This window comes from Variovorax sp. 10L426, assembly GCF_056395305.1.
In genome coordinates this window covers 169,541-281,003 of sequence record NZ_JBFTJF010000006.1, presented here as the reverse complement: position 1 = coordinate 281,003, position 111,463 = coordinate 169,541, and the positions used below count along the sequence as shown (strand labels likewise).

Annotated in this window: 113 protein-coding genes and 1 tRNA gene (2 of these 114 cut by a window edge); 80 read left to right on the top strand and 34 right to left on the bottom strand. The window is 63.6% G+C overall.

Annotated elements, in window-relative coordinates:
* The 4 genes in view from AC1DHL_RS11660 to gspG are tightly spaced (each overlapping or abutting the next) and all read right to left on the bottom strand, a layout consistent with a single transcriptional unit that may run on beyond the window.
* Positions 1-199 carry the 5' end (the start) of a PulJ/GspJ family protein gene (locus AC1DHL_RS11660; RefSeq protein ID WP_478098644.1) on the bottom strand. 449 nt of this gene lie to the left of the window's left edge, so 199 of the gene's 648 nt are visible here — the first part of the coding sequence; the start codon lies at positions 197-199; the stop codon falls past the left edge of the window.
* Complete coding sequence (gspI, locus tag AC1DHL_RS11655) at positions 199-585, bottom strand: type II secretion system minor pseudopilin GspI (protein ID WP_478098642.1); 387 nt, start codon at positions 583-585, stop codon at positions 199-201. Before gspI ends, AC1DHL_RS11660 begins: the two co-directional genes overlap by 1 nt.
* The gene (locus AC1DHL_RS11650; RefSeq protein WP_478162073.1) at positions 582-1,082 is read right to left on the bottom strand and encodes a prepilin-type N-terminal cleavage/methylation domain-containing protein; all 501 of its coding nucleotides are present in this window, start codon (positions 1,080-1,082) and stop codon (positions 582-584) included. Before AC1DHL_RS11650 ends, gspI begins: the two co-directional genes overlap by 4 nt.
* Positions 1,057-1,497, bottom strand: coding sequence for a type II secretion system major pseudopilin GspG (gspG, locus tag AC1DHL_RS11645; protein ID WP_478162072.1), 441 nt, complete (start codon positions 1,495-1,497; stop codon positions 1,057-1,059). The genes AC1DHL_RS11650 and gspG overlap by 26 nt, the downstream gene beginning before the upstream one ends.
* Positions 1,498-1,560: 63 nt before the next feature.
* Between gspG and AC1DHL_RS11640 the strand changes: the two genes are divergently transcribed.
* Positions 1,561-2,109 carry a type II secretion system protein N gene (locus AC1DHL_RS11640; RefSeq protein WP_478098636.1) on the top strand — a complete coding sequence of 183 codons (549 nt, stop codon included), beginning with the start codon at positions 1,561-1,563 and terminating at the stop codon, positions 2,107-2,109.
* Between the two features lie 12 nt (positions 2,110-2,121).
* On the opposite strand, the gene ilvA is transcribed toward AC1DHL_RS11640, so the two are convergent.
* Complete coding sequence (gene ilvA, locus AC1DHL_RS11635) at positions 2,122-3,684, bottom strand: threonine ammonia-lyase, biosynthetic (protein WP_478162071.1); 1,563 nt, start codon at positions 3,682-3,684, stop codon at positions 2,122-2,124.
* A 286-nt stretch (positions 3,685-3,970) separates the two neighbouring features.
* Between ilvA and AC1DHL_RS11630 the strand changes: the two genes are divergently transcribed.
* Positions 3,971-4,420, top strand: coding sequence for an OsmC family protein (locus AC1DHL_RS11630; RefSeq protein ID WP_478098632.1), 450 nt, complete (start codon positions 3,971-3,973; stop codon positions 4,418-4,420).
* 19 nt (positions 4,421-4,439) lie between these two features.
* On the opposite strand, the gene coq7 is transcribed toward AC1DHL_RS11630, so the two are convergent.
* Positions 4,440-5,069 carry a 2-polyprenyl-3-methyl-6-methoxy-1,4-benzoquinone monooxygenase gene (gene coq7 / locus AC1DHL_RS11625; RefSeq protein WP_478162070.1) on the bottom strand — a complete coding sequence of 210 codons (630 nt, stop codon included), beginning with the start codon at positions 5,067-5,069 and terminating at the stop codon, positions 4,440-4,442.
* A 282-nt stretch (positions 5,070-5,351) separates the two neighbouring features.
* Between coq7 and AC1DHL_RS11620 the strand changes: the two genes are divergently transcribed.
* The 7 genes from AC1DHL_RS11620 (at position 5,352) to AC1DHL_RS11590 (ending at position 13,625) form a co-directional block, all read left to right on the top strand.
* Complete coding sequence (locus tag AC1DHL_RS11620; protein ID WP_478162069.1) at positions 5,352-6,644, top strand: porin; 1,293 nt, start codon at positions 5,352-5,354, stop codon at positions 6,642-6,644.
* A gap of 173 nt (positions 6,645-6,817) precedes the next feature.
* Complete coding sequence (locus AC1DHL_RS11615; protein ID WP_478162068.1) at positions 6,818-7,798, top strand: ABC transporter permease; 981 nt, start codon at positions 6,818-6,820, stop codon at positions 7,796-7,798.
* Positions 7,799-9,052, top strand: coding sequence for a M20 aminoacylase family protein (locus tag AC1DHL_RS11610; protein ID WP_478162067.1), 1,254 nt, complete (start codon positions 7,799-7,801; stop codon positions 9,050-9,052). It begins immediately after the preceding gene.
* Between the two features lie 28 nt (positions 9,053-9,080).
* Positions 9,081-10,676, top strand: a complete 1,596-nt coding sequence (locus tag AC1DHL_RS11605) for an ABC transporter substrate-binding protein (protein ID WP_478162066.1) — start codon at positions 9,081-9,083, stop codon at positions 10,674-10,676.
* Positions 10,677-10,735: 59 nt separating this feature from the next.
* Positions 10,736-11,647 (top strand): ABC transporter permease, encoded by a 912-nt coding sequence (locus tag AC1DHL_RS11600; protein WP_478098620.1) that lies wholly within the window; start codon positions 10,736-10,738, stop codon positions 11,645-11,647.
* Positions 11,644-12,636, top strand: a complete 993-nt coding sequence (locus tag AC1DHL_RS11595; RefSeq protein WP_478162065.1) for an ABC transporter ATP-binding protein — start codon at positions 11,644-11,646, stop codon at positions 12,634-12,636. Before AC1DHL_RS11600 ends, AC1DHL_RS11595 begins: the two co-directional genes overlap by 4 nt.
* A complete protein-coding gene (locus tag AC1DHL_RS11590) occupies positions 12,633-13,625 on the top strand; it encodes an ABC transporter ATP-binding protein (protein ID WP_478098616.1) in 993 nt (330 codons plus the stop codon). Before AC1DHL_RS11595 ends, AC1DHL_RS11590 begins: the two co-directional genes overlap by 4 nt.
* Before the next feature lie 4 nt (positions 13,626-13,629).
* Here the strand turns inward: AC1DHL_RS11590 and zwf are convergent, their stop codons facing one another.
* Positions 13,630-15,099, bottom strand: coding sequence for a glucose-6-phosphate dehydrogenase (zwf, locus tag AC1DHL_RS11585; protein WP_478162064.1), 1,470 nt, complete (start codon positions 15,097-15,099; stop codon positions 13,630-13,632).
* 140 nt (positions 15,100-15,239) lie between these two features.
* Between zwf and AC1DHL_RS11580 the strand changes: the two genes are divergently transcribed.
* From AC1DHL_RS11580 to AC1DHL_RS11565, 4 genes are read left to right on the top strand one after another with little or no spacing between them, the layout of a single operon-like run.
* The gene (locus AC1DHL_RS11580; RefSeq protein ID WP_478162063.1) at positions 15,240-16,262 is read left to right on the top strand and encodes an ABC transporter substrate-binding protein; all 1,023 of its coding nucleotides are present in this window, start codon (positions 15,240-15,242) and stop codon (positions 16,260-16,262) included.
* A 43-nt stretch (positions 16,263-16,305) separates the two neighbouring features.
* On the top strand, positions 16,306-18,489 hold the full coding sequence (locus AC1DHL_RS11575) for an ABC transporter permease (protein WP_478162097.1): 2,184 nt from the start codon (positions 16,306-16,308) through the stop codon (positions 18,487-18,489).
* A 24-nt stretch (positions 18,490-18,513) separates the two neighbouring features.
* The gene (locus AC1DHL_RS11570) at positions 18,514-19,560 is read left to right on the top strand and encodes an ABC transporter ATP-binding protein (RefSeq protein WP_478162062.1); all 1,047 of its coding nucleotides are present in this window, start codon (positions 18,514-18,516) and stop codon (positions 19,558-19,560) included.
* Complete coding sequence (locus AC1DHL_RS11565; protein WP_478162061.1) at positions 19,557-20,228, top strand: HAD family hydrolase; 672 nt, start codon at positions 19,557-19,559, stop codon at positions 20,226-20,228. The genes AC1DHL_RS11570 and AC1DHL_RS11565 overlap by 4 nt, the downstream gene beginning before the upstream one ends.
* On the opposite strand, the gene AC1DHL_RS11560 is transcribed toward AC1DHL_RS11565, so the two are convergent.
* On the bottom strand, positions 20,174-20,842 hold the full coding sequence (locus AC1DHL_RS11560) for a lipocalin family protein (protein WP_478162060.1): 669 nt from the start codon (positions 20,840-20,842) through the stop codon (positions 20,174-20,176). The genes AC1DHL_RS11565 and AC1DHL_RS11560 overlap by 55 nt on opposite strands.
* Before the next feature lie 150 nt (positions 20,843-20,992).
* Between AC1DHL_RS11560 and tal the strand changes: the two genes are divergently transcribed.
* The 3 genes from tal (at position 20,993) to AC1DHL_RS11545 (ending at position 23,934) form a co-directional block, all read left to right on the top strand.
* Positions 20,993-21,943 carry a transaldolase gene (gene tal / locus AC1DHL_RS11555; protein ID WP_478098604.1) on the top strand — a complete coding sequence of 317 codons (951 nt, stop codon included), beginning with the start codon at positions 20,993-20,995 and terminating at the stop codon, positions 21,941-21,943.
* Complete coding sequence (gene pgi, locus AC1DHL_RS11550) at positions 21,940-23,496, top strand: glucose-6-phosphate isomerase (RefSeq protein ID WP_478162059.1); 1,557 nt, start codon at positions 21,940-21,942, stop codon at positions 23,494-23,496. The genes tal and pgi overlap by 4 nt, the downstream gene beginning before the upstream one ends.
* 87 nt (positions 23,497-23,583) lie before the next feature.
* Complete coding sequence (locus AC1DHL_RS11545) at positions 23,584-23,934, top strand: DUF805 domain-containing protein (protein WP_478162058.1); 351 nt, start codon at positions 23,584-23,586, stop codon at positions 23,932-23,934.
* A gap of 10 nt (positions 23,935-23,944) precedes the next feature.
* On the opposite strand, the gene msrA is transcribed toward AC1DHL_RS11545, so the two are convergent.
* The 4 genes from msrA to AC1DHL_RS11525 form a co-directional block, all read right to left on the bottom strand.
* Positions 23,945-24,673 (bottom strand): peptide-methionine (S)-S-oxide reductase MsrA, encoded by a 729-nt coding sequence (gene msrA, locus AC1DHL_RS11540; RefSeq protein WP_478098598.1) that lies wholly within the window; start codon positions 24,671-24,673, stop codon positions 23,945-23,947.
* Between the two features lie 39 nt (positions 24,674-24,712).
* Positions 24,713-24,964, bottom strand: a complete 252-nt coding sequence (locus tag AC1DHL_RS11535; protein ID WP_478162057.1) for a pentapeptide MXKDX repeat protein — start codon at positions 24,962-24,964, stop codon at positions 24,713-24,715.
* An 88-nt stretch (positions 24,965-25,052) separates the two neighbouring features.
* A complete protein-coding gene (locus AC1DHL_RS11530; protein ID WP_478162056.1) occupies positions 25,053-25,853 on the bottom strand; it encodes a molybdopterin-binding protein in 801 nt (266 codons plus the stop codon).
* Positions 25,850-26,476 carry a cytochrome b/b6 domain-containing protein gene (locus AC1DHL_RS11525; RefSeq protein WP_478162055.1) on the bottom strand — a complete coding sequence of 209 codons (627 nt, stop codon included), beginning with the start codon at positions 26,474-26,476 and terminating at the stop codon, positions 25,850-25,852. Before AC1DHL_RS11525 ends, AC1DHL_RS11530 begins: the two co-directional genes overlap by 4 nt.
* 98 nt (positions 26,477-26,574) lie before the next feature.
* On the opposite strand from AC1DHL_RS11525, the gene AC1DHL_RS11520 reads away from it, so the two are divergent.
* Positions 26,575-27,291, top strand: coding sequence for a response regulator transcription factor (locus AC1DHL_RS11520; protein ID WP_478098590.1), 717 nt, complete (start codon positions 26,575-26,577; stop codon positions 27,289-27,291).
* Positions 27,288-28,754 (top strand): sensor histidine kinase, encoded by a 1,467-nt coding sequence (locus AC1DHL_RS11515; RefSeq protein WP_478162054.1) that lies wholly within the window; start codon positions 27,288-27,290, stop codon positions 28,752-28,754. Before AC1DHL_RS11520 ends, AC1DHL_RS11515 begins: the two co-directional genes overlap by 4 nt.
* A 99-nt stretch (positions 28,755-28,853) precedes the next feature.
* Here the strand turns inward: AC1DHL_RS11515 and groL are convergent, their stop codons facing one another.
* The 11 genes from groL to AC1DHL_RS11460 all read right to left on the bottom strand — a co-directional run bounded on the left by groL (position 28,854) and on the right by AC1DHL_RS11460 (position 39,972).
* Positions 28,854-30,503 (bottom strand): chaperonin GroEL, encoded by a 1,650-nt coding sequence (groL, locus tag AC1DHL_RS11510; protein ID WP_478098585.1) that lies wholly within the window; start codon positions 30,501-30,503, stop codon positions 28,854-28,856.
* 48 nt (positions 30,504-30,551) lie between these two features.
* Complete coding sequence (gene groES / locus AC1DHL_RS11505) at positions 30,552-30,842, bottom strand: co-chaperone GroES (protein ID WP_093109638.1); 291 nt, start codon at positions 30,840-30,842, stop codon at positions 30,552-30,554.
* Positions 30,843-31,030: 188 nt separating this feature from the next.
* Positions 31,031-31,426, bottom strand: a complete 396-nt coding sequence (locus AC1DHL_RS11500) for an FHA domain-containing protein (RefSeq protein WP_478162053.1) — start codon at positions 31,424-31,426, stop codon at positions 31,031-31,033.
* A 42-nt stretch (positions 31,427-31,468) separates the two neighbouring features.
* Positions 31,469-31,864: a hypothetical protein gene (locus AC1DHL_RS11495; protein ID WP_478098581.1), complete on the bottom strand. Its 396-nt coding sequence runs from the start codon at positions 31,862-31,864 to the stop codon at positions 31,469-31,471.
* A 17-nt stretch (positions 31,865-31,881) separates the two neighbouring features.
* Positions 31,882-32,043, bottom strand: coding sequence for a hypothetical protein (locus AC1DHL_RS11490; protein ID WP_478098579.1), 162 nt, complete (start codon positions 32,041-32,043; stop codon positions 31,882-31,884).
* Positions 32,044-32,176: 133 nt separating this feature from the next.
* Entirely contained in the window at positions 32,177-32,569 is a 393-nt protein-coding gene (locus AC1DHL_RS11485) for a hypothetical protein (RefSeq protein WP_478098577.1), read from the bottom strand.
* Between the two features lie 70 nt (positions 32,570-32,639).
* Entirely contained in the window at positions 32,640-33,272 is a 633-nt protein-coding gene (locus AC1DHL_RS11480; RefSeq protein ID WP_478098575.1) for a response regulator, read from the bottom strand.
* Positions 33,273-33,379: 107 nt separating this feature from the next.
* Positions 33,380-35,035, bottom strand: coding sequence for a phosphoglucomutase (alpha-D-glucose-1,6-bisphosphate-dependent) (pgm, locus tag AC1DHL_RS11475; protein ID WP_478162052.1), 1,656 nt, complete (start codon positions 35,033-35,035; stop codon positions 33,380-33,382).
* Between the two features lie 8 nt (positions 35,036-35,043).
* Positions 35,044-37,119 (bottom strand): transketolase, encoded by a 2,076-nt coding sequence (tkt, locus tag AC1DHL_RS11470; RefSeq protein WP_478098571.1) that lies wholly within the window; start codon positions 37,117-37,119, stop codon positions 35,044-35,046.
* 20 nt (positions 37,120-37,139) lie between these two features.
* Positions 37,140-38,174 carry a phosphogluconate dehydrogenase (NAD(+)-dependent, decarboxylating) gene (gene gnd / locus AC1DHL_RS11465; RefSeq protein WP_478098569.1) on the bottom strand — a complete coding sequence of 345 codons (1,035 nt, stop codon included), beginning with the start codon at positions 38,172-38,174 and terminating at the stop codon, positions 37,140-37,142.
* A gap of 106 nt (positions 38,175-38,280) precedes the next feature.
* Positions 38,281-39,972, bottom strand: a complete 1,692-nt coding sequence (locus AC1DHL_RS11460) for a phospholipase D family protein (protein WP_478162051.1) — start codon at positions 39,970-39,972, stop codon at positions 38,281-38,283.
* Positions 39,973-40,016: 44 nt separating this feature from the next.
* On the opposite strand from AC1DHL_RS11460, the gene AC1DHL_RS11455 reads away from it, so the two are divergent.
* On the top strand, positions 40,017-40,649 hold the full coding sequence (locus AC1DHL_RS11455; RefSeq protein WP_478098564.1) for a phosphoribosyltransferase: 633 nt from the start codon (positions 40,017-40,019) through the stop codon (positions 40,647-40,649).
* A gap of 67 nt (positions 40,650-40,716) precedes the next feature.
* Here AC1DHL_RS11455 and metK read toward each other — a convergent pair whose 3' ends face one another.
* Positions 40,717-41,898, bottom strand: a complete 1,182-nt coding sequence (gene metK / locus AC1DHL_RS11450; protein ID WP_478098562.1) for a methionine adenosyltransferase — start codon at positions 41,896-41,898, stop codon at positions 40,717-40,719.
* Positions 41,899-42,081: 183 nt separating this feature from the next.
* Here metK and AC1DHL_RS11445 point away from each other — a divergent pair, with 183 nt between their 5' ends.
* On the top strand, positions 42,082-42,969 hold the full coding sequence (locus tag AC1DHL_RS11445; protein ID WP_478162050.1) for a lysophospholipid acyltransferase family protein: 888 nt from the start codon (positions 42,082-42,084) through the stop codon (positions 42,967-42,969).
* On the top strand, positions 42,966-43,850 hold the full coding sequence (locus tag AC1DHL_RS11440; RefSeq protein WP_478098557.1) for an LpxL/LpxP family acyltransferase: 885 nt from the start codon (positions 42,966-42,968) through the stop codon (positions 43,848-43,850). The genes AC1DHL_RS11445 and AC1DHL_RS11440 overlap by 4 nt, the downstream gene beginning before the upstream one ends.
* On the opposite strand, the gene AC1DHL_RS11435 is transcribed toward AC1DHL_RS11440, so the two are convergent.
* Together AC1DHL_RS11435 and yihA are read right to left on the bottom strand one after the other, a co-directional pair.
* The gene (locus tag AC1DHL_RS11435) at positions 43,844-44,767 is read right to left on the bottom strand and encodes an alpha/beta fold hydrolase (RefSeq protein ID WP_478098554.1); all 924 of its coding nucleotides are present in this window, start codon (positions 44,765-44,767) and stop codon (positions 43,844-43,846) included. The two genes, AC1DHL_RS11440 and AC1DHL_RS11435, sit on opposite strands and share 7 nt — an antisense overlap.
* A 47-nt stretch (positions 44,768-44,814) precedes the next feature.
* Complete coding sequence (yihA, locus tag AC1DHL_RS11430; RefSeq protein WP_478098552.1) at positions 44,815-45,555, bottom strand: ribosome biogenesis GTP-binding protein YihA/YsxC; 741 nt, start codon at positions 45,553-45,555, stop codon at positions 44,815-44,817.
* Positions 45,556-45,625: 70 nt separating this feature from the next.
* Between yihA and AC1DHL_RS11425 the strand changes: the two genes are divergently transcribed.
* The 5 genes from AC1DHL_RS11425 to AC1DHL_RS11405 all read left to right on the top strand — a co-directional run bounded on the left by AC1DHL_RS11425 (position 45,626) and on the right by AC1DHL_RS11405 (position 51,620).
* Positions 45,626-46,300 (top strand): c-type cytochrome, encoded by a 675-nt coding sequence (locus tag AC1DHL_RS11425; protein WP_478098550.1) that lies wholly within the window; start codon positions 45,626-45,628, stop codon positions 46,298-46,300.
* 106 nt (positions 46,301-46,406) lie between these two features.
* Positions 46,407-48,548, top strand: coding sequence for a cytochrome c biogenesis protein ResB (locus tag AC1DHL_RS11420; RefSeq protein WP_478162049.1), 2,142 nt, complete (start codon positions 46,407-46,409; stop codon positions 48,546-48,548).
* Positions 48,545-49,861: a c-type cytochrome biogenesis protein CcsB gene (gene ccsB, locus AC1DHL_RS11415; protein ID WP_478098546.1), complete on the top strand. Its 1,317-nt coding sequence runs from the start codon at positions 48,545-48,547 to the stop codon at positions 49,859-49,861. The genes AC1DHL_RS11420 and ccsB overlap by 4 nt, the downstream gene beginning before the upstream one ends.
* A 110-nt stretch (positions 49,862-49,971) precedes the next feature.
* Complete coding sequence (gene msrP / locus AC1DHL_RS11410) at positions 49,972-50,970, top strand: protein-methionine-sulfoxide reductase catalytic subunit MsrP (RefSeq protein WP_478162048.1); 999 nt, start codon at positions 49,972-49,974, stop codon at positions 50,968-50,970.
* Between the two features lie 11 nt (positions 50,971-50,981).
* On the top strand, positions 50,982-51,620 hold the full coding sequence (locus tag AC1DHL_RS11405; RefSeq protein ID WP_478162047.1) for a protein-methionine-sulfoxide reductase heme-binding subunit MsrQ: 639 nt from the start codon (positions 50,982-50,984) through the stop codon (positions 51,618-51,620).
* Here the strand turns inward: AC1DHL_RS11405 and lysA are convergent.
* Both lysA and lptM read right to left on the bottom strand, forming a co-directional pair.
* Complete coding sequence (gene lysA, locus AC1DHL_RS11400) at positions 51,610-52,890, bottom strand: diaminopimelate decarboxylase (protein WP_478098538.1); 1,281 nt, start codon at positions 52,888-52,890, stop codon at positions 51,610-51,612. The two genes, AC1DHL_RS11405 and lysA, sit on opposite strands and share 11 nt — an antisense overlap.
* A complete protein-coding gene (gene lptM / locus AC1DHL_RS11395) occupies positions 52,887-53,135 on the bottom strand; it encodes an LPS translocon maturation chaperone LptM (protein WP_478098536.1) in 249 nt (82 codons plus the stop codon). Before lptM ends, lysA begins: the two co-directional genes overlap by 4 nt.
* A 12-nt stretch (positions 53,136-53,147) precedes the next feature.
* Here lptM and cyaY point away from each other — a divergent pair, with 12 nt between their 5' ends.
* Entirely contained in the window at positions 53,148-53,480 is a 333-nt protein-coding gene (cyaY, locus tag AC1DHL_RS11390; protein ID WP_478098533.1) for an iron donor protein CyaY, read from the top strand.
* A gap of 7 nt (positions 53,481-53,487) precedes the next feature.
* Here the strand turns inward: cyaY and AC1DHL_RS11385 are convergent, their stop codons facing one another.
* Positions 53,488-55,896, bottom strand: coding sequence for a penicillin-binding protein 1A (locus AC1DHL_RS11385; RefSeq protein ID WP_478162046.1), 2,409 nt, complete (start codon positions 55,894-55,896; stop codon positions 53,488-53,490).
* A 239-nt stretch (positions 55,897-56,135) separates the two neighbouring features.
* Between AC1DHL_RS11385 and AC1DHL_RS11380 the strand changes: the two genes are divergently transcribed.
* The 32 genes from AC1DHL_RS11380 (at position 56,136) to hisA (ending at position 88,916) form a co-directional block, all read left to right on the top strand.
* Entirely contained in the window at positions 56,136-57,215 is a 1,080-nt protein-coding gene (locus AC1DHL_RS11380; RefSeq protein ID WP_478098530.1) for a pilus assembly protein PilM, read from the top strand.
* The gene (locus AC1DHL_RS11375; RefSeq protein ID WP_478098529.1) at positions 57,212-57,832 is read left to right on the top strand and encodes a PilN domain-containing protein; all 621 of its coding nucleotides are present in this window, start codon (positions 57,212-57,214) and stop codon (positions 57,830-57,832) included. The genes AC1DHL_RS11380 and AC1DHL_RS11375 overlap by 4 nt, the downstream gene beginning before the upstream one ends.
* A gap of 9 nt (positions 57,833-57,841) precedes the next feature.
* Positions 57,842-58,516, top strand: coding sequence for a type IV pilus inner membrane component PilO (locus AC1DHL_RS11370; RefSeq protein WP_478162045.1), 675 nt, complete (start codon positions 57,842-57,844; stop codon positions 58,514-58,516).
* 53 nt (positions 58,517-58,569) lie between these two features.
* Positions 58,570-59,058 (top strand): pilus assembly protein PilP, encoded by a 489-nt coding sequence (locus tag AC1DHL_RS11365; RefSeq protein WP_478162044.1) that lies wholly within the window; start codon positions 58,570-58,572, stop codon positions 59,056-59,058.
* The gene (locus AC1DHL_RS11360; RefSeq protein ID WP_478162043.1) at positions 59,055-61,187 is read left to right on the top strand and encodes a type IV pilus secretin PilQ; all 2,133 of its coding nucleotides are present in this window, start codon (positions 59,055-59,057) and stop codon (positions 61,185-61,187) included. The genes AC1DHL_RS11365 and AC1DHL_RS11360 overlap by 4 nt, the downstream gene beginning before the upstream one ends.
* Before the next feature lie 200 nt (positions 61,188-61,387).
* A complete protein-coding gene (locus AC1DHL_RS11355) occupies positions 61,388-62,899 on the top strand; it encodes a carboxypeptidase-like regulatory domain-containing protein (protein WP_478162042.1) in 1,512 nt (503 codons plus the stop codon).
* Positions 62,881-63,456 carry a shikimate kinase gene (locus AC1DHL_RS11350; protein WP_478162041.1) on the top strand — a complete coding sequence of 192 codons (576 nt, stop codon included), beginning with the start codon at positions 62,881-62,883 and terminating at the stop codon, positions 63,454-63,456. The genes AC1DHL_RS11355 and AC1DHL_RS11350 overlap by 19 nt, the downstream gene beginning before the upstream one ends.
* Before the next feature lie 42 nt (positions 63,457-63,498).
* Complete coding sequence (gene aroB / locus AC1DHL_RS11345; RefSeq protein ID WP_478162040.1) at positions 63,499-64,593, top strand: 3-dehydroquinate synthase; 1,095 nt, start codon at positions 63,499-63,501, stop codon at positions 64,591-64,593.
* A 21-nt stretch (positions 64,594-64,614) separates the two neighbouring features.
* Positions 64,615-65,745, top strand: a complete 1,131-nt coding sequence (locus AC1DHL_RS11340) for a deoxyguanosinetriphosphate triphosphohydrolase (protein WP_478162039.1) — start codon at positions 64,615-64,617, stop codon at positions 65,743-65,745.
* On the top strand, positions 65,742-67,004 hold the full coding sequence (locus AC1DHL_RS11335; RefSeq protein ID WP_478162038.1) for an MFS transporter: 1,263 nt from the start codon (positions 65,742-65,744) through the stop codon (positions 67,002-67,004). The genes AC1DHL_RS11340 and AC1DHL_RS11335 overlap by 4 nt, the downstream gene beginning before the upstream one ends.
* Entirely contained in the window at positions 67,001-67,573 is a 573-nt protein-coding gene (locus tag AC1DHL_RS11330) for a DUF1415 domain-containing protein (RefSeq protein WP_478162037.1), read from the top strand. The genes AC1DHL_RS11335 and AC1DHL_RS11330 overlap by 4 nt, the downstream gene beginning before the upstream one ends.
* Positions 67,570-68,430: a class I SAM-dependent methyltransferase gene (locus tag AC1DHL_RS11325; RefSeq protein WP_478162036.1), complete on the top strand. Its 861-nt coding sequence runs from the start codon at positions 67,570-67,572 to the stop codon at positions 68,428-68,430. Before AC1DHL_RS11330 ends, AC1DHL_RS11325 begins: the two co-directional genes overlap by 4 nt.
* Positions 68,431-68,448: 18 nt before the next feature.
* On the top strand, positions 68,449-69,144 hold the full coding sequence (locus AC1DHL_RS11320; protein WP_478162035.1) for a transposase: 696 nt from the start codon (positions 68,449-68,451) through the stop codon (positions 69,142-69,144).
* 181 nt (positions 69,145-69,325) lie between these two features.
* Complete coding sequence (locus AC1DHL_RS11315; RefSeq protein ID WP_478098508.1) at positions 69,326-74,074, top strand: glutamate synthase-related protein; 4,749 nt, start codon at positions 69,326-69,328, stop codon at positions 74,072-74,074.
* Positions 74,075-74,107: 33 nt separating this feature from the next.
* Positions 74,108-75,586, top strand: a complete 1,479-nt coding sequence (locus AC1DHL_RS11310; RefSeq protein WP_478098506.1) for a glutamate synthase subunit beta — start codon at positions 74,108-74,110, stop codon at positions 75,584-75,586.
* 112 nt (positions 75,587-75,698) lie between these two features.
* On the top strand, positions 75,699-76,523 hold the full coding sequence (locus tag AC1DHL_RS11305) for an ABC transporter ATP-binding protein (protein ID WP_478098504.1): 825 nt from the start codon (positions 75,699-75,701) through the stop codon (positions 76,521-76,523).
* Positions 76,520-77,302: a lipid asymmetry maintenance ABC transporter permease subunit MlaE gene (gene mlaE, locus AC1DHL_RS11300; protein ID WP_478098502.1), complete on the top strand. Its 783-nt coding sequence runs from the start codon at positions 76,520-76,522 to the stop codon at positions 77,300-77,302. Before AC1DHL_RS11305 ends, mlaE begins: the two co-directional genes overlap by 4 nt.
* A gap of 25 nt (positions 77,303-77,327) precedes the next feature.
* Positions 77,328-77,816, top strand: coding sequence for an outer membrane lipid asymmetry maintenance protein MlaD (gene mlaD / locus AC1DHL_RS11295; protein WP_478162096.1), 489 nt, complete (start codon positions 77,328-77,330; stop codon positions 77,814-77,816).
* Positions 77,813-78,511 carry an MlaA family lipoprotein gene (locus tag AC1DHL_RS11290; protein ID WP_478098500.1) on the top strand — a complete coding sequence of 233 codons (699 nt, stop codon included), beginning with the start codon at positions 77,813-77,815 and terminating at the stop codon, positions 78,509-78,511. The genes mlaD and AC1DHL_RS11290 overlap by 4 nt, the downstream gene beginning before the upstream one ends.
* 129 nt (positions 78,512-78,640) lie before the next feature.
* A complete protein-coding gene (locus AC1DHL_RS11285) occupies positions 78,641-79,303 on the top strand; it encodes an MlaC/ttg2D family ABC transporter substrate-binding protein (protein WP_478098498.1) in 663 nt (220 codons plus the stop codon).
* Positions 79,304-79,309: 6 nt separating this feature from the next.
* Positions 79,310-79,582 carry an STAS domain-containing protein gene (locus tag AC1DHL_RS11280; protein ID WP_478162034.1) on the top strand — a complete coding sequence of 91 codons (273 nt, stop codon included), beginning with the start codon at positions 79,310-79,312 and terminating at the stop codon, positions 79,580-79,582.
* Positions 79,583-79,859: 277 nt separating this feature from the next.
* Positions 79,860-80,807, top strand: coding sequence for an ABC transporter ATP-binding protein (locus AC1DHL_RS11275; protein ID WP_478162033.1), 948 nt, complete (start codon positions 79,860-79,862; stop codon positions 80,805-80,807).
* Positions 80,807-81,571 carry an ABC transporter permease gene (locus AC1DHL_RS11270; protein WP_478162095.1) on the top strand — a complete coding sequence of 255 codons (765 nt, stop codon included), beginning with the start codon at positions 80,807-80,809 and terminating at the stop codon, positions 81,569-81,571. The genes AC1DHL_RS11275 and AC1DHL_RS11270 overlap by 1 nt, the downstream gene beginning before the upstream one ends.
* A gap of 105 nt (positions 81,572-81,676) precedes the next feature.
* Positions 81,677-81,931, top strand: a complete 255-nt coding sequence (locus AC1DHL_RS11265; RefSeq protein WP_478098493.1) for a BolA family protein — start codon at positions 81,677-81,679, stop codon at positions 81,929-81,931.
* Between the two features lie 18 nt (positions 81,932-81,949).
* A complete protein-coding gene (murA, locus tag AC1DHL_RS11260) occupies positions 81,950-83,236 on the top strand; it encodes a UDP-N-acetylglucosamine 1-carboxyvinyltransferase (RefSeq protein ID WP_478098491.1) in 1,287 nt (428 codons plus the stop codon).
* Positions 83,233-83,874, top strand: a complete 642-nt coding sequence (gene hisG / locus AC1DHL_RS11255; protein WP_478162032.1) for an ATP phosphoribosyltransferase — start codon at positions 83,233-83,235, stop codon at positions 83,872-83,874. The genes murA and hisG overlap by 4 nt, the downstream gene beginning before the upstream one ends.
* Positions 83,875-83,887: 13 nt before the next feature.
* On the top strand, positions 83,888-85,204 hold the full coding sequence (gene hisD / locus AC1DHL_RS11250; RefSeq protein ID WP_478162031.1) for a histidinol dehydrogenase: 1,317 nt from the start codon (positions 83,888-83,890) through the stop codon (positions 85,202-85,204).
* Positions 85,205-85,228: 24 nt separating this feature from the next.
* A complete protein-coding gene (locus tag AC1DHL_RS11245) occupies positions 85,229-85,597 on the top strand; it encodes a hypothetical protein (protein ID WP_478098483.1) in 369 nt (122 codons plus the stop codon).
* Positions 85,598-85,601: 4 nt separating this feature from the next.
* Positions 85,602-86,693 carry a histidinol-phosphate transaminase gene (gene hisC, locus AC1DHL_RS11240; protein ID WP_478098481.1) on the top strand — a complete coding sequence of 364 codons (1,092 nt, stop codon included), beginning with the start codon at positions 85,602-85,604 and terminating at the stop codon, positions 86,691-86,693.
* Positions 86,690-87,319 carry an imidazoleglycerol-phosphate dehydratase HisB gene (gene hisB, locus AC1DHL_RS11235; RefSeq protein ID WP_478098479.1) on the top strand — a complete coding sequence of 210 codons (630 nt, stop codon included), beginning with the start codon at positions 86,690-86,692 and terminating at the stop codon, positions 87,317-87,319. Before hisC ends, hisB begins: the two co-directional genes overlap by 4 nt.
* 55 nt (positions 87,320-87,374) lie before the next feature.
* Positions 87,375-88,025, top strand: a complete 651-nt coding sequence (hisH, locus tag AC1DHL_RS11230) for an imidazole glycerol phosphate synthase subunit HisH (RefSeq protein ID WP_478098477.1) — start codon at positions 87,375-87,377, stop codon at positions 88,023-88,025.
* A gap of 147 nt (positions 88,026-88,172) precedes the next feature.
* On the top strand, positions 88,173-88,916 hold the full coding sequence (gene hisA, locus AC1DHL_RS11225; RefSeq protein WP_478098476.1) for a 1-(5-phosphoribosyl)-5-[(5-phosphoribosylamino)methylideneamino]imidazole-4-carboxamide isomerase: 744 nt from the start codon (positions 88,173-88,175) through the stop codon (positions 88,914-88,916).
* 119 nt (positions 88,917-89,035) lie between these two features.
* Here hisA and AC1DHL_RS11220 read toward each other — a convergent pair whose 3' ends face one another.
* On the bottom strand, positions 89,036-89,965 hold the full coding sequence (locus AC1DHL_RS11220) for an amino acid ABC transporter substrate-binding protein (protein WP_478162030.1): 930 nt from the start codon (positions 89,963-89,965) through the stop codon (positions 89,036-89,038).
* Positions 89,966-89,973: 8 nt separating this feature from the next.
* The gene (locus AC1DHL_RS11215; protein ID WP_478162029.1) at positions 89,974-91,281 is read right to left on the bottom strand and encodes a dicarboxylate/amino acid:cation symporter; all 1,308 of its coding nucleotides are present in this window, start codon (positions 91,279-91,281) and stop codon (positions 89,974-89,976) included.
* Between the two features lie 135 nt (positions 91,282-91,416).
* On the opposite strand from AC1DHL_RS11215, the gene AC1DHL_RS11210 reads away from it, so the two are divergent.
* The 9 genes from AC1DHL_RS11210 (at position 91,417) to tatC (ending at position 96,236) form a co-directional block, all read left to right on the top strand.
* Positions 91,417-92,259 (top strand): D-hexose-6-phosphate mutarotase, encoded by an 843-nt coding sequence (locus tag AC1DHL_RS11210; RefSeq protein ID WP_478162028.1) that lies wholly within the window; start codon positions 91,417-91,419, stop codon positions 92,257-92,259.
* 21 nt (positions 92,260-92,280) lie between these two features.
* Positions 92,281-93,060, top strand: coding sequence for an imidazole glycerol phosphate synthase subunit HisF (gene hisF, locus AC1DHL_RS11205; RefSeq protein WP_478162027.1), 780 nt, complete (start codon positions 92,281-92,283; stop codon positions 93,058-93,060).
* A 14-nt stretch (positions 93,061-93,074) separates the two neighbouring features.
* Positions 93,075-93,476: a phosphoribosyl-AMP cyclohydrolase gene (hisI, locus tag AC1DHL_RS11200; protein ID WP_478098466.1), complete on the top strand. Its 402-nt coding sequence runs from the start codon at positions 93,075-93,077 to the stop codon at positions 93,474-93,476.
* A complete protein-coding gene (locus AC1DHL_RS11195; RefSeq protein WP_478098464.1) occupies positions 93,473-93,856 on the top strand; it encodes a phosphoribosyl-ATP diphosphatase in 384 nt (127 codons plus the stop codon). Before hisI ends, AC1DHL_RS11195 begins: the two co-directional genes overlap by 4 nt.
* A 9-nt stretch (positions 93,857-93,865) precedes the next feature.
* Positions 93,866-94,255 (top strand): DUF4870 family protein, encoded by a 390-nt coding sequence (locus AC1DHL_RS11190; RefSeq protein ID WP_478098462.1) that lies wholly within the window; start codon positions 93,866-93,868, stop codon positions 94,253-94,255.
* Positions 94,245-94,604 (top strand): histidine triad nucleotide-binding protein, encoded by a 360-nt coding sequence (locus AC1DHL_RS11185; RefSeq protein WP_478098460.1) that lies wholly within the window; start codon positions 94,245-94,247, stop codon positions 94,602-94,604. The genes AC1DHL_RS11190 and AC1DHL_RS11185 overlap by 11 nt, the downstream gene beginning before the upstream one ends.
* 65 nt (positions 94,605-94,669) lie before the next feature.
* On the top strand, positions 94,670-94,906 hold the full coding sequence (tatA, locus tag AC1DHL_RS11180) for a Sec-independent protein translocase subunit TatA (protein WP_478098456.1): 237 nt from the start codon (positions 94,670-94,672) through the stop codon (positions 94,904-94,906).
* 13 nt (positions 94,907-94,919) lie between these two features.
* Positions 94,920-95,378 carry a Sec-independent protein translocase protein TatB gene (gene tatB, locus AC1DHL_RS11175; RefSeq protein ID WP_478098454.1) on the top strand — a complete coding sequence of 153 codons (459 nt, stop codon included), beginning with the start codon at positions 94,920-94,922 and terminating at the stop codon, positions 95,376-95,378.
* 60 nt (positions 95,379-95,438) lie between these two features.
* Complete coding sequence (gene tatC / locus AC1DHL_RS11170; protein WP_478098452.1) at positions 95,439-96,236, top strand: twin-arginine translocase subunit TatC; 798 nt, start codon at positions 95,439-95,441, stop codon at positions 96,234-96,236.
* Positions 96,237-96,255: 19 nt separating this feature from the next.
* On the opposite strand, the gene AC1DHL_RS11165 is transcribed toward tatC, so the two are convergent.
* Positions 96,256-97,416 (bottom strand): Do family serine endopeptidase, encoded by a 1,161-nt coding sequence (locus AC1DHL_RS11165; RefSeq protein ID WP_478098450.1) that lies wholly within the window; start codon positions 97,414-97,416, stop codon positions 96,256-96,258.
* A gap of 278 nt (positions 97,417-97,694) precedes the next feature.
* Between AC1DHL_RS11165 and AC1DHL_RS11160 the strand changes: the two genes are divergently transcribed.
* Together AC1DHL_RS11160 and pdxA are read left to right on the top strand one after the other, a co-directional pair.
* Positions 97,695-98,471, top strand: coding sequence for a Nif3-like dinuclear metal center hexameric protein (locus AC1DHL_RS11160; protein ID WP_478098448.1), 777 nt, complete (start codon positions 97,695-97,697; stop codon positions 98,469-98,471).
* Complete coding sequence (gene pdxA / locus AC1DHL_RS11155) at positions 98,468-99,535, top strand: 4-hydroxythreonine-4-phosphate dehydrogenase PdxA (protein WP_478098446.1); 1,068 nt, start codon at positions 98,468-98,470, stop codon at positions 99,533-99,535. Before AC1DHL_RS11160 ends, pdxA begins: the two co-directional genes overlap by 4 nt.
* Here the strand turns inward: pdxA and mscL are convergent.
* Positions 99,522-99,953 carry a large conductance mechanosensitive channel protein MscL gene (mscL, locus tag AC1DHL_RS11150; RefSeq protein WP_478098444.1) on the bottom strand — a complete coding sequence of 144 codons (432 nt, stop codon included), beginning with the start codon at positions 99,951-99,953 and terminating at the stop codon, positions 99,522-99,524. The two genes, pdxA and mscL, sit on opposite strands and share 14 nt — an antisense overlap.
* Before the next feature lie 177 nt (positions 99,954-100,130).
* On the opposite strand from mscL, the gene petA reads away from it, so the two are divergent.
* The 9 genes from petA (at position 100,131) to AC1DHL_RS11105 (ending at position 108,337) form a co-directional block, all read left to right on the top strand.
* Positions 100,131-100,745, top strand: a complete 615-nt coding sequence (gene petA / locus AC1DHL_RS11145; RefSeq protein ID WP_478098442.1) for a ubiquinol-cytochrome c reductase iron-sulfur subunit — start codon at positions 100,131-100,133, stop codon at positions 100,743-100,745.
* A 10-nt stretch (positions 100,746-100,755) separates the two neighbouring features.
* Complete coding sequence (locus AC1DHL_RS11140) at positions 100,756-102,156, top strand: cytochrome b (protein WP_478098440.1); 1,401 nt, start codon at positions 100,756-100,758, stop codon at positions 102,154-102,156.
* A 16-nt stretch (positions 102,157-102,172) separates the two neighbouring features.
* The gene (locus AC1DHL_RS11135) at positions 102,173-102,928 is read left to right on the top strand and encodes a cytochrome c1 (RefSeq protein WP_478098438.1); all 756 of its coding nucleotides are present in this window, start codon (positions 102,173-102,175) and stop codon (positions 102,926-102,928) included.
* A 97-nt stretch (positions 102,929-103,025) separates the two neighbouring features.
* On the top strand, positions 103,026-103,637 hold the full coding sequence (locus AC1DHL_RS11130; protein WP_088955903.1) for a glutathione S-transferase N-terminal domain-containing protein: 612 nt from the start codon (positions 103,026-103,028) through the stop codon (positions 103,635-103,637).
* 19 nt (positions 103,638-103,656) lie between these two features.
* A complete protein-coding gene (locus AC1DHL_RS11125) occupies positions 103,657-104,223 on the top strand; it encodes a ClpXP protease specificity-enhancing factor (protein ID WP_478098436.1) in 567 nt (188 codons plus the stop codon).
* A gap of 39 nt (positions 104,224-104,262) precedes the next feature.
* Positions 104,263-104,338 (top strand) — tRNA-Thr (locus AC1DHL_RS11120).
* A gap of 231 nt (positions 104,339-104,569) precedes the next feature.
* Positions 104,570-106,870: a TonB-dependent receptor gene (locus tag AC1DHL_RS11115; RefSeq protein WP_478162026.1), complete on the top strand. Its 2,301-nt coding sequence runs from the start codon at positions 104,570-104,572 to the stop codon at positions 106,868-106,870.
* An 18-nt stretch (positions 106,871-106,888) separates the two neighbouring features.
* Entirely contained in the window at positions 106,889-107,575 is a 687-nt protein-coding gene (locus tag AC1DHL_RS11110) for a Fe2+-dependent dioxygenase (RefSeq protein WP_478162025.1), read from the top strand.
* Positions 107,576-107,584: 9 nt separating this feature from the next.
* The gene (locus tag AC1DHL_RS11105; protein ID WP_478162024.1) at positions 107,585-108,337 is read left to right on the top strand and encodes a PepSY-associated TM helix domain-containing protein; all 753 of its coding nucleotides are present in this window, start codon (positions 107,585-107,587) and stop codon (positions 108,335-108,337) included.
* A gap of 1 nt (position 108,338) precedes the next feature.
* Here the strand turns inward: AC1DHL_RS11105 and AC1DHL_RS11100 are convergent, their stop codons facing one another.
* A complete protein-coding gene (locus AC1DHL_RS11100) occupies positions 108,339-108,644 on the bottom strand; it encodes a hypothetical protein (protein WP_478162094.1) in 306 nt (101 codons plus the stop codon).
* A 176-nt stretch (positions 108,645-108,820) separates the two neighbouring features.
* On the opposite strand from AC1DHL_RS11100, the gene secA reads away from it, so the two are divergent.
* Positions 108,821-111,463, top strand: the 5' portion of a protein-coding gene (gene secA, locus AC1DHL_RS11095; RefSeq protein ID WP_478098428.1) for a preprotein translocase subunit SecA. 135 nt of this gene lie beyond the right edge of the window; only the first 2,643 of its 2,778 coding nucleotides appear in the window; the start codon lies at positions 108,821-108,823; its stop codon lies off the right edge, out of view.

Genomic DNA, 111,463 nt, shown 5'->3' with positions numbered 1-111,463 from the left:
GGGCCACGGTGGCGTCGAGGTCGGCGCTCCATTGAGACAGCGTGGTCTGCAGCGTCAGCACGGCGTCGCCGCGTTCGCGGTTGATGGCCTGCGACCGGGCCATGCCATCCAGCCCGCGCCAGCTCATGATCGCGAGCAGCGCCATGACGGAGATCGCCACGAGGAGCTCGATGAGGGTGAAGCCGCGCGATGTCCGCATCAGTAGCGTCCCACGACGGTGGAGATCCCCAGCACGGGCGCATCGTCGGCGTCGCGCACTTGCACGTCCACGCGACGGAAGTTGGGGTTCAGCGTTGCCGTGGTCGAGACAGTCACGCCAAAGACCACATTGGCCTGCGTACAGGTCAAGCCGGCATCGCCGATGGCAGGCATCTGCTTGGCGAGGCGCGCCTTGATGAGCTCGTTCTCTGCGCAGATCTGGGCCAGCATCACGTCGGACTGGCGTTGCGCATTGCGGGTCAGCGCCATCGTCGCCTGGGTGCCGGCCATCAGCGCAATGGCGACGATGCCCAGGGCGACGAGCACCTCGATCAGCGTGAAGCCGGCCTGGCGCAGCCGGACATGGGCGGGGCGCTGGTGCTTCATGGCGAAATCACCGCGAAGGGCCGCAGGCCGTCGGTGCCGATGAGCAGGCTGCGGCTGGGCGGCCCCTCGGAGGTGATCAGCACCTGTTGCGCAGCGATGATCGGGTCCGGACCCAACTGCAGTGCCGCGACGGGCGCGCCCGCAGCCATTGGCTGCGCCGTGATGCCGTCGGAAAGCCATGCCGTGGGAAGCGATCCTGTCGGCAGGCCATCGAAGATGAAGTTGCCGGGGCCCTCCGGCATTGGGCGCCATCGCACGACGACGCCGCTTGCGCGCGATTGCGCGCGGGCGGATTCGAGCAAGGCGGCGAGCCTGACGGCTTCGCGGTCTAGCGTTGCCTGGCTGGAATCCCGTATCGCAAACCCGACGCCCGCCGTCGCCAGCGCGATGATCGAGATGACCACCAGCAGTTCGAGGAGCGTGAAGCCGCCTGTCCCGCTGCGAGTCTCGTGGGGATGACGGCAGCGGTGCCTACTGCCAGCTGCCGATGTCGGCATTCTTGCCTTCGCCGCCGGGCTGGCCGTCAGCGCCGAGCGAAAGCACATCGATTTCGCCCTTCACGCCCGGGTTCAGATACTGGTAGGGGTGCCCCCAGGGATCGTTGGGCAACTTGTCGATATACGGCTTCCAGTTGGGTGCGGCGGGACCGGCGGTCGGGCGGGCGACGAGTGCCTGCAAGCCCTGCTCGCCCGTCGGATAGCGCTGGTTGTCGAGCCGGTAGAGCTTGAGCGCCTGCATCAGGTTATTGATGTCGGTCTTGGCGGCGGTCACGCGGGCGTCGTCGGCGCGTTCGATGACGTTCGGCACGATCAACGCGGCGAGCACGCCGATGATGACCAGCACGACCATCAGTTCGATCAGCGTGAAGCCGCGCTGGATGGAGCGCGAAAGGGAGCGGTGGGAAAGGGGCATGGAGGAGTTGAACGCGTCGGAGTGGCGGCGATTGCCGCATCCGCTGAATGATAATCCGCCTCCATGTCAGTTCCTTACGCACCCGCCCGATGGCCCGTGGCCGTCACGACGACAGGTCTCTGGGCGCTCGCGGCGGCGAGCATCGTGTTCTGGGGACTGCGCCTGGCCGCGCCGGCGGACGCTATCGCCCCGCCCGCCGTGACCAAGGCACAGGCGGACCCGGATCCCGCCGCGGTGGCGCAAATGCTGGGCGCCGTTTCGGCGCAGACTGCGGCTGTCGTCACGCCTGAAGCGGCGAGCCGCTTTTCGCTGCTCGGCGTGGTGGCCGATGCCGACAAGCAGGGTGCCGCGCTCATCGCGGTTGACGGCAAGCCGCCTCGCCCCTTCAAGGTGGGGGCCACGGTTGCGGAAGGCTACGTCTTGCAGTCGGTCAGCACCCGTGCCGCGTCGCTCGGCGCCAGTGTCGACACATCGCCTGCACTGACGCTGCAACTGCCGACGCGTCCGCTGGCTGTCATGACGCCGCCAGTGATTTCTGCGCCAACAACAGCCGCTCCAACCACTGCGCCGGCTCCGCCACGCCCTCTGACGCCACTGGCGCCGCGGCGCTGAGCGCGCAGGCCGTCAGGCCTGCAAGAACAACCGATACGCGGGATTGCTGGTCTCTTCGACAAAGGGGTAGCCGAGTGCCTGCAGGAATTCGTCGAAGGCCGCGGTGTCGGCCGCAGGCACCTGAAGTCCTACCAGGATGCGACCATAGTCGGCGCCCTGGTTGCGGTAGTGAAAAAGGCTGATGTTCCAGTTCGGCCGCAACAGGCTCAGGAACTTCAGCAGCGCGCCCGGGCGTTCCGGAAACACGAAGCGCAGCAGGCGTTCTTCGTGCGCCAGCCCGGTGCGGCCGCCCACCATGTGGCGAATGTGCTCCTTGGCGAGCTCGTCGTGCGTGAGGTCGATGGCGCCGAAGCCGTGCGCCACGAAAGTGTCCGCAATGGTCTTCGATTCGCCCCGCGTCGTCGTGGTCAGGCCGACAAAGACATGGGCTTCCTTTGCATCGCTGATGCGGTAGTTGAACTCCGTCACGTTGCGCGAGGCGCCCGGCAACTGGCCGACCAGTTCGCAGAAGCGCCGGAAGCTGCCGCGCTCCTCGGGGATCGTCACCGCGAAAAGTGCCTCGCGCTCTTCACCCACCTCGGCGCGCTCGGCGACGAAGCGCAGCCGGTCGAAATTCATGTTGGCGCCGCACAGGATGGCGGCATAGGTTTCGCCGCGCGTGCCGCGCTCCTCGACGTACTGCTTGATCGCGGCCACCGCGAGCGCGCCTGCGGGCTCGACGATGCTGCGCGTGTCGATGAAGACGTCCTTGATCGCAGCACAAACAGCGTCCGTGTCGACCGCGATGAATTCATCCACCAGGCCGGACGCCAGGCGGAACGTTTCCTCGCCGACCAGCTTGACCGCGGTGCCGTCGGAGAACAGGCCCACATCGGGAAGTGCAACGCGCTCGTGGGCGGCGACCGACTGGATCATGGCGTCCGAATCGTTCATCTGCACACCGATGACCTTGATCTCGGGGCGCAATGCCTTGATGTAGCTCGCCACGCCGGCGACGAGCCCGCCACCGCCGATGGCGACGAACACCGCATGCAGCGGCCCCTGATGCTGGCGCAGGATCTCCATCGCGATGGTGCCCTGGCCGGCGATCACGTCGGGGTCGTCGAAGGGGTGCACGAAGGTCAGGCCGTGCACTTTCTGCTGCTCGAGGGCGTATACGTAGGCATCGGAATAGCTGTCGCCGTGCAAATGCACCTCGCCACCGAGGGCGCGCACTGCGTCGATCTTGAGTTGGGGCGTGGTCACCGGCATCACGACCACCGCGCGCGTGCCGAGCTTGCGGGCGCCCAAGGCCACGCCCTGCGCGTGATTGCCGGCGGAAGCGCAAATCACGCCGTTGGCGAGCTGTTCTGGGCTCAGGTGCGCCATCTTGTTGTAGGCGCCCCGCAGCTTGAAGCTGAAAACGGGCTGCTGGTCCTCACGCTTGAGCAGCACGGTATTGCCGAGCCTCGCGCTGAGCGCGCGCGCCGGTTCAAGGGCCGATTCGACTGCAACGTCGTAGACGCGCGCGGTCAGGATCCTCTTGAGGTAGTCGGCAGGGGTGAGTGTGGCGGCGGCTGGCGTGGTCGTGGACATAGGGCCGCGATCATAGGCCCGTCGCTGCAGCGGCTCCAGGGACTGGCAACACCCAAGAGCAACACCCAAGAAAAAAGCCCCGAGCCTTGCGACTCGGGGCTAAATCCACCAATTGGGAGGGTGGAGGAGACAACCGGTGCACACGGGTTCGTGTGCGATGAAATAAAGTATATCGACTGTTTGTTGCATTGCAACAAGCCCGTGGCGCTTTTCGAACATAAATTCACGCTGATGAGAGTTTTTGTCTCTCGCCGCATGGAACGAACTTGAATATGGAGTCGGCAAGATGGAATGCACAGTAAGTTGGACCGGCAATACCGGCGCCCGATCGGCGATGGGCTTCGTCGCAGAGACCGGGACCGGCCATGTCCTGATGATGGACGGCGCCCCCGACGCCGCGAAACCCGAAAACGGCGGCCAGAACCTCGCGGCTCGACCCATGGAGACCCTGCTGGCCGGTACCGGCGGTTGTACCGCCTATGACGTCGTGCTGATCCTGAAGCGCGGCCGGCACCAGGTCGAGCGCTGCAGCGTCAAGCTGACCAGCGAACGCGCCGAGAAGGATCCCAAGGTCTTCACGAAAATTCACATGCACTTCACCGTGGCGGGCAAAGGCATCCCTGCCGCCGCAGTCGAGCGGGCGATCGCACTGAGTCACGACACCTATTGTTCGGCCAGCGTCATGCTGGGGAAGACAGCCGAAATCACGACCAGTTTCGATCTGATCGATCTCTGAGTGCCAAGCCTGCGCCCGCTCAGATGCGGTGCGCGACCGTCGTCATGACACGTGCCGCAGCACGCATCAGTGCCTTGGCCGGCGGCGGCAATTCCTTGGCACCGGCGCTCCACGCTTGCGAGGCGTGGCGCGCTTCATCCAACTTCATCTGATTGATCACCGCTCTCGATGCCGTGTCGCCCGCCGGCAGTCGGTCGAGGTGGCCATCAAGATGCGCTTCGACCTGGCGCTCGGTTTCGGCCACGAAGCCGAGGCTCAGTGCGTCGCCAAGACGCCCCGCGACCAGGCCCAGGCCAAAGGCGCCGAAATACCACAGCGGATTCAACATCGAAGGGCGAGCGCCCAGGTCGTCGAGTCGCTGTTGCGTCCAGGCGAGGTGATCGGTTTCTTCGCGCGCCGCGTCGCTGAAATGCACGCGTAGTGCGGCATCACGGGTCACGGTGGCCTGCGCCGTGTAAAGCGCCTGTGCGCAAACCTCTCCCACGTGGTTGACGCGCATCAGCGCGCCCGCCTCGCGCCGTTCAGCGTCGTTCAAGGAACTCGAAGGTGTGTCGGGCGAAGGGGTGGGCCGTGTCGCGTGCGGTTTGGCAAACAGGGTACGCAGCGCCGCGTCTGCTACCCCCACAACGGCGTCGAGCGATCGGTTCATGAGGCGATTTGAACCGATCTACGGAAAGTAACAAACGCAGCGACTTAGGTTTCACATCGTGGTGACGTAGGGGTCGGCCGACCTTTGTTGCAGCAGTGCAACGAAACGCCGGACCCGGCTGGTTTTTCGGGCGAATTGTTTTGCCCTGACGGATCGGCTCTGGTGCAATAGCGACAACTTCCCAAAAGGAGGTTGGCCCGGGGTCCGGTGGGAGCACAAAAGTGCCAGTCACGGTGAGCCCTTCGCACCGGAGCCCTATGTTTAACCTTGGAGAAACTTGCAATGAAAAAATCTCTAGTTGCCCTGGCTGCTCTGGCTGTCGCCGGTGTTGCCTCGGCTCAGTCGTCCGTTACGCTGTTCGGCGTGGTTGACGCTGCTGTCAGCAGCTACTCGAATACGTCGGAACTCCCGTTGACGGGCACCAGCATCAAGACGAGCCGCACCGCCCTGACCAATTCGGGCTACAACTCCAGCCGTCTGGGTTTCCGCGGTACGGAAGATCTGGGTGGCGGTCTCGCAGCCAGCTTCTGGCTCGAAGCTGCTCTGGGCAACGACGACGGCACCGCTGGCGCCGGCACCAACAACTTCACGACCGGTAGCAACCAGTTCTTCAACCGTCGTTCGACGGTGAGCCTGTCGGGTGCTTTCGGTGAAGTCCGCCTCGGCCGTGACTACGTCCCGACCTTCTGGAACGACACCGTGTTCGATCCGTTCGGCACCAACGGCGCTGGTACCAACCTGATCTCGACGGCCAGCGGCTTCGGTCCTGGCGCACCCAGCGGCTTCACCGCCAACACCACCTACGTGCGTGCCAACAACTCGGTCGGCTACTTCCTGCCGCCGAACCTGGGTGGTTTCTACGGTCAGGTGATGTACGCCATGAACGAGAACACCAGCTACAACCCGGGTGGCCTGACCCCTCCGGGCGCAGCAGCGTTCATTGCTAACCCGACCGCTCCTGGTACCAATGGCCGCGCTGGCCGTTACATCGGTGGTCGCGTCGGCTACGCCAACGGCCCGCTGGATGTCGCTCTCGCTTACGGCCAAAGCACCGTTGCTTCGAACTACTTCGCTGGCACCACGCAAAACCTCGACATCTGGAACCTCGGCGCATCGTGGGACTTCGGTGTCGTGAAGCTGTTCGGTGAATACTCGAACAACACGCTCAAGAACGACAGCTCGTCTGGCTTCGTCAACGGCGTGACCAACCCGTTCGCATTCGGCAACCCGGGCGCCAATGGCGGCCTCATCGGTGTGACCGTGCCGGTCGGCCCTGGCCTGATCCGCGCTTCGTACTCGACGGTGAAGTACAACAACACCAGCAACCTGAACCAACTGACGGGTCTGTTCTCGGATCCGAAGGCTGACAAGTGGGCCCTGGGTTACGTGCACAACCTGTCGAAGCGTACGGCTCTGTACGCAACGGTCGGCTACGTGAACAACAAGGATGGCGCTGCTCTGATCGTCGGCGGCCCTGCCTTCTACACGACCCCGGTCACCGTCAATGGCGTGCCACTCACGCCCGTGGCGCAACACTCGATCGGTTACGACTTCGGTATCCGTCACGCTTTCTGATCTGACGCTGGCGCAAGCCAGCTTCAATGGGAAGTCTTGAAAGCCACCCGGCGAAAGTCGGGTGGCTTTTTTCATGGCGCAAACCGTGGCGAACACAGGGCACGAACCCCGGGGAACTCCCGCATGGGCATGTACTTTGCTCTGCTAGCATCGATGAACATTTCATCTGCTGAATGATCGCTTTCATACTGCGCCGGTTGATTCAGGCCGTGATCGTCATGGTCGCGGTTGCCTTCATCGCCTTCCTCCTTTTCCAGTACGTCGGCGATCCCGTCGTGTTCCTGCTCGGACAAGACGCGAAGCCCCAGCAGATCCGTGAACTGCGCGCTGCCCTGGGGCTCGACCAGCCCTTTTTCGTGCAGTTCTGGCACTTCCTCGTCAATGCGGCACAGGGCGAATTCGGGCTCAGTCTTCGTCAAGGCGCGAAGGTGTCCCGCCTGATCGCGGAGCGCTTTCCGGCAACGCTCGAACTGTCGATGGTCGCCGCCATCCTGGCACTGGCGATCGGCATCCCGATGGGTGTCTACGCGGCGCTGCGGCGCGGCTCCTTCATGAGCCAGTTGTTCATGATGATCTCGCTGCTGGGCGTCTCCCTGCCCACCTTCCTGATCGGCATCCTGCTGATCCTCGTCTTCGCGGTGTTGCTCGGCTGGCTCCCGAGTTTCGGGCGCGGCGAGACCGTGCGGCTCGGCTGGTGGAGCACCGGCCTCCTGAAGAGCGACGGCTGGGTTCACATCGTGCTGCCCGCCGCAACACTCGCCATCTTTCAACTCACGCTGATCATGCGTCTCGTGCGTGCGGAGATGCTCGAGGTGCTGCGCACCGACTACATCAAGTTCGCGCGTGCACGCGGCCTCTCGGACCGATCGATCCATTTCGGACACGCACTCAAGAACACATTGGTGCCCGTGATGACCATCACGGGGCTTCAACTGGGCGGACTCATCGCCTTCTCGATCATCACGGAGTCCGTCTTTCAATGGCCCGGTATGGGCCTGCTCTTCATCCAGGCGGTGACCTTCGCCGACATCCCGGTCATGGCGGCCTATCTCTGCCTGATCGCCCTCATCTTCGTCGTCATCAATCTCGTGGTCGATCTGCTCTACTTCGTGGTCGATCCGCGTCTGCGTGTCGGCAATGCTGGAGCACACTGAATGACTGAGCTACGTCTGCAAGCGGCCGGAAGAGCGTTCGCGCACATCGCGCGCTTCTATCCCGAAATCACCGCGTTCCGACGCGATCTGCACGCGCATCCCGAACTCGGCTTCGAGGAGGTCTACACCTCCGGCCGCGTGGCCGAAGCCCTGCGGGCCTGCGGTGTCGACGAGATACATGCCGGTATCGGCAAGACTGGTGTGGTGGGCGTCATTCGCGGCAACTCGACCACCAGCGGCCGCATGATCGGCTTGCGCGCCGACATGGATGCATTGCCGATGTGCGAAGACAACGAATTCGCATGGCGATCGTCCAAGAACGGACTGATGCACGGCTGCGGGCACGACGGCCACACCGCGATGCTCGTCGGCGCGGCGCGCTATCTTGCGGAAACGCGGAACTTCGATGGCACCGCGGTGCTGATCTTTCAGCCGGGCGAGGAAGGTTTCGCCGGCGCGCGCGTGATGATCGAGGACGGTCTCTTCGATCGCTTCCCGGTTGGATCGGTGTATGCGATGCACAACTGGCCGGGGTTGCCTGCCGGCACCGTGGGCATCAATCGCGGCGCGATGATGGCCGCGGCGGATCGCATCACGATCGAGGTCACAGGCAAGGGCGGGCATGGCGCGCATGCCTATCTGACCGTCGATCCGGTAGTGGTCTCCGCGCACATCATCACGGCGGTGCAGAGCATCGTGTCGCGCAATGTTCGACCCATCGATGCCGCCGTGATCAGCATCTGCGCGGTGAATGCAGGCGATCTCGGCGCGATGAGCGTCGTGCCCGGCAAGGCCACGCTCGTGGGCACGGTGCGGACCTTCAGCTCGCGGGTGCAGGAGCAGGTGGAGCAGCGGCTCACCGAACTGTGCAGTGCCGTCGCCGCGGGCTTCGGGGCCACAGCGCACGTCAAGTTCGAGCGCATCTATCCCGCGACCATCAACACCGCGCCGGAAGCGCAGTTCGCGGGTGACGTCGCGCAATCGCTGGTCGGCGCGCACAACGTCGAGCGCAACATGGAGCCCAGCATGGGCGCCGAGGACTTCTCCTTCATGCTGCAGAAAAAGGCAGGCGCCTATCTGCGCATCGGGCAGGACGCCAGGGGCGGCGCCTTCCTGCACAACAGCCGATACGACTTCAATGACGAGATCCTGCCGCTCGGTGCCGCTTTGCATGCGGGATTGATCGAACAGGGCATGCCGCTGGCCGCTGCGGCCGGTCAACCCAGAAGCAAGATGGCCCAGACGGCCTCTTGAACCTTTCCAACCCCGAGGAGTGCTTCTCATGAGTCTGAAGAAAAACGTTGTCGCGGCGGCGATCCTGTCCGTGCTGACAGCCACGAGTCTGGTGGCCGGTGCTCAAACCATCCGCATCGCCAACCAGGGGGATGCACTCTCCCTCGACCCGCACTCGCTCAATGAGTCGCTGCAGCTGAGCGTCACCGCCAATGCCTACGAGCCGCTCGTGGGTCGCAACAAGGACCTGAGCCTCGCGCCCTTGCTCGCCACGAGCTGGAAGCAGACCTCGCCGAACGTCTGGCGCTTCGAATTGCGCAAGGGCGTGCAGTTCCATGACGGCACGCCGTTCACTGCCGACGACGTCGTGTTCACCTTCGCGCGCGCCAAGGGCGACGGCTCCGACATGAAGGCCACGCTGAGCGACATCAAGGAGGTGCGCAAGGTCGGCGACTACGCGATCGAGATCGAGACCAACGGACCATTCCCGATCCTGCCCGACGTGATCACGCTGACCATGATCATGAGCAAGAAATGGTGCGAGGAGAACGGCGCCGCCAAGCCGGTCGACAAACGCAAGGGCATCGAGAACACCGCTTCCTTCAAGGCCAACGGCACGGGTCCCTACCGCGTGCGCGAGCGCCAGCCCGATGTGCGAACCGTGTTCGTTCGCAATCCCACCTACTGGGGCAAGATCGAGGGCAACGCGCAGGAGATCATCTTCACGCCGATCGCCAATCCGGCAACACGCGTTGCTGCGCTGATCTCCGGCGAAGTCGACGTGATGGAGCCGGTGCCGGTGCAGGACATCGCTCGCATCAACGCGAGCCCCAATGCACGCGTCATCACCGGACCTGAAATGCGCACCATCTTCCTGGGCATGGACCAGAAGCGTGACGAGTTGCTCTACTCCAGCGTCAAGGGCAAGAACCCGTTCAAGGACAAGCGCGTGCGCCAGGCCTTCTACCAGGCCATCGACATCGCGGGCATCCAGCGCACGGTGATGCGCGGCGCCTCGCGGCCGACGGCGCTCCTGGTCGGCCCCGGCGTCAACGGCTGGACGGCGGAGCAGGACAAGCGCCTGCCTTACGACGTCGACGCCGCCAAGAAGCTGCTTGCCGATGCGGGCTATCCCAACGGCTTCGAGGTGTCGATGAACTGCCCGAACGACCGCTACGTCAACGACGCGCAGATCTGCCAGAGCGTTGCCGCCGGGCTCGCTCGCATCGGCGTGAAGATCAACCTCATCGCCGAGACCAAGGGCAGCTATTTCCCGAAGGTCCTGCGCCGCGACACCAGCTTCTACATGCTGGGGTGGACGCCCACCACCTATGACGCGCACAACGCGCTCAGTTCGCTGACGGCCTGTCCGGACGACAAGGGCGCGGGCCAGTTCAACCTCGGCGCCTATTGCAATCCGAAGCTGGACGAGATCACCAAGAAGATCCAGTCCGAAACCGACAAGACCAAGCGCAACGAACTGATCAAGGAAGCCTTCAAGATCCATGCGGACGACATCGGCCACCTGCCGCTGCATCAGCAGTCGCTGGCCTGGGGCGTGAGCAAGAAGGTCGAGCTCACGCAGCTCGCCGACAACTTCATGTTCTTCAAGTGGATGAGCATCAAGGCGCAGCAGCAACCCTGAGCGCCTGACGATCCCGTGCCTGGGGCCCGCCGCGGCGGGCCCCGCTTTCACTTTCCACGATGAACAAGAGAATCGCCAGCTGGCTCGACAGCGATGTCGGCCACAGCTTTCGCAGCTCGCCTGTCGCGATGTTCGCGGCCCTGATCGCCTTCGCCTGTGTCTTCTGCGCGGTGTTCGCCAACTGGGTGTCGCCGCACGATCCGTTCAACCTCGCGGTGCTCGAACTCGGAGACGCGCGCCTGCCGCCGGCCTGGGCCGCGGAGGGCACGCGCAAGTACTTGCTCGGCACCGACGACCAGGGGCGCGACATCCTCTCGGCGGTGATGTTCGGCGCGCGCATTTCGCTCGTGGTCGGCCTGGTGTCGGTGGTGCTCTCGATGCTGGTCGGCGTGGTGCTGGGACTGCTCGCGGGTTTCTTCGGCGGCTGGCTCGATGCCTTCCTGATGCGACTTTGCGACGTGATGCTGTCGTTCCCGCCGATCCTGATCGCACTGCTGATTGCGGGCATCGGCCGCGCGCTGTTTCCCGATGCGCATGGGTCGCTCGCCTTCGGCGTGCTCATCATCTCGATATCGCTCAGTGGCTGGGTGCAGTACGCGCGCACGGTGCGGGGCTCCACGCTGGTCGAGCGCCACAAGGAATACGTGCAGGCCGCGCGCGTCACGGGCGTCGCGCCGCTGCGCATCATGATGCGGCACGTGCTGCCCAACGTGATGGGGCCGGTGATGGTGCTTGCGACGATCCATGTCGCGACCGCGATCATCACGGAGGCCACGCTGTCGTTCCTGGGCGTCGGGGTGCCGCCGACATCTCCTTCGCTGGGCACGTTGATCCGTACCGGCAACGACTTTCTGTTCTCCGGCGAATGGTGGATCACGCTCTTTCCGGGCCTCATGCTGGTGCTCATCGCGCTCAGCGTGAACCTCTTGGGTGACTGGCTCCGCGACGCGCTCAATCCCAAACTTCGATGACTCTCCTGCAAGTCAGCAATCTGGTCGTCGAGTTTCCGCATCGCCGCGGCACGTTGCGGGCCGTCGACGACATTTCCTTCGACATTGCGCCGGGCGAGATCCTCGGCGTGGTGGGCGAATCCGGCGCGGGAAAGTCGCTCACCGGCGCGGCGATCATCGGCTTGCTCGAGCCACCCGGTCGCATCGCGAGCGGCGAAATCCGTCTCGAAGGGCAACGCATCGACAACCTCGGGCACGACGCGATGCGGCACATCCGTGGCCGCAGGATCGGCGCGATCTTTCAGGACCCTTTGACGTCGCTGAATCCGCTCTACACGATCGGGCGTCAACTGACCGAAACCATCCGCACCCACCTGCCTGTGACCCAGCATGAAGCGCGTCGTCGCGCAATCGGGCTGCTGGAGGACACGGGCATTCCGGGCGCGGCGCAGCGCATCGACCACTACCCGCACCAATTCTCGGGCGGGATGCGGCAGCGGGTCGTGATCGCGTTGGCACTCGCTGCGGAGCCCAAGCTGATCGTGGCGGACGAGCCGACCACGGCATTGGATGTGTCGATCCAGGCGCAGATCATCCAGTTGCTCAAGGGCATCTGCAAGGAACGTGGCGCGGCCGTGATGCTGATCACGCACGACATGGGCGTGATCGCCGAGACCTGCGATCGCGTGGCCGTGATGTACGCCGGCCGGATTGCCGAAGTCGGTCCCGTGCAGGAAGTGATCCATCAGCCTGCCCATCCCTACACAAGCGGCCTGATGGCCTCCATTCCCGACATGACGATGGACCGCGAACGCCTCAACCAGATCGACGGCGCCATGCCGCGGCTCAACGCCATTCCTGGCGGCTGCGCCTACAACCCGCGCTGTCCGCGTGTCTTCGATCGTTGCCTCGTCGAAAGGCCGGACTTGATGAACGCGGGCGCTACGCGCGCCGCCTGCTGGCTGCACGCTGCGCACACCGCCTCGCCGGCCTACGGAGCAACCGTATGAGCGCATTGGTGCAGGCGAACGACCTTGCGAAGAGTTTCGATGTCTCGCCACCGTGGCTCAACCGCGTCCTGGAGCGCAAGCCGCGCGTGCTGTTGCGGGCCGTCGATGGTGTGAGCTTCTCGATCGAGCGCGGCAAGACGCTGGCGCTCGTCGGTGAATCCGGATGCGGCAAGAGCACGGTGGCGCGGCTGCTGGTGGGCTTGTACCAGCCGTCGCAGGGCGGCATGCGTTTCGACGGGCAGGACGTGCATGCCATCTACAAGACCCGTGGAGGCCAGGCGCTTCGCCGGCGCATCCAGATGATCTTCCAGGATCCGTACGCGAGCCTCAACCCGCGCTGGATCGTCGAGGACATCGTCGGCGAGCCCCTGCGCGAACACGGCATCCTCAAGGAAGGACCGGGACTGAAGGCGCGCGTCGGTGAACTCCTGCAATCGGTCGGCCTGAGTCCGCTGGACATGGTGAAGTATCCGCACCAGTTCTCCGGCGGGCAGCGCCAACGGATTTCGATTGCACGCGCGCTAGCGACGCAGCCTGAGTTTCTCGTCTGCGACGAGCCGACCTCAGCGCTCGACGTGAGTGTGCAGGCACAGGTGCTCAACATCATGAAGGACCTGCAGCGCGAGCGGGGACTGACCTACCTCTTCATTTCACACAACCTCGCTGTGGTGCGCCATGTGGCCGACCAGGTGGGCGTGATGTATCTGGGGCGCCTGGTCGAAGTCGCCGACAAGCACAAGCTCTTCGATTCACCGCAGCACCCTTACACGCGCATGCTGCTCGATGCGATTCCGCAGATGAAGCACGTGGGCCGATCGCGCACGCCGGTGCAGGGCGAGGTGCCGAACCCGCTCAATCCGCCCTCGGGCTGCACCTTTCATCCGCGCTGCCCGCTCGCCAATGAGCGCTGCAAGAAGGAGCGTCCGCAGTTGCAGACGCTGCGTGGCGTGAAGGTTGCCTGCCACGCGGTAGAGGAAGGAAGATCCTAGCCGCCTACTGTTCTTCGCCCCACGCGTAGCCGTCGCGGGCGATCATCGCGCTGGATGCACTTGGGCCCCAGGTGCCTGCGGCATAGGGGCGGGGCGTTCCATCGGATGACCAGCTGTCGATCAGCGGCTCGACCCAGCGCCATGCTTCTTCCTGCTCGTCGCTGCGCACGAACAGATTGAGCCGGCCGCCGATCACGTCGAGCAGCAGGCGCTCATAGGCGCCCACGCGCTCCGAGCCGAAGCGCTTGTCGAAGTCGAGATCGAGCTGTACGGGCGCGAGCTGAGGTCCGGCATGGCGACTCCCGTTGCGCTGGCGGCTGCCCTGCGCTTGCGCAAGCATGTGCAGCTCCAGGCCGTCCCTGGGCTGCAGATTGATGACAAGCTTGTTCACCGAGTTGGCCGGTGCACGGAAGATCGCATGCGGTGTCGGACGGAAGTTGACCTCGATGCGTGCGTCGCGCGATGCGAGCCGCTTGCCTGTGCGGATGTAGAGCGGCACGCCGGCCCAACGCCAGTTGGCGATCTCGGTGCGCAGCGCAACGAAGGTCTCGGTGCGGCTGTCGGGCTCGACGCCCGGCTCGTCGCGGTAGCCCTGCACGCGCTCGCCGTACGCGGTACCTGCGACGTATTGGCCACGAATCGCATGAAGGCCGATGTCCTCGGCGGTCCAGGGCTTCAGCGCGCGAAGCACCTTGAGCTTTTCGTCGCGGATCGCATCGGCATGCGCATTGATCGGCGGCTCCATGCCAATTGCGCAGACCAGTTGCAGCGCATGGTTCTGCACCATGTCGCGCAGTGCCCCTGTCTGGTCGTAGAAGGCACCTCGCTTCTCCACGCCGAGGTCTTCGGCAATCGTGATCTGGATGTTGGCGATGTACTCGCGCCGCCAGATCGGCTCGAACAGCGCATTGCCGAAACGCATCGCGAACAGGTTCTGAACCGCCGGCTTGCCGAGATAGTGGTCGATCCGAAACACCTGGTGCTCGTTCAGGACCTTGCACACGGCCTGGTTGATGGCGCGATTGGAGGCCAGGTCGTGTCCCAGCGGCTTTTCGAGCACGAGGCGCGTCTGGGGGCCGTTAAGGCCCGCCGCGGCAATCTGCTCGACAGCCTGCGTGAAAAGTGCGGGCGCGGTCGCCAGGTACATCACGACCGTGTCGGCATTTCGTGCCTTCAGAAGTTGTGCGAGCTTCTGGTAGTCCGCGGGCTTCGAAAGGTCCATGCGCAAAAAGTACAGCAGCGAGGCGAACTGCTTGAACTCCTCCGGCGTCGGTCGCTTGGCGCCTTCGACGGCCTCGAAGCGCGATTGGATCAGTTCGCGGTAGCTGTCGTCGCTCAGGTCATCGCGTGCCACGCCGATGATGCGACCGCCCTCGGGCAGGCTGCCGTGCCGGAAGGCCTGGAACAGGGCGGGCATCAGCTTTCGCCATGCGAGGTCACCGGTGCCGCCAAAAAGAACGAGATCGAAACTCATGGATACATACCTGTGCGTTGTAAAGCGCGAGCATGAAGCTTGCTGGGCGAATGGTACTTGTACCGATCCGCCCGTTGATGACTCCGCGATAAGCTGAACGCGGCCCCCCGGGGCCTTTTCTATTTTTGAACGAGGTCAAGATGAAGAAGAAACTCGTGGGCGTTGCCGCCGCGGTGGTCCTGGTGGGTGTGTCGGCCGCCGCCTCGGCGCAGACCGTCAACGTCATTTGTTCGGTCCAGGCCGAATGGTGCAACATGATTGCCACGGTGTACGCGCGCACCACGGGCGTCAAGCTCAACATGTCGCTCAAGGGCTCCGGCGAGGCGCTCGCCCAACTGATCGCCGAGAAAGACAACCCGAAGACCGATGTCTGGTTCGGCGGCACCGGCGACCCGCATCTGCAGGCAGCCGAGATGGGCCTCACGCTCGAATACAAATCTCCGACGCTGCCGCAGCTCTATCCATGGGCGCAGCAGCAGGCCCAGCAATCCGGCTATCGGACGGTCGGCATCTACTCCGGGCCGCTGGGCTTCGGCTACAACACCGAACTCATTCAGAAGAAGAGGCTGGCCGTGCCGCGCAGTTGGGCCGACCTGCTGAAGCCCGAATACAAGGGCGACATCCAGGTGGCCAATCCCGCTTCGAGCGGCACCGCCTACACGATGATCGCCACGCTCGTGCAACTGATGGGCGAAGACAAGGCCTTCGAATACCTCAAGGGCCTGCATCGCAACGTCGGCCAGTACACGCGCTCGGGCACCGGCCCGATCAAGGCGGTGGCCCGCGGCGAGACGGCGGTTTCGATCAGCTTCATCCACGACGCGCCGCAGGAAAAGATGCAGGGCTTCCCGGTCGAGACGACGACGCCCTCGGAAGGCACCGGCGCCGAGATCGGTTCGATGAGCATCGTGAAGGGCGCGCGCAACCTGGAACAGGCGAAGAAGTTCTATGAATGGGCGCTCACGCCGCAGGCGCAGACTTTCGGCGCGGCCGCCAAGCAGTATCAGTTGCCGTCGAACAAGGCGACGGCGGTGGATCCCAATGTGCCGGACTTCAAGAAGATCAAGATGATCAACTACGACTACGCGAAGTACGGCGCCAGCGCCGAGCGCCGGCGACTGATCGCGCGTTGGGAAAAGGACGTCAACTCGCTGCCGCACTAGCGTGTCTTCGATCTCCAAAGGGCGGCGCAGCCCCAACGGACCCATCTGGACATGCATCGCGGCCGGTCTCATCGGCTACGTCGCACTGCCCTGGTATGCGATCCAGGACACGGCCTGGTACGAGGTCATCCCGCAGGTGTTCGGCGAGGGCGAGGGCGCCGATGGCGTGATGCAGGCCGCCTTCCAGGGTCGTAGCTGGCTCCATATCGGGCTCATCGGCTTGGCCTTGTGCGTGTTCGGTGGCCTGCTTCGGGCCGGCCGCGCGCAGGGCCGCCTGTTGCTCGTGGGCGGCGCCGTGGGCGCCGTCGGTCTTGCGCTGAGCGGATTCCTGATCGGCGCCAAAGGCTGGACGCTCCCGATCCTCGAAGCACAGTTTGGTGAGTTGCCCGTCCACCAGTTCGGCATCGGTGCGGGCGGCTTCCTTGCGATCTCGGCGCTCATCCTGCTCGCGGCATTCGGGATTGCGCGCCTGGGCTTCTTCAAGGGCGATCTGTTCGTCTCCGGCGCGGTCATCGCATGCGGCGTGCTGATGGCCCTGTTCATCGCCTATCCGGTGAGCAAGGCGCTCGCGGGTGCCTTTCTCGACGAGGACGGCCGGTGGTCGATGGCAGCGTTCGTTGCCCGCATCGGCACCGAACGGATCTGGGGGTTCGGCTGTCTCGCGGGCGGCGTGCGCTGCGGAGTCGCCTGGAACACGCTGGCGCTGGCTCTGCTCACAGCCGCGGGCACGACCTTCCTCGGCACCTTGATGGCCCTGATGTCCGAGCGCGGCAACCGACGCTGGCAAGCGCCGCTGCGGGTGCTTGCGCTGATGCCCATCGTCACGCCGCCCTTCGTGGTCGGGCTGGGCCTGATCCTGCTGTTCGGCCGTGCCGGCGTGGTGAACCAAGTGCTCGAAAGCAGCTTCGGCATCGAGCCCACGCGGTGGTTCTACGGCATGCCGGGTGTGCTCGTCGCCCAGTTGTTCGCCTTCACGCCGATTGCGTTCATGATCATGCGGGGCGTCGTGCAAGGCGTCTCGCCGAACCTGGAAGAGGCGGCGCTGATGCTTCGGGCGGATCGCCGTCGGGCCTTCTTCACCGTCACGCTGCCCTTGCTCAAGCCGGGGCTTGCGAATGCGTTTCTCGTCGGCTTCATCGAAAGCATCGCCGACTTCGGCAATCCGATCGTGGTGGGCGGCCAGTTCTCGGTGCTATCGACGGACATCTTCTTCGCCATCGTCGGCGCGCAATACGACCAGGGCCGGGCCGCTTCGCTGGCCTGGGTGCTGACGCTTTTCGCGCTGGCGGTGTTCGCGATCCAGCGCGGCGTGCTCGGCAAGCGCAACTACACGACGGTGAGCGGCAAGGGCGACGCCGGCATTGCCATGGCGCTGCCCGACGGCGTTCGGCGCACCATCCTTTGCATCACGCTGCCGTGGATCGCTTTCACCATGGTGGTCTATCTCTTCGCATTCGCGGGCGGTTTCGTGCAGACGTGGGGCCGCGACTACACCTTCACGCTGAATCACTTCAGGACGGCCTTCGCGCTCGAATGGGGGCAGTTCGGCATTGTGTGGGCAGGCACGGCGTGGAATTCGCTGATCACCACGCTCAAGCTCGCCGGCATCTCCGCGCCGCTGACCGCGGGTTTCGGCCTGCTGATCGCATGGCTGCTGGCGCGCAACGAGTTCAAGGGGCAGGGCGTTTTCGAATTCGCGGCGCTGCTCGCCTTCGCCATTCCGGGCACCGTGCTGGGCGTGAGCTACATCCTGGCGTTCAACGTACCACCGCTCGAACTGACGGGCACCGGCCTCATCATCGTGCTGTGCTTCATGTTCCGGAACCTGCCGGTCGGCGTGCGCGCGGGGACGGCGGCCTTCAAGCAAATCGACCGCTCGCTCGACGAGGCTTCGCTGATGCTGCGCGCGTCGACCTCGCAGACGCTTTTCAAGGTCGTGCTGCCCCTGTTGAAACCGGCGCTGGTGGCCGCGCTGGTCTACAGTTTCGTGCGTGCCATGACAACGGTCAGCGCCGTGATCTTCCTGGTGACGGCCGAGAACGAGCTGGCGACGACCTACATCATTGGCCGGGTCGGCAATGGCGACTACGGTGTCGCGCTGGCGTACTGCACGGTGCTGATGATCCTGATGGCGGTTGCCATCGCGTTCGTGCAATGGGTTGTCGGCGAACGCAAGCTGGGACGCCGGCGGGCAGGCGCACCGATCATCGTCGCGGCAGTGCCCTGAGAAGACAAATCCAAGAAAGATTCCATGAGTAACGGCATCGAACTTCGCGACGTCACCAAACGCTATGGCACCGACGCGCGCGCGCCGCTTGCGGTGAAAGGCGTCAGCTTCGATGTACCCGCAGGAACGCTGACCACGATCCTCGGCCCATCCGGCTGCGGCAAGACGACCATCCTGCGCATGATCGCGGGCCTCGAGTCGCCGACTTCGGGCTCGATCTTCATGGGCAGTCGCGATGTCACGGCGCTGGGCCCGGCCGAGCGAAACGTGAGCATGATGTTCCAGAGCTACGCGTTGTTCCCTCACATGAACGTGATCGAGAACGTGAGCTACGGACTGAGGATGAGCGGCGTGCGAAAGAACGAGGCCTCGGCGCGCGCGAGAGAAATGCTCAAGGGCGTGGGGCTGGTCGGTTTCGACGACCGGTTGCCCAGCGAGCTGTCCGGCGGTCAACAGCAGCGCGTGGCGTTGGCGCGCGCGCTCGTTCTGGAGCCCGCCGTGCTGCTCTTCGACGAGCCGCTGTCCAATCTCGATGCGCGACTGCGCCGTGAGATGCGCGAGGAGATCCGCAACCTCCAGCAGCGCCTGAAGCTGACGGTAGCCTACGTCACGCATGACCAGAGCGAGGCGCTGGCCGTCAGCGATCAGATCATCGTGATGGACCACGGCGTGATCGCACAGCGCGGCACGCCCGAACAGCTCTACGGCCACCCCGAAAGCGAATTCGTTGCCGGCTTCATGGGCGAGGCGATGGTGTTTGCCGCGCTGGCGCAACCCGACGGGCGTGTGCAGATGGGCCCGCTGACACTGACCCCTCGACTTGCCGTGCCGCCGGGCATCGTCAAGGTCGCGGTCCGGCCCGAGGCCTGGTACATCGGGGCCGCCGTCGGACTGCCCGCGACGGTGCGCAAGGCCGCCTTCCTGGGCAATTTCTACGAATATGCTTTCGACACCGCGCTCGGCTCGGTGTTCGTCGTTTCCACCGACCTGGCGCACCCCCTGACTGCCGGCGCGGAGACGACGTTGTCCCTGACGAACCACGGCGTCTCCATCGTGCCCGCCACCCTATGACCACGAACGTTGTTTTCGATCTCGGCGCAGTGCTCCTGACCTGGGAGCCGGTCGCGCTGGTGCAGACGCAGCTTGCGCCGCATGCACCCACGGCGGAAGCGGCGCACGCGCTGGCGCGACAGATGTTCCATCACGAGGATTGGCTGGGATTCGATCGCGGCACGCATTCGCTCGACGATGCGATCGGCCGCATGGCGCTGCGGCTCTCGCTGCCCGCCGACCGGCTCAGCGACGTGCTCTCGCCCATGGGCGAAAGGCTGGAGCCGATCGCCGTCACGGTCAATCTTCTCGCGGGGCTGCGTGATCGTCGCGACGCCGGCGAGGACCTGCGCCTCTTCTATCTCTCGAACATGCCCGAGCCCTACGCCCGCGTGCTCGAATACCGCCACGCCTTCTTCCGGTGGTTCGACGGCGGCATTTTTTCGGGCGACGTGAAGGTCATCAAGCCTCAGCGGGAAATCTATGACCTGCTGACGGAGCGATATGGGCTCGCAGCGGCTGACACCACCATCTTCATCGACGATTCGCTTCCCAACGTCCTGGCCGCGCGCGAACTCGGCTGGAAGGCGATCCACTGCCAGCGGCCCAGCGAGCTTCCGGTGCAGTTCGCGGCCTACTTTCCGGTCAACACGACCTTGTCGACGTCGAAGCCCAGTGTGCGGGCGTAGTCGAGTTCGGCCCCAAGCGAGAGTTCGTCGAGCACGGGGGCGCGCGACAGCACCCGGAGGCACTTGCGATCGGGCGTCCCGACCAGGGCCACCTGGTAGTCGCGGTCCAGCTTCAGGATCCAGTAGTCGCCCCACACCATGGGCAGCCAGGCAAGCCAGTCGGGCGCGAAACGCACTTCCAGCCGGCCGGCGCCCGGTTGACCGGTAACGGGCGCCACACGCGCCGAACCGACGGATTCGTCGAAGCTTCCGTCGGCGAGGATGCAGCAGTTGCGTACCTCGACGCTGCCGTCGCCGCGCAAGTTGTATTCGGCGGTGACCGGCCCCGTGCATTGCTTCTCGAACCGATTCTGCAAGCGGGCCTGTTCATGCCACAGGCCTGCGTAACGCTTGAGGTCCACCGGCGCGACCACCTGGAGCGGCGCGCGCATGAGCGGTGCGCCGTCCGGTGGCCCGGCGACCGCTTCGCCGCGCATCGTGCGAGTGGTCGTGAGCGCCAGGAGGGTCAGCGCGCCGCCGACGCAGAAGGCGGTCGCCAGGATACCGATCGACGCGCTCTGAGCGCGGTCGTCGAAGGCGGCTGGCGGCGGGGCGCGACGGGTGCGAATGGCCATGGCTGATCCTTTTGTCTGCAAGGGGGGGAGGCCACACGAAGTGGGCAAGCCTGGGGGTGTGCCATTGCCTCAAGATTAGTTACCGATGGAGCCCCGCCGCGTCAGTCGGGGACCACACGGCCTGTAGTTTTGCAGCGGGATAATGGCCTGATGAACCAACTCGATGCCCTCCGTCAATGGACCACCGTAGTAGCCGATACCGGTGATTTCCGTCAACTGGCCCAGTTCAAGCCGCGCGATGCGACGACCAATCCGTCGTTGATCCTCAAGGCGGTACAGAAGCCCGAATACCGCCCGTTGCTGGACGAGGTGGTCAAGAAGCACGACGGAATGCCGATCGACGAGGTGATCGACCGGCTGCTGGTGAGATTCGGCACCGAGATCCTCTCCATCATTCCCGGGCGCGTCTCGACCGAAGTCGACGCGCGGTTGAGCTTCGATACGAAAGCCTCCATCGCCCGCGCCGAGCGCATCGTCGCGCTCTATCGTGCGGAGGGCGTCGACGTGGAGAAGCGCGTGCTCATCAAGGTCGCCTCGACCTGGGAAGGCATCGAGGCGGCGCGCCAGCTCGAGAAGAAGGGCATCCACTGCAATCTGACGCTCCTGTTCTCGTTCGCGCAGGCCGTGGCGTGCGGGGCGGCCGGGGTCCAGTTGATCTCGCCGTTCGTCGGGCGCATCTACGACTGGTACAAGAAGTCGGCGGGTGGCAAGTGGGACGAGGCGGCCAACGCGGGCGCCAACGACCCGGGCGTCAAGTCCGTGCGGCAGATCTTCGACTACTACAAGAAGCACGGGATCGCGACCGAAGTGATGGGCGCCAGCTTCCGCAACGTCGGTCAGATCGCGGCGCTGGCAGGCTGCGACCTGCTCACCATCAGCCCCGAACTGCTCGGGGAACTGGCTGGCAGCGAAGCCCCGCTCGCGCACGCGCTGGATGCGGATGCGGCAAAGCGCAGCGACATCCCGAAAGTCACCTTCGATGAGCCCGCCTTCCGCTTTGCCCTGAACGAAGACGCGATGGCCACCGAAAAGCTCGCCGAAGGCATCCGCGCCTTCGCGGCGGACGCGGTGAAGCTGGAAAAACTCATGGAGACCTCATGACGCGCATTCGTGGTGATCGAACGGCCGCCTGGGCCAAGCTCCAGGCGCATTACGACGCGAACGGGAAGGGGTTCGACCTGCGTCGCGCCTTTGCTGCCGACCCAAAGCGTTTCGAGACCCTGAGCCAGTCGGCGCCCTGCGTCTTCGCCGATCTCTCCAAGAACCTGATCGACGCGCGCACCGAAGATCTTCTTCTGGCGCTTGCGCGCGAGACGGGCCTGGAGGCGCATCGTGACGCGATGTTCGCCGGCGAGCACATCAACGCCACCGAAAACCGGGCGGTGCTTCACACCCTGCTCCGCAGGCCCGCGTCGGCGCCTCCGCCCGCCAACCTGTCCACCGCCTTCAACGATGTGCAGACCACGTTGACGGCGATGCTCGCCTACGCCGAGTCGGTCCGCGCCGACCACACGATCACCGACGTGGTCAACATCGGGATCGGCGGCTCGGACCTCGGGCCGCAGATGGCCGTGCTGGCACTCGACGCCGACGTGGCGCCGGGCAAGCGTTTTCATTTCGTCTCGAACGTTGACGGCCATGAACTTGCTGGCGTGCTGCGAGGCCTGGCGCCCGAGCACACACTGTTCCTGATCGCATCGAAGACCTTCACCACGGCCGAGACGATGGCGAACGCCCGATCGGCCAAGCGGTGGTTCGAACAGTCCGGCAGCGTCGACATCGCGCGCCATTTCGCGGCACTCACCACCAATGTCGAGGCGGCGCGCGAATTCGGGATCGAGACCACTTTCGGATTCTGGGACTGGGTCGGCGGGCGCTATTCGCTGTGGTCGGCGATCGGGCTGCCCATTGCATTGGCGATCGGCGCCGACGGATTCCGCAGCATGTTGGCCGGCGCGCACGCGATGGACGAGCACTTCCGCACGGCACCGCTGGCGCAAAACCTGCCGGTGCGGCTCGGCCTGCTCGACGTCTGGTACCGGAATTTCCATTGCTTCACCAGCCGCGGCATCGCGCCGTACCACAGCGCACTCAAGCGCCTGCCGGCCTATCTGCAGCAGCTCGAGATGGAGAGCAACGGCAAGCAGGTGGACATGGAGGGCAAGCCGGTGTCATTCGGCACGTCGCCCGTGCTCTGGGGCGAGCCGGGCACCAACGGGCAGCACGCCTATTTCCAGATGCTGCACCAGGGCACGGACGTCATTCCGCTGGAGTTCCTTGCCGTGCGCGACGCGGCGCACGACCTCGAAGGGCATCATCCCAAGCTGCTCGCTAACGCGCTCGCGCAGGCGCAGGCGCTCATGGTCGGCCAGAGCGACGCGGGCGGCCACAAGAACTTCCCCGGCAATCGGCCGAGCAGTTTCTTCGTGCTCGACACGCTGACGCCCGAGTCGCTCGGTGCCTTCCTGGCGCTCTACGAGCATCGCGTGTTCACCAGCGGGTCGGTCTGGGGCATCAACAGCTTCGACCAATGGGGCGTTGAGCTCGGCAAGGTCCTGGCGAAGGACATCGAACCGCGCCTGGCCTCCGGCAATGTCCAGGGGCTGGATGCTTCCACGGCCGGCCTCCTCGGGAGATTGCGCCAGGGCCCCTGACGTTCATGCCGTCATCGGCATTGACGGCCTGCTCGATATGATGGCTGCGGGGTTTTCCCGTGGGAATCAACAAAGAGGAGTCGTCAAATGAACTTTCAACAGGCCGTTCAGACCTGCTTTCGTAAGTACGTCGATTTTTCAGGTCGCGCATCGCGTCCCGAGTATTGGTGGTTCGTGCTGGCCTACTTCATCCTGGCCTTCGTCGCGGGCTTCATCCACGAGGTCGTCTACTACGTCGTGGTCCTTGCCTTCCTCCTGCCGCTGCTGGCCGCAGGCGCGCGCCGCCTGCATGACATCGGCAGGTCGGCGTGGTTCCTGCTGATCGGGCTGATCCCGGTGATCGGCACCTTGGTGCTGCTGTACTTCATGGTGCAGCCGAGCCAGCCTGAATCGAACCCTTACGGCCCGCCGCCCGAGCCCGTCCCTGCCGGCGCCTGAGCGCTGCTGTTCAGGCGCCCGATCCGACCAGCACTGGCTTCGCGCGATAACTGTCTGGAAACACTCGTTTCAGGTTGTCAACCTTCGGCAGATCGTTGAAGACGATGTACGGGTGGTCCGGGTTGCGCGTCATGAAGTCCTGGTGGTAGCCCTCTGCCGGATAGAAGCCCTTGAGCGTTTCCACCGTGGTGGCGATCGGCTTGCCGAAGACCTTCGCCTTGTCGAGTTGCGCGATGTAAGCCTTGGCGACGCGCGCCTGCTCGGCATTGGCCGCAAAGATCGTCGAGCGGTATTGCGTTCCGCTGTCGGGACCTTGACGGTTCAGCTCGGTCGGGTTGTGCGCCACCGAGAAATAGATCTGCAGCAGCCGTCCGTAGCTGATCTGCTGAGGGTCGTAGGTGATCTTGACCGACTCGGCGTGGCCGGTTCGGCCTGATCCGACCTCATCGTATTTGGCGGTCGAGGCCTGGCCGCCGGCGTAGCCGGAGACCGCGCTCGTGACGCCCTTGACGTGCTGGAAGACGCCCTGCACGCCCCAGAAGCAGCCGCCCGCGATCACCGCGGTTTCCGAACCGGCGCCCGGCGTTGGCGGCGCGTCTTCGGCCGGCGCCGGGATCACCACTGCCGATTCGGCAGCCAGCGAGGGTGCGACGTGCCATAGCCCGGCACCGGCGATGACCGCCAGCGCGGCCAGAACCGGGCGTCGAGACAGCCTGGGGAAGTGCGAGAGAGGGGTCATGGCGGTGCTGCTCCTTGCATGTGGCTTGGCATCGAGAGGCTACTTCTTCATTTCATCCTTGGCCATACCGTCCTTCGCCATGCCGTCCTTCGACATCGAGTCCTTCTTCATGGCGTCCTTGGACATGCCGTCCTTCGCCATGGCGTCTTTCTTCATGCCGTCCTTGGACATGCTGTCTTTTGCCATGGAGTCCTTCTTCATGCTGTCCTTGCTCATGTCGTCGGCAGCGAATGCCGAGGCAGATCCGATGGCCATGAAGGCGGCGAGGAGTGTTGCGGAGGGCTTGTTCATTCCAGTGTCCTTGTGAGTCGAAGTTTTCAATGGCACGGTTCAAGAGAACACGGCCACTCGTTTTCAACAGCGCCGAGTCGGGATCGACTCAACTGCCGCCGAACCAGTTGTAGCCCTGGTCTTCCCAATAGCCGCCAGGGTAGGTGTTGGTGACGAAAATCGCCCGGATGTGCTTCGGGTTCTTGTAGCCAAGCTTCGTGGGCATGCGCAGCTTCATCGGGAAGCCGTACTTCGGAGGCAGTGGCTGGTCGTCGTAGGTGAGCGTGAGCAGGGTCTGCGAATGCAGCGCCGTCGGCATGTCGATGCTGGTGTAGTAGTCGTCGGCGCACTTGAAGCCGACATATCTGGCGCTGGTGTCCGCGCCGATCCTGCGCAGGAAATCGGCGAAAGGAACGCCGCCCCATTTGCCGATCGCGCTCCAGCCCTCGACGCAGATGTGGCGCGTGACCTGGTCCCGCTGCGGCATCGCGCGCAGCTCTGCCAATGTCCAGCTTCGCTTGTCGGCGACCAGGCCGGTGACTTCGAGCCTGTAGCCGTCCTCCGCCACTTCGCGGACCTCGTCCTCGCCGTAGTAGGCGTTGAACGGGAACGGCCGCGTGATCATCGATTCGGGATAGGTCGGCGCCAGCCGGTTCGGATCGAACAGCCAACCCTGCGCCGCGTCGTTGAAGCGAGAGATGCGGGTGAGCGCCGCCTCGACCGTCGCGTTGTCGCTGATGCTGCAGCCGCTCAGCAGCGAAAGGCCGCCCAGCGTCAGCGAGCGCTGAAGAAAGGCACGTCGTGCGGGTTGCTCGATGCGGCGGCCGATGAGCTTGCGTGCCTCCGCCAGCACTGCGTCTCTGTCCACGTCGGCCAGCACGGCCGGGGAGGGGCGCTTGAAGATCTTCATGCTGCTTCCTTGCCGTGGCTGCTCAGCATCGTGAGCAGCGTGCGCGGGACCAGCGCCACCATCACGAGGTGGACGGCGACGAAGGCAACCAGCGCAGCCATCGCGCAGAAGTGAATACGGCGGGCGAACTCGTACCCGCCGAGCAGTTCGCGCAGGCCTGCAAACTGGACCGACTTCCAGAGCACCAGGCCCGAGAGGACGAGCACCGCGATGTCGATCATCACGAACAGGTACGCCAGGCGCTGGACGTTGTTGTAGCGCCGCGGGTCCGCGTGCGAGAGCTTGCCGCGCAACGCCGCAAGCGCGTCGTGCCAGATGCCGGCCGGCGACAGCGGGAAGAACTTGCGCCAGAGTCGCCCGCTCACCACATTGAGCGCGAGATAGGTCAGCCCGTTGATCGCCAGCAGCCACATCGCGGCGAAGTGCCATTGCAGCGCGCCGCCGAGCCAACCGCCCAGCGTGATCGAGGCCGGAAACTCGAAGTCGAAAAGCGGCGAAGCGTCGTAGATGCGCCATCCACTGGTGACCAGCACCAGCACCGCAAGGGCGTTGAGCCAATGCGTGATGCGCAGCCACAGCGGGTGGATGGGTGCGTTGCCGGTTGATGAAGACTCGCGTTGCATGGGGCAGATTCTTGGGCTGACCCGATGGCCGTTTCATCACGAAGAGTTCAATTAATCGTGATAAATGCGCCGCCGATATCGCCGCACAATCCACTTTCATGGACTCCGCCAAACGCGTTCTGATCGTCGAGGACGATGCCCACATCGCCGAGCTGATGGGCATGCACCTTCAGGATGAGGGCTACGCCATCACGCACGCAGCCGATGGCGACGCCGGCTTGCGGGAGCTCGAACGCGGCAGTTGGGACGCATTGATCCTCGACCTGATGCTGCCGGGTGTCGACGGCCTGGAAATCTGCCGCCGGGCCCGTGCGATGACGCGCTACACGCCGATCATCATCACCAGCGCCCGGTCCAGCGAGGTGCATCGCATCCTGGGGCTCGAACTTGGCGCCGACGACTACCTGGCCAAGCCCTTCTCGGTCCTGGAATTGGTGGCACGGGTCAGGGCTTTGCTGCGGCGCACTGATGCGCTGGCGCGCAATGCACGGATGGAGGCAGGGCGCCTGGACATCGGCAACATCGGCATCGATCCGGTGGCGCGCGAGGTGCAGGTCGACGGCAAGCCCGTCGAGCTCACGCCGCGGGAATTCGATCTGCTGCACTTCTTCGCGCGCCATCCGGGCAAGGTGTTCTCGCGGCTTGACCTGCTCAACCATGTGTGGGGCTACCAGCACGACGGCTACGAGCACACGGTCAACACGCACATCAATCGCCTGCGCATGAAGATCGAGGCCGATCCGTCGCAGCCGCGCTGCATCCTCACGGTCTGGGGGCGCGGCTACAAGCTGGCGGCGCAGGAGGCCGGATCATGAGCCTCGGTGCCAGCCTTTCGCGCCGCATCTCCATCGTCTTCGCCGTGCTGCTGCTGGCCTGCTGCGGTGCCTCGATCTGGCTGCAGATGCACGCCAACGTCCGCTACGAGCAGGAGGTGACGCAGCGTCTTTCGCAGGGACTTGCGGCGCACATCGCTGAGAACTCGACCTTGATGGAGCGCGACGGGCTCAATTCTGCAGCCGTGACCGACTTGTTCGACAAGCTGATGGCGGTCAATCCGAGCGTCGAGGTGTACCTGCTGGGCCTCGACGGCCGCATCAAGGGACAGGCCGCGCCGCCCGGGCACCTGAAGCGCGACCGGGTCGATCTCGCTCCGATCCGGCTGCTGCTCGATGGCGCGCCGCTACCGATCGTTGGTGACGATCCGCGTGGCAACGGCGCCCGCAAGGTCTTCAGCGCGGCGCCGCTGCGCGTCGATGGCCGGGAGGTCGGCTACGTCTATGTGGTGCTGTCGGGCGAAGAGCGCGATGCGCTGCTGGCCGATGCCGCAGCGAGCAATGTGCTGCGCACGACGCTATGGTCGGTGGCGCTGGTGGCTCTGTTGGGCTTGATCGCCGGGCTCGTGGCATTTCGCCTGATCACGCGTCCGCTGCGCGAGCTGACCGGGGCGGTGCGCAAGTTCGAGAAGGACGGCGTGGCGGCGCTCCAGGAGGTGGCGCCGGACTTCGAACGCGTCAGCCGGGGCCGCGACGAGATCGCGACGCTCGCCCAGGCCTTCGCGCAAATGACGCAGCGCATCGCCGAGCAATGGCGCGAGCTCACGCAGCAGGATCAGCAGCGGCGCGAACTGTTCGCCAACATCTCGCACGACCTGCGCACGCCGCTGACTTCGTTGCACGGCTACCTCGAGACGCTGTTGATCAAGGCCGACACGCTCGACATCGCGGAGCGGCGCCGCTATCTCGAGATCGCGCTGGCGCAGAGCCGCAAGGTGTCGCGGCTGTCGCAGGAGCTGTTCGAACTGGCGCGGCTCGAATACGGTGTCGTCAAGCTCGAGAAGGAGCAGTTCGCACTGGCCGACCTCGTGCAGGACGTGTTCCAGAAGTTCGAGTTGGCGGCCGAAGCGCGGCAACAGCGGCTGGTGGCCGACATCGCGCCGGATCTGCCTGGCGTGACCGCCGACCTCGGCTTGATCGAGCGCGTGCTGACCAACCTGCTGGACAACGCGATCCGCCACACGCCCGCGGGCGGCGAGATCATGGTGCAGTTGCGGCAGGACAAGGCCGGCGTGCAGGTCGAGATCAGCGACACCGGTCCGGGCATTCCGAGCGAGCTGCGCACAGCAATCTTCACACGGCCGATGTTTTCCTCGACGGGTGGCCGCAGTGGCGGGCTGGGGCTGGTGATCGTCAGACGCATCCTTCAATTGCACGGCAGCGACATCCGACTGATGCCGCGGCTCGACAAAGGGGCCGTGTTCTCGTTTCTGCTGAGCTCATAGCGGGCCGGCGGGCAAGCGCTCCAGACGAAAAAAGCCCCGGGGCTTGCGCCGCGGGGCTTTTGGGGCTTTTGGGACTGGCTGGAAGCCGGGCCGGGGGGATTACATCCCCATGCCGCCCATGCCACCCATGCCGCCCATGTCGGGCATGCCGCCGCCGGCCGACTCTTCCTTCGGTGCGTCGGCGACCATGGCTTCGGTCGTCAGCAGGAGGGAGGCCACCGAAGCTGCGTTCTGCAGAGCGGTCCGGGTCACCTTCGTCGGGTCCAGGATGCCCAGCTCGAGCATGTCGCCGTAGCTGTCGTTGGCAGCGTTGAAGCCGTAGTTGCCCTTGCCGGCCAGAACGGCGTTCACGACCACGCTGGCTTCGCCGCCGGCGTTGTTCACGATTTCGCGCAGAGGCGCTTCGATGGCCTTGAGCACCAGCTTGATACCGGCGTCCTGGTCAACGTTGTCGCCCTTGAGCTTGTCGCCCACGGCTTGCTTGGCGCGCAGCAGGGCCACGCCACCACCGGCAACCACGCCTTCTTCCACTGCAGCGCGGGTCGCGTGCAGGGCGTCTTCGACGCGAGCCTTCTTTTCCTTCATTTCGACTTCGGTGGCAGCGCCGACCTTGATCACTGCCACGCCGCCGGCCAGCTTGGCCACGCGCTCTTGCAGCTTTTCGCGGTCGTAGTCGCTGGTCGCTTCCTCGATCTGCACGCGGACTTGCTTCACGCGGGCTTCGATGTCGGCACCAGCGCCCGAACCGTCGATGATGATGGTGTTTTCCTTGCCCACTTCGATGCGCTTGGCTTGGCCGAGGTCGGCCAGCGTCACCTTCTCGAGGGTCAGGCCCACTTCTTCAGCGATGACCTTGCCGCCCGTCAGGATGGCGATGTCTTCGAGCATGGCCTTGCGGCGGTCGCCGAAGCCAGGTGCCTTGACGGCCACGACCTTCAGGATGCCGCGGATCGTGTTCACGACCAGGGTCGCCAGGGCTTCGCCTTCGACTTCTTCGGCAATGATCAGCAGCGGACGGCCGGCCTTGGCCACTTGCTCCAGCGTGGGCAGCAGGTCGCGGATGTTGCTGATCTTCTTGTCGAACAGCAGCACGAACGGGTTGTCCAGGATCGCGCTTTGCTTTTCGGGGTTGTTGATGAAGTAGGGCGACAGGTAGCCGCGGTCGAACTGCATGCCTTCGACGACGTCGAGTTCGCTGTCGAGCGACTTGCCGTCTTCCACGGTGATCACGCCTTCCTTGCCGACCTTGTCCATCGCGTCAGCGATGAGCTTGCCGATGGTTTCGTCGCTGTTGGCCGAGATCGAGCCGACTTGCGCGATTTCCTTCGAGGTCGTGGTGGCCTTCGAAGCCTTCTTGAGCTCTTCGACCAGGGCCGTCACGGCCTTGTCGATGCCGCGCTTCAGGTCCATCGGGTTGATGCCTGCGGCCACGTACTTGAAGCCTTCGCGAACGATGGCTTGGGCCAGCACGGTCGCGGTGGTGGTGCCGTCACCGGCGTTGTCCGAAGTCTTGGAAGCCACTTCCTTCACGAGCTGGGCGCCCATGTTCTGGAGCTTGTCCTTGAGTTCGATTTCCTTGGCGACCGACACGCCGTCCTTGGTCACGGTGGGGGCGCCGAAGGAGCGCTCGAGCACCACGTTGCGGCCCTTGGGGCCCAGGGTCACTTTGACTGCGTTGGCGAGGATGTTCACACCTTCGACCATGCGCGCGCGGGCTTCGCCGCCGAAGACTACGTCTTTTGCTGCCATGAGATTTCTCCGAGATTCAGTTGGATAAGGGGATGAAGGGGCGAGTGATTACTTCTCGACGACTGCGAACAGGTCGTCTTCCTTCATGACCAGCAGTTCGTCGCCATCGACCTTGACGGTCTGGCCGCTGTACTTGCCGAACAGGACGCGGTCGCCGACCTTGACGCTCATCGCGCCGAGTTCGCCCTTGTCGTTCTTCTTGCCAGGACCGACAGCCAGAACTTCACCCTGGTCGGGCTTTTCTGCGGCGTTGTCGGGGATCACGATGCCCGAGGCGGTCTTGGTTTCGCTTTCAATGCGCTTGACGATCACGCGATCGTGCAAAGGACGAAGTTTCATTGCATCTCCTGATAAGAAACGGGGTTTGGTCCGGGAGCCGGCGACGGGCCGGCTCCGCATCGTTTGAGAGCCGGTGTTGTTAGCACTCAACTTCAACGAGTGCTAATGATAAGGGCGTTTTGCACGGTTTCAAGGCCGGGCCGTGCTGGATCGACGGTCGGCGCACCTGCCTTGAGGCAGATCAATGATCAGGGTTTACCCCTGATTGTCGTGGTGACGCCGGGCGCGCCAGGCACATTTTCGCGGTCGAGGTCGACCAGCAGGCGCGGGATCGTGGGTACCCGTTCAGCCTCGACCTTGCTGAACTCCTGGTCGCCGGCGACGAAGCGGATTTCGTAGTCGCCAAGCCTGATCGTGTCGTCGTGGACCAGCATCTGGGTTTCGATGCGATCGCCGTTCACGAATGTGCCGTTGCGGCTGCCGAGGTCCGTGATCGTGACGAAGGCGGGTTCGACCGTGACGACGGCATGCACGCGACTCGCCTGGAGCGAGTCGACGACGATGCTGTTCTGCGGGCCCCGACCGATCGTGTTGTCATTCGGCCCAAGCGAAACCAGCCTCTTTTCGCCAGAGGCCGTCGTCATGATCAGTTGCGGCATGTCGCGGAGTATGTGTCGTTTTGGCCGTCAATGGGGACTGCGGTGTCGTGGCCGCTTGAGATAGGCGTCCCGCACGATCAGCGCCATCGTCTCGACGGGCGTGAAGACAAGCGAAGCGCCGGCGAACACGGCAAAGCAGAAGTCCCCGAGTTGAAACACCGGTGCCGGATTCGGCTGAGCCAGGAATCGGCTGAGGACGACTGCATGGATCACGAAGAGAAAGAAGTTGGTCGCGACGGCCACCATCAGCAGCCGGCTTCGGAACATCGCCGAGCAGATGAGCGCCTGCAAGGTGGCAACGGCGAGCAACGCCATGCCCATGGGATAGCCCGCCGCATACGCCTCGAGACCGAGCGCCGCGAGGATGAGCGAGGCCGCCGCGAGGAGCGACGACTTGCGCCGCACGCCCGCTATGGCGGCCATCGGCCGCGTGGACGGCATCAGCGACGCGGCGTGCCGCCGAGCGCGTCGCTGGACCGGCCGAGCTGGAGCCTGACTTCACGCGCGAGATCGGAGTTGTTCCAAGGGCCGGCATGATTCATCAGCCATCCGCACATCAACACCACTCCCAGCACGCCGAAGGTGTAGAGGTCAGTTTCCATGGTCTGCTTCCCTGACAGTTCCGATGGCCCCAGTCTGCGACCTCATGGCCGGGATGGGTATCGGCCAATCGGCAGGTGTTGCCGATCCGGGACGTACTGCTTTCGGCATCGTTGGCTGACAGCGCGTCGTGGTCTACCTTGCGACCTGCGTGCCTTTGCGGTGCGTTCCAAGCATCTTGGCGCGGTCTTTCTCGATCTGCCTGAGCCGATCCAGCTGCGCCGGGCAATCGGCCTGCGTTGCGACCAGGACAACCGGGTTCCGGCGCAAGGCGGTGACGTTCTTCTCGACTTGGACCGGATCGCGGTGCTTGACGACCAGGCCGGCGGCGACGGCGGCCTTCGACTGCTTGTAGAACCCCTTCTCGAAGAGCGGCGTTCCGCAGCGCGCGGCGACCACGCGGTCGTCAGCTTCCTGTTGCTCGATGGACAGTGGGGAAACATCGACGGCTGGCTGGGCCGCAGCCGGCCACGAAGCGCCGATGGACACCACTGAAAAGCATGCAACGAAGACGGAACGCACTCTCATGGGAACCTCGCATTCGCGCGGTACGCGAATGCAGGATAAGAGTGCGTTTCGGCTCGACAGTTGCGAGTCGTCAACTGATCAACTGATTTTTCAGCGCGTAGTAGGTCAGGTCGCTGTTGGACGAGAGATTCATCTTCTCCATCAGGCGGCTGCGATAGGTGCTCACCGTCTTGACCGACAGCGAGAGATGCTCCGCGATGCTGCCCGCCGTCTCGCCGGTGGCGAGCTTCAGGAACACCTGGAACTCCCGTTCGGACAATTGCTCGTGCGGTGCGACGTCGTTGTTTCGATCGAGCTGGCGCGCCAGCAGTTCGGCCACGCCGGGCGTGATGTAGCGGCGCCCGAGCGAGATGATGCGGATCGCCTCGACGATCTCCATCGGATCGCATTCCTTGTTCAGGTAGCCGCTGGCGCCCTGACGGATGAGGTTCATCGCGTAGTGTTCTTCGGGGTAGCCGCTCAGGATCAGGATGCCGGTGTCGGGTGCCTTGGCGCGAACCATCGCAATGGCGTCGATGCCGCTCTGGCCGGGCATGGAGAGGTCCATGACCAGCACGTCGATCTCGGTGGAGCGCACCAGGTCGATGGCTTCGCGGCCGCTGGCCGCCTCACCGACGACGCGCAGGTCCACGTGCTGCGAGAAAAAGTCGCGAAGACCCGAACGCACGATGGCATGGTCGTCCACGATTCCAATCTTGATCATCTGATGCCCCTCGGTTGATGGCATGAAGAGAATGCCCTCGAAGGCCCTTCGATCGCGTCTGCATCCGCGCCGACAGCGCGTAGGAGAGACGCGACGATTTCAGAAGGTCAGGACGCGGGCGCGATCGCTGCATCGACGATGGTCTGTGCCTCGCCGAAGATGCGTTGCAAGTGATCCGCGCCGCGGAAACTCTCGCCGTAGATCTTGTAGATGTTCTCGGTCCCCGAAGGCCGCGCGGCGAACCATCCGCCTTCCGAGATGACCTTGATGCCGCCGATCGCCGCGCCATTGCCGGGGGCGTGACTCAGCACGCTCACGATTCTGTCTCCGGCGAGCTCGGTGGCGCGCAGTTGCTGCGGCGACAGTGCGGCCAGTTGCTTCTTCTGCGGGACCGTGGCGGGCGCGTCGATCCGATCGCCGACGGGGTGATCGAATTCCTTGGCGAGATCGGCGTACAGCGCGCCAGGGTCGCGGCCCGTGCGCGCAGTGATCTCCGCCGACAAGAGCGCCGCTGTGATGCCGTCTTTATCCGTCGTCCAGACCGAGCCGTCCCGGCGCAGGAAGGTGGCGCCGGCGCTTTCCTCGCCGACGAAGCCGAGCGACCCGTCCAGCAGGCCGTCCACGAACCACTTGAATCCGACCGGCACTTCGTACAGGCGGCGGCCGAGCCTCGCGGCCAAACGATCGATGAGTTGGGTCGAAACGACCGTCTTGCCCACGGCAGCGCCGGCGGGCCACTGCGGGCGATGCTGGAACAGGTAGTCGATGGCGACCGACAGATAGTGGTTCGGCGCAAGCAGGCCCGCAGTGCGGGTCACGATGCCGTGACGATCGTGATCGGTATCGCAGGCGAACCCCACATCGAAGCGGTCCTTCATGTCGAGCAGCCGCTGCATGGCGTACGGCGACGAGGGATCCATGCGAATCTGCCCGTCCCAGTCGAGTGTCATGAAGCCGAAGCGTGGGTCGACCACCTCGCTGACGACCGTGAGATCGATCTTGTACCGGTCTGCGATGGCAGCCCAGTAGTTGACACCGGCGCCGCCGAGCGGATCGACGCCCATGCGGACCTTGGCGGCGCGGATGGCGTCCATGTCGATGACGTTGCCGAGGTCTCCCACATAGGCGTCGAGAAAATCGTGGCGGCGTGTCGTCGACGCCCGCAACGCGGCCCCGTGCGGGATCCGCTTCACGCCATCGAGCCGCCGTTCGAGATAGCGGTTGGCTGCGGCTTCCATCCACCCCGTGATGTCCTGGGCGGCCGGCCCGCCGTTGGGCGGGTTGTACTTGAAGCCGCCGTCGCGTGGCGGGTTGTGCGAGGGCGTGACGACGATGCCGTCGGCCAGGCCGTCCTGCCGGCCGCGGTTGTGGGTGAGGATCGCGTGCGATACGGCGGGCGTCGGCGTGAACTCGTCTTTCGCTGCGATCATCACGTCGACGCGGTTGGCCGCGAGTACTTCGAGCGCGCTTTCGCCGGCCGGCCGCGAGAGCGCGTGGGTGTCGATGCCGAGGAAGAGCGGCCCGTCGATACCCTGGGTCTTCCGGTAGTCGCAGATAGCCTGCGTGATCGCGAGCACATGCCATTCGTTGAACGAGTGCTCGAGCGCCGTACCGCGATGGCCCGAGGTGCCGAAGGCGACACGCTGCGCCGGGACGGACGGGTCCGGAACGTTATCGTGGTAGGCCGCAATGAGTCCGTCGACGTCGATCAGCGACGCCTCGGGCGCCGGCTTGCCGGCAAGGGGACTGATACGTGTTGCCATGAGGAACCTCACGCCTTGGGCGGCGCACGCCTTGCCAGCTGCGCCTTGGCAGCAGCGACGACATGCGCGGCGTCGAAACCGAAATGGGCCTCGGCCACCTTCCCCGGCGCCGAGAGCCCGAAGGAACGCATGCCGAGGATCGCGCCGCCGCGGCCCACGTAACGTTCCCAGCCCAACGGTGAGGCCTCTTCGACGCAGACGCGCGCCGTGACGGCGGGTGGCAGCACGCCATCGCGGTATTCATCGCTCTGCTGTTCGAAGAGATCCCACGACGGCATGCTGACGACGCGCGCTGCGATCCCCTCGGCCTTCAATTGCTCGTAGGCGTCGATGCACAGCCTGACCTCGCTGCCGGTGGCAAGCAGCAGCACCTCCGGTCGCCCGTCGGGGGCGTCGGCGAGCACGTAAGCACCCCGGGCGACGCCGCTGGCGCTGGCGTACTTGCTCCGGTCGAACGTGGGCACTGCCTGGCGCGACAGCACGAGGCTCGCGGGACGATCGACGAGGTGCATCACGATTCGCCAGGCTTCCACGACTTCGTTCGCGTCCGCCGGGCGCAGCAACACCATGTCGGGCATGGCACGGAAAGAGGCGAGCTGTTCGACCGGTTGGTGCGTCGGTCCGTCTTCGCCCATGCTGATCGAGTCGTGCGTCCAGACGTAGATGACGGGGATGCCCATCATCGCGCTGAGCCGCACGGCGCCGCGGCAATAGTCGGTGAAGATGAAAAAGGTCGATGCAAACGCGCGCAACTTCGACAGCGTCATGCCGCTCGCCGCAGCGCACATCGCGTGTTCGCGAACGCCGAAATGGAAGTTGCGGCCACGGTGGCCGGCGCTGTCGAACTCGCCCGCGCCTTCGAAGCCGAGCGAGGTCTTGGTCGAGGGTGACAGGTCGGCAGCGCCGCCGAGCAGCCACGGCAGGCGCTTCGCAATCGCGTTCAACACCTTGCCTGACGAGTCGCGCGTGGCCATGCCCTTGGCGTCAGCGGGGAAGGAAGGCAGTTCGCTGTCCCACCCGTCAGGCAATTCGTGGCGCTGCATCTGGTCGATCTGCGCCGCGAGATTGGCGTGTTCTGCGCGGTATGCGGCGAAGCGTTTGTTCCATGCCTCGTGCGCACTCGCGCCGCGCTGGCCGAACTGCGCCTCGAAGTGGACCCGCACGCCTTCGGGGACGGCGAACTGCGCGTCTGGGTCGAAGCCGTAGAACTGCTTGGCCAGCCGCACCTCGTCGGGACCGAGCGCCTCGCCGTGTGCTTCCTTGGTGTCCTGCTTGTTCGGCGAACCGTAGCCGATGTGGCTGCGGACGATGATGAGCGTCGGCCTGTCCTGCGTTGCGTTGAATGCCTGGAGGTTCTGGGTCAGTGCTTCGAGGTCGTTCGCGTCCGCAACGCGAAGAACCTTCCACCCATAGGCCTCGAAGCGGGCGCCGACGTTCTCGTCGAAGGTGATCGAGGTCGAGCCTTCGATGCTGATGTGGTTGTCGTCGTAGATCCAACAGAGATTCGCGAGCTTCAGGTGGCCCGCGAGCGATGCGGCTTCGGCGCTCACGCCTTCCATCATGTCGCCGTCGCCGCATAGCGCGTAGACCTTGTAGTCGAACAGCGTGTGGCCCGGCCGGTTGTAGGTGCCTGCCAGCCATTGCTGCGCGATCGCCATGCCCACGCTGGTGGCAACGCCTTGGCCGAGCGGCCCCGTGGTGGTCTCCACGCCTGAGGTCCAGGCGTATTCGGGATGGCCGGTGCAACGGCTGCCGGCCTGGCGAAAGGTCTGCAGGTCTTCCATCGTCACGGCGAGGCGTTCAGCGCCCTCGTAGTGCGGACCCGTGCCCTTCACGCCGCACAGATACAGCATGCTGTAGAGCAGCGCCGAAGCGTGCCCGACCGACAGCACGAAGCGGTCGCGGTTCGGCCAATCGGGGTCGTTCGGATCGAAGCGCAGGAAGCGTTGCCAAAGGCAGTAGGCGGTGGGCGCTGCGCCCATCGGGGTGCCCGGATGACCCGAGTTGGCTTTCTGCACCGCATCGATGGAAAGGGTGCGCAGTGTATTGATGCACAGCAGGTCGAGTCGTTCGGCTTCCGTCATATCGCATCGTCTCCGGAGGGTCAGCCTTGGCCCTTCGGCGGGGGCTCGGGCTTTTCCGCATGTCCGCCGAACTGGTGTCGCAATGCCGACAGGACGCGGTTCGAATAATCCGCCTCGCCGCGCGAACTGAAGCGCGCGTAGAGCGCGGCGCTCAGCACCGGCGCCGGCACGCCTTCGTCGATTGCCGCCTGGACGGTCCAGCGGCCTTCGCCGGAGTCGGAAACGCGCCCCTGGAAGGTCTCCAGCGCGGGATCGGCCACGAGCGCCGCGGCGGTCAGGTCGAGCAGCCACGAACTGATGACGCTGCCCCGGCGCCAGAGTTCGGTGATCTCCGACAGGTTCATGTCGTATTGATAAAGCTCGGGCTCGCGCAGGGGCGTGGTCTCGGCGTCGACATCGTGCGAGTGCTTGCCGATGCCGGCGCCACGCAGGATGTTCAGGCCTTCTGCATACGCCGCCATGAGTCCGTACTCGATGCCGTTGTGGACCATCTTGACGAAATGGCCCGCACCGTGCGGACCGCAATGCAGATAGCCCTGGTCGGCGGTTCCGCTGCCGGGCGCACGGCCCGGTGTCGGCTTCAAATCGCCGGCGCCGGGGGCCAGCGTCGCGAACAGAGGCGAAAGGTGCTGGACGATGTCCGCCTCGCCGCCGATCATCAGGCAGTACCCGCGATCGAATCCGGCGACGCCGCCGCTGGTGCCGACATCGACATAGTGCAGCCCTGAAGCGCGCAACGACGCTGCGCGGCGAATGTCATCACGGTAGTAGGAGTTACCGCCGTCGATGACGATGTCACCGGCATCCAGCAACGGTGTGAGGCTTGCCAGCGCCGAATCGACGACCGCAGCCGGCACCATCAGCCAGATCGCACGCGGCTTTGCGAGCTTGGCAACGAAGTCCTGGAGCGAGGCCGCGCCGATCGCCCCCTGCGCGGCGAGCCGCTCGATCGAGGCCGGTGCGTTGTCGTGCACGACACATTCATGGCCTCCGCGCATCAGGCGGCTCGTCATGTTGGCGCCCATGCGTCCGAGTCCGATCATGCCGATTTGCATCGTGTTGCTCCTGCCTGTTCGATGGGGTTGGGGTTCGCGACTGGCGATCATCTTCCCGGGCACGGCAAATGTCGAGCGCGGCCCTGTAGGCGAACTGCGCCTTCTTTCAGAGGAGATCGGTGGGCACGAACCAGGAGAACAGCAGCAGCTTCAGCTTGACCAGCGCGTTGGCGTCGGGCTCCCTGTCCAGGACGATGTTCTCGCCATCGGTCGTGACCCACTGGATCGTGTCCGTCCCTTGCTTCAGCCTGACTTCGTAGACGCTTTCGACGTTGTCGACCTGGAACGCATCGAGCAACCGGTGTGTCACTTCGTAGCTCTCCATGCGCACGCCGAGCTCGGTGTTGATGTAGGCCGAGCGCGGATCGAAGTTGAGCGAGCCGATGAGCGCCCATTCGCGGTCGATCAGCGCGAGCTTGGCGTGGAGGGCGCCACGCGACTGGCGAAAGACCTTGCGCAAGTTGAGGCTTCGCTTGATCTGTTCCGAACTCACTTCGTACAGCGTGACGCCGAGCTTGAGCATCTCGACGCGAAAGCGGTTGTAGTTGATGTTGACGAGCGGCTCGTCGGTGTCGGCCAGCGAATTGGTTGCGACGGTGATCCGGATGCCGCGTGCGCGCAGTCTTGCGATGTGGTCCATGCCCGCGTCGCCTGGCAGGAAATAGGGCGTGATGATGTTGATCTCCGACTTGGCCTCATCGAACAGGACGCGCATTCGCTCGGCAACGGTCGGTGGGCGGTTCTGGTGGAGTTCCTCGTCATCTTCCGGCAGGAGCGCCTTGTTGGGGGAATCCGCGACGGCATTGGCGCGCGTCGGAATCAGTTCCAGCGTGCCCTGCGCGAGCGCAGCGCTCACTGGTGGATCGCCGAACATGTCGGCTTCGGGGGGCGGGGAAGGCGGCGGCGCCTGCGTCGTTGAAGTCAAGTCATCGAACAGGGCGCGCGCTGCCTCCGGCGATTCGGAAGGCCGCACGATGTCGTGCAGCGAATAGACCGCCTCGCTGTTCCAGTAGTTGTCGAAGATGTTCTCGAGTTCGGTCACGACGGGCCCGGCGAGCAGCACGTCGAGATCGATGAAGTTGGCGCCGGCGCTGCGCAGGAAATATTCGTCGGCGAGGTTTCGTCCACCGGCGATCGCGATGGCGCCGTCCACGACGAAGAGCTTGTTGTGCATCCGGTGATTGAGCCGACGAAAGTCGGCCGCGAAGTTCAACCAGCGGGTCGCGCTGTGGTCCCGACCTACGACAAAGGGATTGAACAGCCTGATCTCGACATTCGGGTAGGCGGCCAGGCCCAGCAGCATCGGATCGAGCTTGGCAGTGTAGAAGTCGTCGAGCAGGAGTCGGACGCGCACGCCACGCCGGGCTGCGTCCCGTAATTCGCGAAGGATCAGCTTGCCGGTCTTGTCATTGCCGAGCAGGTAGTACTGCAGGTCGAGTGAGGTCTGGGCATGGCGGATGAGCGCAAGACGCGCATCCAGCGCAAAGGCGGCCTGCGGCATCACCCGTGCGCCGGACATGCCATCGGGGTCGGCAAAGAAGCCGGCAGTCAGCTTGCCCAGCTCCGTGGCCGGCGAGAAGCTGACGGCGGGCTCGTACGACGTCGCCGTACGTGACGGCAAGCTGGCGCATGCCGAGATCAGGCAGACGAACGCGATCGCGAAGCAACGAAGTGCAGAGGCAAGCAATACGCAAGGTTTCGACATGAGCCGCCGGATGGAACTGACGGGCGGATCGTAGCCGCGCCCTTGAATCCTGGCGGCGTAACCGGCGCCCGGGCGCAACTGGACGTTGGGCATGAGTGGGGCGTATCGTTTCTGAATTCCTGCTCCAGGGGGTGCGGATGGAATTCAAGGATCGACGCGATGCCGGCCGCGCGCTCGCCAAGGCGCTCGACGCCTGGCGCGGGCGGCCCGATGTGCGAGTTTTGGCGCTGCCGCGCGGCGGTGTGCCCGTCGCCTGGGAGGTGGCACAAGCGCTCGGCGTGCCGCTCGACGTGCTGGTCGTGCGCAAGCTCGGCTTTCCTGGCCAGGAAGAGTTGGCGATGGGTGCGATCGCCCCGGGCGGTGTCCGTGTCATGGGAGAGTTGAGTGACGCCTGGCCGGTGTCGGAGCGGGCGCTCGAGGCCGTGGTCGCACGCGAACAGGCCGAGCTGGCGCGGCGTGAGCAGCTCTATCGCAGCGGCCGCCCTCCGCTCGATCTGGCAGGGCGTGTGCTGATCCTGGTCGACGACGGCCTGGCGACGGGTGCCACCATGCGCGCGGCCGTGATGGCGGCCCGCGTGGGAAAGCCGCAGCGCATCATCGTGGCGGTACCGGTGGCGTCGTCCGAGGCCGTCCAGAGCGTGAGTGCGCTGGCCGACGAGGTGGTGTGCGTCTTCACGCCCGAGCACTTTCGTGCGGTGGGCCTCTGGTATCAGGATTTCGCGCAAACGAGCGACGAAGAAGTCGGCCGATTGCTGGCCGGCAACCCCTGAAAAATAAAAAAAGGCCTGGGGACGCTTGAAACGTCCACAGGCCTCGATCAGTGCTTCGCCGAGCGTGTCAGAGACCGGCTGCGGCGCGAAGGGCTGCGGCCTGCGAGGTGCTCTCCCACGTGAATTCGGGCTCTTCACGGCCGAAGTGGCCGTAGGCCGCGGTCTTGCCGTAGATCGGGCGCAGCAGGTCGAGCATCTGGATGATGCCCTTGGGACGCAGGTCGAAATGCTCTTGCACCAGCGCCGCGATCTTCTCGTCGGAAATCAAGCCCGTGCCTTCGGTGTAGACGGTCACGTTCATCGGCTTTGCCACGCCGATCGCATAGGCGACCTGGATCTGGCACTGGCGCGCGAGGCCGGCGGCCACGATGTTCTTGGCCACGTAGCGTGCGGCGTAGGCGGCCGAGCGGTCCACCTTGCTCGGGTCCTTGCCCGAGAACGCGCCACCGCCGTGCGGGCAAGCACCACCATACGTGTCGACGATGATCTTGCGGCCGGTCAGACCGCAATCGCCCTGCGGGCCGCCGATGACGAACCGGCCGGTCGGGTTGATCAGGTAGCGCGTTTCCTTGAGCCACTCCTTGGGCAGCACGGGCTTGATGATTTCCTCGATGACGGCCTCGACGAACGAGGGCTTCATCTTGGTTGCGGTCTCGCTCTGGTCGGGATGGTGCTGCGTGGAGAGCACGACGGTGTCGATGCTGTGCGGCTTGCCGTCGACATAACGCATCGTCACCTGGCTCTTGGCGTCGGGACGCAGGAAGGGCAGGCGACCGTCCTTGCGCAACTGGGCCTGTCGTTCGACCAGGCGGTGCGCGTAGTAGATGGGCGCGGGCATCAGCTCGGGCGTTTCGTCGCAGGCGTAGCCGAACATCAGGCCCTGGTCGCCGGCGCCGGTGTTGAGGTGGTCGTCGCTCGCGTGGTCCACGCCCTGCGCGATGTCGTTGGACTGCTTGTCATAGCAGACCATCACGGCGCAGCCCTTGTAGTCGATGCCGTAGTCGGTGTTGTCGTAGCCGATGCGCTTGATGGTGTCGCGCGCCACCTGGATGTAGTCGACATGCGCGTTGGTCGTGATCTCGCCGGCGAGCACCACGAGCCCGGTGTTGGTCAGCGTCTCGGCGGCGACGCGCGAGCGTGGGTCCTGGGCAAAGATCGCGTCGAGGATCGCGTCGGAAATCTGGTCAGCCACCTTGTCGGGGTGACCCTCGGAAACCGATTCGGAAGTGAAGAGAAAGTCGTTCGCCATTTCGATGAAACTCCATGCTGGTCGGTTGGCGCGTTGCCAACCCTATTGGAGCCTTGGCGAACGCTTTAGCAGTGTTGTTTAACGTCGCCCTGCAAGTAGTTCCATAACTCAGCGACAATTTGCATTCTATTCGAGCCGCGCTGTACGCTGCGCGCGCGTCATGGTTTCACCCCCCTGGCTTTGATGATTTTTCTGTTCCGATTGCTTGCTCGTGTGCCTTTGCCGTGGATGCATGCATTCGGCGGCTGGCTGGGCTGGCTGGTCTGGTGGCTGGCGCCTGACTATCGCCGGCGATTCCGGGAGAACGCCGAGGCCGCCGGTTTCACGCCTGAACAGTACCGTCCCGCCATTGCCGCCGCGGGCGCCATGGTGGGCGAGCTTCCCTGGGTCTGGGCTCGGCCGCAGGGGGAAAGCCTGCTGCCGCGCATCGTCCGCTGGGACGGCATCGAAGAATTCGAGGCGGCCCTCGCCGCGCGCAAGGGCGTCATCCTCGTGTCGCCGCACCTTGGCAGCTGGGAAACCTTCGGCCAGGCGGTGGGGGAGCGATTTTTCGAGAAGTACGGGCCCATCACGGCGCTTTTCCGACCGGCTCGCAAGAAGTTCATGGCGGAATTGATCGCCGGCTCGCGCGATCGGCCTGGTCTGCAAACGCTGCCGACCACCGTGGCCGGCGTGCGGGGTCTGATCCGGACGCTGCGCGGCGGCGGCTACACCGGCATCCTGCCGGACCAGGTGCCCCCGCTCGGGCAGGGCGTCTGGGCGCCGTTTCTCGGCCGACCGGCCTATACGATGACGCTGCTTCCGCGCCTCGCGCAGCAGACGGGCGCCCGCGTTTTTCTCGGGGTGTGCGAACGGTTGCCCCGCGGGGCGGGCTATGCGATCCGGTTCGAGCCGTTCGACGGGACCGCCATGAGCGACCCCAAGGCCACGCCCGAAGCCGCAGCGACCGCCATGAACATCGGTATCGAGCGGCTGATTCGTCGGCTTCCCGGCCAATATGTCTGGGACTACGCGCGCTACAAGCAGCCACGCGCCGAAACCATCACGGCCTCATCGGGAGATGCGGCATGAGCCTGACTTCCAGGATAGGGATCGGATTCATGCGGGCGCTGGCTCACGTACCGCTGCCCTTGATACGCGGCTTCGGCGCGGTGCTCGGGCCGGTGTTGCACGCCCTCGCAGCGCCCCGCCGTCGCGTCGTGGATGCCAACCTGGCGCTGTGTTTCCCGGAAAAATCGCCCCCTGAGCGTCGGCGCATGGCGCGCGAGACTTTCGTTTTCGTGGCGCAATCGTGGCTTGATCGGAGTTGGCTCTGGCATGCGCCGGAACAAGTGGTCGCGAGCCGCCTGAAGATTCAAGGCGCCGCCGGCGAGATCCACGAGATCGCGCATGGCCACGAACCGACGATCCTGTTCGCGCCGCATTTCTACGGCCTCGATGCGGCGGCCACCGCGATAACCATGCAAACGGCTCGGGCCTCGGCCACCATCTACACCACGCAGCGCGATCCGATGATCGACGAGTGGATCAGCGAAGGCCGAAAGCGCTTTGGCAACGTGGTCACCCTGAATCGCGTCGACGGCGTCAAGCCGGTCCTCGCGGGCCTGCGCAAGGGCGGTTTGCTGTATTTGCTGCCCGACATGGATTTCGGCCGCGATCAGAGCGTCTTCGTGCCGTTCTACGGCGTGCAGGCCGCCACCGTGCCGTCGCTGTCGCGATTCGCTCGGCTGGGACGCGCCAAGGTGGTGCCGATCGTGTCGAAGCTCGTCAAGGGTGGCTACGAAATCGAGGTGCTGCCGGCCTGGAAGAACTTCCCCACCGACGACGTGATCGCCGATACGACGCTGATGAACGAGCGCCTGCAAGGCTACATCGACACCATGCCCTCGCAGTACTACTGGGTGCACCGCCGCTTCAAGACACGCCCCGACGGCGAACCCAAAGTCTATTGAACGGGTGACTGGTCGCGATTCAGGAAGGCTTCTATCTCGGCGGCAACCAACTGCGGCTGCTCGTGGACGATCCAGTGCGTGGCGCCGGGGATCTTCTTGATGCCGAGCTTCGGAACATAGTCTTCCAGGCCCTCCAGCAAGCCGGGCAAGAGCGCCGCATCGTCCAGCGCCCAGAGGACCAGGGTCGGCGCCGCGACCGTGAACCGCTCTCGCGGCAGCGTCGGGATCTGCGATGGCTGGCCGGGCATTGCCGGCTTCATCGGCGTCACGCGGTAGAGGTTGCAGGCGCCAGTCAGGCCGGCGTTCCAGACTTCGCGGTACTGGTTCTTGACGTCTTCCGTGAGCCAGCCGAAGCCGTCGGCGCCGGCCTTCATCAGCGTGAAGAAGGGCCACATGCGGCGGTAGTCATCGGCGGAGAGCAGCGCCTCGGCATCGGGCCGCGCGAGGAAATTCATGTAGGCGCTGGCTGCCTGCTGCGCAGGGTTGTTCAGCAGTTCGCGCGTGAATGTGCCGGGATGCGGCGAGTTGATGATGACCAGCTTGCCGAGCTTGTCGGCGTGCTGGTTCCCATACCCCCAGCCGAATGCGCCGCCCCAGTCGTGTGCCACGAGCATCTCGATCCTTCCGTCCGGGCTCTCGCTCGCGGCAAGCTCGGAGACGTCTTGCACCAGCAGGTGTGCACGGTAGGCCGAAACCTCCTGGGGCGAGCTGGATTTCTCGAAGCCGCGAAGGTTCGGCGCCACGCAGCGAAAGCCGCCATGCTCGGGCCGGGCGAAGTGTTCGAGCAATTCATCCCAGATGAATGCAGCCTCGGGAAAGCCGTGCAGGAACACCATCAGCGGGCGTCCGGGCATGCCGGCCGCCCGGCAACTGAGGGTGATGCCGTTGGGGAGCTGGCGGGCGAAAGTCTCGATCACGGGTTTGTCTCCTTCATTGCTATTCGTTGAGGGAGGCGCCGCCGCCGTCAGTGCCCCTCGTTCGCCGGTTCGGCCGGTTCGACTGGCTTCTCGTCCTGGGGATGCGCCCACCGCCACAGCAGTTCGGCGGCTTCGTCGACGCCTTGCAGCTTCAGCGCCGAGAACAGTTTGACCTCGCCGCCGCCCGCCTGCAGTCGCGCAATCGACAGCGCCTTGGCGCCTTCGGAGCGCGTGAGCTTGTCTGCCTTCGTGAGCAGCACGAGGAACTTGAGTCCTTGCTCGACCCGCGGACGGATCACTTCGAGCAGGATCTCATCAAGCTCCGTGAGGCCATGGCGCGGATCGCACATCAGCACCACGCCGCGCAGGTTCTCGCGTGTCATCAGGTAGTTGCCCATCACGCGCTGCCACCGCAGTTTGGCTTCCCTGGGAACGGCTGCATAGCCGTAGCCGGGGAGGTCGGCCAGCACTGCGTCGTCGACCTTCTGCTTGCCGACGCCGAACAGATTGATGTGCTGTGTTCGCCCTGGCGTCTTGGATGCAAAGGCGAGTCGGGTTTGCTGCGTGAGCGTATTGATGGCGGTCGACTTGCCCGCGTTGGAGCGCCCGACAAAGGCGATCTCCGGCAGCTCGAACATCGGCAAGTGCTCCAACTGGGGCGCGCTCGTGAGGAAGTGGGCGGTGTGCAGCCAGCCCCGCGCCACACGGACGCGCTCGGCGGTTGCGGCGTCGACGGCGGGCGCCGTGCGGGAAGAGGGGGCGGCCGGCTTGCGCGGCGGGGTGGTCATCGATGAGCTTTCGTAGCGGGGCGCCATTGTAGAATCGCCGGGTTTTGCGCCATAAATTCAAGCCCCCGATATGAAGTTGTTTGCCCGTTTTCTGCTTGCAGCCCTTCTGGGCGCCGCCGCCAATGTCAGCTTCGCGGCTGACGAGCCCGCCGAAAAGCCGGCTGCCGGAGCACCCGTCAAGGCGGCCAAGCCGGATCCGGCCAAGGGCGACGCCCTCTTCAATACGGCGCCCGCCAACGGCCAGAGCTGTGCCTCGTGCCACAACGCGGACGGCAACTCGGCCATCGCGGGCAACCCGAAGCTGGCGCAGCAGCATCCCGAATACATCTTCAAGCAGCTCCAGGACTTCAGGTCCGGCAAGCGCAAGAGCGCAATCATGAAGCCGATGGTCGCGTCGCTGTCTGATGAAGACATGCGAAACATCGCCTGGTTCGTGGGATCGAAGAAGGTCAAGACCGGCTACTCGAAGGAAAAGGACCTGGTGACCCTCGGCGAGAAGATCTTCCGCGGCGGCTTGTCCGATCGGCAGATTCCGGCGTGCGCGGGTTGCCACAGCCCCGATGGCGCCGGCATCCCTGCGCAGTATCCGCGTCTGGGCGGTCAGCATGCCGAATACACGGTGGCGCAATTGACCATGTTCCGCGACAACGTGCGCCTCAACTCGCTGCAAATGACGGGCGTCGCCGCCAAGCTCAGCGATCGCGAAATCAGGGCAGTGGCCGACTACATTGCCGGGCTGCGTTGACGCCCGGCGGTTGATCGTGAACTAACCGCCAATAACAAACCCCAAACAGGGCGGGCCGATCCAGAGAGGATGGCCCGCCTTTTTGCTTTTCAACGGCTCGCTCCTCATGTCAGTTTCCACCCACGGCCTTCGAGTACGTCACGGTCCCAAAGCGGTCCGTGCGGCGGTGGAGTTGCTTTCGTCGATGCGCTTTGCGATCGCACTGCTGACGATCATCTGCGTCGCATCGATCATCGGCACCGTTCTGAAGCAGCATGAACCGTTCGGAAACTACGTCAACCAGTTCGGCCCATTCTGGGCGGAGTTCTTCCGCGCAGCGAAGCTGGACGCGATCTATAGCGCCTGGTGGTTCCTGCTGATCCTTTTCTTTCTGGTCATCAGCACTTCGCTGTGCATCGCGCGCAATACGCCGCGTATCTTTGCCGACCTGAAGACCTACAAGGAAGACATCCGCGCGCAAAGTCTCAAGGCCTTCGGACAGCGGGCCGAAACCGTGCTCGATGAAACGCCGGACGTTGCTGCCAATCGCATCGGGCAACTTCTGGTCAGCGGCGGCTGGAAGGTCAAGCTCCAGCAGCGCGAGGGAAAGGGATGGATGGTCGCCGCGCGGGCGGGCGGCGCGCACAAGCTCGGCTACATTGCCGCCCACAGCGCCATCGTTCTCGTCTGCATCGGCGGATTGTTGGATGGCGACCTGGTGGTGCGCGCCCAGACCTGGTTCAATGGAAAAAGCGTCTACACCGGCGGTGGACTCATTGCCGACGTCGCGCCGCAGCACCGGCTGTCGCCGAACAATCCGACCTTCCGCGGCAACATCCTGGTGCCCGAAGGCGGGCAGGCGAGCGTTGCGATCCTCAATCAGGCGGACGGCGTACTGCTTCAGGATCTGCCGTTTTCCATCGAGCTCAAGAAGTTCATCGTCGATTACTACTCGACCGGCATGCCCAAGCTGTTCGCGAGCGAGGTGGTGCTGCACGACCGCGAGACCGGCAAGGAGATTCCGACACGCATCGAAGTGAATCATCCCGCCAGCTACAAGGGCGTCGAGATCTACCAGTCGAGCTTCGACGATGGCGGATCGACCGTGAAGCTCAAGGCGGTCCCGATGGGCGCGGCGGCGAAACCCTTCGAGGTCGAAGGCACGATCGGGAGCAGCACCGAGATCACCAACGGCACCGATCGCCTCACGCTCGAGTACGCGGCGCTGCGCGTGATCAACGTCGAGAATTTCGGCGACGGCTCCGGCGGTGAGATGACGAGCGGTGCGGACGTCCGCAAGGTCGATTTGCGAGGCGAACTCGAGTCGCGCCTGGGGGCCGCCAACAAGACCAACAAGCCGAAGACGTTGCGCAACATCGGCCCGAGCATCGGCTACAAGCTGCGCGATGCCGCGGGACAGGCGCGCGAATATCAGAACTACATGGTTCCCGTCGACACCGGTGACGGCCAACCGGTGTTCCTGCTCGGCGTGCGCGACCGACCGGAGGATCCGTTCCGATATCTCCGTGTGCCGGCTGACGACAAGGGCTCGATGGACGGCTTCGTGCGCATGCGCGAGACGCTTGCGGATGCGAAGGCGCGCGCGCTGGCCATCGACCGTTACATCACGCGCACGACCGATCCGAAACGGCCGGAGCTTGCCAATCAACTCCGCACTTCCGCGGCGCGCGCTCTCGCGTTGTTCGCGGGCACTGAGCGGGCCAAGGCCGACGCGGTGACGACCGGCGGCTGGCAGGCAATTGCGGAGTTCATGGAGGCGAACGTGCCCGAAGCCGAGCGGGAGCGCGCGGGCTCGGTACTGGTGCGCATCCTCAACGACGTGCTTTTCGAAGTGCTCAACGTGAGTCGCGAGAAGGCGGGCCTTGCCGCGTTGCCGGCTGACGAGAGGTCTCAGGCGTTTCTCACCCAGGCGGTGCTGGCCATCAGCGACGCGCACTTCTATCCCGCTCCGGTGGCGATGATGATGACGGATTTCAAGCAAGTGCAGGCCAGTGTCTTTCAGGTGGCCCGTGCACCCGGCAAGAACATCGTCTATCTTGGCTGCCTGTTGCTGATCATTGGCATTTTTGCGATGCTGTACCTCCGGGAGCGCAGACTGTGGGTGTGGCTGACGAAAGAGGGTGCGTCGACGCCCGGTACGGCCGCCACCATGGCCTTTTCGGTCAATCGCAAGACCATCGACAGCGATCGCGAATTCGAGCATCTGAAAGACAAGCTGCTCGCCATCAGGAAAGACACGGCGCCATGACCACCACCACCCTCACGCTCAACGACAGCTGGCTGTCGCGCCGGAATGCCTTCGACTGGATCTTCGCGGCCCTGGTGCTGGCCGGTGGGATCTTCGCCTTCTCGCGTTATGCGGGGTCGATGGACTACTACGAGAAGACCATCCTGGTCGCGGCGATGGCCGCCGGAATCTGGATCGGCTGGTTCTGGCGACCTCTGCGGGTGTTGGCGATCGTGGTCGGCTGCGCGACGCTGTTGGCCATCACGTCCTACCAGGGGGACCTGGCACGTGCCGATTCGGTCTTCTGGCTCAAGTACTTCCTCTCGAGCCAGTCGGCCATTCTGTGGATGAGCGTGCTCTTCTTCATGAGCACGCTTTTCTATTGGATCGGCTTCTTCGGCGGCAAGCAGGGCGACGCCATGGATCTCATCGGTTCGCGGCTCGCCTGGGCCGCGGTGACCATGGCGCTGATCGGCACGATGGTCCGCTGGTACGAGAGCCATCAGTTGGGCCCCGATATCGGCCATATCCCGGTCAGCAACCTGTACGAAGTGTTTGTCCTCTTCTGCTGGTTGACGGCAAGTTTCTATCTCTATTTCGAGTCGCGCTATCGCACACGCTCGCTCGGCGCGTTCGTGATGCTGGTGGTAAGTGCCGCCGTCGGCTTTCTGCTCTGGTACACGCTGGTGCGCGATGCGCAGGAGATCCAGCCGCTGGTCCCGGCATTGCAGAGCTGGTGGATGAAGCTGCATGTGCCGGCCAATTTCATCGGCTACGGGACCTTCTCGCTGGCGGCCATGGTTGCCTTCGCCTATCTCATCAAGGAACAGGCGGATGAGACCCGTTGGTACAAGCTCACTCCGATCTGGCTGCTTGGCGTTGCGCTTTGCTTCGTGCCGGTGGCGTTCCGCCAGCGGGCGCAAGAGGCCGGCGGCAGCTATTGGGTCGGCTATGCGGTGATCTCGGCGTTGATTGCGGCCGGCATCCTGCTTGGCCGCCGGCGCATTGCTGCTCGGCTGCCTACGAACGAGGTGCTGGATGATGTGATGTACAAGTCCATCACGGTCGGTTTTGCCTTCTTCACGATCGCGACAGTGCTCGGCGCGCTGTGGGCGGCCGATGCCTGGGGCGGCTACTGGAGCTGGGATCCGAAAGAAACATGGGCGCTGATCGTCTGGCTCAACTACGCGGCCTGGCTGCATATGCGGCTGGTCAAGGGCCTTCGCGGCACCGTGGCGGCCTGGTGGGCACTCGGCGGACTGGCGGTGACGACCTTCGCGTTCCTGGGCGTCAACATGTTCCTGAGCGGCCTGCACAGCTACGGAACCCTCTGACGCCGTTGGTTTTCACGACGAAATGAATCCGTGATCTGCTTTGGCGCGTAACCAAATCATCGCTGGCGACGAACTCAGTCATGCACAGCAATTCTGGCGAAAGGCGATCCATGTTGATTCGGTCCCGTGACAACGGCTTCATCCATCCGCATTCGAGCGAAATCACGCCGCAAGGCATCTACGAAAGCCGGCGCGACATGCTCAGGTGGCTGGCCACGGGCGCGGCGGGGGCTGCCATGGCATCCTGGGCATCGCGCGAAGCGCTGGCGCAGGTCTCCGCGCCCGGAAAGTTGGCCCCGCTGCCGGGCGTGAAGTCGAACGTTCCTGGTGTGCAGACCATGGAAAAGCTGACCGACTACAAGGACGCCACGAGCTACAACAACTATTACGAGTTCGGCACCGACAAGGGAGACCCGGTCAAGAACGCCGGGACGCTCAAGACAAGGCCGTGGACCGTGGAAGTCGAAGGCCTGGTCAACAAGCCGGGCAAGTTCGGTATCGAGGACCTGCTCAAGCTCAGTGCCCAGGAGGAGCGCATCTACAGGCTGCGTTGCGTCGAAGGATGGTCAATGGTGATCCCGTGGGTCGGCTATTCGCTGGCCGAGTTGATCAAGAAGGTCGAACCGCAGGGCAACGCGAAGTACGTTGAGTTCGTGACGTTGGCCGATCCGAAGACCATGCCCTACGTCGGATCGCGCATTCTCGACTGGCCGTATACAGAAGGCTTGCGCATGGACGAGGCCATGCATCCTCTCACGCTGCTGGCTTTCGGGATGTACGGCGAAGTGCTGCCCAATCAGAATGGCGCACCGGTGCGCATCGTGGTGCCATGGAAGTACGGCTTCAAGAGCGGCAAGTCGATCGTCAAGATCCGCTTCGTCGAGAAGGAGCCAGGCACGGCGTGGAACAAGGCCGCGGCGCAAGAGTACGGTTTCTATTCGAACGTCAATCCCAATGTCGATCATCCGCGCTGGAGCCAGGCGACCGAACGCCGTATCGGGGATGGCGGCGGCCTGTTCGCCAAGCGCGCGAAGACGCAGATGTTCAATGGGTACGAAGCCCAGGTCGGCCAGTTGTACGCTGGCATGGACCTGAAGAAGTACTACTGAGCAAGCCTGTCGTGAACAAGCTCCTGATGCACCCGGCGGCCAAGCCGTTGGTGTTCGTGATGTGCCTGCTGCCGTTCGCGTGGCTGTTCCATGGCGCCCTCACCGATGGCCTGGGCGCGAATCCGGCGGAGCATCTGATCCGCTCGACCGGCGACTGGACTCTCCGCTTCGTCTGCATCGTGTTGGCAGTCACTCCCCTGCGGGTGATCAGCAAGACCAACACACTGGCGCGGTTTCGCCGGATGCTGGGCCTCTTTGCCTACTTCTACGTCGCCGTCCACCTGTTGAGCTACAGCTGGTTCGACATGGGCTTCGAAGTCCAGGACATCGCCAAGGACATCGCCAAGCGCCCGTTCATTCTGGTGGGCTTCACCGGATTCGTACTGCTGACCCCGCTTGCTGCGACGTCGTTCAATCGGGCCATCAAGGCGATGGGCGCAAAGCGCTGGCAGGCGCTGCACAAGCTGGTCTACGTGATCGCCGGGCTTGGGCTGCTGCACTTCTTCTGGATGCGGGCGGGCAAGAACAACTTTTCGGAAGTGTTCGTCTATGCCGCGATCATTGCTGTTTTGCTGGGATGGCGGCTCTGGAACTTCGCCAGCAAGAAGAAGCTGTCGGGTCCGATCGCTCCCCGGGCGCTCAGTCGTTGAATCGCTCGCTGCGAAGCTGGTCCTCGATGGTCTCGCGACGACGGATCAGCTTGGCGCTGTGTCCACTCACCAGGACTTCAGCAGCGCGCCCGCGTGTGTTGTAGTTGCTGGCCATCGCCATGCAGTAGGCACCCGCCGAGAGCACGGCGAGATGATCGCCGGCTTGGACCCGCAGCGAACGATCGCGGCCGATCCAGTCGCCGCTTTCGCACACCGGCCCGACAACGTCGTACGTGACGGAGGAAGCCTGCCGCTCGGTCACGGGAACGATCTGATGGAATGCCTGGTACATCGCCGGCCTCGGTAGATCGTTCATGGCCGCATCGACGATGCAGAAGTTCTTTTCTTCACCCGGCTTGGTGTAGAGCACCTCCGTGACGCAGACGCCGGCATTGCCGACCAGCGAGCGCCCGGGCTCGACAATGAGTCGGCGCCCGCCGAAGCCTCGCGCATCAAGGCGCGCGAGCATCTGCAGCCAGAGCGCATCGGCACCCGGCGGCGTGTCGCCGTTGTAGTCGATGCCGAGCCCGCCGCCGAAATCGAGGTGGTGCAACGAAATCCCGGTCTTCTCGATCGCCTCGACGAGATCGAGCACACGCTCCAGCGCCTCGAGGTAAGGCGCTGTGTCGGTGATCTGCGAGCCGATATGGCAGTCGATGCCGACCACCTGCAGGCCCTTGAGAGAAGCAGCATGCTGATAGATCGCGACCGCTTGGTCATGGGCCACGCCGAACTTGTTGCCCTTGAGACCCGTCGAGATGTACGGGTGCGTCTTCGGGTCGACATTGGGGTTGATGCGCACGCTGACAGATGCGCGACGCCCTTTTTCGAGCGCAACCGCGTTGAGCACTTCGAGTTCGGCTTCGCTTTCCACGTTGAAGCATCCGATGCCGGCCGCGAGCGCCTGACTCATCTCGCTGCGCGTTTTCCCGACGCCGGAGAAGATCACCTTGGCAGGGTCCGCGCCGGCCGCCAGGACGCGGGCCAGCTCACCGCCTGAAACGATGTCGAAGCCGCAGCCCGCTTCCGCGAAGACGCGCAGGACCCCGAGAGAGGAATTGGCCTTGATTGCGTAACAGACCAGGGCGTCGCGACCTTCGAAGCCGCGCCGGTAGGCCGCGAGTGCATCGAGCATCCATTGCTTCGAATAGACGAAGAGGGGGGTTCCATGCTCTTGGGCGAGCGCGGAGAGCTTCATGCCCTCAACATGCAACTCGCCCTCCTTGCGCGCGATGTGGGGATGGCCGGGAAGAAGCGCGAACTGGCTCACTTGGTATCTCCAGTCGGTGCTGGGGCAGTGTTCGTCGGGGCCGTTGGCCCTGTTGGCTGTGTAGGCTTTGTCGTTGAATCGGTCTTGGCAGCGCCGGGTAGCAGCGCCTGGGGCAGCGTCGCGCGCTCCTTTGCGGCGGGATCGGTGGGCAGATAGAGAGGGCCCCTTTGGCCGCAGGCGGTCAGGGCGACCCCAACGAGCGCGAGGCCAACGGCGCTCACTAGAATTTGACGAACATTCAACATGGCGAAATTGTAATGACCGACCCCGAGTACATGGACCGCGCGGAAGCCGCGCTTGAAGCGATAGAGCGCGGTTGCGATCGCATCAACGATGCAACCGATGCCGATATCGACAACCAGCGCGTCGGCGGCATGATCACGATCACTTTTCGAAATGGAAGCCAGTTGATCATCAACCTGCAGAAACCGTTGCAGGAAATCTGGCTGGCTGCCCGCTCCGGCGGCTACCACTACCGCCATGACGGCCGCGCGTGGGTCGACACGAAGACACGCGAGGAATTCTTTGGGAACCTCTCGCGCGAAGCAACGTTGCAGGCAGGGCAGCCGCTGAATTTCTCGGCCGACTGACGATTGTCTAGTTCCGGAACAGGTCCAGGATGCGGCTGCGTTCTTCAGGCGCCGGCGTCGGGCCGATCGGCGGTCCGCTGATCGCTTCCGCAGGCGGCGTCGGGCCGCCTTCGACACCCAGGGTCGCGACGCCGCGGCCCGGTGCGTAGTCGTCGTAGTACCACTCGCCGCCAACGTTCACCACGCCTGCGGGCGCGGGGACTTCAGCCACAGGAACGCCCTTGATCGCGGTCTCCATATAGGTGATCCAGATCGGCAGGCTCAGTCCGCCGCCGGTCTCGCGATCACCGAGCTTGCGTGGCGTGTCGTAGCCCATCCATGCAATGGCAGCCATCGTCGGCTGGAAACCCGCAAACCACGCATCCAGAGAGTCGTTCGTCGTACCGGTCTTGCCGTAGATGTCTGTCCGCTTGAGCGTCGCCTGCGCCTTGGCCGCGGTGCCGCCGCTCGCCACTGACTGCAGCAGGCTGTCCATGATGTAGGCGTTACGCTGCGGGATCGCGCGCATCGATTCATTGAGCAAGGGCGGTTGCCTGTCGACCAGGACCTTGTCCTTGTGATCGGTCACGCGCGTCACGAGGTAGGGATTGACGCGATATCCGCCGTTCGCGAACACCGAGTAGGCCGTCGCCATCTGCATCGGCGTGACCGAACCTGCGCCGAGGGCCATCGGCAGATAGGCCGGGTGCTTTTCACGCTCGAAGCCGAAGTTGGTGATCCAGTCCTGCGCATACCGCGTGCCGATCGATTGCAGGATGCGGATCGACACCATGTTCTTCGACTTCATCAGCGCACGGCGCAGGGGCATGGGCCCGTCGAAGGTGCCGTCGTAGTTCTTCGGCTCCCAAGGCTGTCCGCCGGTGGTGCCGGCATCGAAGAACAACGGCGCGTCGTTGATTACCGTGCTGGGCGTGAAGCCCTTTTCGAGCGCTGCGGAATAGATGAAAGGCTTGAAACTCGAGCCCGGCTGCCGCCACGCCTGCGTGACGTGATTGAACTTGTTCTTGTCGAAGTCGAAGCCGCCGACCATCGCTTTCACGGCACCGTCGCGCGGGTCCATCGCGACGAACGCACCTTCCACTTCCGGCAACTGGGTGATCTCCCATGCACCCTTTGGCGTCTTGACGACGCGGATCACCGCGCCGCGGCGAATCCTGATGTTGGGCGGTGCCTTGTCCGAGAGTCCTGACTGCGCGGGCTTCAGGCCATCGCCCACGATCTGGAGGGTATCGCCGTTGCCGCGAACAGCGGTGATTTCCTTCGCGTTGGCCTTGAGCACCACGGCCGACATCACGTCGCCGTTGTCGGGATGCTCGGCGAGTGCATCGTCGACGGCTTCGTCGACCTCCTTCGAGTCATTGGGCAAGTCGACGAATTTCTCGGGCCCCCGATAGATCTGGCGACGCTCATAGTCCATGATGCCCTTGCGAAGGGCGCGGTAGGCCGCAGCCTGATCCACAGCGACAAGGGTGGTGTAGACCTTGAGGCCGCGCGTATAGGTGCTGTCGCCGTATTGCGCGTACATCAACTGTCGAACCGTTTCGGCGACGTATTCGGCGTGCAGGCGCGTGGGGTCGGCGGCGTCGCGCAGGTGAAGGTCTTCCTTCTTGGCTTCCGCCGCCTGTTCGGCGGTGATGAAGCCGGCTTCCTGCATGCGGTCGATCACGTAGAGCTGCCGCCCGCGTGCTCGCGTCGGATTGTTGACGGGATTGTTCGCGCCGGGCGCCTTCGGAAGGCCTGCCAGCATGGCTGCCTGTGCAATCGTGATGTCCTGAAGTGGCTTGCCGAAATAAGCCTCGGAAGCCGCCGCAAATCCGTAGGCCCGATTGCCAAGGTAAATCTGGTTCAGGTAGATCTCGAGGATCTGGTCCTTCGTCAGCAGGTGCTCCAGCTTGAATGTCAGCAGGACTTCATAGATCTTGCGAGTAAGGGTTTTCTCGGAACTCAAATAGACATTTCGCGCCACCTGCATCGTGATGGTCGATGCCCCTTGGCTCTTGACGCGATTCATGTTTGCGAGGCCGGCGCGCAGCATGCCCTTGTAGTCGACGCCGCCGTGGTCATAGAAACGCGCGTCCTCGGCTGCGAGGACTGCGTCCTTCATGACCTTCGGCACGGTCGAGATGGGGGTGAGATTCCGGCGTTCTTCCCCGAATTCGCCGATCAGGATTCCCTCGGACGAGAACACCCGCAGAGGAAGTTTCGGGCGGTAGTCAGCCAGCTCGGAGATGTCTGGAAGGTTCGGATAGGCAACCGCCAGTGCGACCGCGATGATGCATATGACAGCAACTGCGCCGGCCGCTACGAGGCCCAAACTCCACAATATGATTCGGACCAACCATCTCAGCCAGGCCGGGCGTTTGGAAGCGGGCGGGGAGGCTTTTGCAGGCGTCTTGGGTCGGGAAGTTTCGGGCATTGAGGCTGTTGGAGTCTGCGGTCATTATAAAAACGCGGTCCTTGAAGGCGGCGTGTTCGTATCAGTTAGGACCCAAGTACTCCTATTTGTGACGTAAGTTGCAGAAGGGAACTGTTACGTCGACTTTTGACAACGATTGGTGCCGCACTGGGGGTTCGTCGCTTGGATGGCGTTCTACCTGCTGCTAGCATGCAACCACTCGCAAATTTTTCCAATCGTTACAAACGGACGGATCTAACTTGACAGACTTGGGATCGTTGTTTCGCCGCCAGCCTGCGCCTTTGCTTGGGCTGGACGTCAGCTCGTCCAGTGTCAAGCTGGTCGAACTGGGCCGTGACGCGAGCGGCAAGCTGGTGCTGGAGCGTTGTGCCATCGAGCCGCTCGAGCGCGGATGGATCACCGACGGCAATGTGGAAAAGTTCGACGAAGTGGCCGAGGCGGTGCGGCGCGTCGTGCGCAAAAGCGGCACGCGTACCAAAAACGTCGCCTTGGCTTTGCCGCCGTCGGCAGTAATTACCAAGAAAATTGTTTTGCCCGGCGGAATGAGCGAGCAGGAGCTCGAAATTCAGGTCGAGTCCGAGGCGAATCAATACATTCCTTTTTCCCTGGATGAGGTGAGCCTCGATTTCTGCGTCATCGGGCAAAGCGCAAGTTCGGCCGGCGACGTTGAAGTATTGATTGCCGCGTCGCGCAAGGAAAAGGTGCAGGATCGCCAGGGTTTGGCCGAGGCGTCCGGGCTGAAGGCGGTGATTCTGGACGTCGAGTCCTATGCATCCCGCTTGGCGACCGCACGCTTGATCGAGCAGCTTCCCGGACAGGGCCGTGACGCGGTCGTCGCACTGTTCGAGGTAGGGGCCTTCACGACCAGCATGCAGGTCTTGCGCAATCAGGAAGTGCTGTATGACCGCGATCAGGCTTTCGGCGGCGCTCAACTGACACAACTCATTGTTCGTCAGTACGGGTTTTCCGCAGAGGAAGCAGAGGCCAAGAAGCGAAGCGGGGACCTGCCCGAGGACTATGGTTCGGGCGTGCTCAAGCCCTTCGTGGCCAGCATTGCGCAGGAAATTGCCCGCGCGCTCCAATTCTTCTTCACCAGCACGCCGCACAACCGCGTCGACTATGTATTGCTGGCGGGTGGCTCGGCATCGTTGCCGGGTCTCACCAGTGCGGTGACGCGCCAGACATCATTCGCTTGCTCGCTCGTGAATCCCTTCGACGGGATGGAAATCGGCAGCGGGATCCGGGAAAAGAAAGTGCGCCGCGAAGCGCCCTCGTACCTGACGTCGTGCGGCTTGGCGATGCGGAGGTTCCTGCAGTGATCCTCATCAATCTGCTCCCTCACCGGGAAGCCGCGCGCAAGCGCCGTCGCGAGACTTTTTACGCGACGCTGGGTCTTGCCGCGGTCATGGGGGTCGTGCTGGCCGGAGCGACTTACCTCTGGTACCAGGCTCAGATATCCAGTCAGCAGGCGAAGAACGGCCTTCTGCAGACCTCGATCGCCAAGCTCGAAACCGAAATCAAGGAGATTTCGACCTTGCAGGCCGAAATTGCGGCACTGCGCGCACGGCAGCAAGCGGTCGAAGATCTGCAGGGCGATCGGAACATGCCGGTGCACTTGCTCAATGAGCTTGTTCGGCAGCTTCCGGATGGCGTCTACCTGACGAGCATGAAGCAGGACAACCAGACGGTCACGCTGCAAGGCATGGCGCAGTCCAATGAGCGGGTGTCGGAATTGCTCCGCAATCTCGGCAACAACAGTCCGTGGCTGGTCAAGCCGGAGTTGGTCGAGATCACATCAGGCAGCGTCAGCCTGAGTCCGCGTGACCAGCGCCGCGTTGCGAACTTCACGATGCGCATCGGCCTCAAGCGGCCCACCGACGCGCAGAAGCCCGCTGCAGGGGCCAAGCCCGCGGCAGCACCAGCAGCGAAGGGTTAGGCGTTCATCATGGCAACCAAACGCTCTTCCCAAAAATTCGACATCGGCGCCTCATTGCGGCGATTCGGTGAACAGTTCCAGGGGCTGAACCCGAACGACCCGTCGGCATGGCCGCCCGTTCCCCGCTACGCCTTGTGCCTCGCGGTGACTGCGGCGGTCCTGGCGGCATTGTGGTTCGTGTGGCTGACCAACTCGAATGACGAGCTCGAAGCTGCACGTGCGAAGGAAGTCACCCTGAGGGCTGACTATCAGAAGAAGGTCGCTCAAGCGGCCAACCTCGAACTGCTGAAGAAACAGCGCGAACAGGTCCAGCAGTACGTCACGCTGCTTGAAAAACAACTGCCGAGCAAGGCCGAAATGGACGCCCTGCTGTCGGACATCAATCAGGCCGGCCTTGGACGCAGCCTCCAGTTCGAGTTGTTCCGTCCTGGACAGGTATCGGTCAAGGACTACTACGCCGAGCTGCCGATCGCAGTGCGCGTGACGGGGCGCTATCACGACATGGGCGCCTTCGCGGCGGATGTCGCGAATCTCTCGCGGATCGTGACCCTGAACAATCTTTCCGTGACGCCGCAGAAAGATGGTGCCCTTGTCATGGACGCCACTGCGCGGACCTACCGCTATCTGGATGAGGAAGAGCAAAACATGCAGAAGCGTGCCGCAGCGGGGGCGAAGAAGAAATGAGAACGCTCGGTTTTCTAGGGCTCTGCGCCGCCGTAGCGGGCTTGAGCGGTTGCATGGGGTCCGAACAGGAAGAACTCCAGCGCTGGATGGCCGATCAACGGGCACAGGTGAAGCCGACGGTGCCTCCGATCACGGAGCCGAAGAAGTTCACTCCGCAAGCCTATACCGAAGGCAGCACGATCGAGCCCTTCGACATGCAGAAGCTGACGCAGGCGCTACGCCGCGACTCGAGTCAGCCCAGCACCTCTGCGCTCATCGCTCCGGAATTGACCCGTCGCAAGGAAGCGCTCGAAGCATTTCCGCTCGATTCCATGGCAATGGTGGGAAGCCTGAATCGCAATGGCCAACCCGTTGCCTTGATCAGCGTCGACAAGTTGCTCTATCAGGTCCGGGTCGGCAACTACCTGGGACTCAACTACGGGCGTATTACCCGAATCAGTGAAACCGAACTCGGCTTGCGTGAAATCGTGCAGGACGCCGCCGGTGAATGGATCGAACGCGTGGCGACGCTGCAGTTGCAAGAGAGGACGACGAAGAAATGAATCAACAAAAATCAATGCTCGCGCAGTGGCTGCGCGCTGCCGGTGCGGCTGTGCTGGCCCTCAGTGCGGCCGCCGTCGTCCATGCTCAAAACGCGATCGAACAGGTCACGAGTTCGATGCAATCCGGTTCGGAGGTCATTCGAATCGACTTCACGCAACCGCTCACCGCGCCGCCGACGGGGTTTGCCATTCAGTCGCCAGCACGCGTTGCGCTTGATTTTCCCGGCGTCACGAATGCAATCGGGCGCTCGGCTATCGAGGTCAACCAGGGCAACCTGAAATCTGTCAATGTGGTTCAGGCAGGCGAACGCACGCGTTTGGTCCTTAATCTGAAGCAGGCGACGGCCTACAAGACCGAAATTCAGGGCAAGTCGCTCTTGGTGTCCCTGGAGCCGGTGGCAGGCCAAGCCCTGGCGACAACCATGGCCCAATCGACGTTCGCGGAAAACCGCAACCGCGACATGTTGCCCTTGAAGGACGTCGATTTCCGGCTTGGCTCGGACGGTACCGGTCGCGTGATTGTTGATTTGGCCAACAACCAGGTCGGCGTTGATATTCGCCAGCAAGGCAAGAATCTGGTCGTCGAGTTCACCAAGTCGACGCTGCCGGAAGGCTTGCGTCGCCGGCTGGATGTGTCGGATTTCGGCACGCCCGTTCAATTGGTGACGACGCAACAAGTCGGCGATCGCGTGCGGATGACCATCGAGCCCAAGGGCGAGTGGGAGCACAGCGCCTACCAGAGCGAAAACCAGTTCGTGGTCGAAGTCCGGCCGCGCAAGATCGATCCCACGAAGCTGACCCAGGGCGTCGGCTACAGCGGCGAGAAGCTCTCGCTGAATTTCCAGAACATCGAAGTGCGCTCGCTCCTCCAGGTGATTGCCGACTTCACGAACTTCAATATCGTGACTTCGGATTCGGTCACCGGTGCGCTGACGCTCCGCCTGAAGGACGTTCCCTGGGACCAGGCGCTGGACATCATTCTGCAGGCCAAGAACCTGGGCATGCGCAAGAACGGCAGCGTCCTCTGGATCGCGCCGAAGGATGAGATCAACGCCAAGGAAAAGCTCCAGTTCGAGGCCGAGAATGCCATTCAGAACCTGGAACCGCTTCGCACGCAGTCCTTCCAACTGAACTACACCAAGGCGGTCCAGATTGCTCAAGGCCTGACTGGCACGGGTGCTGCCAGTGGCGGCGGTGGTGGCACGGCGACGCGTATCCTGAGCGCCCGTGGCAGTGTGCTTGCCGAAGCTCGGACCAACCAGATCTTCGTGTCGGACATCCCGTCCCGCCTGGCGCAGGTGGCAGAACTGATCCAGAAACTCGACATACCTGTGCGTCAGGTGCTGATCGAGGCGCGAATCGTCGAAGCGACGGACACGTTCGGCAAATCGCTGGGCGTCAAGCTCGGCGGCGGCATCATCAACACGAACGGCACGGTCGGAGCAAATCCCATCGTCACACCGAATCCAGTTGTCAATGGCGTGTTCCAGAACCAGCCCACCGCAACCACGGTCTTCACAGGTTCCAACTTTGTCAATTTGCCCTCCACCGGTGTTTCCGGCAACGGGAATGCGCCGGGGACTTTTGCGATTTCCCTGTTCAATCAAAGCTTGTCGAGAATTCTGAACCTGGAAATCTCTGCTCTGGAAGCTGATGGCAAGGGCAAGGTCGTTTCCAGCCCTCGTGTCGTCACGGCTGATCAAACAAAGGCCTTGATCGAACAGGGTACGGAACTTCCCTACCAGGTCGCGACTTCGAGCGGTGCCACATCCATCGCCTTCCGCAAGGCCAATCTCAAGCTGGAGGTGACGCCGCAGATCACCCCTGAGGGCAACATCATCCTGACACTGGATGTCAACAAGGACACTGTCGGACAGCCCACAACGGCCGGATTTGCCATCAACACCAAGCACGTCCAAACCGAAGTGTTGGTCGAAAACGGCGGCACCGTTGTGATCGGCGGCATCTTCGAGTTGACCGAAGCGACCGACGAATCACGCATACCGGTCCTCGGGGAAGTGCCTTACCTCGGGGCCCTTTTCCGTACGCGAAATCGGACGGCGAACAAGACCGAATTGCTGGTCTTTATCTCGCCGAAGATGATCACCGACCGCAATGCGGCTCGCTAAACAAGAATGTTTTTAGGCTAAAAATGGGAAATTCATTGAGCGCGAAGAAATCTGCGTTGGTTGCAACGATCATGGCTGCCATGATGACAGCGTGTGGCGGTGGCGGCAGTCCGGGGCTTCCCCCGGTGACTTCGACTGGCGGCGGAGGATCGACAACTACACCAACTCCGACCCCGACCCCGACCCCGACGGCAGCGGACATGATCGTTACGGTCGACAAGGCCGCGCTCACGAACACAGGCAGCGACCAAGCCACGCTCAGCGTTGTAGCTGTGGATGCCTCGCGTAACGTCGTCGGCTCTGTGCCCGTCGCCGTGACCGTCGATAGCAACGCGGTCTTCACGCCCGCCGCCGGATCGGCCACCGCCGCCGACGGCACGTTTGGCGGCAAGGTCGGCATTGGCGCCGACAAGTCCAATCGGCTCATTCACTACACGGTGACGTCGGGCGCGCTGACCAAGACAGGTGCGATCAGCGTCGCAGGCAGTGCGATCCAACTGAACTCGGTGCCTCAGAAGCCTCAGCCTGGCGCGAACGTGACTGTGACGGTCACGATCAAGGATGCGTCCGGTGCGGGTATCGCGGGTGCAACAGTGACGGCGAGCGGCATTCCCGGTCAAGTGTTCGCACCCACCCAAACCAGTTCGACCGGCGTCGCTACCTATACATTCACGGCGCCCAGCACCGACGGCCTCTATACGATCGCCGTACAAAGCTTGGGCGTTACGAATACATATCCGCTGCAGGTGTCGTCAGGAGCACAAGTACCGAACGCGGTCGGGCCTGTATCCGGCGCGAGTGCACTCGCCAATCCGGTTGTCGTTGCGTCCAATTCCAGCGGCAGCGTAGCCAACAAGTCGGAGATTCGTGCGCTGTTCTTCGCTGCCGACAACACGCCGATTCCGAATATGCGCGTGCGGTTCTCCGTCGCGAGTACTGCACTGCCCGGCGAATCGCTGTCGACCGGCTCGGACTTGGTCTACAGCGATGCCGCTGGGGCGGCCACGACGAGCTACGTGGCTTCGACCACGTCCAGCCCCACCAATGGGGTGGTCATCAAGGCGTGCTACGACGTGGCCGACTTTGCTCCAGGAACGTGCCCGAACGTCGTGCAGACGTCGCTGACGGTGACGGCTAGCCCTGTCTCGCTGACCATCGGTTCGGGTAACGAAATCACGAAATCGCCGAGCAAGATTTCATACATCAAGCAATTCGAGATTCAAGTCGTTGATTCGGCCGGTCAGGCCAAGGATGGCGTTCCCCTGTCCGCCGTCGTTGACATCGACGGGTACTGGAAGGGTGCCACGCCGCCGGCGCCCCCGAGCTTGCTCACGAACGACTTCCCGGGGTACAAATGGTGCTACAACGAGGATCAGAATCGCAACGGCATCTTGGACACTGGCGAGGACACCAATCACGACAGTCAGCTCACGCCCCGTAAGGCTGATGCTGCGATCAGCTTCGTTAATGGCAATCTGACCCAAAACGGTGGCTTGGCGCAGGTCCAGTTGACCTACCCACAGAACGTCGCGACTTGGATGCGTGTGAAGATCACGGTAACAGCGGGGGTGTCGGGCAGCGAAGGCGCCGCGACGTACACTTACATTCTTCGCGCCGCGCAGGAAGATGCGACCAACGGGTCGTTCCTCATACCGCCTTATGGCAGCGACATCGGTACCGGTCCCACTCAAGGTTGCAACACTCCGCTCTAAAGACGTTTGGCAAGCCGATTATTCTGATCGGCTTGCCGGGTTCGGGTAAATCGAGCATCGGTCGTCGACTCGGCCGTGAGCTCGATTTGCCGTTTCTGGATTCCGACACGGTGATCGAGGAGCGCATCGCTTGCTCGATCCGTGACTACTTTGAGCGCGAAAGCGAGGCGAGCTTTCGCGACATCGAGCAGTCGGTGATTGGCGAACTCCTCGCCACGCATTGTGGCGTGTTGGCCACTGGCGGCGGCGCAGTCTTGAGGGATGTCAACCGCCGCGTTCTGCGTGAATGCGGACACGTCGTCTATCTTCGATCTTCCCCGGAAGACTTGTTTCGCCGTCTACGACATGACGTAAAGCGACCGTTGTTGCAGGTGGCCGATCCTCTCGGGCGGTTGCGCGAGCTCTACGACGCGCGCGATCCGCTCTACCGCGAGACCGCTCACGACGTGATCGACACGGGGCGCCCCACACTGGCAACGTCCGTCAATCTCGTCATGGCCCAACTTGAGTTGGCGGGAATCATCCCTTCATTGCCGCAGGCCGGACTTCCCGAGTAATTCGGCACGGGCGCGCATGCGCCTAAACTCGCAGGCATGCCATTGACGATTTCCCACGAGCACGTCGAGATCGAACTCGGCGATCGCAGCTACCCGATCCTGATTGGCAGTGGCCTGCTCAACGATCTACAGAGCTTCGCAGCCGTGCCGACCGGCGCGAGCGCCTTGATCGTGACCAACACGACCGTGGCACCGTTGTACGCCGCGACGCTGCGCAAGGTGCTTGCGACTCGGTTCCGCTCGGTCCACGTGCTTCAGCTGCCCGACGGCGAAGCACACAAGGATTGGCAGACTCTCAATCTGATCTTCGACGCACTGCTCGGTCACGGTTGCGACCGCAAAACAGTCCTCTTCGCGCTCGGAGGAGGCGTCATCGGCGACATGACCGGCTTCGCCGCCGCCAGCTACATGCGAGGCATCCCCTTCGTCCAGGTCCCGACGACCTTGCTGGCCCAGGTCGATTCTTCCGTCGGCGGCAAGACCGCCATCAACCATCCGCTCGGCAAGAACATGATCGGCGCGTTCTATCAGCCGCAACTCGTGCTTTGCGATCTTGCGACGCTCAAGACGTTGCCGGCGCGCGAGTTGAGCGCGGGGCTGGCCGAGATCATCAAGTACGGACCCATCTATGACATGGGCTTCCTGGATTGGATCGAGGCCCATGTCGACGCCCTGGTGGCGATGGATCCGCAGGCGCTGGCGTATGCCGTCAAGCGCAGTTGCGAGATCAAGGCAGCGGTTGTCGGCCAGGACGAGCGGGAGACCGGGCTTCGTGCGATCCTGAACTTCGGCCACACCTTCGGTCATGCGATCGAGTCGGGCCTGGGCTATGGCGAATGGCTGCATGGCGAGGCGGTCGGCTGCGGCATGGTGATGGCCGCGCACCTCTCGCAGCGCCTCGGGGGCGTCGACGCCGCTTTTGTGCAGCGTCTGACGGCGCTCATCCAGAAGGCGGGCCTTCCGGTGGTCGCGCCGGCGCTCGGCGCGGAGCGCTATCTTGAACTGATGCGCATCGACAAGAAGTCCGAGGCCGGCGAGATCCGCTTCGTCGTGATCGACAAGCCCGGCTCGGCCATCATGCGCAGCGCTCCGGACGCCATGGTGCGCGAGGTCATCGCGCAATGCAGCGCAAACTGAGCGGCCCCCGCCGCACCTGAAGTGAGCCTCGCGCCTTATGCCAGCCATCCCGCGCGATCGCGCGGGCGCAGACACGCCGAAGCGCCCGCGCCCACAAGAGACGCGTTCCAGCGTGACCGCGACCGCATCGTGCATTCGACGGCGTTCCGGCGTCTGGTCTACAAGACCCAGGTATTTCTCAATCACAAAGGCGACCTGTTCCGGACGCGGCTGACCCATTCGCTCGAGGTCGCCCAACTCGGACGCTCGATCGCTCGCGCGCTCCGGCTCAACGAGGACCTGGTCGAGGCCATCGCGCTGGCGCACGATCTGGGGCACACCCCATTCGGTCACGCAGGCCAGGACGCGCTCGATGCATGCATGCAGGATCACGGAGGGTTCGAGCACAACCTCCAGAGCCTTCGCGTGGTGGATGAACTCGAGCATCGATATCCCCAGTACGACGGCCTGAACCTGAGTTTCGAGACGCGCGAGGGCATTCTCAAGCACTGCTCGCGTGCGAACGCCGAGCGGATCGAGGCCCAGGAGCCGGGTGGCGTGGCGCGGCGCTTTTGCGATCGCACGCAGCCGGGCCTGGAGGCACAGCTTTGCAATCTCGCCGACGAGATCGCCTACAACGCGCACGACATCGATGATGGCGTGAGGTCCGGGCTGATCGGCATCGAGCGGCTGACCGAGGTCGGGCTGTTCGATCGGTACCGCCGCGAAGCGCTGGCCGAGTATCCGGAGCTTCGAGGCCGACGTGTTCTCTACGAGACGATCCGACGGATGCTCAGCGCGCAGGTCTATGACGTGATCGATGCGACGACCGCCGCGCTGGCCTCCACGGCGCCTTCCGACGCCGACGCTGTGCGGCAGGCGGGCCCGTTGGTCCTGTTCAGCGAATCGATGCGCGTGGAGTCGACCGAACTCAAGCGCTTCCTGTTTCGCAATCTCTACCGGCACCCCCAGGTGGCGCAAACCGCCAATCGGGCGCAGGGCGTCGTGCGATCGCTGTTCGCCGCTTATGTCGATGACGCTGCCCAGATGCCCGAAGCCTATGCAGGGCGTGGCGACCGGTACCGCGCGGTGGCGGACTATATTGCCGGGATGACAGATCGATTTGCGATCCGGGAATACGAACGCCTCACGGGGCAGCGGTGGGCTGAATGAGCGCTTCCGCCGGGCACGAGACCCGCATACCTGCTGCCGCTCTCGCCGTTGTTGCCGCGGGCGTTGCGGCTGCGTTGCATCTCGGCAAATTGCCGCCGGCAGTCCCGGCGCTCCAGGCCAACCTGGGCATCGGTCTGGTCGAAGCCGGATTCCTGCTTTCGCTGGTGCAGGTCGCGGGCATGACGCTCGGCCTTTTTGTCGGACTCGCTGCCGATGTCATCGGGCTTCGGCGGAGCATGCTGACCGGACTGATTGTTGTCACCTGCGCGAGTTTGCTTGGCGGCGCGGTCGGATTCTGGGTCGACGACAAGACGCAGGCGCTGTCACTGTTGTTCGCACTCCGCGGGCTCGAAGGCTTCGGCTTTCTCCTGGCGGCGATGCCTGGACCTGGATTGATCCGCGCGTTGGCGCCAGCGAGCGCTGAGAAGGCCGCGATGGGGTTGTGGGGCGCCTATATGCCGCTCGGGGTCGCACTGGCATTGCTCGCCGGGCCGGCGCTGATCGCTTGGGTCGGCTGGCAGGGCTGGTGGTGGACCCTGTCGGCAGTTTCCGCCGCCGCCGCAATGTGGGTCGCCTTGGTAGTGCCGGGCGACAACTCGCGGCGTCCGACGGCCGGCGTATCGACGGAGGCCTGGGGTGAACGTCTGCGCATCACCGCCGGCGCTGGGGGACCCTGGACGCTCGCGCTGGCGTTCGCGGTCTATTCCTCGCAATGGATGGCAGTGATCGGTTTTCTGCCCGCGATCTACGTCGAAGCCGGGGTTCCGGCGGCCTGGACTGCCGCATTGACGGCACTTGCGGCCGCGATGAACATCGTCGGCAATGTCACAGGCGGACGGCTTCTTCAGCGCGGTGTGGCACCGGATCGACTGATGCGCTGGGGCTTCGTCGTCATGGCGCTCGGAAGCGTCGCGGCATTTGCGCAGATCGGCGATTCGCGCGATGCGCTCGGGCTTCCGCCAGCGTTGCGCTACCTGGCCGTTTGCATGTTCTCGCTCGGCGGGGGCGTCGTGCCGGCCACGTTGTTCATGCTTGGCGTGCGGCTTGCTCCGGGGCCTTCGACGGTATCGACGACGATCGGGATGATGCAGCAGGCTTCATCGCTCGGCCAATTCATCGCGCCGCCTGTTGTCGCATGGATCGCCCATCGCGCGGGCGGCTGGCAGTGGACCTGGGTGGTTACGTTGGCGTGTTCGTTGGCGGGCATCGCGTTCGCTGCCAAGCTTTCGCCGGCAGTTCCGCGAGCGGGGACGGCATGAGCGGTCCGGTCATTTCGCCGTCTCAGGCCGAAGCTGGCACTCGGCGCTGGCTGGAGCGCGCGGTGATCGGGCTCAATCTGTGCCCGTTCGCCAAGGCGGTGCACGTCAGGGGCCAGATTCACTATGCGGTCTACACGGCGAACGACGAAGCGGGTCTCGTCGACGCATTAGTGGCCGAAGCCGAAGCACTCGCCGCCCGTTCTCCTGTCGAGCGGGACACCACACTCTTGATTGCACCGAACACCTTGGCAGACTTTTTCGATTTCAATGATTTCATCGCCCGTGCGGAGCGTCGTCTTGCGCGCGAAGGCTTCGAGGGTCAATTCCAGCTCGCCAGTTTCCATCCCCGCTTCCAGTTCGCCGGCACCGACGCCGAAGACATCACGAATGCGACGAATCGCGCGCCATATCCGACCTTGCACCTGCTTCGCGAGGACAGCGTGAGCCGAGCCGTCGACGCCTTTCCGGATGCCGAGGCCATCTTCGGACGCAACATCCAGACGCTCGAGGCGCTCGGGGCTGCGGGGTGGGACGCGCTCGACGTCGGCCCCGGAGGCGCAGCGCCATGAACAAGGCCGCAAAGGCCTCGAAGGCCGAAGCCGAAGTGCTGAGCGAGCTGCGCCCGGGGCAGTCGGTCGAGCTTCTCAAGGAACTGCACATCCTCACGCGGGAAGGTCGTCTCAACCAGGATTCGAGGCGCAAGCTCAAGCAGGTCTATCACCTGTTCCAGTTCATCGAAAAGCTGCTGAACGAACTGCCGGGCGACGGCGCGCAGACCACGCTGGCCGATCACGGCGCCGGCAAGTCGTATCTGGGATTCATCATCTACGACCTGTTCTTCCGCGCGCGGGAGGGAGGGCATGTCTATGGCATCGAGACCCGAACGGATTTGGTCGAGAAGTCACGGGCGCTTGCCGAGCGGCTGCATTTCGGCCGCATGTCCTTTCTCAATCTGACTGTGGCGGAATCTGCAGCTTCTGCCGCCTTGCCGCCCCGGATCGACGTGGTGACCGCACTGCACGCATGCGACACCGCCACCGACGATGCAATCGCATTCGGTCTGGCGAAAGAGGTGCGTTTCATGGTCTTGGTGCCTTGCTGCCAAGCCGAGATCGCGGCATGCCTGCGCCAGACGAAGGCGCTGTCTCTTTCGCGTACGCCCCTGGCCGAGTTGTGGCGGCATCCGCTGCACACGCGCGAGATCGGCAGCCAACTCACGAATGTGTTGCGCTGTCTTTACCTCGAGGCGAATGGCTATCAGGTCACGGTCACCGAACTGGTCGGCTGGGAACACAGCATGAAGAACGAACTCATCATTGCGCGCCATACCGGGCAGCGCAAGGCGAGTGCCGCCGCAAGATTGCGCGATCTGTTGGCGGAGTTCGGCCTCGAGTCCTTGATGGAGACGCGCTTCAGGCTTTCCTGAGCCCGCCATATCAGCGACATGGCAAGACTGCCCCGCCTCACCCTGGCCGATCAGCCGCATCACGTCATCCAGCGTGGCAACAATCGTCAGGCGATCTTCGTCGATCGGGCCGACCACGAAGTGTTTCTGGCGCTCCTGGGCGACAACGCGGTGGCTTCGGGTGTCGCTCTTCACGCCTATGTGCTGATGGACAACCATTTCCATCTATTGGCGACGCCTTCCACCGCAGAAGGACTGCCGCAATGGATGCAGGCGGTCGGTCGGCGCTATGTCCGGTATTTCAACGATCGGCATGGGCGGACGGGCACGTTGTGGGAAGGACGCTACAAGTCCACCCTGATCCAGACGGATCGCTATCTGCTGGCCTGCATGGCCTATATCGATTTGAATCCGGTACGCGCGGGCATTGTTGCCGAGGCGCGCGACTATCCCTGGTCGAGTCACGGACACTATGCCGGCCTGCGGCAAGACAAGCTGCTGACGCCGCACCCGCTCTACTGGGCGCTCGGAAACACGCCGTTCGCCCGCGAAGCCGCGTATGCCGAATTGGTGCGTGGCGGCGTTTCGAGAGCGGATCAGGCCACGTTGACAGACGCCACACTCCACGGCTGGGCCGCGGGCGACCGAACATTTCTCGAGTCGTTACAAAAAACGACAGGTCGTCGCCTGCACAAGGCCCGACCCGGGCGGCCGCCAGCTTCACGCAAACACTGAAAATCCGGCCGAAACCGTTGCCAGTCAAGGGATTGGCGCTACTGTTTTTGATGTGTCCCCTTTAATTTGTTGACAGACTTGTCAGAGAATTAATAATGATCTGACCCCATTTAAAGCGTTTGGCATTATTTGTGCAAAGCAATATGCTCCTTTTCCCTGCGAAAACTGAAGGAGCACGCCCATGACGACGGCTGCCGAGATCGAGCATCTCCAACAACACGGTCTTTATTCCGCCGCTGACGAGCACGACGCGTGCGGTGTCGGCTTCGTGGCCCACATCAAGGGCGAAAAGAGCCATGCCATTGTGCTGCAGGGCCTCAAGATTCTCGAGAATCTGGACCATCGCGGCGCAGTAGGCGCTGACAAACTCATGGGCGACGGTGCCGGCATCCTGATCCAGTTGCCTGACCTGCTGTACCGCGAAGAGATGGCCAAGCAGGGCGTGACGCTCCCGCCGCCCGGCGAATACGGCGTCGGCATGATCTTCCTGCCCAAGGAGCACGCCTCGCGCGAGGCCTGCGAGCAGGAGATGGAGCGCGCCATCAAGGTCGAAGGCCAGGTTCTGCTGGGCTGGCGCGACGTGCCGGTCAACCGCGACATGCCCATGTCGCCCAATGTCCGGGCCAAGGAGCCGCTGTTGCGCCAGGTCTTCATCGGCCGCGGCAACGACGTGATCGTCCAGGACGCGCTGGAGCGCAAGCTCTACGTGATCCGCAAGACCGCCAGCGCCAACATCCAGCGCCTGAAGCTCAAGCACAGCAAGGAATACTACGTTCCGAGCATGTCGAGTCGCACGGTTGTCTACAAGGGCCTGCTGCTCGCCGACCAGGTTGGCACCTACTACCTCGACCTGCAAGACAAGCGTTGCGTCTCGGCCCTGGGCCTGGTGCACCAGCGTTTCTCGACCAACACCTTCCCCGAGTGGCCGCTCGCGCACCCGTACCGCTACGTGGCGCACAACGGTGAAATCAACACCGTCAAGGGCAACTACAACTGGATGAAGGCACGCGAAGGTGTGATGTCTTCGCCCGTGCTCGGTGCCGACCTGCAAAAGCTCTATCCGATCAGCTTTGCCAGCCAGTCCGACACGGCCACCTTCGACAACTGCCTCGAACTGCTCACCATGGCTGGCTACCCGATCAGCCAGGCCGTGATGATGATGATCCCCGAGCCGTGGGAACAGCATGCCACCATGGACCCGCGCCGCCGCGCGTTCTACGAGTACCACGCTGCCATGCTGGAGCCGTGGGACGGCCCGGCCTCGATCGTGTTCACCGATGGTCGCCAGATCGGCGCCACGCTCGACCGCAACGGCCTGCGTCCCTCGCGCTACTGCGTGACGGATGACGATCTGGTCATCATGGGTTCCGAATCCGGCGTGTTGCCGGTGCCCGAACAGAAGATCGTGCGCAAGTGGCGCCTGCAGCCCGGCAAGATGTTCCTGATCGACCTCGAGCAGGGGCGGATGATCGACGACGAGGAAGTCAAGGCGACCCTCGCCAACAGCAAGCCCTACAAGCAGTGGATCGAGAACCTGCGCATCAAGCTCGACAGCGTCGAAGCCGAGACCGTGCAGCCGCCGGCGAGCCAGGTCAGTCTGCTCGACCGCCAGCAGGCCTTCGGCTACACGCAGGAAGACATCAAGTTCCTGATGAGCCCGATGGCGGCCGCCGGCGAAGAGGGCATCGGCTCCATGGGCAACGACAGCCCGCTGGCCGTGCTCTCCAACAAGAACAAGCCGCTCTACAACTACTTCAAGCAGTTGTTCGCGCAGGTGACGAACCCGCCGATCGATCCGATCCGCGAGGCGATCGTGATGTCGCTCGTGTCCTTCATCGGGCCGAAGCCGAACCTGCTGGACATCAACCAGGTCAACCCGCCGATGCGGCTCGAAGTGAGCCAGCCGATCCTCGACTTCGCCGACATGGCGAAGTTGCGCGACATCGGCAAGTACACGCAAGGTAAGTTCAAGAGCTACACGCTCGACATCACCTATCCACTCGGCTGGGGTGAAGAGGGCGTCGAAGCCAAGCTGGCGTCGCTGTGCGCCGAAGCTGTGGATGCAATCAAGGGTGGCCACAACATCCTGATCGTGAGCGATCGCGGTGTCGGCCCGACGCAGATCGCCATTCCGGCGCTGCTGGCGCTGTCGGCCATCCACCAATACCTCGTTCGCGAGGGACTTCGTACGACGGCTGGATTGGTCGTCGAAACGGGCTCGGCACGCGAAGTTCACCACTTCGGCGTGCTCGCCGGCTACGGCGCGGAAGCCGTGCATCCGTATCTGGCGATGGAAACCCTGGCCGCGATGCACGAAGACCTTTCCGGCGACCTGAGCGGCGAAAAGGCCATCTACAACTACGTCAAGGCGGTCGGCAAGGGCCTGTCCAAGATCATGTCGAAGATGGGTGTCAGCACCTACATGAGCTACTGTGGTGCGCAGCTTTTCGAGGCCATCGGCCTCAACAGCGAGACGGTCGAAAAGTACTTCACCGGCACCGCGAGCCGCATCGAAGGCATCGGCGTGTTCGATATCGCCGAAGAAGCGATCCGCATGCACAAGGCCGCCTTCAGCGATGACCCGGTTCTCGCGCACATGCTCGACGCCGGCGGCGAATACGCCTGGCGCACGCGCGGCGAAGAGCACATGTGGACGCCCGATGCGATCGCCAAGCTGCAGCACAGCACGCGCGCCAACAACTTCAACACCTACAAGGAATACGCGCAGATCATCAACGACCAGAACCGCCGTCACCTGACATTGCGTGGCCTGTTCGAGTTCAAGATCGATCCGGCCAAGGCGATCCCGGTCGACGAGGTCGAACCTGCGACGGAGATCGTCAAGCGTTTTGCAACCGGCGCCATGTCGCTGGGCTCCATCAGCACCGAAGCACATTCGACCCTGGCCGTCGCGATGAACCGCATCGGCGGCAAGAGCAACACCGGCGAGGGTGGCGAAGACCCGGCCCGCTACCGCAACGAACTCAAGGGCATCCCGATCAAGGTGGGCGACACGCTCAAGAGCGTGATCGGCGAAGCCAACGTCGAGGTCGACCTGCCGCTGAAGGACGGCGACTCGCTGCGTTCGAAGATCAAGCAAGTCGCATCGGGCCGCTTCGGCGTCACGGCCGAGTACCTCTCGTCGGCCGACCAGTTGCAGATCAAGATGGCGCAAGGCGCCAAGCCCGGTGAAGGCGGTCAGCTGCCGGGCGGCAAGGTGTCCAACTACATCGGTCAACTGCGCTACTCGGTACCCGGCGTGGGCCTCATCTCGCCGCCGCCGCACCACGACATCTATTCGATCGAAGATCTGGCTCAACTGATCCACGACCTGAAGAACGTCGCACCGCACGCCAGCGTCAGCGTCAAGCTGGTGAGCGAAGTGGGCGTGGGCACGATCGCTGCCGGCGTCGCCAAGTGCAAGAGCGACCACGTCGTGATCGCCGGCCACGACGGCGGCACGGGCGCATCGCCCTGGTCGTCAATCAAGCATGCCGGCAGCCCGTGGGAAATCGGCTTGGCCGAGACCCAGCAGACGCTCGTGCTCAACCGCCTGCGCGGCCGCATTCGCGTGCAGGCCGACGGCCAGATGAAGACCGGCCGCGACGTGGCCATCGGCGCATTGCTCGGCGCCGACGAATTCGGCTTCGCGACGGCGCCGCTGGTGGTCGAAGGCTGCATCATGATGCGCAAGTGCCACCTCAACACCTGCCCGGTCGGCGTCGCCACGCAAGACCCGGTGCTGCGCAAGAAGTTCTCGGGCAAGCCTGAGCACGTGGTGAACTACTTCTTCTTCGTCGCCGAGGAAGTGCGCCAGATCATGGCGCAGCTCGGCGTGCGCAAGTTCGACGACCTGATCGGCCGTGCGGACCTGCTCGACACCAAGAAGGGCATCGAGCACTGGAAGGCGCGCGGCCTTGACTTCAGCCGGTTGTTCGCGCAACCGAACGTGCCGGCCGACGTGCCGCGCTACCACGTCGAAGCGCAGGACCATGGGCTGCAGAAGAGCCTCGACAACAAGCTGATCGAGCGCTCGCGTCCCGCGATCGAGAAGGGTGAGAAAGTCCAGTTCATCGAAGTGGCACGCAACGTGAACCGTTCGGTCGGCGCGATGCTGTCGGGCGCGTTGACGAAGGTGCATCCGCAAGGTCTGCCGGACGACTCGATCCGCATCCAGCTCGAAGGCACGGGTGGACAGTCCTTCGGCGCCTTCTTGGCGCGCGGCATCACGCTGTACTTGATCGGCGACGCGAACGACTACACCGGCAAGGGCCTATCCGGCGGCCGTGTCGTGGTCCGTCCGAGCCTGGACTTCCGCGGCGAGGCGACGCGCAACACCATCGTCGGCAACACCGCGCTCTACGGCGCGACCACCGGCGAGGCCTACCTCTGCGGCGTGGCGGGCGAGCGCTTCGCGGTGCGTCTTTCGGGCGCAACGGCAGTGGTCGAAGGCACCGGCGACCATGGTTGCGAATACATGACTGGCGGCACGGTGGCCGTGCTTGGAAAGACCGGTCGCAACTTCGCGGCCGGCATGAGCGGCGGCGTCGCCTTCGTCTACGACGAAGACGGTCAGTTTGCGTCGCGCTGCAATCTTTCCATGGTGTCGCTCGACAAGGTGCTGACTTCCGCTGAGCAGGTTGCGAGCGTGCATCGCAAGGTGTGGCACGACGGCGAAACCGATGAAGCGCAGCTCAGGAAACTGCTCGAAGACCACCACCGCTGGACGGGCAGCAAGCGCGCACGCGAACTGCTCGACAACTGGGCGGTCGCGCGCACGAAGTTCGTCAAGGTGTTCCCGAACGAATACAAGCGCGCACTGGCGGAGATGCACGACCGAGAGGTCGAGCTGACCAGCAGCGGCAACAACGCACATGCGGGCATGGAGCCGCACGCAGCAACGACCGCCAAACCGGTGGCTGCGGTCTGACGGCAACGAGAACGAAGAACAGAGGACAACACGATGGGAAAAATCACCGGCTTCATGGAGCATGAGCGTATCGAGGAGGGCTACAAGCCCATCGAGGAACGGGTCAAGCACCACAAGGAGTTCGTTGTCGGACTCGACGAGACGCAGGCGAAGGTGCAGGGTGCGCGTTGCATGGATTGCGGCACGCCGTTTTGCAACAGCGGCTGCCCGGTCAACAACATCATTCCTGACTTCAACGACCTGGTCTATCGCACTGACTGGCAGAGCGCCTTCGTGGTGCTTGATTCGACCAACAATTTTCCGGAGTTCACCGGACGCATCTGCCCCGCGCCTTGCGAGGCGGCTTGTGTACTCAACGTGAATGACGATCCGGTAGGTATCAAGTCGATCGAGCACGCGATCATCGATCGCGCCTGGGACGAAGGCTGGGTCGCTCCGCGGCCGGCCAAGCACAAGACGGGCAAGAAGGTTGCAGTGGTCGGCTCCGGCCCGGCCGGGATGGCGGCGGCGCAGCAACTGGCGCGTGTCGGCCATGATGTGACGCTTTTCGAGAAGAACGACCGCATCGGTGGCCTGCTGCGCTACGGCATCCCCGATTTCAAGATGGAGAAGGTCCACATCGATCGTCGCGTCGAGCAGATGAAGGCTGAAGGCGTAACCTTCCGTGCCGGCGTGATGGTCGGTGCTGCCAAGGACCCGCTGGGCAAGGGCTCCAAGGTCACCAACTGGGCCAAGGAAACCGTCACGCCCGAGCAACTCGACAAGGAGTTCGACGCTGTGCTGCTGACCGGCGGCGCCGAGCAGTCGCGTGACCTGCCCGTGCCCGGCCGCGATCTCGATGGCATCCATTTCGCAATGGAATTCCTGCCGCAGCAGAACAAGATCAACGCGGGCGACAAGGTCAAGGGTCAGCTCCGGGCCGACGGCAAGCACGTGATCGTGATCGGCGGCGGTGATACCGGCTCCGACTGCGTGGGCACCAGCAACCGCCACGGCGCGGTCAGCGTCACCCAGTTCGAACTCTTGCCGCAGCCGCCGGAAGAGGAAAATCGTCCTTTGACCTGGCCTTACTGGCCCTACAAGCTGCGTACGAGCTCCAGCCACGAAGAGGGCTGCGAACGCGAGTTCGCAATCTCGACCAAGGAGTTCATTGGCGAAAAAGGCAAGGTCACCGGCCTCAAGACGGTTCGCGTCGAGTGGAAGGACGGCAAGATGATCGAGGTTCCCGGCAGCGAGCAAGTGCTCAAGGCCGACCTCGTGCTGCTGGCGATGGGATTCATCAGCCCCGTCAGCAATGTGCTGGACGCCTTCGGCGTCGAGAAGGACGCGCGCGGCAACGCCAAGGCCAGCGTGGACTTCATCGGCGGCTATGCGACCAACGTTCCCAAGGTATTCGCGGCCGGCGACATTCGCCGTGGTCAGTCGCTTGTGGTCTGGGCTATCCGTGAGGGCCGGCAGGCGGCGCGCGCGGTGGACGAATTCCTGATGGGCTTCAGCGACCTGCCGCGCTGAAGCCGCGAGGGGGAGGCGGCGCTGGGCGGCGGGGTGGCTGTGCTTCCCGTATCATTGGCGCCGTACCGCGAGCCGGGATGCCTTCAAGGGCGCCCCGGCTTTTTCATTTGCCATGGATCTAACCCCTCCCAATTCACTCGTCGAATTTCACGATGTCGCCTTCGGATACGGTGCACGTGCGATCCTCGACGGCGTTTCGTTCTCCGTCCCGCGCGGCAAGGTGACGGCCCTCATGGGTGCGTCGGGCGGCGGAAAGACGACTGTCCTGCGTCTCATCGGCGGCCAGTTGAGGGCACAGCGCGGCGAGGTGCTGGTAAACGGCCAGGACATCGGCAAGCTCGGTTCCGATGCGCTCTACGCCGCTCGGCGTCGCATGGGAATGTTGTTCCAGTTCGGTGCGCTCTTCACCGACATGAGCGTCTTCGACAACGTCGCCTTTCCCCTTCGGGAACACACCGCCCTTTCCGAATCCCTCATTCGCGACATCGTGCTCATGAAGCTCGATGCAGTCGGCCTGCGCGGTGCGAGGCAGCTGATGCCCAGTGAGGTTTCAGGCGGCATGGCGCGGCGCGTGGCGCTGGCCCGGGCGATCGCGCTCGACCCCGATCTCGTCATGTACGACGAGCCCTTCGCGGGTCTCGACCCCATCTCGCTGGGCACGGCGGCCCGACTGATCCGGCAACTCAATGACACGCTCGGCCTGACCAGCATCGTCGTCTCGCACGACCTCGAGGAAACCTTCCGCATCGCCGATCACGTGATCATCCTTGCCAACGGCGGCATCGCAGCGCAAGGGCGTCCGGAAGAAGTCCGTCGGAGCGAGGACCCGCTGGTTCATCAGTTCGTCAATGCACTGCCCGAAGGACCCGTGCACTTCCACTATCCGGCGGTGGCCATCGAGGACGACTTCGGCAACGCCCACGGAGGGCGTGCATGAGTTGGTATCGGCCATCCGACATCGGCTTTGCCGTGCGCAGCAAGCTCGCGGATCTGGGTCTGGGCGCCCGCCTCTTCCTGCGGCTGTCCTTCCGCGGTGCAGGCAGCCTGCGTCGTTTCGGGTTGGTGCGCGACCAGATCCATTTCCTCGGCAACTACTCGCTCGCGATCATTGCCGTGTCCGGGCTCTTCGTCGGCTTTGTGCTGGGCCTGCAGGGGTACTACACGCTGCAGCGCTATGGCTCCTCGGAGGCGCTGGGGTTGCTCGTCGCTCTGAGCCTCGTGCGCGAACTCGGCCCGGTGGTTGCCGCCTTGCTGTTCGCGGGCAGGGCCGGCACTTCGCTTACCGCGGAAATCGGCCTGATGAAGGCCGGTGAGCAACTCAGCGCGATGGAAATGATGGCAGTCGATCCAGTGCAGCGCATTCTTGCGCCGCGGTTCTGGGCTGGGGTCATCACGATGCCGCTACTGGCTGCAGTATTCAGTGCTGTCGGTGTGTTGGGTGGCTATGTCGTCGGCGTCCTGATGCTGGGGGTCGATCCGGGCGCTTTCTGGGGCCAGATGCAGAGTGGCGTCGATGTGTGGAGGGATGTTGGCAACGGTGTCGTCAAGAGCGTCGTGTTCGGCCTGACCGTCACCTTCATCGCGCTGCTGCAAGGCTACGAATCGCAACCGACTCCCGAAGGCGTCTCGCGCGCCACGACCCGGACCGTCGTCGTTGCCTCGCTCGCGGTGCTGGGGCTCGACTTCCTGCTGACCGCCATGATGTTCAGCATCTAGAAAAATCGATCAGAGAGTGCAAGACATGCAACGTTCCAACAAAGACATCTGGGTCGGCCTGTTCGTGCTGATCGGCGCCGCAGCGCTGCTTTTTCTCGCGCTCCAGTCGGCCAATCTCTTGAGCCTGAACTTCCAGAAGACCTATTCAGTGACCGCTCGCTTCGACAATATCGGTGGCCTGAAGCCACAGACAGCGGTCAAGAGCGCGGGCGTGGTTGTCGGGCGTGTCGAATCGATCACGTTCGACGACAAGAACTTTCAGGCAAGCGTCACGATTGCGCTGCAAAGCCGATACAGTTTTCCGAAGGACAGTTCGCTCAAGATCCTGACCAGCGGCTTGCTTGGCGAGCAGTACATCGGAATCGAAGCTGGCGCTGATGAAAAGAATCTCGAGGCTGGCGACGTGATCACCGCGACGCAATCGGCTGTCGTGCTGGAAAATCTCATCGGGCAGTTTCTATACAGCAAGGCGGCAGAGGGTAGCTCGCCGGCTGGCAACTCCAACAAAAAATGAACCCACGATCCCCTTTCGCCTTGCCGATCGCGCTTGCGCTTGCCCTGTTGGCGGGTTGCGCGACGGGTCCGAACGCCAATCCGGCCGATCCGCTCGAACCGCTCAATCGCCAGGTCGCACGCTTCAACGACACCGTCGACGACGCCGTGCTGCGGCCGGTCGCAACCGTCTACCGGCAGGTTCTTCCCTCACCGGTTCGCACGGGCGTGAACAACTTCTTCAGCAATCTGTCGGACGTGTGGAGCTTCGCCAACAGCGTGGCGCAACTCAAGCTGCAGGACAGCGCCCAGACCTTCATGCGCGTGAACGTCAACACGTTCTTCGGATTGGGCGGATTGCTCGATATCGCCACCGAGGCCGGTATCGACCGCCGCACCGAGGATTTCGGCCAGACACTGGGTTACTGGGGTGTACCGAGCGGCCCCTACCTGGTGCTGCCGCTGCTGGGCCCGTCGACGGTGCGAGATGCTGCGGCGCTCCCAATCGATGTCAACGGTGACCCGGTCAACTATGTGACCAACATTCCGTTGCGAAACTCCATGTATGCACTTCGCCTCGTGGACCTCCGCTCCAACCTGTTGCGCGCAGGCCAGTTGCTCCAGGATGCCGCGCTTGATAGATATTCGTTCACCCGCGATGCGTTCCTGCAGCGCCGGCGCAACGAGATCCATGACGGCAACTTGCCCGACGAGTGAAGTTGCTGGGCCGCTGCGTGGCTTGCATTCAGTTGCAGCGACCATCTTGCGCTATGGAACCCTGGCGAGCGGGGCGGCCTCCAACGGGCCGCTTGACCGATTCGAGACTTGAAACAAGGGACTAGATCAATGAATCAGATTCTTCAACGCCGCTCTTTGGGGCGCCTTGCGCTCGCCGGCCTGCTCATGGCCGGCGCGGCCTTGACATTCGTTCAGCCCGTTCACGCAGCCGACGAATCGCCGGACGAGTTGGTCAAGCGCATCTCCGCGGACGTGCTCGACACCATCAAGGCCGACAAATCGATCAAGGCTGGCGACATCAACAAGATCATGGCCCTGGTCGACACCAAGATCATGCCGAACGTGAACTTCCAGCGCATGACCGCTTCGGCGGTCGGGCCCGCTTGGAGGCAGGCCACACCGGAACAGCAGCAGCGGCTGGAAGAAGAATTCAAGAAGCTGCTCGTGCGTACCTATGCGGGCGCGCTTGACCAGGTCAGCAATCAAACCGTGAGCGTGCGGCCTTTCCGCGGGTCGCCGGACGAAAAGGAAGTGCTTGTCCGGACGGAAATCCGCGGCAGCGGTGATCCGGTGCAACTGGACTACCGTCTCGAGAAAACGCCCGGCGAAGCCGGCGGCTGGAAGATCTACAACATCAATGTGCTGGGCGTCTGGCTGGTCGAGACCTATCGCACCCAGTTCTCGCAGCAGATCAACAGCAAGGGCATCGACGGCTTGATCGATGCGCTGGTGGCTCGCAACAAGAGCAATGTCGCCAACGGTAAGGGCTGATCGGGCATGCTCGTGCTCCCGCAAAAGCTGACCCATGATGAGGCGCCCGCTTGCGTGTACATGCTCCAGCGGGGGCTTGCCGGCCAAACGGATACCGCCACGGTGGTCGATGCCACCGCGCTGACCCACTTCGATTCTTCGGCGCTGGCGGTGCTTCTCGAATGCCGGCGCGAGTCGAGGGCCCTCGGGCGCGGCTTTGCGGTAAAGGGCCTGCCCCCGCGTTTGCGAGAACTCGCTTCTTTGTACGGTGTAGCGGGCCTTTTGCCGGCCGCGCCGTAGCTTTTGCTCGCCCCCAGGTTGGCTCACTTCGTGTAGCCGCCCACCCCCTACCGGGGGCAACACCAGCGGCCCGGCGAAGCCGGTTCCGCGGTGTTTCACCAACGGGCCTGGCTTCGCCGGCCGAGAAGCGGCGCTGTGTGCTCACGGCTGCGCGGCGCGCCCGATCGGGGCCGCCACGGAACCGGCTTTGCCGGGCCGTAGGCGGCGCCCCCGGCAGGGGGTGGGCGGCTACACGAAGTGAGCCAACCTGGGGGCGAGCATAAAATGCTAGGTTCCCATGCCCGCGATCTCCTTTCAATCGGTCTCCAAGACCTATCCTGCCTCACGCCAGCAACGGGCCCAGGGAATACCGGGTCTACGCGCGGTCAACAACGTGAGCTTCCAGATCGAAGAAGGCGAATTCTTCGGCCTGCTCGGCCCCAATGGCGCGGGAAAAACCTCCTTGATCAGCATGCTCGCCGGACTTTCGCGTCCGACCGAAGGCGCCATCAGCGTGCACGGCTTCGACGTGCAGCGCCAGTACGCAGAGGCCCGCCGGAAGCTCGGCGTGGTGCCACAGGAGCTGGTTTTCGATCCCTTCTTCAATGTGCGCGAGGCATTGCGCATCCAGTCGGGCTATTTCGGGATCAAGAACAACGACGACTGGATTGACGAGCTTCTGCACAACCTCGGGCTCGCCGACAAGGCCAACGCGAACATGCGCCAGCTTTCAGGCGGCATGAAGCGCCGTGTGCTGGTGGCGCAGGCGCTGGTGCACAAGCCGCCCGTGATCGTGTTGGACGAGCCGACCGCCGGCGTGGACGTCGAGCTGCGCCAGACCCTGTGGCAGTTCGTCGCCAAACTCAACAAACAGGGCAGCACCGTGCTGCTGACCACCCACTACCTGGAAGAAGCCGAGGCGCTGTGCCATCGCATCGCCATGCTGAAGCTGGGCCGCGTGATTGCGCTGGACCGTACGAGCGAATTGCTTCGGTCCGCCGCTAGCAACGTGTTGCGCTTCAAGACGGACGGCATGCTGCCATGGTCGATCGCGCAGCATGCGCGTGTCACCGGACGCATCGTCCAGTTGCCCGCGCAGAATGCGCTCGAGGTCGAGCAGTTGTTGGCTGCAATCCGCGAAGCGGGACTCGATGTTGAAGATGTCGAGATGCGCAAGGCTGACCTGGAAGACGTCTTCATCGATCTGATGGCTGGCGAGCAGACCCCCTTGGAGGTTGCAAGATGATGGTGAATGCGCTGGGATGGCGCGCCTTGCTCTACAAGGAAACGCTCCGCTTCTGGAAGGTGGGATTCCAGACCGTCGGCGCTCCGGTGCTGACCGCGATGCTCTATCTGATGGTGTTCGGACATGTGCTCGAAGACCACGTCAAGGTCTTTGGGACGGTGAGCTACACGGCCTTCCTGGTGCCCGGGCTCGTGATGATGAGCGTGCTGCAGAACGCCTTTGCCAACAGTTCGTCGTCGATCATCCAGAGCAAGATCATGGGCAGCCTGGTGTTCGTGTTGCTCTCGCCGCTGTCCCATTGGGGCTGGTTCTTCGCCTATGTCGGCTCGTCGATCGTGCGCGGGCTGGCGGTGGGACTGGGCGTGTTCGTGGTGACGGCGCTGTTCGCCCTGCCGGGATTCGTCGCCCCGTGGTGGATCGCCGTGTTCGCCTTCCTCGGTGCGGCCATCCTGGGTACGCTGGGACTGATTGCCGGGCTCTGGGCCGAGAAGTTCGACCAGATGGCGGTATTCCAGAATTTCCTGATCATGCCCATGACCTTCCTGTCGGGCGTGTTCTATTCCATTGGCTCGCTCCCTCCTTTCTGGCAGACCGTCAGCCACCTCAATCCGTTCTTCTACATGATCGACGGCTTCCGCTTCGGCTTCTTCGGGATCAGCGATGCTTCGCCCTGGCTGAGTCTCGCGATCGTCGGCAGTGCCTGGCTGGTGGTGAGCGCGATCGCAGTGCACTTGCTGCGCATCGGCTACAAGATTCGCGGATAACATGAAACACCCCCAGGCTTGCCCACTTCGTGTGGCCGCCCACCCCCTTGCAGGGGGTTGGCGAAGCGACACGAAGTGCGCACAGCCTGGGGGCGAGCAACAACTATGACTGCTGAAGAACTTCAATCGATCATTGCGGCAGGTTTGGCTTGCGAGCACATCGCGCTCGAGGGCGATGGCCGTCACTGGTACGCCACGATCGTCTCGGCAGAGTTCGAGGGCAAGCGCCCCATCCAGCGGCATCAGCGTGTCTACGCCACCTTGGGTGCCAAAATGCATACCGACGAAGTGCATGCGCTTTCGATGAAAACCTACACGCCCGCCGAATGGGCGAGCCAGACTCCTTCGCCTTCCCGCTAGACCTCCGCTGGATTCCACATGGACAAACTTCTGATTCGCGGCGGGCGTACGCTTCGCGGCGAGGTACTCATTTCCGGCGCCAAGAACGCCGCCTTGCCCGAACTCTGCGCGGCGCTGCTGACCGATCAACAGGTCACGCTGCACAACGTGCCTCGCCTCAAGGACGTCGCGACCATGCTCAAGCTGGTCCACAACATGGGCGTTGCAGCCGATCGCGACGACAACGGGACCGTGCGCATCAACGCACGATCGCTCGAGGTGCCCGAAGCACCCTACGAACTCGTCAAGACCATGCGGGCGTCGGTGCTCGCACTGGGACCGCTCCTGGCGCGCTTCGGCAGGGCCAAGGTGTCGTTGCCGGGCGGTTGCGCCATCGGATCCCGCCCGGTCGACCAGCACATCAAGGGCCTGCAGGCCATGGGCGCCGAGATCGTGGTCGAACACGGCTACATGGTCGCCAGCATCGGCGGTGGCCGCAAGCGCCTGCACGGCGCGCGCATCACGACCGACATGGTGACCGTCACCGGTACCGAGAATTTCCTGATGGCTGCGGCGCTCGCCGAGGGCGAGACAGTGCTTGAAAACGCCGCCCAGGAGCCCGAGATTGCGGACCTTGCCGAGATGCTGATCGCCATGGGCGCCAAGATCGAAGGGCACGGCACCAGCCGCATCCGCATACAGGGCGTGGACAAGCTGCGCGGATGCACGCACCAGGTGGTGGCGGACCGGATCGAGGCGGGCACCTTCCTGTGCGCCGTGGCGGCCACCGGAGGCGATGTCTTTCTCAAGCACGGCAGGGCCGAGCATCTCGATGCCGTGATCGAAAAGCTTCGTGCCGCCGGCGCGGAAGTGATCGCGGTCGACGGCGGCATTCGCGTGCAAAGCCGGGGCCGTCTCAAGGCGCAGAGCTTTCGCACGACCGAGTACCCAGGCTTTCCGACGGACATGCAGGCGCAGTTCATGGCGCTCAACGTGATCGCCGCGGGGACCTCGACGGTGACCGAGACGATCTTCGAGAACCGCTTCATGCACGTCGACGAGATGCTGCGCCTCGGTGCCCGGATCCAGACCGACGGCAAGGTGGCCGTGATCGAGGGGGTGCCGCAACTGTCCGGTGCGACTGTCATGGCCACTGACCTGCGCGCATCGGCGAGCCTCGTGATCGCCGGGCTTGTCGCTGACGGCGAGACGCTGGTGGATCGCATCTATCACCTCGATCGCGGCTACGACCGCATGGAAACCAAGCTCCGCGGTCTCGGGGCCGACATCGAGCGGGTCGCTGGGCCTGCCGAGGTGCAGCCATGATCACGCTGGCGCTCTCGAAGGGTCGAATCTTCGAGGAAACCATGCCCTTGCTGGCCGCCGCCGGCATCGAGGTGACGGAGGACCCAGAGAAATCCCGCAAGCTGATCCTCGCGACCACGCGGCCGGATGTCCGGGTCGTGCTGGTGCGTGCCTCCGATGTGCCGACCTACGTGCAGTATGGTGGGGCGGACCTCGGCGTCACCGGGCTCGATGTTCTGCTCGAGCACGGCAACCAGGGCCTGTACCAGCCGCTCGACCTTCGCATTGCGGCCTGCCGCCTCAGCGTGGCGGTGCGCGCCGACTACGACTACGCCTCGGCCGTCAAGCAAGGTTCGCGCATCAAGGTCGCGACCAAGTACGTCGGCCTGGCGCGCGACTTTTTCGCGAGCAAGGGCGTGCACGTCGACCTGATCAAGCTGTACGGCAGCATGGAACTCGCTCCGCTGACCGGTCTGGCCGATGCCATCGTCGACCTGGTGTCGACCGGCAATACCCTGAAGGCCAATCAGTTGGTCGAAGTCGAACGCATCATGGACATCAGCGCGCGCCTGGTCGTCAACCAAGCCGCGCTCAAGCTCAAACGCGAAGCGATCCGCCGTATCGTCGACGCGTTCGAATCGGCCATTCCTTCCTCGTGACAGTGCACGCGCCATGAAACTGAAAGCCGTCCCCGCCCGTCTGTCGACCGCTTCGGCCACCTTCGAGGCCGAATTCAAGACGCGCCTCCATTGGTCCGCCGAGGCCGATGCCGCGATCGAGCAGGTGGTAGCGGACATCCTTGCCGACGTGCAGCGTCGCGGCGACACGGCGGTGCTCGAATACACGCGCCGGTTCGATCGGCTCGACGTGGCCGGCATGGACGCGCTCGAACTCACGGCCGCCGAACTGCGCGAGGCGTTCGAAGCGCTGCCGGACGCCCAGCGCGCCGCACTGGAGGCGGCCGCCGCCCGCGTGCGCAGCTATCACGAGGCGCAGAAGAAGGCGAGCGGCGAAAGCTGGAGCTACCGCGATGCCGACGGCACGCTGTTGGGCCAGAAGGTCACACCCCTGGACCGCGTGGGCATCTACGTGCCCGGCGGCAAGGCGGCCTATCCGTCGAGCGTGCTCATGAACGCTATTCCCGCGCATGTGGCCGGAGTCGGCGAGATCATCATGGTCGTGCCGACGCCGGGCGGCGAAAAGAATCCGCTGGTGCTTGCCGCGGCGCACGTCGCCGGCGTGACGCGCTCTTTCACCATCGGCGGCGCGCAGGCCGTGGCAGCGCTGGCCTATGGCACCGCCTCCGTGCCGGCGGTCGACAAGATCACCGGCCCCGGCAATGCCTACGTGGCCGCCGCCAAGCGCCGGGTGTTCGGCACGGTGGGCATCGACATGATCGCGGGGCCGAGCGAAATCCTGGTGCTCGCCGACGGCACGACGCCGCCCGATTGGGTCGCCATGGACCTGTTCAGCCAGGCCGAGCACGACGAAATGGCGCAAAGCATCCTGCTGTGCCCCGACGCGGCCTACATCGAGCGTGTTCAGCAGGAAATCGATCGGCTCCTGCCTTCGATGCCGCGCGCCGAGATCATCGCGGCGTCGCTCAATGGACGCGGAGCCCTGATCCACACTCGAAGCATGGAACAGGCCTGCGAGATCAGCAACCGGATCGCGCCCGAACACCTCGAAGTGAGCAGCCGCGAGCCGCATCGCTGGGAGCCTTTGCTCAAGCACGCGGGTGCCATCTTCCTTGGTGCGTACACCAGCGAGAGCCTGGGCGACTACTGCGCCGGCCCGAACCACGTGCTGCCGACCAGTGGCACCGCGCGCTTCAGCTCTCCGTTGGGGGTGTACGACTTCCAGAAGCGGTCGAGCCTCATCGAGGTCAGCGAAGCCGGCGCCCAGGTTCTCGGGCGCGTCGCTGTGACGCTGGCCGAAGGCGAGGGCTTGTCGGCGCACGCCGAGGCAGCTCGCATGCGACTGCGCTGACGGTAGACAGGGGAGAACGATCCTTTGAGACGCATCCGATTCGGCCAGCTCGCAAAGACGCTGGTGCTGGCGACGCTGGCATGGACTGCCGCCGCCCACGCCATGACCATCCGCGAACTTCGCACCCTCGAAGCCAACGAGAAGGACGGCAAGCTCTACGCCAACTACTATCTCGTCGGCGTGATGGAGGGCCTGCGTGAAGCCAATGATGCCGACCAGCGCGAGCACCAGAAGCCGCGTTTCTGCATCAATGGCCGCAAACTCGAGCCCGCCATGGCACGCTCGCTCTACCAGGCCGAACTGACGCGCAATGCCGACAGCTATGAAGCAGACATGCCGGTTCAACTGGTGCTGGCGGCTGCCCTGCGCAACACTTACCGCTGCGCGCCTTGAACCAATGACTTCCACGACCGCGACAAACCGCGCACTCGGCCGCATCCGTGCCGACGTGCAATCCATGCATGCCTATGCCGTCCAGGACGCGCGCGGCATGCTCAAGCTCGACGCGATGGAGAACCCGCACGGGCTGCCACCGGCGCTGCAGGCGGCGTTGGGCCAGCGCCTTGGCGCACTCGCGCTGAATCGTTACCCGGGCGAGCGCGGCGCCGATCTGCAACGCGCCCTGGCGAAATATGCCGCCATGCCGGAAGGTTGCGCGCTAATGCTCGGCAACGGCTCGGACGAGCTGATTTCGCTCCTGGCCATGGCCTGCGACCTGCCCGGCGCGGCAATCCTGGCGCCCGTCCCCGGTTTTGTGATGTACGCGATGAGCGCCCAGCTGCAGGGCTTGCGCTTCATTGGTGTGCCGCTGACGGCCGATTTCGAACTGGACGAGGGCGCGATGCTGAGCGCCATCGCGCGCGAGAAGCCCGCCATCGTCTACCTAGCCTATCCGAACAACCCGACCGCCAACCTGTGGGACGATGCCGTGATCGAGAAGATCATCGAGGCGCAGGATGCGCAAGGAGGGCTGGTCGTCATCGACGAGGCCTACCAGCCTTTCGCCGGCAAGAGCTATATCGACCGCGTGACGCGCCATGACCACGTGCTGCTGATGCGGACGCTCAGCAAGTTCGGCCTCGCCGGCGTTCGCCTGGGCTACATGATGGGGCCGGCAGCGCTGGTCGCCGAGGTCGACAAGGTGCGGCCACCCTACAACATCAGCGTCCTGAACTGCGAGTGCGCGCTCTTCGCGCTGGAGCACGCCGATGTCTTCGCCGAACAGGCCGCGGACATTCGAGCGCAGCGAACCCGGATCTTTGAGACGCTGGCCCGTCTGCCCGCCGTGAAGAGCTGGCCGAGCGAGGCCAACATGATCCTCGTCCGGGTCCCCGACGCGGCAAAGACCTTCGAGGGCATGAAGGCGGCCGGCGTGCTGGTCAAGAACGTTTCTAAAATGCACCCATTGCTCGCGAACTGCCTGCGCCTCACCGTCGGAACCGCCGACGAGAACGCGCGGATGCTCGGGGCACTTGAAGCCTCACTATGAATACTCCAACGGCACCCGAAGCAGTCGTCGCGGCCGGCGCGCGTACGGCGTCCGTCACGCGCAACACCGCGGAAACGAAAATCACGGTCCAGGTCAACCTCGACGGCACCGGCCGGTCGAAGTTGTCGACGGGGATCGGCTTTTTCGATCACATGCTCGACCAGATCGCCCGTCATGGCCTGATCGACCTCGATATCGACTGCAAGGGCGACCTGCACATCGACGGCCACCATACGGTGGAAGACGTCGGCATCACGCTGGGCCAGGCGGTCGCCAAGGCCGTGGGTGACAAGAAGGGCATCCGGCGCTACGGCCATGCCTACGTTCCGCTCGACGAGGCGCTCAGCCGCGTGGTGGTCGACTTCTCGGGCCGCCCCGGGCTGGTGATGGATGTTCCCTTCACGAGCGGCATGATCGGGACCTTCGACAGCCAGCTCACCTACGAGTTCTTTCACGGCTTCGTCAATCACGCTTTCGTCACGCTGCACATCGACAATCTGAAGGGGGTCAATGCGCACCACCAGTGCGAAACCGTCTTCAAGGCTTTCGCCCGGGCGCTACGCGCGGCGTTGGAACTCGATCCGCGTTCCGCCGGTGTCATACCTTCCACGAAGGGTTCGCTCTGAGCCGCCGGGCCGCCCCAAGGCGACCGCCGCAGCGCTGCTGCGCGGAGGCTCTTCCATGACCAAGAACACAGTGGCCGTCGTCGATTACGGCATGGGCAATCTGCGGTCGGTGTCGCAGGCTGTGCAGCATGCGGCCGACCAGGTTGGGGTGGAGGTGTTCGTCACTTCAGACCCCGACGTCGTGCGCCACGCCACGCGCATCGTGCTGCCGGGACAGGGCGCCATGCCGGACTGCATGCGCGAGTTGCGTGATTCGGGGCTGCTGGAGCCGGTCGTCGAAGCGGCAGCCTCCAAGCCGTTGTTCGGAGTCTGCGTGGGCATGCAGATGTTGCTGTCGCACAGCGACGAAGGGCCGACCGACGGCCTGGGCCTGATCCCCGGTGACGTTCGCAAGTTTGAGCTGGCGGGCCGCCTCCAGCCGGACGGCAGCCGATACAAGGTCCCCCAGATGGGCTGGAACCAGGTTCGGCAGTCGCGGAAGCATCCCGTTTGGGCGGGCGTCCCCGACCAAAGCTACTTCTACTTCGTGCACAGCTTCTACGCCAAGCCCGCTGACGCCGACCACAGCGTGGGCGAGGCAGACTATGGCGACCGCTTTACCGCTGCCGTTGCACGCGATAATATTTTTGCGACCCAGTTCCACCCGGAGAAGAGTGCGGACCATGGGCTGCAGCTCTATCGAAATTTCCTCCACTGGAATCCTTGACGCAGTGAACGCATCGAATGCCCGGCTCGGGCCTGCCGTCGCGGGCTTTGCCGGATTCTGAGTACGATCCCGCTTCCTGCCACCCACTCACGTTCGCCCGCTTCGATTTCCCGCGACTCCATCGCTCGTTCCAAGCAATTTCGCACCATGCTCCTCATTCCTGCGATCGACCTCAAGGATGGCCACTGTGTTCGCCTCAAGCAGGGCGATATGGACCAGTCCACCACTTTCAGCGAAGACCCGGCCGCCATGGCTCGCAAATGGGTGGAAGCAGGGGCAAGGCGGCTTCACCTGGTCGACCTGAACGGCGCCTTCGCCGGAAAGCCGCAGAATCACGCGGCGATCAAGGCGATCCTGAGGGAAGTCGGCGACGACATCCCCGTGCAGCTCGGCGGCGGCATCCGCGACCTGGACACGATCGAGCGCTACATCGACGACGGCCTGCGCTACGTGATCATCGGCACCGCCGCCGTCAAGAACCCCGGTTTCCTGAAGGACGCGTGCAGCGCGTTCGGCGGCCACATCATCGTGGGCTTGGACGCCAAGGACGGCAAGGTGGCGACCGATGGCTGGAGCAAGCTGACCGGCCACGAAGTTGCCGACCTGGGCAAGAAGTTCGAGGACTACGGGGTGGAGTCGATCATCTACACCGACATCGGCCGCGACGGCATGCTGTCGGGCATCAATATCGACGCGACGGTGCGCCTGGCGCAGGCCCTCACGATCCCGGTGATCGCGTCGGGCGGACTCTCGAACATGGCCGACATCGACAAGCTGTGCGCTGTCGAATCCGACGGGGTCGAAGGGGTCATCTGCGGCCGTGCGATCTACTCGGGCGACCTGGACTTTGCCGCCGCGCAGGCCCGCGCGGACGAACTGGCTGAGCAGTAGGCTCGCCCCCAGGTTGCCCGCACTTCGTGTCGGGCGCCCACCCCCTGCCGGGGGCAACACCGGCGGCCCGGCGAAGCCGGTTCCGCGGTGTTTCCCGAAGGGGTCTCGCTCGCTGACCCTTACTCCGACTTGACCGCCATCGTCTGGATGATCGTTTCCAGTTGCGGGCTCATCGGCAGGTTCAGGCTGGTGCCGGAAGGCAGCTTGCGCAGGAACCAGCGCTTGTACTGGCGCTCGATCTCGCCATCCTCCGCCAGCTCGTGGAAAGTGTCGTTGACCACCGTGGTCATCTGGGGGTCGTTCTTGCGGTACATCACGCCGTAGGGGTCGTACGACAGGAAGTCGCCGATCACCTCGTAGTCGCTTGGGCCGTCCGCAGTTCCACGGTCCTGGGCGATGAGGCCATAGAGCAGGACGTCATCCGTTGCAAACGCTTCCGCCTTGCCGGACTTCACCAGGGCGAACGACTCGGCGTGGTCGCGCGATACGAGGAGATTCAGGTCGAGCTTGAAGCGCTCGGAGATGTCGCGCATCGTCTTTTCGTTCGTCGTGCCGCGCGTCACGGCAACCGGCTTTCCGGCCAAGTCCCGGAACGACTTGATGGGCGAACCCTTCCGAACCAGCAATTTGGTGCCCGAGACGAACATCGTCGGCGAGAAGCTCACCCGCTTTTGCCTCTCGAGATTGCTCGTCGTCGAACCGCACTCGAGGTCCACCTGCCCGTTGACCACCGCGTCGATGCGCGATTCGGACGTCACTGGAACCCACTTCGTCGCGAGCGTCTTGTGGACCGCGTCGCTCATCGCCTCGACCAGCGCCTTGCACAGTTCGATGGAATAGCCGATCGGTTCGTTGCGCGAGGAGAGGTAGGAGAACGGAATCGAGGACTCGCGATAGCCGATGGTGACGGCGCCGGCATCACGCACCTTGGCCAAGGTTCCGCTCAGCTCGGCTGGCGTGGATGGCACGGGATCGGACTGCGCCGAAGCCAGCGACGACAGGCCGCAGAGGAGGGCTGCAACGATCGACAGTGACCGCAGAAACGCCATGATCGTCCTCAGGCATGCATCGGGTGGGCGAGGGTGGCGGCGAGTTCGGCGTCCATCGACCGCGCGTTCGCCTCGGCCTCGCTCTCGGTCATCAGTTCGCCTTCCCACTTGGCGACGACGGCGGTGGCGATGGAGTTGCCCACCGCGTTCGTTGCCGAGCGGCCCATGTCCAGGAAGGTGTCCACCCCCAGAATCAGCAGCAGCCCCGCCTCGGGGATGTTGAACTGGTTCAGGGTGGCGGCAATCACCACCAGCGAGGCGCGCGGCACGCCGGCCATCCCCTTCGAGGTCAGCATCAGGATCAGCAGCATGGTGATCTGGGTGCCGATCGGCAGGTGGATGTCATAGGCCTGGGCGATGAAGAGCACGGCGAAGGTGCAGTACATCATCGAGCCGTCGAGGTTGAAGGAATAGCCCATCGGCATGACGAAGCTGGAGATCTTGCGCTTCACGCCAAAACGGTCGAGGGCGATCAGGATCTTCGGGTAGGCGGCCTCCGAACTCGCCGTGGCGAACGACAGCAGGAAAGGCTCCCGGATGTAGCTCAGCAGTTTCAGGATCCGCGGGCCGAGGAAGATGAAGCCGGCAAGAGCCAGCAAGCACCACAGCATGAACAGGCTGATGTAGAAGCCGCCCATGAACACCGCGAACTTCAGCAGGATGTCCAACCCGTTGACCGCGACCGTCGCTGCCATGGCGGCCAGCACGGCAAGCGGGGCGAGCTTCATCACGTAGCCGGTGATCTTGAGCATGGCGTGCGAGAGTTCCTCGATGGCGGCGACCAGCGTCTTGGCCTTGTCGCCGAGAGAGGCCATCGCCACCCCGAAGAACATCGAGAACACGACGATCTGCAGGATCTCGTTATTGGCCATGGCTTCGACGAAGGACCGCGGCACCATGTGGCTGACGAAGTCCTTGACGGTGAACTTCGAGGTGGCGAGGTTGGCAGAGGAGCCGATGTCGGGCAGCGGCAGGCCAAGGTTGTGGCCCGGTTGCAGGATATTGGCCATGATCAGGCCCAGGATCAGCGAGACCAGCGAGGCCGTGATGAACCACGCCAGCGCCTTGCCGAAGACGCGCCCGACGGCTGCCGCATCGCCCATGTGCGCGATGCCCACCACCAGCGTCGAGAACACCAGCGGCCCGATCAGCATCTTGATCAGCCGCAGGAACACGTCCGACATGATCGAGATGTACCCGGCAATCTCCGCGGCCGTCCTCTTGTTCGGAAAGTTCACGAAGACCATGTAGCCCAGGATGATCCCGATCACCATCGCGATCAGGATCCATACGGCTGGCGGCAGTTTCCTTCTCATGGGTGCTCCTTGCGAGTGCGTTCTGGAGAATCGTCTCTGGCCGACAGCCCGCAACCGCGAGCGCCTGCTGATGCGATTTCAAGCTAAAACCGCGCTGGCCGCAATCCCGACACGGGCGAAACCTAGAATCGGGTCATGTCTGTCCAAACGTCAGCCTTTCGTGGCCAGCCGGCAGTGCGCCTTGCCTTGCCCGCCGGCGACAGTTGCATGGTCGCCCTGCACGGTGCGCACGTGCTGTCCTGGATGACCGCCGACGGCGTGGAGCGCCTCTTCCTGAGCCCCGATGCCCGCTTCGACGGGCAGAGCGCCATCCGGGGCGGTGTGCCGATCTGCTGGCCGCAGTTCAACATGCGCGGCCCGTTGCCCAAGCACGGTTTCGTGCGCAATGTCCCCTGGCAGGCCGATTCGCAGGAAGTCGACGGCAAACGCAGCACGGCAGTCCTTTCGTTGCATTCCAACGAGGCAACGCGCGACATCTGGCCGCACGCCTTTCGGCTGCGGCTCACGGTCACCTTGGCGCCGCATTCGCTGCGCATTGCGCTCACGGTCGACAATCCCGGCAGCGGCCCCTGGTCCTTTGCGGCAGCGCTGCACACCTATTTGCGCGTGAACGACGTGACCGCGCTTCGCCTCGAAGGCCTTCAAGGCGCCAACCGCTGGGATGCCGTGCGCGACGATCGACACGTCGAGTTGGCGCCCGCGCTCACCTTCGGCACCGAATTCGACAGCGTCTACGCGTCGTCCACACGGCCTCTGCGTCTGGCCCAGCCTTCCGGCACGCTCGAGATCGCGCAGAGCGCGAGCTGCACCGAGACGGTGGTCTGGAACCCTGGTCCTGTGCTGAGCGCCAAGCTCGACGACCTGCCCGACGACGGCTGGCGCCACATGCTTTGTGTCGAGGCCGCGCGCATCGACGAACCCGTTCTGCTGGCGCCGGGGGCGCAGTGGCAGGGCTGGCAACAGCTCACCGTTTCCTGAATCCTTGATCCGAACGATCCCATGCTTGCCAAACGCATCATTCCCTGTCTGGACGTGACCGGCGGCCGCGTCGTCAAGGGCGTCAATTTCGTCGAATTGCGAGACGCCGGCGATCCGGTCGAGATTGCCGCGCGCTACAACGCGCAAGGCGCCGACGAACTCACCTTCCTCGACATCACCGCCACGAGCGACGGGCGCGACCTGATCCTGCCGATCATCGAAGCAGTGGCTTCGCAGGTGTTCATTCCCCTCACCGTCGGCGGCGGCGTGCGCACGGTCGCGGATGTCCGCCGGCTGCTCAATGCCGGGGCGGACAAGACCAGCTTCAATTCGGCTGCGATCGCGAATCCCCAGGTCATCGAAGACGCATCTCGGAAATACGGTGCGCAGTGCATCGTGGTGGCGATCGACGCCAAGCGGCGCACCGCGGAGGACGCTGCGACCCGCGGAGCCGGCTGGGATGTCTACAGCCACGGCGGGCGCAAGAACACCGGCCTTGACGCGGTGCAGTGGGCCGTCGAGATGACGCGGCGCGGCGCCGGCGAGATCCTCCTGACCAGCATGGACCGTGACGGCACCAAGAGCGGCTTCGATCTCGAACTCACGCGCGCCGTGAGTGATGCGGTGAGCGTGCCGGTGATTGCTTCCGGCGGCGTCGGCAGCCTGGATCACCTGGCCGACGGCATCCAGGCCGGCGGCGCCGATGCCGTCCTGGCGGCCAGCATCTTCCACTACGGCGAGTTCACCGTGGGCCAGGCCAAGGCGCAAATGGCGGCGCGGGGCATCCCGGTGCGGCTTTGACCGACAATTCCGGCATGAATTGGCTCGATGAAGTGAAGTGGGACGCGAACGGCCTGGTGCCCGTGATCGCGCAGGAGCAGGGCAGCAACGACGTGCTGATGTTCGCCTGGATGAACCGCGAGGCGCTGGCGAAGACGGCTGAAATCGGCCGGGCCGTGTATTTCAGCCGGTCGCGCGGCAAGCTCTGGTTCAAGGGCGAGGAGTCCGGCCACGTGCAGACGGTTCACGAGATTCGCATCGACTGCGACAACGACGTCGTGCTGCTCAAGGTGACCCAACTCGGCCATGAGCCGGGCATCGCGTGTCACACGGGCCGCCACAGCTGCTTCTTCAGCAAATACGAGAACGGCCGGTGGACGGTCGCCGAACCGGTCTTGAAAGACCCCGCATCGATCTACACATCCTCCCCAAGATGAGCGATACCCCACGCAACGCGGAAGACGCACTGGCGCGCCTGGCTGCCGTGATCGAGAGCCGGCTGCCGGCGCGCGGCGGCGATCCCGACAAGAGCTACGTCGCACGTCTCCTTCACCGGGGTCCCGACGCCTTCCTGAAGAAGATCGGCGAAGAAGCCACCGAAGTCGTCATGGCCGCCAAGGACGCCGATCATGGCGGCGACCGTTCGAAGGTTGTCAACGAAGTGGCCGATCTGTGGTTTCACAGCATGGTGGCACTCGCGCACTACGGTTTCTCGCCCAGCGACGTGGTCGCGGAACTCGAGCGGCGCGAAGGCACCAGCGGCATCGAGGAAAAGGCCTTGCGCAAGGCGCAGGCTCGCGAAGCTTCCAACGATTGAGAGGACACCATGCCCAACGACATCGTGACCGTCGAACCGGACGACTCGCTCAAGACCTGGGGCTGGGTCAGCTACATCCTTCACCTCGTGGTGGCCATTGGCGCGGTCCTGCCCGGGGCACAGGCTTCCATCGCGCTGCTGCTGATCGCGCTGATCATCGACCTGGTCAAGCGCGACGATGCGGCCGGCACCTGGCAGGCCTCGCATTTCAGCTGGCGCATTCGCACTGTGATCTGGGCCGGCGTGCTGTACGTGCTGACCGCGTGGCTGTGGCTGCTTCTTTTCGTGCCCGGCTGGATTGCCTGGGCGCTGATTTCCCTCTGGTTCCTCTATCGCATCGTCAAGGGGATGGTGCGAATGAACGCGGGCCGATCCATGGAGCCTTCGAATGTCCTCTGACCCCAACTGCGTCTTCTGCAAGATCATCGAAGGGAAGATTCCCTCCCGCAAGGTCTACGAGGACGAGGAGCTCTTTGCGTTTCACGACATTGCCCCGTGGGCCCCGGTGCATTTCATGATCGTGCCGAAGCGGCACGTCCCGTCGATGGCCCAGGTCACCTCCGACGACGCCGCGTTGCTTGGAAGGATCATGACGCTGGCCCCCAGGCTGGCCATCGAGCAGGGCTGCAGGCCTTATCCGACCGGGGGGTATCGCATCGTCGTGAATACCGGCGCCGAGGGCGGTCAGGAGGTCCATCATCTCCACGTGCACGTCATGGGCGGCCCACGCCCATGGCTCAGAGGCTGATTCCCGCCTCGTGAGGCGGCATTTGCGCGCCGTCTAAAATCGCTCACATTCTTCAGGAGTAATCCATGGGTTCACTTTCCATCTGGCACTGGCTGATCGTGCTGCTCGTCGTGGTCATGATCTTCGGCACCAAGAAGCTCCGCAACATGGGGTCGGACCTCGGCGGCGCCGTCAAGGGCTTCAAGGACGGCATGCGGGAGGGCGGGGCACCCGAAACGCCGGCCAACCCGAACGCGCAGGTGACCAACACCGCCGCGACCGACAAGTCGACGATCGACGTCGAAGCGCGTCAGAAGTCCTGAGCTCCAACCGTCCGTGATCGATCTCGGCATTTCGAAACTTGCGCTGATCGGCGCAGTTGCGCTCATCGTCATCGGACCGGAAAAGCTGCCGCGCGTGGCGCGCACCGTTGGCACGCTGCTCGGCAAGGCGCAGCGCTACGTGAACGACGTCAAGGCCGAGGTCAATCGCTCCATGGACCTCGACGAGTTGCGCAAGATGAAAGACACGGTGCAGGACGCGGCTCGCGAGGTCGAGCACAGCATCCATTCCAGCGCGAGCGAATTCGAGAAGCAGTTTTCCGAAATCGGCCAGACGTCCTCCGATTCTGAGCCGGCGCTGCCCGTCTATCCGCAATACAAGCACCCACGCAAGAACTGGCGCCTGAAGCAGGGCGCCACGCCACAGTGGTACAAGGCGCGCAACGGCGTGCGCACCAAAGCGCTTTCGGGCGCCGCGCGCGTGGCCCGTTACCGTCCTCACGAGATCAAATAGCTTCGGCGTCGATCCGGTCGCGTCCAGCGCGGCCCGAATTCCGTCCGCAGCGCCCCCGACATGTCTGACTCCACTGACAAGAACAAAGAAGACGAACTGGCCGGCACCGAGCAGCCTTTCGTCCAACACCTGATGGAGCTGCGGGATCGCTTGCTCTATTGCATTTATGGCCTTGTCGTCGCCGGCGTCCTGCTCGCGATATGGCCGGGCCCCAGTGGGCTGATCGACCTGATCGCGGTGCCAATCCGCAACCACATGCCGCACGACGCGAAGCTGATCGCCGTGGGCGTGTTCTCGCCGTTTTTCGTGCCGCTCAAGGTGCTGGCCATGACCGCCGTATTGCTGGCGCTGCCTTGGCTGATGTATCAGGTCTGGATGTTCGTGGCGCCGGGGCTCTACAGCCACGAGAAGAAATTCGCCTTGCCGCTGATCATCTTCGGCAGCCTGCTTGCCTATGCCGGGATTGCGTTCGTGCAGTTCTTCGTCCTGGACAAGATGTTCGGCTTCATCCAGCGATTCACGCCTCCGTCGGTGGCGGCCACGCCCGACATATCGTCGTACGTGGAGGCGATCCTGTCGCTCTATATCGCCTTCGGCGTGGCCTTCCAAGTCCCGATCGTGGTCATGCTGCTGGTGCGTTTCGAGATGGTCACCGTCGAAAAGCTGCGTTCTTTTCGCGGCTATTTCATCGTCGTTGCCTTCGTCGTTGCGGCGGTGCTGACCCCGCCGGACGTCGTCTCGCAGCTTGCGCTCGCGATTCCCATGTGCCTGCTGTACGAAGTCGGCATCGTGGGTGCGCGCTACTTCTCGAAGTACACCAAGGCGCCCGAAGAGAGCCCCGATTCCGCTCAGTCCTGAGCGGAATCCTTCGTTTTCATCATTCCGTTTCTTGCGGCGCGCGCCGGACCGGCGATTTGGGCCGCGAGCCGGCCGTGACGTCGAGTTCCAGCTTGTCGCCGCCGCGCTGCAGCGCAAAACGTGCCGCGTTGCCCGGCTTGAGGCCCGCCACGGCGGTCAGTAGCTCCTGGACGTTACCGATGTCCTTGTCGCCGACGCCGGTGATCACGTCGCCTGGACGAACGCCTGCCTTCGCTGCCGGTCCGTTCTGCAGGACACCCGTGATGATCACGCCCGTCTTGGCCTTGACGCCGAAGGTCTCCGCCAGTTCGGGTGAAAGATCGTTGGGCTCCACGCCGATCCATCCGCGCGTGACCTTTCCGGCCTTGACGATGTCCTCGAGGACCTGCTTGGCGGTCGAAACCGGGATGGCAAACCCGATGCCCATGCTGCCGCCCGAGCGCGAATAAATCGCGGTGTTGATGCCCTCGAGATTGCCGTTCACATCGATCAGCGCGCCGCCCGAATTGCCCGGATTGATCGCGGCGTCGGTCTGGATGAAGTTTTCGAACGTGTTGATGCCGAGCTGGTTGCGTCCGAGCGCCGAGACGATGCCGCTGGTGACGGTCTGACCGACTCCGAACGGATTGCCGATGGCGAGTACCTGGTCTCCGACCTGCAGGGCGTCCGAATTGCCAAGGACCACGACTGGCAGCTTGTCGAGTTCGATCTTGAGTACGGCCAGATCGGTGTCGGGATCGGTCCCGATCACCTTGCCGTGGGCGTGGCGTCCGTCATTGAGCGTCACTTCGATTTCGTCGGCGCCTTCTACGACGTGGTTGTTGGTGAGGATGTAGCCGTCGGCGCTCACGATCACCCCGCTGCCCAGTCCGACCTGGGGCTGGTCCGCACCCTGGTCGCCGAAAAAGAAACGGAACCAAGGATCGTTGTTGCGAGGGTTCAGCTGCGCGGCCTTGCTCGTGTTGATGCTGACCACGGCGGGCGAGGCTTTCTTCGCAGCGCTGCTCAGGCTGCCGGGCACAGCCTGCGGATTGACCGGGGGTGCCTCGACGACCGCGACCATGCCGCGCAGTCCGTTCGCCTGTCTGTTGAGCCATTCGGGCTTGAGCGTTGCAACAACGAAATAGGCCGCGAGGAAGATAGTGACGGCTTGGGCAAACAGCAGCCAGGTGCGTTTCATGAAGGCGATGAATCCATTGAGGTGATGGCGCCTCTTTCATTGGGCGCCAAACCTTGAATTGTCCCTCAATGCGCACGAAGTGCTTGGTGCCGAAGGACCGAACCGCAACCGCTTGGCCGCGCAAAATCGGGGGAAACCCTGAATTCGGTGACTTGTGCGACTGGGCGTCCACATGGCCTTCTTCGGCGCGGCGCGCAGGAGTGTGGAAGGTCCTCCACGCGGCCCGCGTCGTGCGGCCATGCGATGCGGACGGCGCCTGCCGGGTCCACAATCACGCGATGAGCACGACCCGCCACGAACTTCTTCACGCATTCGATGTGCTGCTCGCCCCAGAGCGATTCAAGGACTACGGACCCAATGGCCTCCAAGTCGAGGGCCGCACGACGGTTCGCAAGATCGTGTCCGGCGTGACCGCGAGCCGTGCGCTGATCGAGGCCGCCATTCACGCCGAGGCCGATGCCATCTTCGTGCACCACGGCCTGTTCTGGCGCGGCCAGGATGGGCGGGTGACCGGCTGGATGCGTCAGCGCCTGGGTTTGCTGCTTGGCGACGATGTCAACCTGTTCGCGTATCACCTGCCGCTGGATGCGCATCCTGAACTCGGCAACAACGCGCAACTGGGCGCCAAACTGGGCCTGGTCGCGCATGCCGGTTCGACGGGCCGCTTCGGCGAACAGGAACTCGGATTTCTCGGTGCGCAGGCCAATGGCGAAGTATTCGCCAATGCCGCTGCGCTGGCGAGCCACACCGAGAAGGCGCTCGGAAAGAAGGTCACGCTCGTGGAGGCTGCCCAGCAGCGTCCGATCAGGAACGTGGCCTGGTGCACCGGCGGGGCCCAGGGCTATTTCGAGGCTGCGATCGCGGCAGGCGCGGACGCCTTCATCACCGGCGAGATTTCCGAACCGCAGGCCCACTATGCGCGCGAGATGAACGTGGCGTTCCTCGCCTGCGGACATCACGCGACCGAACGCTACGGCGCACCGGCTGTTGCGGGGCATGTGGCCGCGCAGCTGGGCCTGGCCCACGAATTCATCGACATCGACAATCCGGCGTGAACAGCGTTCAGTCTCCCATTGCGGTCACGCTCGGCGATCCAGCCGGCATCGGGCCCGAGATCATCATCAAGGCCTTCCGCGATGCCGCCCGTGACATGCAAGGATGCTTTATTGCCGGCGATGTCGGTGTCGTTCGCCGGGCTGCGCAATGGCTGGCGATGCCTGGCTCCTTGGCCATGCCCGTTGCGGAAATCGAATCGCCCGCAAGCGTGGGCGATGTTCCGCCTGCCTGCATCCCGGTGCTGCAGGTCGTCGAGAAGGTCGAAGCGCCGATTGCGCTTGGGCAGATCAGTGCAGTCGCGGGGCGCGTCGCCGGCGAATGCGTTGTGTGGGCAGCGCGGGCGGCACTGCGTGGCGACGTCGCGGCAGTCGTGACCGCGCCTCTGCACAAGGAGGCGCTCTCTGCGGCTGGCTTCATGTTCCCTGGTCACACCGAGTTGCTTCAGTTCGAGGCCGCTGCCCATCTGGACCGACCGCTCGCCGATGTCCCGGTTCGGATGATGCTTGCCAACGACGAACTGCGGACCGTGCTGGTGAGCATCCACATGTCGTTGCGCAACGCGATCGAGGCGGTGACGCATGACAGCGTCCTTGAGACGCTGCGGATCACGCATCGCGCACTGGGCGCGGTGCTGGGTCGGTCACCGAGGATCGGCGTGGCGGGACTCAATCCGCATGCCGGCGAAGGTGGTCTCTTCGGCAGTGAAGAGCGCGACGTCATTGCCCCCGCCATTGCGGCTGCCAGGAGGGAAGGCATCGACGCCGACGGACCTCATGCGCCCGACACCGTCTTCATGCGTGCCCGCACCAAGGCCGGCTGTGCAGGAGAGTTCGATGTGGTGATTGCGATGTACCACGACCAGGGCCTGATCCCGGTCAAGTACCTGGGCGTGGAGAAGGGCGTCAACGTCACGCTCGGATTGCCGCTCGTGCGCACGAGCCCCGATCACGGCACGGCATTCGACATCGCAGGCACGGGTCGCGCCGATCCATCCAGCCTGATCGAAGCGGTGCGCATGGCGCGCTCGCTCGCGAGCGGCGCCGCAGCCGTCAGGGCCGCTTGAGGCTGTCGCGAATTTCGCGCAGCAGCACGACGTCTTCCGGAGTGGGGGCCGGTGGGGGCGGCGCTGCGTCGGACGCCTTCCTCAGTTTGTTGATCTGCTTGACCATCAGGAAAATGATGAAAGCAAGGATCACGAAGTTCACCGCAATGGTGATGAAATTGCCGTACGCGAGCACGGGCACATTGGCCTTCTTGAGCTCGATCAGGTTGTCGGCCACATTGGGCGGTCTGTTGGCCAGCACGATGTAGAGGTTCGAGAAGTCGAGCTTGCCGAACACCAGACCAACCAGCGGCATGATGATGTCGCTCACCAATGAATCGACAATCTTTCCGAAAGCGGCGCCAATGATCACGCCGACCGCGAGGTCGATCACGTTTCCCTTGACGGCAAACTCGCGAAACTCCTTGAGAAAACTCATGTCGGGTACCTCATGTGCGGTTTTCAGACGTCGGCCAGTATAGAGGTGTGTTTTGAATGACTCACTCGGGCGGAACTCATGGTCGATGCACGGCTCGTCGCGTTGAATTCGCCTTTTACGCTCCGCTACAATCGTCGGTTGACCCCAAGACCCTAGCGAAGAACATTGAGGATCCCCATGAGTGACAGCACAGCCGGCCGCCCCCGGATTGACACTAGCAAGCGGACGTGGTTGATCGCATCAGGTTGTGCAGGAGCGGTGGGCGGAGTGGCAGTCGCCGTCCCGTTCGTCAGCACCTTCCAGCCTTCCGAAAAAGCCAAGGCTGCCGGTGCGCCGGTCGAGGTCGACATCAGTGCCCTCCAGGTGGGCGAAAAGATGACGGTTGAATGGCGCGGCAAACCCGTGTGGATTCTCAAGCGCACGCCCGAACAACTCGCTGAACTCCCGAAGCTCGATCCGTTGCTCGCGGATCCGCAGTCGAAGCGCAATCCGGACGAGTTCACTCCTCCCTACGCACGCAACGAGCACCGCTCGATCAAGCCGGAGATCCTGGTGGTCGTCGGCATCTGCACCCATCTGGGTTGCTCTCCGACGGACAAATTCCAGCCAGGGCCGCAGCCTTCGCTGCCTGACGATTGGCACGGGGGCTTTCTCTGCCCCTGCCATGGTTCAACCTTCGATCTGGCGGCGCGTGTCTTCAAGAACAAGCCCGCACCCGACAATCTTCCGGTGCCTCCGCACATGTACCTCTCCGACACCCGCCTCCTGATCGGCGACGACAAGAAGGCTTGAGGAGAAAGACATGGCCGAACTCAAGGAAATCTCCCCCAACGCGCCCGCGAACGAGAAGCTGCTCAACTGGGTCGACAACCGCTTCCCGCTGACCAAGCTCTGGAACGACCAGTGGGGCAAGTACTACGCGCCGAAGAACTTCAACTTCTGGTACATCTTCGGCTCGCTGGCGATGCTGGTCCTCGTGATCCAGATCGTGACCGGCATCTTCCTTGTGATGCACTACAAGCCCGATGCGCAACTGGCGTTCGCATCGGTCGAGTACATCATGCGCGACGTGCCATGGGGCTGGCTGATCCGCTACATGCACTCGACGGGGGCTTCGGCGTTCTTCATCGTCGTGTACCTGCACATGTTCCGCGGGCTCATCTACGGAAGCTACCGCAAGCCGCGCGAACTGATCTGGATCTTCGGCTGCGCCATTTTCCTCTGCCTCATGGCTGAGGCCTTCATGGGCTACCTGCTTCCCTGGGGCCAGATGAGCTACTGGGGTGCGCAGGTGATCGTCAACCTGTTCTCCGCCATTCCGTTCGTCGGTCCTGACCTCGCTCTTCTGATCCGCGGTGACTACGTGGTGAGCGACGCTACCCTGAATCGCTTCTTCAGCTTCCACGTCATCGCAGTGCCGCTGGTCCTGCTCGGTCTCGTGGTCGCTCACCTGATCGCCCTTCACGAAGTCGGATCGAACAACCCGGACGGCATCGAAATCAAGGCCAACCGCGGTTCTGACGGCCATCCGTTGGACGGCATTCCATCCCACCCGTTCTACACGGTGCACGACATCTTCGGCGTCGTGGTGTTTCTGACGATCTTCTCGGCAGTGATCTTCTTCGCGCCCGAGGCTGGCGGCTATTTCCTGGAGTACAACAACTTCATTCCGGCCGATTCGCTGAAAACGCCGAATCACATTGCCCCGGTCTGGTACTTCACGCCTTTCTATTCGATGCTTCGCGCGATCACCAGCGAGATGATGTACGCGCTCATCGCTTGCGTCGTTGCCGGTGCGGCATTTGGGGTGTGGAAGACGCGCATTCCCTCGATCTTCAAGGGCGTCATCGTCGTGGTCGCCATTGGCGTTGCCGCGATGATGTTGTCGATCGACGCCAAGTTCTGGGGCGTTCTCGTGATGGGCGGTGCCGTCATCATCCTGTTCTTCCTGCCATGGCTGGATCACAGCCCGGTGAAGTCGATTCGCTATCGTCCGAGCTGGCACAAGTACCTCTACGGTGTCTTTGTCGTCAACTTCGTGGTTCTCGCGTACCTTGGCGTTCAACCACCGTCGCCCGCCGGCGAGCGTGTGTCGCAAGTGGGTACCTTGTTCTATTTCGGTTTCTTCCTGCTGATGCCGTGGTGGAGCCGTCTGGGCGAATTCAAGCCGGTCCCTGAGCGCGTGACCTTCGCAGCGCACTGACCGGGGGAAAACAAGAATGAAGAAACTGATCCTCACGTTGATCGCAGCGCTTGGTTTCGTGGCTGGCGCTCATGCCTCGGAAGAAGGTATCCCCTGGGACAAGGCGCCGAACCGGACGACCGACCTGGCGGCGCTGCAGAATGGCGCGAAACTCTTCGTCAACTATTGCCTCAACTGCCACTCGGCGGCGTTCATGCGCTACAACCGGCTGCAGGATCTCGGCATTACCGAGCAGCAGATCAAGGACAACCTTCTATTCGCGACCGACAAGGTCGGCGAGACCATGAAGGCGAACATCGATCCACGCCAGGCCAAGGAATGGTTCGGTACCGTTCCGCCCGACCTGACGCTCGTGGCGCGTTCGCGTGCCGGCCATGGCGGCACCGGTGCCGACTATCTCTATACCTACCTGCGTACTTTCTATCGCGACGACACGAAGGCAACGGGCTGGAATAATCTGGCATTCCCGAGCGTGGCGATGCCGCACGTGCTGTGGGAATTGCAAGGTGAGCGCCGTCCGATTTTCGACAAGGTCGAGTCGCACGGTCACGAAACCGATGTGTTCAAGGGTTGGGAGCAAATCACCCCCGGAACCATGACGCCGATGCAATACGACCAAGCGGTGGGTGACCTCGTCAGCTACTTGCAATGGATGGCCGAACCGGCGCAAAACACGCGTATCCGGGTGGGGGTCTGGGTGTTGTTGTTCCTTGTCATGTCCGTGGTCTTTGTTTGGCGCTTGAATGCCGCGTACTGGAAAGACGTCAAGTAATACGATGACGATGCCGATCAGGCGCCTCGTGCGTCTGGTCCCACAGAGTGGGTTGCGAACGCGATCCACTCTTTTTGATTTTTAGGAGCCTTTCGCCATGATGGTCTTGTATTCGGGAACGACCTGCCCTTTTTCACATCGCTGCCGCTTCGTGCTGTTTGAGAAAGGCATGGATTTCGAGATTCGCGATGTCGATCTCTACAACAAGCCTGAAGATATCAGCGTGATGAACCCTTACGGACAGGTTCCTATCCTTGTGGAACGCGACCTGATCCTGTACGAGTCGAACATCATCAACGAGTACATCGACGAGCGCTTTCCGCATCCGCAACTGATGCCCGGCGATCCGGTCGATCGGGCTCGCGTGCGACTGTTCCTGCTCAACTTCGAAAAGGAGTTGTTCGTGCACGTCTCCACGCTCGAGAATCGCAGTTCCAAGGGGAACGAGAAGGCGCTCGAGAAGGCCCGTTCGCACATCCGCGACCGGCTGACGCAGCTTGCGCCCGTGTTCCTCAAGAACAAGTACATGCTGGGCGACAATTTCTCGATGCTCGACGTCGCGATTGCTCCGCTCCTGTGGCGCCTTGATTACTACGGCATCGACCTCAGCAAGAACGCGGCGCCGCTTTTGAAGTACGCTGAGCGAATCTTCTCTCGTCCCGCGTACATCGAAGCACTGACTCCATCTGAAAAGGTCATGCGCAAGTGAACTGCTGGCGCCGCCGGTCATGATCAACGCACTCGAATCGTCATCCACCCGCCCGTATCTCATCCGGGCGCTGTATGAATGGTGCACGGACAATGGCTTCACGCCGTATGTCGCGGTTCAGGTCGACGATACCGTCCAGGTGCCGAGGGAGTACGTCAAGAACGGCGAGATCGTGCTGAACATCAGTTTCGACGCCACGAGTTCGCTCAATCTTGGCAATGAATTCATCGAGTTCAAGGCCCGCTTTGCGGGTACCGCCCGCGAGATCAGCGTGCCAGTTGGTCGCGTGATCGCGATCTACGCGCGGGAGAACGGGCAGGGCATGGCCTTCCCCGCACCGGCGCCTGCGCAGGTCGATGGAAGTGCGACGCCAGGGACGGCCATGCCGGCATCCGCTGCGACGCGAACACCTTTGCGTGACGCTTCTCGGGGTACTGAAGGCGATGCCAGCAAGATCGTCCATCTCGTCTCGGGCGAGGGTGCTGAGGAGAGCGTCGAGACGACAGGCGCGCCAGTGGATCCGGGAGATCCTCCGCGACCACCCAACGGCGGGGGCTCGCGGCCGTCGCTCAAGCGAATCAAGTGAGAATTCCAGCAAACGGCCACCGCTAGAATCCCCCACCACGCCGCTTTAGCTCAGTTGGTAGAGCAACCGCCTTGTAAGCGGTAGGTCGTCAGTTCGATTCCGACAAGCGGCACCATTTCAAAAACCCCGAGCAGGTCAATTGCTCGGGGTTTCTTGTTTTCCGGATCGGCCAATTTTTAAACTGACTTTTACCTGACCAAATTACAGATTTGTGAGCACTGTCTTTCGTCGGTAACACATTGGTCCGATGAAAGATAGAAAGAGTGATTCGCATTTAGACTTGCGAGCCACAAAGCAGTCCCGGTGATCCCAAGAGGGCTCCGCGGATTCCTTTCCAGGAGAACTCATGAATCGCTCTAGTCGCCGCCCGATGCGGCGCACGCCCGTTGCATTGACCCTGCTCGCCATGGTCTCTGCCCCTGCACTTGCGCAGCAAGCCCCCGCCCCCGTGTCATCGGAGTCGCCGGCGGCCACTCCGTCATCGCCATCATCATCGACGAACACTTCGGTGCCGGCGACCTTGCGCGAAATACAAGTTCGGGACACCGCGGACACCGGGAGTTTCGGCCCCAATCCGCTGTCGATCAGCCGCCTGCCTGTCGACCCTCACGACGTGCCGCAATCGATCACCATCATCAATCAGGCGGTGATGCAATCGCAGGGCGCCACCTCGCTGGCCAGCGCGCTGCGAAATGTGCCGGGGCTGACCATTGGCGCCGCCGAAGGTGGGCAGATCGGGACCAACATCAACCTGAATGGTTTTTCGGCGCGTACCGACATCTTTCTGGATGGCGCGCGCGACCGCGGCCAGTACTACCGCGATACCTTTGCGCTGGATAGCGTCGAAGTGCTCATGGGGCCGTCGTCCATGCTGTTCGGGCGCGGATCGACTGGTGGCGTGATCAACCAGGTGAGCAAAAAGCCGTCGCTGACGGCGGCGGGAAACGCGGATATTTCAGTGACCAGCAACGGGCTCGTACGAACGACCGTCGATGTGAACCGGCCGATGTCCGAGACTTCGGCATTCCGGATTGCCGCAATGGCACAGGAAGGCGATGCATCCAATCGGGACCAAACGAGAATCCAGGACGTCGGCATTGCGCCTTCGCTGAAATTCGGCATCAACACGCCGACGCAAGTCACGCTCTCAGCGCTGGTTCAGCACAACCACGACATGGCCGACTACGGGATCCCGCCGCTCAATGGCGCTCCGGCGCAGGTCGATCGAAACAATGCCTACGGATTCAACGACGATCGCACGATCTCCGACATCGGTGCATTCAATGCGACGATTCTGCACAAGCTGACGCCCACCAGTTCGATTCGCAACCAGACACAGTACAACCAAGTCACCACCGACGCGACGGAAACCGCCCCGCAAGGCATCGGAACCGTCAACGCGAGAGGCTACACGCCGTTCTCCACCGGCACCACGGCGGTCCCGCTCGCGGCAACCAGTGCGCTGCCTCTCACACAGCTCTGGGTACGCCAGCAGAGTCACGACCGGGACATCCGCGACACCTCGCTCTTCAACCTGACCGAATACAACACCAAGTTCGAGACAGGCACACTCAAGCACGCCTTGCTGGCAGGCTTGGAACTCGGACACGATACGTACAGGAACCAGGGCTACTACCGCAATGGCACTTGCGCGGGCGTCCCGCTCAATCCAGTGGGTGGCACCAGCGGCTATGTGTCGTGCGCACCATTGCTGAATCCCATCTCAACCGATTCGCCGCTCAATGCGCCGGGCCTCCCTGGCAATCTTGCGACGGCCGATGCCGACACGGTTGCGGGGTACGTCAATGACACCGTCGATATCAACCCTCAGTTCAAGCTGGTCGGCGGCGTGCGGCAGGACAACTATCGCGCGAGCGTCAACAACACGGTGACGAGCGCGACGACCCTGGCCTACGAAAGGCAGACGGTGGATTTCACCAGCGTGCGCGCTGGAGGCATCTGGCAGCCGACGGCCGAGCAGTCCTACTATGTGTCGTACAGCACATCGTTCAATCCATCGCTCGAACAACTCGTCGCAACCACTGGGGCGACGCAGCCATTGCCTCCGCAGGAGAACAAGGCCTACGAACTCGGAGGCAAGTGGGACGCCAATGGAGGCGCGCTGTCAATGACCGCCGCCGCCTTCAGCATCACGCAATACAACGCGAGAGCGCAGAACTCCGATGGCACCTACACGGCGACCGGGACCGTGCGTGTCAACGGGGCGCGTGCCGGCATCGCGGGTCGCGTCACCGATGTGCTCCAGGTGTTCGGCGCCTATACCTTTCTCGACGGAACGATCGTCGACGCCATCGCACCTGGGACTCAAGGCAATGTGCCGGCCAACACACCCAGGAATGCCGCCAGCCTGTGGGCTGTCTACACCGTCACGCCCGAATGGGAAATCGGTGGCGGCGCGACCTACGTCGGTAGCCGTTACGCCGCCAACACGAATCTGGTTGAGGTGGGCAGCTACACGCGAATCGACGCGATGCTGGCGTATCACCAGCCGCATTACGATGTACGGCTGAATCTGTTCAACCTCTTCGACCGCCACTACTACGACGCCCTGATTCCGTCCGACGGCGGTCGAGCGGTGCCCGGCATAGCGCGCACCGCCATGCTGTCGATGAACTATCGGTTCTGACGTCGATCGCCCACTGCCATGCTCGTCTGCATTCCCCGAGTCCTTGATGCCGAATCGCTCGAAGCCGTCCGCTCGCGGCTGGAGGCCGCAGGTGACGCCTGGGTCGATGGCCGCGTCACTGCTGGCCACCAGGGCGCGCCAGTCAAGTTCAACCAGCAGATTGACGAGCGGTCCCAAGTGGCAAGGGAATGCCAGGCCATCGTGGCCAGCGCACTCGAACGGAATCCGGTCTTCATCAGTGCAGGGCTGCCCAACGTCCTGTATCCGCCCATGTTCAATCGCTACAGCGCCGGAATGACGTTCGGCCTGCACGTCGACGGTGGAGTGCGCATCCATCCGCACAATGGGCGCAAGGTGCGCACCGACCTGTCCGCCACGTTGTTCCTGTCACCGCCCGACACCTACGACGGTGGCGAATTGCAGATGGAGGATACCCATGGAATGCAAAGCGTAAAGCTTGCGGCTGGCGACATGGTGATCTATCCGGCGACCAGCCTGCACCAGGTGACACCCATCACACGGGGCGTCCGCGTCGCCTGTTTCTTCTGGGTGCAGAGCCTCGTGCGGGATGCCGCCGACAGAGCGCTGCTCTTCGATCTCGACAATGCCATCCAGCGCCTGAATCAAGCCGGTGCAGACGAGTCCGCACGCCGGACGCTGGTGGGCATCTATCACAACCTTCTTCGCAAATGGAGCGACACCTAGGTCGTCCACATGAACACTGCTTCCAATGTCTCAACTGGCGCCGGCGCGACAGCTTTTGTTTCGTCCGGATCACTCGACGAGCGCCTGCGTAGCCGGCAACGTCGCACTGCGCTCGTGCAATGGATTCGCAAGACCCATGGCTGGATCGGTCTGTGGGGCGCCATTCTCGGATTGCTTTTCGGCACGGCCGGCGTGTGGCTGAACCACCGTGCTGTACTTAAGCTGCCGATGGCCCAGCAGCGCATCAACGCGCAACTGGCCTTGCCCGATCCGGCCCCCGCCAGCGCCAAGGAAATGGCAGCGTGGCTCCAGACAGCGCTCGGCCAGAGCGGTCCGCCTAATTCCATGCGCCTCGAGCCGGCGAAACCTGTCGCGTGGACGGAGAAGGACAAGCATGCCCAGGCGCTTGCGCCGGATGTCGATGCCCCCCATGAATCCGCGCTCATGCAGCCCGAGCGCTGGGTTTTCAACTTTGGCGGTCCTGATGCGATCGTTCAGGCCGAATACTGGCGCGGCAACCGCTCGGTGGGCGTCACCACGACCAGCAACGGATTCGTTGCCACCCTGGCAAACCTGCACAAGGGGGTCGGCATGCCGGTTGCGTGGATCCTTCTGGTGGACACGCTGGCAGGGAGCCTGGTTTTCCTGTCGATCTCCGGGGTGGCGCTGTGGATGTTGACGCACCGGCGCCGGCGCGTCGGCTTGATCATTTTCGGCACCTCGGTCGCTCTCACACTTGGCCTGGTATTCGCAAAGCTCTGAATCAGCGTCCTGTCTGAACCTTGATACGGAGCGTCGCGACATCCCAGCCGCGGGCTTTCAACCGTGACACCAGAAGGGGCGCCAATTGGCGGAGCTTGGCTGCCGCGGCGCTACCGCTCACCAGCATGCACCAGACATCGCCTTCAGCGGGCCCGGCCTTGATGCCGGGGCGCAATTCCGCGGGGATCAGGTCCTGGATGGCGGCGAGCCGTTCGTTTGCATCGCGCGCGCGCGCCGCCAGGTTCGCGAGGGTCGGCGACTCCTCCGTGGCCTGCAGCAAAGTGACGGCGTTGAAGCGGCGGTTCATGGGCAATGGTCTGCAATCAAGGGTTCGAACAAGGCGGCTAAAATCTGCGGTTTGCCGGCAATCCTGCGGGCCGGTCGGCTTGCTTTCCAGCAAAGCGCGCCCAAGTTCCTTCTCGTCTATCTTAGGGATTTCGGTCGAAGCGCCCGCATTCAGCGAGTGTGCTTCGATCTCCATTCATGGCCACCAACATCCTGACCCAAATTTTCGGCAGTCGCAATGATCGGCTTCTGAAGCAGTATCGCAAGACGGTCGAACGCATCAACTCGCTGGAGCCGTCGTTCGAGAAGCTCGATGAAGCTGCGCTGCGCGGCAAGACGCAGGAGTTCAAGGACCGGATCGCCAAGGGCGAATCGCTTGATGATCTCCTGCCCGAGGCCTTCGCGACGGTGCGCGAAGCATCCAAGCGGGTTATGAAGATGCGTCACTTCGACGTCCAGTTGCTGGGCGGCATGGCGCTTCACAACGGCAAGATTTCCGAAATGCGTACCGGTGAAGGCAAGACCCTGACGGCGACGCTGCCGGTCTACCTGAATGCGCTGACCGGCAAGGGTGTCCACGTCGTGACGGTGAACGACTACCTCGCCAACCGCGACGCCACCTGGATGGGCCGCCTCTACAACTACCTTGGCCTTTCCGTCGGCATCAACCTGCCGCAAATGCCGCGCGAGGAAAAGCAGCAGGCCTACGGCAGCGACATCACCTACGGCACGAACAACGAGTACGGCTTCGACTACCTGCGTGACAACATGGTCTACGAACCCGGAGACCGGGTTCAGCGCGGATTGAACTACGCGATCGTCGACGAGGTCGACTCGATCCTGATCGACGAAGCCCGGACCCCGCTCATCATCAGCGGCCAGGCAGAAGACCACACGGACTTGTACCTTGCGATCAACAAGGTCGTGCCGTTGCTGGTCCGTCAGGAAGGGGAGGCCGACCCTCGCACCGGTGAGGGCGTCACCAAGCCCGGCGACTTCACGGTCGACGAAAAGACCCATCAGGTGTTCATGACCGAAGACGGTCATGAGAAGGCAGAGACGATTCTTTCCGAATTCAAGCTGCTTCCCGAAGGCGCCTCGCTCTACGATCCCGCCAACATCACGCTGATGCATCATCTGAATGCGGCGCTGCGTGCGCGGCATCTCTATCACCGCGATCAGCACTATGTGGTGCAACAGGGCGAAGTGATCATTGTCGATGAGTTCACCGGCCGCCTGATGACGGGCCGGCGTTGGAGCGACGGGCTGCATCAGGCCGTGGAAGCCAAGGAAGGTGTCGAGATCCAGGCAGAGAACCAGACCCTCGCTTCGATCACCTTTCAGAACTACTTCCGCCTCTACGCCAAGCTCGCGGGCATGACCGGCACGGCCGACACCGAAGCCTACGAGTTCCAGGAGATCTATGGCCTGGAGACAATGATCATTCCGCCGAATCGTCCGAGCAAGCGCGAAGATCAGCTTGACCGCGTCTACAAGACCACTCGCGAAAAATACGACGCGGCCATCCAGGACATCCGCGAGTGCTACGAACGCGGTCAACCCGTGCTCGTAGGCACGTCGTCGATCGAAAACTCCGAAATCATCGCAGGGCTGCTTGAGAAGGCCAGCTTGCCGCACCAGGTGCTCAACGCGAAGCAGCATGCACGCGAAGCGGAAATCGTGGCGCAGGCCGGTCGTACCAAGATGATCACCATCGCGACCAACATGGCGGGTCGTGGCACAGACATCGTGCTGGGCGGAAACGTCGAGAAAACCATCGAGGCGGTTGAAGTCAATGAGGAACTCGATCCCAGCGCCAAGGCTGCCGAGATCGCGCAGCTACGCGCTCAGTGGGACAAAGACCACGAATTCGTCAAGTCGCTCGGAGGCTTGCGCATCATCGCCACGGAACGGCATGAATCGCGCCGCATCGACAACCAGCTTCGCGGGCGTTCGGGCCGGCAGGGCGACCCGGGGTCGTCACGCTTCTACCTGAGCCTGGACGATCCGCTGATGCGCATCTTTGCCGGTGACCGCGTGAAGGCGATCATGGATCGCCTCAAGATGCCGGACGGCGAGGCCATCGAGGCCGGTATCGTGACGCGCAGCATCGAGAGCGCCCAACGCAAGGTCGAGGCGCGCAATTTCGACATCCGCAAGCAACTGCTCGAATACGACGACGTGTCGAACGATCAGCGCAAGGTGATCTACCAGCAGCGCAACGACATCCTTGACGCGGGCGACCTCACCGCGCAGATCGGTGCATTGCGCGAAGGTTGCTTCAATGATCTGGTTCGCCAGTACGTGCCTGCCGAGTCGGTCGAGGAACAATGGGACCTCGGCGGTCTCGAGAAGACCCTTGCAGACGACTGGCATATCGAGATGCCTCTGCGGCAAGAGGTCGAGGCCGCCAGCGCCATCGGCGACGAAGACGTTGTCGAAAAGGTCATCGCCGAGGCCAACAAGGCGTTCGATGCCAAGGTCGGGCTGATTGGCCAGGAGAACTTCACGCAGTTCGAACGCATGGTTCTGCTGCAAAGCATAGACACCCACTGGCGCGAGCATCTGGCCTCGCTCGACTACCTTCGCCAGGGCATTCATCTTCGCGGCTACGCGCAGAAGCAGCCCAAGCAGGAATACAAGCGTGAAGCTTTCGAACTGTTCGGCCAGTTGCTCGATTCGGTGAAGAACGAAGTGACGCGTCAACTCATGACCGTGCGCGTGCAGTCCAGCGAGCAGCTTGAAGAAGCGGCCGAGGCGATGGAAGTCCGCGGCGAGAACCTTGCGAACATCACATACACGGCGCCCACCGAGACTGGCGAGGTCGAAGTGCGGGTGGAC

What these genes read in the sequence shown, in the direction of transcription:
- AC1DHL_RS11500 (WP_478162053.1), bottom strand. Translation starts at nt 31,426, where the DNA reads ATGACGACGGCCTCTGGCGAAAAGAGGCTGGTTTCGCTTGGGCCGAAT.
- AC1DHL_RS11305 (WP_478098504.1), top strand. Translation starts at nt 75,699, where the DNA reads ATGGATCTAACCCCTCCCAATTCACTCGTCGAATTTCACGATGTCGCC.
- AC1DHL_RS11460 (WP_478162051.1), bottom strand. Translation starts at nt 39,972, where the DNA reads ATGCCCAACGTCCAGTTGCGCCCGGGCGCCGGTTACGCCGCCAGGATT.
- AC1DHL_RS11100 (WP_478162094.1), bottom strand. Translation starts at nt 108,644, where the DNA reads ATGAACCGCCGCTTCAACGCCGTCACTTTGCTGCAGGCCACGGAGGAG.
- gspG (WP_478162072.1), bottom strand. Translation starts at nt 1,497, where the DNA reads ATGCCCCTTTCCCACCGCTCCCTTTCGCGCTCCATCCAGCGCGGCTTC.
- AC1DHL_RS11210 (WP_478162028.1), top strand. Translation starts at nt 91,417, where the DNA reads ATGTCTGTCCAAACGTCAGCCTTTCGTGGCCAGCCGGCAGTGCGCCTT.
- AC1DHL_RS11445 (WP_478162050.1), top strand. Translation starts at nt 42,082, where the DNA reads ATGATTTTTCTGTTCCGATTGCTTGCTCGTGTGCCTTTGCCGTGGATG.
- AC1DHL_RS11115 (WP_478162026.1), top strand. Translation starts at nt 104,570, where the DNA reads ATGAATCGCTCTAGTCGCCGCCCGATGCGGCGCACGCCCGTTGCATTG.
- hisF (WP_478162027.1), top strand. Translation starts at nt 92,281, where the DNA reads ATGCTTGCCAAACGCATCATTCCCTGTCTGGACGTGACCGGCGGCCGC.
- AC1DHL_RS11280 (WP_478162034.1), top strand. Translation starts at nt 79,310, where the DNA reads ATGCTCGTGCTCCCGCAAAAGCTGACCCATGATGAGGCGCCCGCTTGC.
- tatC (WP_478098452.1), top strand. Translation starts at nt 95,439, where the DNA reads ATGTCTGACTCCACTGACAAGAACAAAGAAGACGAACTGGCCGGCACC.
- AC1DHL_RS11160 (WP_478098448.1), top strand. Translation starts at nt 97,695, where the DNA reads ATGAGCACGACCCGCCACGAACTTCTTCACGCATTCGATGTGCTGCTC.
- groES (WP_093109638.1), bottom strand. Translation starts at nt 30,842, where the DNA reads ATGAAACTTCGTCCTTTGCACGATCGCGTGATCGTCAAGCGCATTGAA.
- AC1DHL_RS11530 (WP_478162056.1), bottom strand. Translation starts at nt 25,853, where the DNA reads ATGAAGATCTTCAAGCGCCCCTCCCCGGCCGTGCTGGCCGACGTGGAC.
- AC1DHL_RS11615 (WP_478162068.1), top strand. Translation starts at nt 6,818, where the DNA reads ATGATCGCTTTCATACTGCGCCGGTTGATTCAGGCCGTGATCGTCATG.
- AC1DHL_RS11630 (WP_478098632.1), top strand. Translation starts at nt 3,971, where the DNA reads ATGGAATGCACAGTAAGTTGGACCGGCAATACCGGCGCCCGATCGGCG.
- murA (WP_478098491.1), top strand. Translation starts at nt 81,950, where the DNA reads ATGGACAAACTTCTGATTCGCGGCGGGCGTACGCTTCGCGGCGAGGTA.
- AC1DHL_RS11620 (WP_478162069.1), top strand. Translation starts at nt 5,352, where the DNA reads ATGAAAAAATCTCTAGTTGCCCTGGCTGCTCTGGCTGTCGCCGGTGTT.
- AC1DHL_RS11565 (WP_478162061.1), top strand. Translation starts at nt 19,557, where the DNA reads ATGACCACGAACGTTGTTTTCGATCTCGGCGCAGTGCTCCTGACCTGG.
- AC1DHL_RS11330 (WP_478162037.1), top strand. Translation starts at nt 67,001, where the DNA reads ATGAGCGGTCCGGTCATTTCGCCGTCTCAGGCCGAAGCTGGCACTCGG.
- AC1DHL_RS11355 (WP_478162042.1), top strand. Translation starts at nt 61,388, where the DNA reads ATGATCGTTACGGTCGACAAGGCCGCGCTCACGAACACAGGCAGCGAC.
- AC1DHL_RS11650 (WP_478162073.1), bottom strand. Translation starts at nt 1,082, where the DNA reads ATGCCGACATCGGCAGCTGGCAGTAGGCACCGCTGCCGTCATCCCCAC.
- AC1DHL_RS11570 (WP_478162062.1), top strand. Translation starts at nt 18,514, where the DNA reads ATGAGTAACGGCATCGAACTTCGCGACGTCACCAAACGCTATGGCACC.
- lptM (WP_478098536.1), bottom strand. Translation starts at nt 53,135, where the DNA reads ATGTTGAATGTTCGTCAAATTCTAGTGAGCGCCGTTGGCCTCGCGCTC.
- hisA (WP_478098476.1), top strand. Translation starts at nt 88,173, where the DNA reads ATGCTCCTCATTCCTGCGATCGACCTCAAGGATGGCCACTGTGTTCGC.
- AC1DHL_RS11485 (WP_478098577.1), bottom strand. Translation starts at nt 32,569, where the DNA reads ATGAGAGTGCGTTCCGTCTTCGTTGCATGCTTTTCAGTGGTGTCCATC.
- AC1DHL_RS11425 (WP_478098550.1), top strand. Translation starts at nt 45,626, where the DNA reads ATGAAGTTGTTTGCCCGTTTTCTGCTTGCAGCCCTTCTGGGCGCCGCC.
- mlaE (WP_478098502.1), top strand. Translation starts at nt 76,520, where the DNA reads ATGAGTTGGTATCGGCCATCCGACATCGGCTTTGCCGTGCGCAGCAAG.
- hisB (WP_478098479.1), top strand. Translation starts at nt 86,690, where the DNA reads ATGAATACTCCAACGGCACCCGAAGCAGTCGTCGCGGCCGGCGCGCGT.
- AC1DHL_RS11220 (WP_478162030.1), bottom strand. Translation starts at nt 89,965, where the DNA reads ATGGCGTTTCTGCGGTCACTGTCGATCGTTGCAGCCCTCCTCTGCGGC.
- AC1DHL_RS11590 (WP_478098616.1), top strand. Translation starts at nt 12,633, where the DNA reads ATGAGCGCATTGGTGCAGGCGAACGACCTTGCGAAGAGTTTCGATGTC.
- AC1DHL_RS11535 (WP_478162057.1), bottom strand. Translation starts at nt 24,964, where the DNA reads ATGAACAAGCCCTCCGCAACACTCCTCGCCGCCTTCATGGCCATCGGA.
- AC1DHL_RS11125 (WP_478098436.1), top strand. Translation starts at nt 103,657, where the DNA reads ATGATCAACGCACTCGAATCGTCATCCACCCGCCCGTATCTCATCCGG.
- tkt (WP_478098571.1), bottom strand. Translation starts at nt 37,119, where the DNA reads ATGACGGAAGCCGAACGACTCGACCTGCTGTGCATCAATACACTGCGC.
- AC1DHL_RS11325 (WP_478162036.1), top strand. Translation starts at nt 67,570, where the DNA reads ATGAACAAGGCCGCAAAGGCCTCGAAGGCCGAAGCCGAAGTGCTGAGC.
- AC1DHL_RS11190 (WP_478098462.1), top strand. Translation starts at nt 93,866, where the DNA reads ATGCCCAACGACATCGTGACCGTCGAACCGGACGACTCGCTCAAGACC.
- coq7 (WP_478162070.1), bottom strand. Translation starts at nt 5,069, where the DNA reads ATGAACCGATCGCTCGACGCCGTTGTGGGGGTAGCAGACGCGGCGCTG.
- metK (WP_478098562.1), bottom strand. Translation starts at nt 41,898, where the DNA reads ATGGCGAACGACTTTCTCTTCACTTCCGAATCGGTTTCCGAGGGTCAC.
- hisH (WP_478098477.1), top strand. Translation starts at nt 87,375, where the DNA reads ATGACCAAGAACACAGTGGCCGTCGTCGATTACGGCATGGGCAATCTG.
- hisC (WP_478098481.1), top strand. Translation starts at nt 85,602, where the DNA reads ATGACTTCCACGACCGCGACAAACCGCGCACTCGGCCGCATCCGTGCC.
- gnd (WP_478098569.1), bottom strand. Translation starts at nt 38,174, where the DNA reads ATGCAAATCGGCATGATCGGACTCGGACGCATGGGCGCCAACATGACG.
- AC1DHL_RS11525 (WP_478162055.1), bottom strand. Translation starts at nt 26,476, where the DNA reads ATGCAACGCGAGTCTTCATCAACCGGCAACGCACCCATCCACCCGCTG.
- AC1DHL_RS11215 (WP_478162029.1), bottom strand. Translation starts at nt 91,281, where the DNA reads ATGAGAAGGAAACTGCCGCCAGCCGTATGGATCCTGATCGCGATGGTG.
- hisI (WP_478098466.1), top strand. Translation starts at nt 93,075, where the DNA reads ATGAATTGGCTCGATGAAGTGAAGTGGGACGCGAACGGCCTGGTGCCC.
- AC1DHL_RS11320 (WP_478162035.1), top strand. Translation starts at nt 68,449, where the DNA reads ATGGCAAGACTGCCCCGCCTCACCCTGGCCGATCAGCCGCATCACGTC.
- AC1DHL_RS11360 (WP_478162043.1), top strand. Translation starts at nt 59,055, where the DNA reads ATGAATCAACAAAAATCAATGCTCGCGCAGTGGCTGCGCGCTGCCGGT.
- AC1DHL_RS11385 (WP_478162046.1), bottom strand. Translation starts at nt 55,896, where the DNA reads ATGCCCGAAACTTCCCGACCCAAGACGCCTGCAAAAGCCTCCCCGCCC.
- pgi (WP_478162059.1), top strand. Translation starts at nt 21,940, where the DNA reads ATGACGCGCATTCGTGGTGATCGAACGGCCGCCTGGGCCAAGCTCCAG.
- AC1DHL_RS11265 (WP_478098493.1), top strand. Translation starts at nt 81,677, where the DNA reads ATGACTGCTGAAGAACTTCAATCGATCATTGCGGCAGGTTTGGCTTGC.
- AC1DHL_RS11130 (WP_088955903.1), top strand. Translation starts at nt 103,026, where the DNA reads ATGATGGTCTTGTATTCGGGAACGACCTGCCCTTTTTCACATCGCTGC.
- zwf (WP_478162064.1), bottom strand. Translation starts at nt 15,099, where the DNA reads ATGAGTTTCGATCTCGTTCTTTTTGGCGGCACCGGTGACCTCGCATGG.
- AC1DHL_RS11310 (WP_478098506.1), top strand. Translation starts at nt 74,108, where the DNA reads ATGGGAAAAATCACCGGCTTCATGGAGCATGAGCGTATCGAGGAGGGC.
- AC1DHL_RS11595 (WP_478162065.1), top strand. Translation starts at nt 11,644, where the DNA reads ATGACTCTCCTGCAAGTCAGCAATCTGGTCGTCGAGTTTCCGCATCGC.
- hisD (WP_478162031.1), top strand. Translation starts at nt 83,888, where the DNA reads ATGAAACTGAAAGCCGTCCCCGCCCGTCTGTCGACCGCTTCGGCCACC.
- yihA (WP_478098552.1), bottom strand. Translation starts at nt 45,555, where the DNA reads ATGACCACCCCGCCGCGCAAGCCGGCCGCCCCCTCTTCCCGCACGGCG.
- AC1DHL_RS11610 (WP_478162067.1), top strand. Translation starts at nt 7,799, where the DNA reads ATGACTGAGCTACGTCTGCAAGCGGCCGGAAGAGCGTTCGCGCACATC.
- ccsB (WP_478098546.1), top strand. Translation starts at nt 48,545, where the DNA reads ATGACCACCACCACCCTCACGCTCAACGACAGCTGGCTGTCGCGCCGG.
- AC1DHL_RS11365 (WP_478162044.1), top strand. Translation starts at nt 58,570, where the DNA reads ATGGGGTCCGAACAGGAAGAACTCCAGCGCTGGATGGCCGATCAACGG.
- AC1DHL_RS11490 (WP_478098579.1), bottom strand. Translation starts at nt 32,043, where the DNA reads ATGGAAACTGACCTCTACACCTTCGGCGTGCTGGGAGTGGTGTTGATG.
- AC1DHL_RS11335 (WP_478162038.1), top strand. Translation starts at nt 65,742, where the DNA reads ATGAGCGCTTCCGCCGGGCACGAGACCCGCATACCTGCTGCCGCTCTC.
- AC1DHL_RS11520 (WP_478098590.1), top strand. Translation starts at nt 26,575, where the DNA reads ATGGACTCCGCCAAACGCGTTCTGATCGTCGAGGACGATGCCCACATC.
- msrA (WP_478098598.1), bottom strand. Translation starts at nt 24,673, where the DNA reads ATGACCCCTCTCTCGCACTTCCCCAGGCTGTCTCGACGCCCGGTTCTG.
- mlaD (WP_478162096.1), top strand. Translation starts at nt 77,328, where the DNA reads ATGCAACGTTCCAACAAAGACATCTGGGTCGGCCTGTTCGTGCTGATC.
- gspI (WP_478098642.1), bottom strand. Translation starts at nt 585, where the DNA reads ATGAAGCACCAGCGCCCCGCCCATGTCCGGCTGCGCCAGGCCGGCTTC.
- AC1DHL_RS11495 (WP_478098581.1), bottom strand. Translation starts at nt 31,864, where the DNA reads ATGGCCGCCATAGCGGGCGTGCGGCGCAAGTCGTCGCTCCTCGCGGCG.
- AC1DHL_RS11440 (WP_478098557.1), top strand. Translation starts at nt 42,966, where the DNA reads ATGAGCCTGACTTCCAGGATAGGGATCGGATTCATGCGGGCGCTGGCT.
- cyaY (WP_478098533.1), top strand. Translation starts at nt 53,148, where the DNA reads ATGACCGACCCCGAGTACATGGACCGCGCGGAAGCCGCGCTTGAAGCG.
- AC1DHL_RS11545 (WP_478162058.1), top strand. Translation starts at nt 23,584, where the DNA reads ATGAACTTTCAACAGGCCGTTCAGACCTGCTTTCGTAAGTACGTCGAT.
- AC1DHL_RS11640 (WP_478098636.1), top strand. Translation starts at nt 1,561, where the DNA reads ATGTCAGTTCCTTACGCACCCGCCCGATGGCCCGTGGCCGTCACGACG.
- AC1DHL_RS11560 (WP_478162060.1), bottom strand. Translation starts at nt 20,842, where the DNA reads ATGGCCATTCGCACCCGTCGCGCCCCGCCGCCAGCCGCCTTCGACGAC.
- ilvA (WP_478162071.1), bottom strand. Translation starts at nt 3,684, where the DNA reads ATGTCCACGACCACGCCAGCCGCCGCCACACTCACCCCTGCCGACTAC.
- AC1DHL_RS11480 (WP_478098575.1), bottom strand. Translation starts at nt 33,272, where the DNA reads ATGATCAAGATTGGAATCGTGGACGACCATGCCATCGTGCGTTCGGGT.
- AC1DHL_RS11105 (WP_478162024.1), top strand. Translation starts at nt 107,585, where the DNA reads ATGAACACTGCTTCCAATGTCTCAACTGGCGCCGGCGCGACAGCTTTT.
- AC1DHL_RS11515 (WP_478162054.1), top strand. Translation starts at nt 27,288, where the DNA reads ATGAGCCTCGGTGCCAGCCTTTCGCGCCGCATCTCCATCGTCTTCGCC.
- AC1DHL_RS11110 (WP_478162025.1), top strand. Translation starts at nt 106,889, where the DNA reads ATGCTCGTCTGCATTCCCCGAGTCCTTGATGCCGAATCGCTCGAAGCC.
- AC1DHL_RS11290 (WP_478098500.1), top strand. Translation starts at nt 77,813, where the DNA reads ATGAACCCACGATCCCCTTTCGCCTTGCCGATCGCGCTTGCGCTTGCC.
- AC1DHL_RS11195 (WP_478098464.1), top strand. Translation starts at nt 93,473, where the DNA reads ATGAGCGATACCCCACGCAACGCGGAAGACGCACTGGCGCGCCTGGCT.
- AC1DHL_RS11285 (WP_478098498.1), top strand. Translation starts at nt 78,641, where the DNA reads ATGAATCAGATTCTTCAACGCCGCTCTTTGGGGCGCCTTGCGCTCGCC.
- AC1DHL_RS11605 (WP_478162066.1), top strand. Translation starts at nt 9,081, where the DNA reads ATGAGTCTGAAGAAAAACGTTGTCGCGGCGGCGATCCTGTCCGTGCTG.
- AC1DHL_RS11270 (WP_478162095.1), top strand. Translation starts at nt 80,807, where the DNA reads ATGGTGAATGCGCTGGGATGGCGCGCCTTGCTCTACAAGGAAACGCTC.
- msrP (WP_478162048.1), top strand. Translation starts at nt 49,972, where the DNA reads ATGTTGATTCGGTCCCGTGACAACGGCTTCATCCATCCGCATTCGAGC.
- tal (WP_478098604.1), top strand. Translation starts at nt 20,993, where the DNA reads ATGAACCAACTCGATGCCCTCCGTCAATGGACCACCGTAGTAGCCGAT.
- AC1DHL_RS11165 (WP_478098450.1), bottom strand. Translation starts at nt 97,416, where the DNA reads ATGAAACGCACCTGGCTGCTGTTTGCCCAAGCCGTCACTATCTTCCTC.
- groL (WP_478098585.1), bottom strand. Translation starts at nt 30,503, where the DNA reads ATGGCAGCAAAAGACGTAGTCTTCGGCGGCGAAGCCCGCGCGCGCATG.
- AC1DHL_RS11580 (WP_478162063.1), top strand. Translation starts at nt 15,240, where the DNA reads ATGAAGAAGAAACTCGTGGGCGTTGCCGCCGCGGTGGTCCTGGTGGGT.
- AC1DHL_RS11275 (WP_478162033.1), top strand. Translation starts at nt 79,860, where the DNA reads ATGCCCGCGATCTCCTTTCAATCGGTCTCCAAGACCTATCCTGCCTCA.
- pgm (WP_478162052.1), bottom strand. Translation starts at nt 35,035, where the DNA reads ATGGCAACACGTATCAGTCCCCTTGCCGGCAAGCCGGCGCCCGAGGCG.
- AC1DHL_RS11420 (WP_478162049.1), top strand. Translation starts at nt 46,407, where the DNA reads ATGTCAGTTTCCACCCACGGCCTTCGAGTACGTCACGGTCCCAAAGCG.
- AC1DHL_RS11140 (WP_478098440.1), top strand. Translation starts at nt 100,756, where the DNA reads ATGGCCGAACTCAAGGAAATCTCCCCCAACGCGCCCGCGAACGAGAAG.
- hisG (WP_478162032.1), top strand. Translation starts at nt 83,233, where the DNA reads ATGATCACGCTGGCGCTCTCGAAGGGTCGAATCTTCGAGGAAACCATG.
- mscL (WP_478098444.1), bottom strand. Translation starts at nt 99,953, where the DNA reads ATGAGTTTTCTCAAGGAGTTTCGCGAGTTTGCCGTCAAGGGAAACGTG.
- AC1DHL_RS11185 (WP_478098460.1), top strand. Translation starts at nt 94,245, where the DNA reads ATGTCCTCTGACCCCAACTGCGTCTTCTGCAAGATCATCGAAGGGAAG.
- AC1DHL_RS11315 (WP_478098508.1), top strand. Translation starts at nt 69,326, where the DNA reads ATGACGACGGCTGCCGAGATCGAGCATCTCCAACAACACGGTCTTTAT.
- AC1DHL_RS11370 (WP_478162045.1), top strand. Translation starts at nt 57,842, where the DNA reads ATGGCAACCAAACGCTCTTCCCAAAAATTCGACATCGGCGCCTCATTG.
- tatA (WP_478098456.1), top strand. Translation starts at nt 94,670, where the DNA reads ATGGGTTCACTTTCCATCTGGCACTGGCTGATCGTGCTGCTCGTCGTG.
- AC1DHL_RS11600 (WP_478098620.1), top strand. Translation starts at nt 10,736, where the DNA reads ATGAACAAGAGAATCGCCAGCTGGCTCGACAGCGATGTCGGCCACAGC.
- AC1DHL_RS11135 (WP_478098438.1), top strand. Translation starts at nt 102,173, where the DNA reads ATGAAGAAACTGATCCTCACGTTGATCGCAGCGCTTGGTTTCGTGGCT.
- AC1DHL_RS11455 (WP_478098564.1), top strand. Translation starts at nt 40,017, where the DNA reads ATGGAATTCAAGGATCGACGCGATGCCGGCCGCGCGCTCGCCAAGGCG.
- petA (WP_478098442.1), top strand. Translation starts at nt 100,131, where the DNA reads ATGAGTGACAGCACAGCCGGCCGCCCCCGGATTGACACTAGCAAGCGG.